Raw genomic sequence first — 115343 nt, 5'->3', positions numbered from 1 at the left:
GAGGTTTCGGGAAAGACGACCAGGAACGGGGTGCGACTGTATGTGCTCATGGGTGTTCCTTGCTGATTCGCCTAATGTCGGCGTTGACGGTGAGCGGACGATGTACGTCAATGGACATGACAGACCAGTTGACCCGGTCGTACTCGTCAGACTTTCGGCGTGCCCGCGCCCGGGCCGCCTCGGGTGGTCCGTGGTGGATACCTTGGGGCGCATGCGAAATGAGCCCGGGAGGCATGGGAATCCCGAACAGATCGCCGCTGTGGAAGAGTGCCACCTCGTCGTAGTCGGCGTTGCGGTGATACCACGGAAGTCGTTCGGTTCCGGGGCGTGACTCGGCAGGACGCGGCAGGAAGTTGAGGACCGCAACGCCTTCCGACTGCAGGAATATCTGGGCGGTGGCAGGCAGATGCACGCCCTCCGACATGATCGGGTTGTAGTCGCGAATGTTGAACTTGAAGGGAAAGTAGTCGCCCTTCCAGCCTTCGACGTCGCACGGGTTGTGGTCGTACTCGAGCTCGCCGGTGGCGTCTTGTCGCACCAAGCGGATGCGCCAGGTGGGTCCACCATCGGTCAAGACCTCGGGGTCGGGCACAAAGGCCATCGTCGGATCGAACGGATGGTGCCGCCCGAGGACGCCGGGGGCAGGAACCCGGAACTCCTCCACCGATTCCACGATGAGTATCGCGTGTTCGCCGGGCTCCGGGACTTGCCTGTAGGTCACTGCCTTGGGCAGCAGCACCCAGTCACCCGGTTCATAGGGAATCTGGCCGAACTCGGTCTGGAAGACGCCGGTACCGCGATGCACGAACATCAACTCGTCGCCGCCCACGTTGCGTGTGAAGTAGGGCATGGTGGCGCTGCGCCGACTCAACAGAAAGCGGACATCCGGATTGGAGAACAGAAGCAGCGGTGCACCTTCGGCGTCGACGAGGTCGGTGGGTTCGAGATCGTCGACCATCAGATCTGTTGGTGCGATGGTTCCCGTCGCCCGATATCGAGTGGGGTCATTGCGGCGATAGAGTTGAGCCTGCCTGCCTACGAAGCCGTATCGCCCGAGTTCGTCGTCTTTGAGACCGTCGAGGTCCCGGTGGACGTGATCGGGGGTTGTTCCCTTGCGGAACTGGACAAAAGACTCCATCTGCCGAACTTCCTTTGCAGTTGCGGGTGAATCGCCCCGTCGAACGAGGCCGCGATGAGATCGATCAGGCCGGCCCGTTCGCGTATTCCAAGATGACCTCGACCGCGCGCGCCGCACTCTGACAGGCGCCTTCCATGGTGGTCGTCCAGTCGGTACGGGTCCAGTCCCCTGCCAGTGCCAGACCACGAACCGTGGTCCGCTGGTCGGGTCGGATGCCGGAGGTGCCGGGGCGCTGCGCGAACGTGGATTTCGGCATGCGCACCACGTGGCTGTGGATCACTTCCGCATCGGCGGCGTCGGGGTAGTACCGACGCAGCATCTCCATCTGGATGGCGGTGATCTCGGCATTGGACTTCTGGGTGAGGTCGTATGCCGCCGAGACCGTCGTCGAATAGAAATGGTTGCGTGCCGGGTCGCGAGCGTGCATCTGCTGGCGATCCCAGACCTGCTCGAGAACTCCCTCTCCGCCGTACAGGATCTCGCCCCAGTCGGTCATCCCGATCGGACGATCGAGGTACAGGTTGACGCTCACGATCGGCACCGGTGTCAAGTGTTCGATCGCCGCGTAGATCTGCTCGTGACCCGGTACTTGATCGAGTAGGCCCTTCACATTCCACACCGGAACTGCGCAGATGACGGCGTCCGCGGTGATCCGCTCGCCGTCGTTGAGGATGACGCCGGTAACCCTGTCGTCGACCACATCAACCGACGCGACAATCGCCCGGTTCCGCACCTCGACACCGTTGTTGGCGAAGACCTTGTGAGCGCCATCGATGAACAGGGTGTCGAGGTCGACAGTCGGGTACCCGATCGAGATGGGTGTCTTGGTCTGGCGGGCCTGCCGGATCCCGGTGACCAGCAGATCGGCCGGTACCTTCGCCGAGGAGATGGCGGGTTTGTCTCCGGTCAGCCCGATCACGATCCCGTCCCACAGGGCGTCACGTGCCGACTGGGGCATACCGATCCGCCGGAACCACTCGTCGACGGTGATGTCGTCGAGCCACATGGGTTGGCGTAGCGCCTGGCGGATCAGGGTGACCTGCGCGCGTGCAGTTCGCAGCCGGTCCAAACCGGTGACTCCCGGAAGGTCGCCGATCGCGATCCGTAATCCGGCGATACCTCCGAATGCCGAACGCCGGGTTCCACCGCCGGGCATCCGGACGGTCATATGCCCGGGGAAGCAGACGTTCTCGCGCGTGCCGACGCTGTCGAGGTATCGCATGAGATGGACATACCCGCTTGCGAAGACATGCTGCCCGTTGTCGGGGACATCGTCGACGACATCCAAGGGCATGGCGATCGTCCGACCACCGAGCGACCCCCGCCGTTCCAGCAGTGTGACCCGATGTCCCGCCTCCGAAAGCCATACCGCCGATGCCAATCCGGCCAATCCCCCACCAATGACCACGCAATGCATGGACAGAGCGTAACCGTCAGCATTGACCTAAAGGCGCGATTCAAACAGTCGAGTGCTCGGGGATCGAAATCGAGAGTGCGCCAGGCGAGGACGCGTAGATTCCCTGAGTGCGTTCGTTTAAATAACGTCAAATTTCGGTGATGCCCCGTGACGGCTCCGATGCTGCGGCGTAATCGTTGAACATGACCAATTCTTGTCAGGTTCGCCGCCATGGTTGATTCAGCACCCCTGGCTCTCATCGAAATAGCCGCTGCGGTGATCATCAATTCCGACCGCAGCGCCGTCAGCGCGATGGGTTCCGGGCCGATCGCATATTTCGGTCGTGACGACAGCCTCAAGCGTGCTTCGGAACGCTTCACCCCGGCCTGTCGGAAATACACCGCCGGGCACCCAGACCACGGCATACCCGGTGTCGTTGTTGTCGATGTGGATCTCGTCGCAGCGTCGAGAGTTGTCTTCGGCATCGACTGGCCGCGCCGCGGATCGGGGTCGATCGAACGCGCGGTGGTCAACACTGTCATGCAATGGACTCTTGAGTTCGGTGTGGAACGTGTCCTCATCGCCAGCCTCAAGCGCGACACCGTCAGTACTGATCGCCCATTCCATCAATGGGTCAGTTCCCTGTCCAAAGGTATTTGGTACGACCATGCGCTCAATGATCTGCCGGCTCCCTCCATTGCCTCAATACTGCTGCCCGCCACCATCAAACCAAGCAGTGCTGCCGAAATGATCAATGATTGGAGGAGTGGCTCACGTGCGGACTGAACGAATCGAGATCGTGCTCTTGCCGGTCCGTCAATCGGTCGAATCTGCTTGGCCATAACCGAACTCGCCGCAGAAGGGCACGAACGGGTGACTGTGTGCGAATTCCGTCAAGATCGATTCGTTGAGCGTCAAAAGTACGTCAGGATCGCAGCTCAGCTGCCGGGAGCAGGAGTACAGATGTGGTTATGAGTGAAGGTTCACGGGGAACAGACAGGCGCGACCGCTCCGCCGTCGACCATCCATCGCCGCTGGACGTTCTGGGACGGGCGCAGAGTTCCGGTCCCGACTGGTGGTCCCGGTTGTGGGAGGGTTCGCAACTGTGGGGGTCGTGCGAGCACAGTTACCTGCGCTACGGGATGTGGCGGGTTCGGATCACCATGTATCCCCCAGGCGCATCATCTGCTGATCGCAGGCGTATCCGGGTCTGGCGGGGATGGTCGATGTGGAGCGTCACCTCGTGGTTGCTGGGAACCGTCGTGTTGCAGTCGTGCGGGGTTTCGGCTGTGATGGCGCTGGTCGTGTCCAGTGTGGTTGCGGTACTGATCGGGCTCGCGTGCAGGCAATGCGTGGGGTCGCTGCGTCATCAGGTAAAGACTGTTGCTGTGTTGACGATGTCAGGGTGCACTGATCAAGCTGTTCTCGATCGGCGCGACAGACTGGTTCGTATGGCGGAAACCATGATCGTCGCGGATCGCACGCTGAAGGACGGAATCATCGATCCTGTTGAGCATGAGCTTGTCTGGCAGCGCATATATGACGAGATCGGCTTGTTGCAAGGGCCCCTGGTGAAGTGACTGCCCGGTGATCCCGGCAGACGGACGAAATGAGTTTGGGTGTGGCGATCATCGACAACGCCGTCTACGTTGACGGCAAAAGAACTGCAAACCCCGAGAGCCTCGATATCACCTATGACGTGATGCGGGAACGTCACGGTATGTCCTGGATCGGCTTGTATCGACCGGACCGCAACGAAATAGACTCGGTGGCAGAAGAATTCGATCTGCATCACCTGGCCGTCGACGATGCGATCGCCGCGCACCAACGACCAAAACTCGAAGGCTATGGAGAGCAGCTGTTCGTGGTGCTTCGGCCGGCGCGCTACGTCGGTCGCGCGAAGAGAGTCGAGTTCGGTGAGGTCCACGTCTTCATCGGCCCGGACTTCGTGATCACTGTCCGCCATGCGGAGTCCCCGGATCTCGCCAGGGTGCGGATGCGACTGGAATCGACGCCGGAGCTGTTGTGCCTGGGCACCGAAGCTGTCCTTTACGCGATCATCGATCAGGTTGTCGATGAATACCAGCCGGTTATAGCCGGATTACAGGCCGACATCGACGAGATCGAAGACCAACTGTTCACCGGCCAACCGGAGGTCGCCCGCCGGATCTATGACCTGTCCCGGGAGGTGATGGAGTTCCAGCGGGCGACCGTTCCGCTGGTGACCATGATCGAAGCGCTCCGCGAAGGCTCTGAGGATTCCGACGTCGATATCGAACTGCGTCGCAGACTTCGTGATGTTCTGGACCACACCCTGCGCATCACTGACCGTGCCGAATCCTTCCGCACCACCCTGCAGAACGCACTGTCGGTCCACGCCAGCCTCGTGACACAACAGCAGAACGAAGAGATTCGCGCGATGACGCAGGTCAGCATCGAGCAGAACGAGCAGGTCAAGCGCATCTCGTCATGGGGTGCGATCCTGTTTGCGCCAACCCTCATCGCCGGGATCTACGGCATGAACTTCGAAGCGATGCCCGAGCTGGCCTGGGCCGGCGGCTATCCCATGGCCGTGGTGTTGATGGTGGCGGCGTCGGTGGCCTTGTACGTGGTCTTCCGGCGACAGAAGTGGCTCTGACGCCCAACGGTATTTTTGTTGCCGAACGATGAATCATGCGCTCTCAGAACAGAACTGTGCACGGTTCGGCCGGTTGACATCCGCGACCGACCAGTACCTTTCTGACAGATCGGGCACATCGGCCGACTCGACGCCACGTGCGGCGGCTGTTTCGAGAAAGGACCCACTCCATGACCAGTTCTGCAGCAACCCCGGACACGATCGTGTTGATTCACGGCCTCTGGATGACCCCACGCAGTTGGGAAGGATGGGTGACGCACTACGAGGCCCTGGGCTACAAGGTGTTGACACCGGCATACCCGGGTTTCGAGATCGAAGTCGAGGCGCTACGGGAAACCCCCGACGTCATCGCCAACCTCACCGTTCCCGAAACAGTGGATCACCTCGCGGCGGTGATCGAGTCGGTTTCCACACCGCCGATACTCATCGGTCATTCGTTTGGCGGAACGCTCACCCAGCTACTGGTGGCCCGTGGTCTGGGATCCGCAGCGGTGGTGGTGGATTCCGCACCCACCGAAGGTGTCCGGGTCAACCCGCCATCCCAGGTCAAGTCTCTGTTTCCTATCCTCAAGAACCCGGCGAACCGACACAAGGCGGCCGGCTTCACCCCGAAAGAATTTCACTACGCTTTCACCAACACACTGTCGGCCGAGGAGTCTGCGAAGGTGTACGACCGCTATCACATTGCCGCACCGGGTAATTGGGTATGGGCATACGGTCTGATCGCCAACTTCAAACCCGGACACCAGGAAACGTGGGTCGACTACAGCAACGACAACCGCGCGCCGCTGCTGTTCATCGCGGGCGGAGCCGACCACATCATGCCCGCATCGGTGAACAAATCCAACGCGAAGCACTATCACAAGTCGTCGGCACTGACAGACTTCTACGAGTTCGAGGGTCGATCACATTGGACGTGTGCCGAGCCCGGATGGGAAGCGGTTGCCGACTACGCGCTCGAATGGGCCCTCAAGAATGCCGCCGCTCCCCCCGCGGCCACCGCGTAGAGCCGCCGGCGGGCTATCGGCCGAGCGCACGCACCAACCGGACAAGGCGCTTGTTGTCGGCCAGATCCTCGACCAGGACCGGGTTCCCGTCACCATCGGCCAGCGGGATCGACCAGTTGGAATATTGGCTTTCGTCAGTACCCGGCTGGTTCTGGATCCGGCGTTCACCCACCGCGTCGACGAGTGCCACGCCGAGGAGTATGGACGGACTGCGCGCGATCAACGCATGCAGTCCGTCCACCACGGCCTCTGTATCGGCGTCGTCGGTGATCAGTCCCCTGTCGCGGGCCATCTCGATGATGGCGTCCCGATCGCGGGCATCAATCGCACGTTCGGTCGCCTCGTCCTGTTCGAGGAGTCCGAGTTCAGCGCGTAGCCGAATGTGCTCGCCCGCCAGGTATCCCGCCGTCGGCGGTAGGTCGTGGGTGTTGACCGAGGTCAGACACAACCGGCGGTATGACTCTGGCGGGATCGGCGCATGGTCGCCGTGTTCGAACCACAGGATCGATGTCCCCAAAATGCCACGCGCGCTGAGGTAGTCCTGCACAAACGGCTCGAACACCCCGAGGTCTTCACCGATGACCACCGCACCCGCGCGCTGCGCTTCGAGTACCAATATCCCGATCAGCGCCTCATGATCGAAACGCACATAGGTGCCTGCGGCCGGTGATGCACCTGCCGGGATCCACCAGAGCCGAAACAGCCCGAGGATGTGATCGATCCGTAAACCTCCGGCGCGACGCAGCACGGTCCGGAGCATGTCCCGATACGGAAGGTAACCTTGTTCGGCCAGACGCCAAGGATGCCAGGGTGGCTGATTCCATAGTTGCCCTTGCTGATTGAAGGCATCCGGTGGTGCGCCCACCGATACACCGGTGGCCAGCGCGTCGCCCAGGGTCCATGCGTCCGCACCGCCCTGCTGCACGCCAACCGCGAGATCGTGGATGATGCCGATCTCCATACCGGCATCGAGCGCAACCTGTTGTGCAGTGGCCAATTGCTCGTCACAGATCCATTGCAGCCAGCTGTAGAACGCAATTCGATCGGCGAACTTGAGCCGAAGATGCGCCACACCCTCGGGGTCGCGCAGCGATTTACGCCATTTCGGGCTGGCTGCGCCGTATTTCTCGATCAGCGCACACCACGTTGCGAACTCGAGCAGGCCCTGGCCTTCCTCGGCGAGATACTTCTCGAGTTGCCCACGGCGACGTGGACTGAGCGGCACTTTGAAGACGGATTCGAGGATCTGCAGTTTGGCCCGGTAGATGGAATTTCGTCGGATCCGGTGGGGATCTGTATTGAGCTTCGCGAGTTTTGCGGCATAGGTCCGCATCTCGTGATGTGCCTCATCTGACAACTGCGAGGCTTCCGGAATGTCTTCTACGCGAATGTAGATGGGATTGACAAAGCGCCTGGTGGTCGGAAGGTACGGAGACCTTTCCATCGGCGGCTTCGGCTCGGCAGCGTGCAATGGATTGATCAGGACGTAGTCGGCGCCGTGGACCGATCCGGCGATATGCGCGATATCGGCGAGATCGGACAGATCACCGATACCCCACGATCGACGGGATCGCACCGAATACAGTTGCGCCGCAAGACCCCACCGTCGGTCATGTAAAAGCCTGTCGGCGGTCGTCAGACGTTGCGGTGTGACCACGAGCGTGCACTGCGCGACCGGAAGCTCGTCCGGGTCATGTTCGACGCCGATAGCAGCATGCAGCGTGTGCCAACCGGTCGGTAACTCCGACGGGATGGCGAAGGTGGCCTGACCGACGAGCTGCCCGTCGATTTCCCTGGGGTCGACCCAGATGTTGATTTGCCGGACATCGATCCGGGCTCCGTCCTCGGTCTGTATCCAGACCCGCACAGCGTCACCGTGCGGCACATGGACCCCGATGGTGGCGTCGGAACCTGCGGTCACCACCATCACCGGAGGCAGTGTGCGTCGCCACGGACCGAGCTCGAGATCGGTCAGTGCCTGATCGATCTCGTCCACCGACCCCGCCGGGACGCCGAGCGCTTCGAGTATGTGTTGCAAGGTCTCGGTGGAGACGTTGCGGCGGGTTTTGTCCCAACCCTCATAGAATGTGGCGACGCCGCAGCGTTCGGCCAGATCTCTCAGCTGCTCGACGTAGCCCACGATCTTGATGCTGCCAGGTTCTGCCAGGTCGCGCTCATCAAGCAACCTGCGGTTGGTCCGGTGTTCGCAGATCCTTACGCAAGGGGTGGTCTGCCGGTACCTGCACCACGATGATCGTTGTGCCGTCGGGGTCCGCGATGTGCATCTCGATCAGGCCCCAGGGTTCGGTCCTGGCCTCGCGCACGATCTGAACGCCGCGCCCGGCCAACTCGGCCTGGGTGGCGGACAGATCGCGCACCTGTAGCCACAGCACGGTCGTGCTGGGCGTTGCGCCTTCCGAAAGATGCGCGGCGACCTCGATCAGGGTGCCGCCCGCAAAGAACACTGTGCCGCCCGGATACTCCCGAGAGATCGCAAGTCCCAGCTGATCTCGATAAAACGCCAATGTCGTGTCGGGGTCGGCCGGGCGCAAGATGATTCGGCCACTGAGAACGTCCATGTGTCTTGTCTACCGGACGAGACGTTGAACCCCGGACGGGGCCGGTGATGACGCGCCCGTCGGTGCGGTGGACCGGAGGGGCGATGCGGTACACCAGAGGGATGAGCGAACATGTCGAGTCCGAGCGGGTGCCGGACCTCTTGGTTGATCCGCTGTCGGTACTGAGGATGCGGCGCAGCACCAAGTGGTCGTTCTATCCCGACGACGTGGTGCCACTCCCGATCGCCGAGATGGACTTTGCGCTGGCCGATCCGATCGCGGACGTTCTGCGGGAAGCGATCGATCGTTCCGACACCGGGTACGCCTCACCGGTTCCCGAGCTGGGTGAATCACTCTCGGACTTCGCGGCGGCGCGATGGCACTGGGACATCGACCCCGCTCAGGTCACGCCGGTACTCGATGTCGGAGTCGGTGTGGTCGAGGTTCTGCGGATGCTGTCCTCGGGTGGTGGGACGGTCGTCATCAGCCCGCCCGTGTATCCGCCGTTCTACCACTGGGTCGATGAGATCGACGGACGACTCAGGGAAGTGCCGTTGGCCCGCACCGATCACGGCTGGCGATTGGATCTGCCGGCTCTCGAACGGGCGTTCGCCGACCGACCGGCGGCCTACGTGCTGTGTAATCCGCACAATCCGGTGGGCCGGGTCCACGACTCCGAAGAGCTTGCGACTCTTGTCCAGCTGGCCAAGAGATACGGCGTCACCCTGGTCAGTGACGAGATCCACGCGCCGCTGATCCTGCCCGGGCGCGAGTTCACGCCCATTCTGACGATTCCGGGTGCGGCGGAGGTCGCACTGAGTGTGGTCTCGGCAAGCAAGGCCTGGAACCTGGCCGGTCTCAAGTGCGCCACCGTGGTGACGGCCAGTGCGCCCATGGCAGATCTGGTGCAGCGGTTTCCCGCGGACACGCGATGGCGGATCGGGCACCTCGGAGTGATCGCGTCGGTCGCCGCCTACCAGAACGGGGCGCACTGGCTCGATCAATTGATCGCAACCCTCGATCGTCGTCGCGAACAGATAGATCGTTTCGTCCGCGGTACGCCCGGGGTCAACTGGTTTCTCCCGGAGGCCACCTACCTGGCCTGGCTCGACTGCTCGGGACTCGGGCTCGACGACCCGCAGGGGCACTTTCTCGAGCGGGGCAAGGTCGCGGTGGAACCCGGGCTGAGTTTCGGAAGTCCTGGGCAACAGCATGTCCGATTGAACTTCGGCACGAGTGCCGAAATTCTCGACGAGGCCTTCACTCGGATCCGGACCTGTCTCTGAATCCGCCTGACACTCGTCGGGACGGCCTCGTCGTCGGGTGTGCGGGTAAGTGGTACTGATGGAGGTGGAGCGCATGAGATGCAGAATCTCGTCCCTGCGCTCCGGTCGAAACCGGAAGGCACAAAAGTGCCGCTGATGCATAGGAGTTCGACTGTGGGACAGCCGATACCAGCCCCTGAACCGCCCAAGCCCGGTCCCGGCACCGAGCCTCCGATGCCGCCGATGCCCGATCCGGAGCCGCCGGTACCCACACCCGATCCGGTCCCCAGCCCGCCCGGACCCGACCCGGCGACCCCGATGCCGGGACCGAAGGTGATCTAGTGCCGGGTCAAGGCGTGAACTGACCTGTCGTCACCCCCGCAGTGACGGGTCGATGAGCAATTGGAGTTTGTCGGCCCGCACCGGGAGATCTCTGATGCGAACACCCGTCGCATGGAAGACAGCGTTGACGATCGCAGCTGATGAACCGACGTTTCCGATCTCGCCGATCCCCTTGCTGCCCATCGGATTGAGATCGTCGTCCTCCTCGTCGATCCACACCGCCTCGATGTCGCGGACATCGGCGTGCGAAGGCACGTGATAGTCGGCCATGTTCTCGTTGCCGAACCCGCCGTACACGGTGTCGGGTATGCCCTCTTCCATCAAGGCCATGCCCAGACCGAAGGTCATACCTCCGAGCAGCTGGGAGCGGGCCAGTTGTGGGTTCAGAACCCGCCCGACCGCGAACACCCCGAGCATCTTCTCCACAGCCACCTCGCCGGTGTCGACGTCCACCGAGACACGAGCGAAGTGAGCACCGAATGCCTCCCGCGGCATTGTCTGACGAGCTTGGACGTCGTCGCTGGTGTCGGCGACCACCTCCAGCGACTCCTGCGGTACGCCGACCTGGTGAATGCGATATCGCAGCTCGCGGCAGGCCTTGTGGACGGCAGAACCCCACGACGATGTTCCAGATGAACCCCCTGCGCCCGGTGCGGTTGGGAGTGCACTGTCGCCGAGGTGGAGACGAACTCCGTCAAAGGGCACTTCAAGCGCGTCGGCCGCAATCTGCGTGAGCACGGTACGGGCGCCGGTTCCGATATCCGACGCGGCCACAGAAACGTCGAAAGAGCCGTCCGGTCGGGCGCATGCGCGAGCACTACTGGGCGAGGTGAGTGCGGGATAGGAGGCGAGCGCGACTCCGGTGCCGATGAGCTTTCGGCCCATCAGGGTTGCGGCAGGCAGACGGTTTCGATCGGCCCACCCGAACCGCTCTGCACCGACCCTCAGTGCGCGTACGACATTGCGTGAGCTGAACGGCACCCCGGTTGCCGGGTCCACTTCCGGCTCGTTCTTGATTCTCAACTCGATCGGGTCGATGCCGAGTTCGTAGGCCAGCTCGTCCATGGCGCACTCCAGTGCGTGGACCCCGGGGCACTCCCCCGGTGCCCGCATCCATCGGGGGGTGGACACATCCAGCGCTGCCACCCGGTGGCTGGTTTGGCCGTGGTCAGACCTATAGATGTGTCTGGTTCCTTCGGCGGTCTGTTCGACGAACTCCATGATCCTGGATGTTTGCTGAACGGTGTCATGACAGACCGCTGTGAGGCGACCATCGGTATCAGAGGCCAACGCCACCCGGGAAAATGTCGGTGTCCGGTATCCGACAAATCGAAATGTGGCCGACCGGGGCAGCACAACCCGCACGGTTTGCTGCACGTGCAACGCGGCCATTGCGGCCAGGACCGCATTGGGCCTGGTGCTCCCCTTACCTCCGAAGCCGCCGCCGACGTGCTCAGCAATCACCCGAACGTTGTCGGGTTCGGTTCCGAAAAGTGTTGCCAGATCCTTTGCAACACCTGAAGGTGCCTGGGTTGAATCCCAGATCGTCAGCGTTGTCTTGTCGCCCATCTGCTGCCATCGAGCGATGCTGGCATGGGGCTCCATCGGGTTGTTGTGCATCGCCGGTGTCGAATACCAGTGGTCGACAACATGATCCGCGGTGGCGAGTTCGGAGTCCGGTTCTCCGCGAACCGAACCGGCGGGAAAGCCGCCGTTGACCTCATCCGGCTCATAGAGATCTGGGTGGTCGGCGCGCAGGATGTTGTCGAACTCGGCGGTCTCCTCGTAGTCGATAACGAGCGCGTCGGCAGCAGCTTTCGCGGACTCGGCCGATGTAGCGATCACCGCGGCAACGATCTGGCCGCGATAGTGGACGTCCGCGGACTGCAGGACGTGCAGTTCAGCGTCGTCGATGCTGTGCAGCCGCGGTGCGTTCTGGTGCCACAACACTCCGATGACTCCTGGGTGTCGCAGCGCCGTGTCGACGTCGACCGAGAGCACCCGTCCGACCCTGATCTGCGCGCCGACGTGAGCACAGTGTGCGACTGTGATGCCGTCCGGGCCCGGACGGTCAGCGGTGTACTGAGCGATACCGCGGACCTTGTCGGAACCGTCGACCCGATCGTGTCCGACTCCCAGTGCCGTCATTGCGATACTTCCTCGGTAGGTGTCAGGTCGACAAGTACTTGTGCCGCCAGCGACGTGAGCATCGGAACCTTGAACGCGTTGTCTGCCAATGGTTCTGCTGCCGCAAGCTCGATCCCCATCGCGGTGACGTATTCAGAGCGGACTGCAGGCCTGCCGATCAGGGCGTGCTCGGCAATCCGGGCACGCCACGGCTTGTGGGCGACGCCTCCGAAGGCGATACGTGCCGACACGACATGGCCGTCCGCCACCTCGAGGACGGCGGCCACGGAGACAAGCGCGAAGGCAAAGGAAGCACGGTCCCGAACCTTCCGGTACGTCGAGTTGCGCGCCGCCGTCAACGGCGGCAACCGCACCGACAGCACCAGGTCATCGCGTCCCAGAGTGTTGTCCATTTCAGGATGTTCACCGGGTAACCGATAGAAGTCGTCGAAGGCGATCTCCCGCCGACCTGCCGGACCGATCACATCGAGTTGAGGGTCGAGTACCGCCATCGCGACCGCCATGTCGGAAGGATGAGTTGCCACGCAATCCGGCGAGGCGCCGAGTATGGCCATCTCGCGGTTGATCCCCGCAAGGGCGGAACACCCTGATCCGGGTTCGCGCTTGTTGCACGCTTTGTTCGTATCCATGAAGTAGGTACATCGCGTGCGCTGAAAGAGGTTTCCGGCGGTGGTGGCCATATTTCGGAGCTGTCCCGAAGCGCCGTCGAGGAGAGCTCTGGACAGTACCGGATAGCGCTCGCGGACAAGTGGATTCGCGGCCAGCTCGCTGTTCCGCGCTGTGGCGCCGATATGTAGATGTCCCCGATCGTCGAGTTCGACGGTGTCGAGAGGTAGCGCTGTCACGTCGATGAGCGTCGCGGGTGAGCTCACGTCCAGCTTCATCAGATCGACGAGATTGGTACCACCGGCGATCAATTGCGCATCAGGATCGGCGCCGAGTTGTTTTACAGCCGAATCCACGCTTGTGGCCATCACGTACTCGAAGGTCTTCACGAGACCGTCCTGGGCTCATGAACCTCGCCGGCGACCCTGCGGACAGCGGCCAGAATATTCACATAGGCGCCACAGCGACAGATATTGCCGCTCAACCGTTCTCGGATCTCGTCGTCCTGTAGCTCGAGATCCTTCGCGGTGAGATCTCCGGTGGCCGCACTCGGCCAGCCGTTCTTGACCTCGTCCAACATCCCCACAGCCGAACAGATCTGACCCGGCGTACAGTAGCCGCACTGGAGGGCGTCGCAATCGACGAATGCCCGCTGCAGTTCCCCGCCGGTAGACGTTTCCGAAATGCCCTCGATAGTGGTGATCCGGTGGCCCTGCGCAGCGACGGCGAACACCAGGCAACTGACCACCCGCCGATCGTCGAGCAAGACGGTACACGCGCCGCACTGCCCGCGATCGCAACCCTTTTTGGTGCCGGGTGCTCCGGCACGATCCCGCAGGGCGTCGAGCAACGTGGTCCGTGGGTCGCAATTGATGGGTACTTCGGAGCCATTGATCGACAGGGTGATGCCAACGTCAGCCCCCTCGGATCGAACGAAGTCTGTTGGGGGCTGATCATCCATGCGTTCGACGTACCCGCGGTGGACACACCGCAAACCAACACCGCACCGCCCCGCCACTCAGATGTGGCCCGCCGGGGTGTCAGCGATAAACCGTGAGGGCGCGAGGTTCGACATTCAACACGATGTGGTCCACGGGATCCTCGACCTCACCGTCGTGTGCGACGAGGATGGGGCCTGACCGGGAACGGACGTCGATTCGATCCGACTGCACCGAACGAAGTACCCGGCTCCGCTCGACGGTGCCGAAGAGGGATGCGATCACGGCGATTGTCCGGCCGAAGCGCTTGTCGGCACGGAGATACTGCAGGTCCAGAACCCCGTCGGCGAGATCGGAACGGGTCCCCGGGTTCAGGCCACGTGGCCAGTAGACGCCGTTGCCGACAAAGACGGCCCAGACCGGATGTTCTTCGCCGTTGATGTCGAGCCGGATCGGCTTTGTGCCCTTCAGTGCCCGATACAGCGAGTAGGCCGCGGCCGGCCATTTGCCGATCTTGTGCTCCAAGCGTTCTCTGAGTCGAACCATGCCGGGGTAGCCGCCCAAACCGGCGGTATTGAGGAAGAGCGTCCCGTTGACCCGTCCGATGTCGACTGTCCCGACCGATCCGGCGGCAACGGCCGCAGCGGTATCGGCGTAGGTTTCCAGGCCCAGTGCGCGAGCGAAGTGGTTGAGTGTCCCGGCCGGGAAGACAGCCAAAGGAAGATCGCGGTCGATGGCCAGCTGGGCAACCGTGGCAACGGTGCCATCGCCCCCGGCAACGGCCAATGCCCGGGCATCGGACGGGACCTGTTCGGACAGTGGGTTGTCGGGATCCCACTCAACGATATGAGCTGCTGGGAGAACTCCGAGGATGCGTTCCTTCGCGCCTTCGGAACTGCCGGCTTTGGAGTTGATCACAACAGTAAGACCGTCTCCGTCGGGCAGCGCCGGCGCCACACCCGGAGCAGTCCGGGCCGGGCCCGCCGGTGCAGCGGGCCACAGGTGGTGTCCGGCCAGCGCCACTCCGGCCCCGACCGCTGCGCCCGCAAGGACATCGCTGCGGTAGTGGACACCGAGATAGACCCGCGAGTAGGCAACCGCCGTGGCCAGCGGCGCCAAGACGATCAGGGTCCTCGGGCGCTCCAGGGCTGCGCCAACGGCAAAGGCCGCCGCGGAAGCGCTGTGTCCACTCGGGAACGACGAGGTCCATGGCATCTTGCGAAGTGCAGGCGGGAGCAGCGGATCAACCGGTGGGCGGCCGCGACTGAACATTGGCTTGAGGACCGCATTGGACAGCAGACTCGCTCCGGCCAGCGAACCGATCCCGCGTAAACCCGCACGCCGATAACGTTTTCCGCTGCAGGCGAGAACGCCTGCAACGGCGAACCACAGTTTGCCGTGATTTGCCGACAACGTCAGATATCGGAAGGTTGGCTCGACCACACCTGGTCCTTGCCCGACGGTAGATCTGCTGCTTCGTCTCACCTGTGCAGTCTAGGTAGCGCGACCGGACCAGCGCGGCAACACTGCCCGATCAGCTGTGGATGATGCAGGTGGTAGTGCCATGGGCAATCAGCTTGCCTGCTTCGTCGTAGATCTGTCCTTCTGCGGTCGCCGTACGCCGCCCGGTGTGGATCACCTTGCCGTGACCGATGATTCGGCGTCCATCGGTCGGAACCGAACGAATGTAGTTGACCTTGAGTTCCAGGGTTCCGTAGCCGACACCCGGCGCCAGTGTGGTGTGCACGGCACAGGCCATCACGGAGTCGAGGAGAGTGGCACAGATACCACCGTGCAGTGATCCGATCGGATTGGTCATATCCGGCCGGGCCCGCAAACTGAACTGCACGACGCCTTCTTCCAGACTGTCGATCTCCATGCCCACCAATTGCGAGATGTTCGGTGGCTGGTCAGGGAGCGAGGTCAGGAAGCGAAGGACCTCGAGGCCGTTCATCTCCTCGAGGCGCGGTGCTGCCGTGTCGGGCGATGCAGAGCCGGACGATGCGGTGTCTGACGGTGCGGTTTGGGCGGTCACGGGCAACCCCTCCTGATATGTTGTAGACCGATCGGTCCATGAGGTCGAAGCGTAGCATCACCGATGGACCGACTGGTCCATTTGGCGATGGGGAGACGAAGCGAGGCAACCATGACCGGCTATCCGATGCAGCCAGTCGACGGCACAGCCGGGCCGCGAGAGCGCTTGGTCGACACGGCCATAGATCTCGTTCGACGCCGAGGTGTCTTCGCGACGAGTGTCGCCGACCTACTCAAACGCAGCGGTTCTGCCCGTAACTCCATCTACCAGCACTTTCCTGATGGAAAATCCGAGCTCATCGCCAATGCCACCGCCGCGGCCGGCGACCAGATGACGGCGTTCATCGCCCATCTGACAGCCACCCGAACCCCCATCGATGCCATCGACGGTTTGATCAAATGGTGGAAGCGCGAACTGGTCCGCTCGGAGTTCGCGCTGGGGTGTCCGGTGGTTGCCGCCGCCATGTCCGCGCCGGACGAACCTGTGGTCGCAGCGACCGCCAACGTCGCGTTCGACCGATGGCGAGATCTGGTGGCGCAGGCGGCGGTCGCCGACGGTGTCTCCGAGACGGCCGCCCGAGATTTCGGACTCTTTGTGGTGAATGCGATCGAGGGTTCGATCGTGCAGTGTCGTAGCCAGGGAGATGTCAGGTCACTGGATGTGGCGGCCGAGCAGTTGAAGGCGCTCTACCTTTCACTTCCCAAGGCAGATCATCCTTCATCGGCAACCTCGTCGTAGCGGGGCAGTACGGCAAATACCACGAGGTCTTTGGGCGTGCCCTTGGCGCGAAAGCGTCTGCGCCGCTTGATGTATTTGGTGTCGTCCGTGGCCGCCAATGTCGCCTCGGTCGCCAAGACCTCACCGGCTGACGCGGCATCGGCCACCCGGGCCGCGATGTTGACGTCGACACCGAGGAAATCATCGCCGACTGCACGCGGTTCGCCGGTGTGTAGACCCGCTCGGAGCGCGGGCCGATAGCCGTCCAGCGTGATGGCGCTGACCGCGAGTCCGGCTTCGTGCGCGGCCTCGATGGCATCGGTTCCGTCGCGGAACACCGCCATCAGGCCATCGCCGAGGTATTTGGTCACCGTGCCACCACGCCGGGTGATGATCTCCTCACTGGCGCGATTGACCTCACCGAGCAGTGTCAGGACGGCGTCGTCACCCGCGCCGAGAGCCCAAGTGGAAAATCCGACCAGATCGGTGAACAAGATCGTCACCGGGCCGCTTGCGGGCTTGGAGCTGCTGCCGCGCCGAGACAACAGTACCTGCCACGATTCGACGGCAGCCAAACCGAGTTCACGGACAGCGCTGGGTGTTTCGCCCCTCGCCTGGGCGATCAGGCCGGCGACTCGGTCAGAGCTGCGCAACCGGTCCGCGTTCACATCGGCTCCGGCACCCGGGGTTCTCATCCGGACAGCACGTCCGATCCGCACCACGGTCGCGTTGCTGTCAGTGCGGGCCAGGAACTCCCCCACCTGGCGGGCTCCGTCTCGCGTCTGAGCAAAGCGACCGGCGATGTCAGGCCACCTTCACTTTCGAATCGCGAAGTTCACGCAAGGCGGTGCGCAGCCCTCGACGGCGTCCGGTTTCCGGGTCGGGCCCGAAACTCGTGTGCATCCCCTCGCGGACGTTGAAACGAAGCTCCGAAGCGGTTTCGGGGGCATCGTCGGCGGTTGCCGAGAGCATCACATTGGGTAGTGCCAACTTTGCGATGGTCCGGAAAGTCTGCAAATACTGATGTGCCAGCGATCCCGTGGTGTACGGCAGATCGTATTTGTCGCATAGTTCGCGGACGCGGACACCGATTTCTTCGTAGCGGTTGCTCGGCAGGTCCGGAAACAGATGATGTTCGATCTGATGACTCAGGTTGCCGGTCATGAACCGCATCAGCCGGCCGGCCCGAATGTTGGCCGATCCCAACATCTGTCGCAGGTACCAGCGGGCCTGGTCTTCGCTTTCGTACTCGGCCTTGGTGAACTTCTCGGCGCCGTCGGGAAAGTGTCCGCAGAAGATGACCGCGTACGTCCAATAGTTCCGGATGAAGTTCGCGGTGACGTTCGCCGTCAGCGTGTGCTTCCAGTTGGGGCCGGACAGCGCCGGGAAGATCACGTAGTCCTTGGCGGCCTGCTTGCCGACCTTACGGCCGATGATCTTGAGGTCCTTGGCGACGTCACGCATGCTTTTCTCACCCTTGCGGACCTTTTCGGCCTCGACATGGTGCAGGGCCACTCCATACTCGAAGAAGGTGCCGAGAAGGAAGTTGTAGACCGGGTTGCCGAGATTCCACCATTCCCAGCGTTGGTCCCGGGTGACTCGCAGGACCCCGTAGCCCACGTCATCGTCGAGGCCGACGATGTTGGTGTACTTGTGATGGATGAAGTTGTGGGAGTGCTTCCACTGAATGCTCGGGCACGTGGTGTCCCATTCCCATGACGAGGAATGGATTTCGGGATCATTCATCCAGTCCCATTGCCCATGCATGACGTTATGCCCGAGTTCCATGTTCTCGATGATCTTTGCAACGCCGAGCATCGCCGCACCCGCGATCCATGCCGGCCTCTTGTTGCTCGCGAACAACACTGCACGACCGCCGGCCGCCAGGCCGCGTTGAAACGCAATCGTTCTGCGGATGTACCGGGCATCGGACTCTCCGCGGGACTCTTCGATGTCCCGGCGGATCGCGTCGAACTCCCTTCCGAGAGCCTCCACGTCTGCCTCGGACAGGTGTGCGTATCGATCGATATCGGTGATCGCCATGGCAACTACCCCCTGTGTGACTTGTCGGTTCGTACGTGTGCCGGCTCAGAGATCCAGCGTGCATTCACCAGACACGGTGCTGATACATGTCTGGATACGGTCGCCTTCTCTACGTTCGTCCCCGGAGCGCAGGTCGCGAACGTACCCGCCTTCCAGCGGGACCACGCACGATTGGCAGATCCCCATCCGGCAGCCGAACGGCATCTGGATACCGAGTTCTTCGCCGGCCTCCAAAAGCGTTGTCGCCCCGTCGATATGTGCTTCTTTGTTGGACTTCGCGAAGGTGACGGTGCCACCTTCACCACCCTTGTCGGTGCGTGCGATGGCAAACCGTTCGATGTGTAACCGGTCCCGTAACCCAACCCGTTCCCACACCTCCTCTGCGGCGTCGAGCATCTCCACCGGGCCGCAGGCCCAACATTCGCGTTCCTGCCAATCAGGGACGACGGACGACAGGTCGTTGAGATCGACCTTGCCGTGCTCGCGGGTGAGACGCATCTTCAGCTCGTACCCGTCGGAGGTGTTCTCTAATCCGACGAGTTCGTCGTGGAAAATGACACTGTCGCGGTCTGGTGCGGAGTGGATGTGCACCACGTCGGGTATCTGCCCACGTCCGTCGAGTGCCCGGAGCATTGCCATCACCGGTGTCACCCCGGATCCGGCGGTGATGAAGAGAATCTTCTCTGGCGGCGGATTGGGTAGTGAGAAGTCACCTTTGGGTGCGGCGAGCCGGATGACGGCACCCGGCGCCACGCCATCGACGAGGTGGCTGGAGAGGAAACCGTCAGGATTGGCCTTGACCGTCACCGAAATGACTTTCCCATCGCCTGCGATGGATGTCAGCGAGTACGAGCGCCAGTGCCATCGGCCATCGATCTGAAGACCGATCCCCACGTATTGTCCAGGACGGTAATTATGGCGAAATCCCCAACCGGTCTTGATGTCTACGGTGGCGGTGTCGTGGGTTTCCTTGCGGACGTCGACGATCTTTCCCCGCAGTTCGCGTGCCGACCACAACGGGTTGAGCAGATGTAGGTAGTCGTCCGGCAACAGTGGCGTCGTTGCTCTGGCCACCAGACCACGGGCGACATTGACCTGCGGACGCGTCGCTTGAACCTGCGCGGCCGGACGCTTGCTCCATTTCACAAAGCCCACTGCCCACACTCCCCTCGCTCCGGATGGAAACGATAGCGGTTTGTATCGCCATCGCCGTGTGCGAGTTCGAGTGTACACATGTACACCGGGTGGACAGGGTCGTTCAGCGTCCGGCCGAGTCAGGAATCAGCTTGTGGTGGCGACATCCTTCTCGGGTGAATCGGAGTCCGCATTGTTGGCTTCGTCGCGGCGGTTGGCGTAGACACTCGACAACGCTGCTGCGCCGATGAACGCCACTCCGACCAGGCCGGTGATGATCTCGTTGATGTGCCACTTGATCGAGAAGAACAGAATCGCCGCGAGTGCGCCGATTGCCCAATGGGCGCCGTGCTCGAGGTACCGGTACTCGGACAGGGTGCCGGCACGGACCAGGTACACGGTGATGGAGCGGACGAACATTGCTCCGATGAACCCCAGTCCCAGCGCGATGATGATCGGATCGGCGGTGATTGCGAACGCGCCGATGACGCCGTCGAAGGAGAACGACGCGTCGAGGACCTCGAGGTACAGGAAGAGGAAGAAACCCGCTTTACCTGTCGCCTTTGCCAGGTCGGAAGGCCCACCTGACTTCTCGGCCTGTTCGTGTTCGGCTGTCAGTTCATCAGTGTGGAACAACTGGCCGAGGCTGTTGACCGCGATGTAGGTGATGATGCCGAGGACGCCCGCAACCAGGACCGTCGAGCGTTGGTCGTCGGTGGCGAGGAACTCCGCGATCAGTACAAGGCTGCCGCCTGCGATGACAACGGCGAGCTGATCGAGTTTGCCGATTGTGGCCAGTGGCTTCTCGAGCCACGTCAGCCACTTGATCTCGTTGTCCTCGAGGATGAAGTTGAGGAAGAGCATGAACAGGAACATGCCGCCGAACGCAGCAATCTGCGGATGCGCTGCGGTGAGGATCTCTTCATACGAATCCTGACCGGAGCCTTCTTCGGGCACATTCATGGCCAGGTCGAAGGCTTCGACCGGATTCAGTCCGGCCGTCACCCAGACGATGAGCAGCGGGAACAGCAGGCGCATGCCAAAGACGGCGATGAGGATGCCGACGGTGAGGAAGATCTTCTGCCAGAACTCACTCATCTTCTCCAGCACGGTCGCATTGATGACCGCATTGTCGAATGACAGTGACACCTCGAGGATGCCGAGAATCAGGCAGAGCGCAAGCGCGGTCCAGCCCCCGTAGAGGAATGCAACGCCCAACGAGACGATCGTGATTAGGATCGAGATCCCGAATGTGCGAATGACCACCCGTGCTCCTTAAATATCGCTCTTACGTATCAACAGCACTATCGCGGAGCCCCGGGAGGTTCCGCGATAGTGCTGAATCATATGACTTCAGTTATTCGACTCTAGATGTCGAACTAGACGTTGACGCCGTAGTCGCGGGCGATGCCTGCAAGGCCGGAGGCGTAGCCCTGGCCGATGGCGCGGAACTTCCACTCCGCACCATTGCGGTACAGCTCACCGAACACCATGGCGGTTTCGGTCGACGCGTCCTCGGACAGGTCGTAACGGGCGAGTTCGGTGCCGTTGGAGCGGTCCGTCACACGGATGTATGCGTTACGGATCTGCCCGAACGACTGCGAGCGCGTATCAGCGTCGTAGATCGAGACGGGGAAGACCACCGATTCGATGTTCGGCGGCACCGCCGCCAGATCGACGTTGATGACCTCATCGTCGCCTTCACCCTCACCGGTGGTGTTGTCGCCGGTGTGCTCGATCGAACCGTCCGGCGACCGCAGGTTGTTGAAGAAGATGAAGTGCTGATCGGAGACGACCTTCTTGTCAGCTCCGGTGGCGATGGCGCTGGCATCAAGGTCGAAGTCTGTGCCGGTGGTGGAACGGATGTCCCAGCCGAGTCCGACCGCCACTGCGGTCAGGTTCGGAGCCTCTTTGGTCAAAGAGACGTTGCCGCCCTTGCTCAAGCTGACGCCCATGTCAGTACCTTCCTGAGGTTGATTCATAAGTTGATTGAGGCCGATCCCGTGCCAAACGCTGGCATGGAGCCGAGCCTTGTCGTCAACCGTACGTGAATGTGGACATCGTTGGCACCGTCCACTCCGATACCTCCACATTTTTGCGCGATCTATGCACGGATCGAATGACAAGTGAGGCATCACCCGTGATCGTCGACCGCCACGGGCGGCGATTGTCGCCGCTCCCAGTAGGATGCGCGTGTGGCCGGGCGCTGGTTTCGACGAGATAGCCGTGACGTCGGTGGCGGGTCCACCGACGTCCTCACACGTGCCCGCAATGACATGGTCACCGGCTTCCTGGAACTCGATCAGCGGCTGTCCATATTGGCCGACGGTGTCGACGCCGCAGCAGCGCTGGGTCTGTCACCTGACCTGATCCGATCATTCTCCCCGATCCGGGATCAGTGCTACGAGACCATCAATCAGTATCTGGCGCTCAGCGATCCCGATGCGTCCGCTTCACTGGCCGACTACCAGAAGACGTCCGACCAGATCACGAAGTCCATTCAGCGGCTGGACCGGTTCTATGAGCAGAACTCGACCCAGATCGAACATGCCCGGACGGCATACGGCGCGATTCCCGACGAGGCCGCCCGGATTCGCCAGGAATCCGACCGTATGGCGGAGAAACTCGGCGATCTGACTACCAGTCAGTTGGGTTACACCTCGGTCAAAAGTGCTGTGGCTCAGTACGATAAGGCGCGGCAGCGGCTCGAGTCCGCGCAGCTCCAGGTGTCCCAAGGCGGTGATCGTGCCGAATTGCAGGCCAGTACGGCCGCGATGAGGGCGGCGATCGAGAAGTTGCAGCAGGCGATCGTGGAGGCGCCGAGCAAAGACGGCCAGGCGCGCGCTGCGCTGGCGTCGGTGCGGACGCGTCTGGCTGCGGTCCGTAATCGCAGTTCCCGCATGCCCGAGGCGTACTCGGCTCTACTCCGCGAGTTCAGTGCGGCGTGTTCGGCAGACCTCATCGGGTACGACGAACGAAGCGCCGCGGACCTGCAGCGCGCAGAGGCCGAAATCGACACCGCGGCAAGCAAAATCGCGTCCGATCCGGAAGCGTCGTTGGCCGCGATCACGCGGGCCCGCGCGGTACTCGCCGAGGCGGAGGAACTGGTGGATGGGGTCACCGACCGATTGAATGAACTTCGGGTGGTCCGGGCAGACCCACCGGCGGCCGCAGGTAGGGTTCGTTTTCAGATACGTGACGCACAACTGCTTGCGGTGAACCTGGGATTGGTCAAACAATGGGGTTCAGTACTCGACGCACAAGTGCTGCGTGTGGATCGTGCTGTTGCCGCATTGACCGGGCGGCACCCCGACTACTGGGGATATCTGGTTGACCTGCGAGCCATCTCTGACTTCGTCACCGGAGTCGTGAACAAAATGAAGGATGAGGCACGGCGCTGATGATCGAACAGTCCATCCCCGACGGCGAGGTGGGCCGCACCGGGCAAGTGGATGAACAAAAACCGAACACAGGGACAACGGCGCATGGCGCCAACCGAATCCGGCATTTCGCCGCCTTGGACGACGTCGAACGCGAACGGCTGTTCCACCGGTTTCCGGAGACGATCGAGGCCGAGGCCGGACCGGCGTTGCTCAGTGTGGCGATCGGCGCAACCCTGTACATTCCGGCGATTCGCGATCGTCTGGCCGAATTGATTCTCCGACAAGGCCGCAATGGGTCCACGTCGATGGTCATCGATCTCGAGGATGCGGTCGCCGATCACCTGGTGCCGGCAGCAATGGCAAACCTGGTGGCTGCACTCGACGATCTCGCCGACCATGCGGCGAATGTGCCGTTGCTGTTTGTCCGGGTTCGCAATGCGCAGCAGGTCGATGAACTGCTCGGACGCCTCGGGCGGGGAATCGAGGCGCTCGCCGGATTTGTCCTGCCGAAGTTCACCGCCGTGACCGGTGAGGACTATCTGAACCGGATCGACGGCGCGATCGCCAGTGCGGGCCGGATGCTCTACGCGATGCCGATCATCGAGTCGACGACGGTGTTACATCTGGAAACCAGGATGTATGCGCTGAGCGGTATTCGGGACCTGCTCGCCAAGCACCGGGACAAGGTCCTCGCCGTCCGGATCGGCGGAACCGATATGTGTGGCGCCCTCGGGATCCGGCGCGATCCCGACCTCACCATCTATGACGTGCAACCGGTGGCCGAGGTCATCGGAGCGATCGTCAATGTTCTCGGACGGACGGACGGCACCGGGTACACCATCACCGGGCCGGTCTGGGAGTACTACAACACCCACGAGAGAATGTTCCGGCCTTTGTTGCGGCACACACCATTCGAACAGATCGACGCCGTGAGGTTCCGCACGCATCTCGTCAGCCGCGACCTCGACGGACTACTTCGGGAGTTGGTGCTCGACCACGCGAACGGACTTCAGGGCAAGACCGTCATCCATCCCTCTCATGTCAACGTGGTGCACGCGATGAGCGCGGTATCGCACGAGGAGTACGTCGACGCCGTGGCCATACTCGGTGTCGACGACTCCGGCGGCGTGGAACCCTCGATCTATCGGAACAAGATGAATGAACGTCGCCCACACCGCGCCTGGGCAGAAAAGACACTCGTCCGAGCACAGGCGTTCGGGGTTCTGCAGCCGGAGATCGGCGTTGTGGACCTGCTGGCGTCGGTGGTGGAGCCATGAGCGGAACCGACAGTCGCCAGGTCATCACACCGCCCGTGTCGTACGCGACATCGGAGTTCGGTCTGCAGGCCGAGCATGTCAGCGGACATCGTGGCAGGCGGGTTGACGATCTCGTGCAACCCGGACTGCGCCGCAATCCCAAACGTGCGCACCTGTGGGTGTCGACGGTGTTGGGCAAACACATTCCGGTAGCGCCGGCGGTGATCTTTGCCGCCGCCGGAGATCTCGGCGACCTGGCCACCTCGGCGTTGCGCGAACGCGGCGTCGGCGACGCGCTCGTATTCGGATTTGCCGAAACGGCAACCGGTCTGGGACATGCGGTCGCTCAGCGGATGGGTGCGGGGCACTATCTGCAGTCGACGCGGCGCAACGAATCGCATGTCCCGGTCATCGCGCGATTCGAAGAAGGTCATTCGCACGCGACCGACCATTTGGTGGTCCCGACCGATCCGCAGAGCCTGCACACCGACCTTCCGGTGGTACTCGTCGACGACGAGATATCCACTGGGGCCACAGCACTCGATGCGATCCGGTCGATGCAGGAGATCCATCATCGGTCGCTGTACATCGTGGCTTCGCTGGTCGACATGCGTACCGACCGCGATATGGCCCGGTGCCGGGAGAGGGCCGGTGAGATGGGCATCGATATCGACTTCATCAGCCTCGCGCAGGGTGTCACGAGCATTCCCGAGGACCTCCCCAAGCAGATTGTTGCCCTCCAGCCCGGACCGCTCCACCAGTCCGGGACTCCGGGCCGGCTCGAGCGGTTGGACGTATCCTGGCCGCCGCACGTCCCCGACGGCGGCCGGTACGGATTCGACCACAGCGATTGGGCCGAATTCGATCAGGCCGTGACGGTGATCGGCGCGCAGGTGGCGGCAGCAGTGGATCTGACGCGCCCGGTGATCGTGATCGGGCATGAGGAGTTCATGTATCTGCCTCAGCGGATTGCCGGTGAGCTGTCGTCGGTTGTCGCGGCACCCGTCCTGAGCCAGACGACAACCCGGTCCCCCGCCCACGTCATCGATCACCGCGGTTACCCATTGCGTCGCGGTTATCGCTTTGATTCACCCGAGCCTGATGCGGCGGCAGATCGCTTCCTGTACAACGCAACCCGAGAACATCCGGGCTCCCAGCTCGTCATGGTGCTCGATGCCCCCGCGGACACGGCAGCACTGACCGCACCGAACGGGTTGGTCGAAACGCTGCGGGCCGGCGGCGACGACGTCCTCGCCGTGATCGTTTCCGGCACCGACTACGGGGCTCTGCAGGAGAGGCGGGGGCAGCAGTGAGCGTGCAACCAGAGGCCGGATTCGGTGTCCCACTGGTCGGGCCCGACTTCGGTAGTTATGCCCCCGACGAGGTGCGGTGGCTCCTCAAGGATCTGTCTCAGGTGGCTCTCGAAGCGGACATCGCATCCCGCGAACAGCGGATACAGGCCGGACTGGCCCACTATGCCGAAACGCTTCCTGTCGAGTTCCAGCCCGACGCCGCCTACCAGGAACTCTTTCACCGGGTCCTCGACGAAAGTGCGCATCGCCTGGCGGTTGCGGTGGGAGCGGTGACCGATCTGGTGCTCGCCGAGCGCGGTACCGACGTGGTGTTGGCATCGCTCGCCCGCGCAGGCACCCCCGTCGGTGTCTTGATGCGCCGATGGGCCCGCCATCACCACGGTGTGGACCTGCCGCACTACGCGGTATCGATAGTCCGGGATCGTGGGATCGACACGAACGCGATGAGATACTTGGCAGCACACCATGATCCGCAGAAAGTGGTGTTCGTCGACGGCTGGACCGGCAAAGGTGCGATCACCAGCGAGCTCGCGGCTGCGCTGGACGAACTCGCGCAGGCCGGCGGTCCCCGATTCAACCCGGACCTGGCGGTACTCGCCGATCCCGGGGCGTGTGTGCGTACTTACGGGACTCGCGACGACTTCCTCATCGCATCGGCCTGCCTGAATTCGACTGTGTCTGGTCTTGTTTCGCGGACTGTCCTGAACAGCGAACTCATCGGTCCGGATGATTTCCATGGCGCGAAGTTCTACTCGGAACTGATCGATCAGGACGTCTCGGGCGTGTTGCTGGATGCCGTCAGTGCTCAATTCGATTCCGCCGCAACCGAGGCCGCCTCACGGTACTCGGACATCGTGTCGTCGGACCGGACCCCGACCTGGTCGGGTTGGCGCTCCGTCGAGGCCATTCGCGAGCAGTATGGAATCTCGTCGGTGAACTTCGTGAAGCCCGGTGTGGGTGAAACCACCCGGGTTCTCCTCCGTCGGGTGCCGTGGCGTGTCCTGGTCCAGAACGCCGATGATCCGGCGCACGAGCACATCCGAGCACTTGCCGACGCGAGATCGGTGCCCGTGGAGGTGGTCCCGGAGCTGGCGTACAGCGCTGTGGGCCTGGTGAAAGAGGTCTTGTGAGCGGTTGTACCCCGGCTTCACCCACCTCATCGGCGTTGGTGGCGTTGGATATGGACCGGACGCTGATCTATTCGGAAAATGCGATCACACAGGGCGCCCCGGATGCCTCGCGTGCGGCAGCGATGTTGGCTGCGGCACGTTGTGTCGAGCTCTACCAGGGAAAGCCGCAGTCGTACATGTCGGAGGCGTCGATCGGGTTACTCCTCGAACTCGACCGGATCGCACAGGTGGTACCGACCACAACCAGAACCATCGAGCAATTCCGGCGCATTGAATTGCCCATGGGCACAACGGAGTTCGCGATCACGAGCAACGGTGGAAACATCCTTGTCGATGGTCGGCCGGATGAAGCCTGGTCCGCGCACGTCGCCGGGTTGCTCGGCCGACTGGGTGCCGGGGTCGACGACGTCTACCAGCGATTGAACGACGATGCCCGCGACACCCCCTGGCTACGCACGCTGCGGGTCGCAGACGGGCTCTTCTGCTATGTGGTTGTCGAACTCGACCTGCTGCCACCGGATGTGGTGCCTGCGTGGGCGAGTTGGGCCGCGGAGGTCGGCTGGAATGTCTCGCGGCAGGGCCGGAAGGTGTACGTCATGCCCAATCCCGTCACCAAACACATCGCCGTCGAGGAGGTTCGCAGACGCATGTCGGTGTGGCCTCGTGTGAGCCTGGCGGCCGGTGACGGCGTGTTGGATCAACCGATACTGGTCGGGGCCGACGCCGCGATCCGTCCTCGGCACGGCGAACTGGAAGAACTCGGCTGGCAGCACCCGAATGTTGCGATCACCACCGGACGAGGTCTGGCCGCTTCGGAGGAGATGCTGGACTGGCTGTTGGGGCGGGCAGGCACAATGGTGGGAGCCGTTAAACCGGACATGCCGTCCAACGCGCCGACAGGTGGGGACGGGGCCATCAATTCAATACCCAACGAAGGGCACAGGTGATGACAACAACACTGGTCAAGGGGCAAAACGGTCCGCTCAACGCATCGACGGTGGAGATCACCGTCGATCTTGCGGCGGCAGGTGACCTCTCGGCGTTGCTCGTCACCGACAGCGGCAAGGTCCGGACGGACGCCGATTTCGTGTTCTTCAACCAGCCCTCGGGTCCAGGCGTCACGCTGCAGACCGGTTCCGGCATCGGCACCCTGTCGATTGCTTTGGGCGCGATTCCCGCCGATATCGCCCAGGTCCGCGCGGTGATCACGCTCGAGAACGGCACCTTCGGTGCGATCGCTCCCCCGGTCGCACGTGTCATGTCCGGCGGACAACCGCTGTACGAGTACCGCATCGAGGGTTTGGCCAGCGAGTCGATCGTGATCGCGCTCGAGGTCTACCGCCGCGGTGGTGACTGGAAGGTTCGCGCCGTCGGCCAGGGTTATGCCGGTGGTTTCGCCGCCTTGGTCACCGATCATGGAGTTTCGGTGGACGATGCACCCGCCCCAACACCTCCCGTCCCGACACCTCCGGCACAGGCACCTCCCGCCCCGGCACCAGCCGCACCAGCGCCCAGCTATTCGCGCCCGCAGCCTGCGGCGGCACCCAGCTACCCATCTCAGCCGGCCGCACCAGCCGCGGCGGCCTACACACCACCTCAGCAACCGCCTGCCCCCGCCGGTCGGCCCGAAGTGAGCCTACGGAAGGGCCATCCGGTCAGTTTGGCCAAGGGCCAACGGGTTTCGCTGAACAAAGACGGCGGAGTTGCGCTCACCAACATCCAGATGGGTCTCGGGTGGGATCCCGTTGTGGTGAAGAAGCGGTTCGGTAACCGCAGCGCAGACATCGACCTGGACGCGTCAGTCGTCATGTTCGCCGATTCACAGGCTGCCGACGTCGTCTACTACGGTCAGCTGACGTCGAAAGATGGTTCGATCCGCCACCTCGGTGACAACCTCACCGGAGCAGGCGAAGGTGACGACGAAGTGGTCACCGTTGATCTGACCCGCGTCCCGATGCATGTGAACGCGCTCATCTTCATCGTCACGTCCTACCAGGGTCAGACCTTCGAGCAGGTTGACAACGCTTTCTGCCGCCTGGTGGACCAGACGACCAACTCCGAGCTGGCCCGATACACCCTTGCCGGCGGTATGCCTTTCACCGGCGTGGTCATGGCGAAGGTGTTCCGCGAGGGCGGGGTCTGGAAGCTTCAGGCGATCGGCGAGGGAATCACCGCGCGGCACGCCGGCGAGGCCCTGCCGCAGCTGCAGCGATTCTTGTCGAACGACTTCATGAAATAGACCCGGTGTGTGCGGGTCCGAGAGGAACTTTCGTCAGATGAATGAGCTGGTCGCCGGTCAGAACGCTCCGGCCGGTGAACATGCGCTGAGGTTTTCGGTCGCGGCGACGGGGTTCGAAGTCGACGTTGTCGGCCTCGTCGTCGACGACCGTCTGCATGTGCTCGGCTCCGATGACGTTGTCTTCTACAACCAGCCGGCGACGAGCGGTGTCACGCTGGCCGACGGCCAGTTGTCCATCGATCTCGACGCAGTGCGTCCTGGTGCCCGAGTGCTGTGCGCGGTTGGCTTCGATGACGTGCCCACCGAATTAGCGATGACCGGGATACGTGCGGAACTGACCGGTCGCGCGCAGTCGCCGGGGTTTGCGCTCACATTGCGCCCGACACTCGGCGAAACCGCGCTGCTGTGCTTTGAGCTGTATCAGCGGGTCGGTCAGTGGAAAGTGCGCGCGCTCGGTCAGGGCTACGAAGGTGGTCTGGCTCAACTGATGTCGAGCCACGGCGTCGACGTCGACGATGACGGCTCCGCGACCGACATTGCTTCGATGCCTCAAACTCCTGCCGCCCAACCAGTTTCGCCGGTCACCTCGGAAGACCTTCCGTCGGAGATGGTGCGGCTCGGATCCGACCATGGCGCTGCAATCGCCCGCGCCCACGTCATCTTCGAGGACGCGGCCCGCTCGGCGGCGGGTTTTGTTCAGTCCGAGGGCTTTGCGATCGAACGTCTCGATCGGGAACTCGCCGATGCGATGGCCGATCCGTCGCAGCGTAATTCCCCCGCGACGGCCCTCCTACGGGACGGCGCGCAAAAACGATGCGATGAGCTGGTGGCAGCCGCGCAGGACCGGTTCGATTCCGATTCCCGGGTTCTGATGGCTGAACTCGCCGCCATCGATCCCCAGTTGCCGCCGGCGATGGCGTCGTGGCAGTCCTCTGCGTGGTCACAGACCGACGGGCATACCGGCAGTGGGTTGCGGTTGGGAGAACTCGCAGCGCCCGAACGGGGTGAACTGCGACTCCCGTTCTGTATTCCGACGCCGATCCCGCGGCCCCTCTGGGTGCTCGAGAACGGTCAATCGGTGGTCTCGGTGGTGACGTCCCTGACTTTGCGACTGGTGACCGCCGCAAGAATGCTCACCTCGGCGTCGCACGACGGCGTCACCATCGACGTACTCGACCTCACCGGGAAGTTCGCGGCGCTGACCGCACTGCTCGCACCGGTGATGTTGGCGCCACCGGTCACCACACCGGACGCGGTGGCCCCGCGTCTGGATGTGCTCGAGTCGGCCATCGATCTGAACTTGATGGCCATGCAAGCGGGAACCGATGTGGGGAGCGGTCATGACGAGTTCGGCGTTCGGGTCGTGATCGTCGCAGACCTGCCGTTCGGCTGGGAGCCGAGCGATCTCGCCCGACTCCTGCGCATCGTCGATCGGGGAACCCGTCTGGGTTGGGCGTTCGTTTTCGCCGGGTCACTCGACGAACACGAGAGCGATCCACTGGTGGCCGCGATCGCCGACAACACCCTGGTGCTCCCGGTGACCGACGACGCGCGTGCGCACGACCCCTGGGTCGGCCTGGAGTGGACGCTCGAGGCCGAACAGCTCGATCCGCAATCGGAGGTCGCCCAACAGATCGTCGAGAGTCTTCGCAGCGGACAGTCGCGGTCGAATACCGGGCCACCGAGCTGACCGGACCGACCCGGGCCGACTGCTATCGCCAGCGCTCGGCTTCCTTGGCCAGTGCCACCAGTTCAGCGCCCAGCTCCGTCAACTCGTCGCGGCCGGCATCCTCGGCGACAGCGGTCGCGATGTCTTCGGCCGCACACCGCAATCGGAAGAGACGCTCGATCAGATCTTCGGCCTCTCCGGCGCTCAGAACCACCGAATCCGCAGGGATGGAACTTCCTGCGACCAAGTTTCGTTGTTCGTATGCGCGTTGACGACAGGATTGCTTGCAGTACTTGCGTCGGCGGCCGACCTCGGACTCGACGATCTCGCGTCCGCACCATGCGCAATTGTTGCGTGCGGTGCCGCGTCGCGACGCTGTGGCCTGGGGTTCCATAAGCAGTGAGGTTACTCCGCGCCGACGTCGGCACCGGGGGCAGCCACCCACCAAAATTCCGTCCGCGGCGCGATCGCGGAGGATTTAGCAGGACATCCGCACACACGCGTAAGATGGATAAGTAATCCAACGAAGGGATAGTAGTTATGGCAGATCGAGTTCTACGCGGCAGCCGCCTCGGAGCGGTGAGCTACGAGACCGATCGCGATCATGACCTCGCGCCGCGGCGCATGGTGAAGTACCGCACCGACAACGGCGAGATCTTCGATATTCCGTTTTCCGACGAAGCCGAGGTCCCGTCGACTTGGCCGTGCAAGAACGGTATGGAAGGCACGATTCTCGAAGGTACGGTCACCGAAGAGAAGAAGGTCAAGCCGCCGCGCACCCACTGGGACATGCTTCTCGAGCGTCGCAGCGAAGAAGAGCTCGAGGTGCTCCTGACCGAGCGTCTCGACCTCCTCAAGGCGCGCCGTCGGGGCACCAGCAGCTAGAGGTCTGACAGATCGGCTCAACGCAAACGAGCCACTTATACAAAGACGAGCCACATATTTGTGGCTCGTCTTCGTATAGGTGGCTCGTTTGTCGTAGGTGCTACTTCTTACGCAGCTTGTCGAGGCGATGGGTCAGGCCCCAACGCGGCACCTTGAATGCGGCTTCGCGGACGATGCTGCCGCTCATCTTCGACTCCCCCAGCTCACGTTCGGTGAACGTGATGGGTACCTCGGCCACATCGAAACCGGCTCGCACCGTGCGCCAGCCGAGGTCGACCTGGAAGCAATAGCCGTGCGATTCGATGGCGCCCAGATCCAGTGTCTCGAGTACGTGACGTCGGTATGCGCGGTAGCCACCGGTGATGTCTTTGATCGTCACACCGAGCGCGATCCGCGAATAGATATTGCCGCCGCGGGACAGGATCTCCCGGCGTCGCGGCCAGTTCACGACGGTGCCACCGGGGACATAGCGTGAGCCGATGACCAGATCGGCGCCGGCGTTGACCCGGTCGAGCAGGCGATGCAGCTCCTCGGGAGCGTGACTGCCGTCGGCGTCCATCTCGACCAGGACCGCGTAGTCGCGGGCCAGACCCCATTTGAAGCCGTCGATATAGGCGGCACCCAGACCGTTCTTCACGGAGCGGTGCATCACATGGATTCGTCCGTCACCGTCGGCTGCGGCCAGTTCGTCGGCGAGATCGCCGGTACCGTCCGGGCTGCTGTCGTCCACGATGAGAATGTGCACCGACGGCTGGGTCGCCTGGACCCGCTTGACGATCAGCGGCAGATTCTCGATCTCGTTGAAGGTCGGAATGATCACCAGGGTTCCCGCCCCGTCCGTCCCCACGACCGGACCGGTTGTGCGTGAGTTGTCCTCAGGCCCCGTCACCATGCTCCTCCTTTGACCATCCCCGTAACCTAATGCCTTGTACCACCAGGACCAAAAAACCGCAGACCGTCAAGAGTACGGCCAGACGCTCGGGCCACGGTCCGATCTTGGTGGCCACCGTCTCGTCGGTGTGCAGCGGAATCGACTCCACCAACATCGCCGGCTCGAAGAATCCGCTGCGTGCGGTGGTGTGCCCGTCGGGCGCGATGATGGCGCTGACGCCGCTCGTGGCCGCGACGACCACTGCACGTCCGTGTTCGACCGCTCGCAGCTGTGACATTGCCAGCTGTTGATAGGTCATCTGCGTGCGCCCGAAGGTGGCGTTGTTGGTGGGTACCGACAGGAACTCCGCACCCGACTGGACAGCTTTGCGCGCTGACCGGTCGAAGGCGATTTCCCAACACGTCGATACACCCACCCTCACGGTTTCACCGCTGTTGGTTTCGACATCGACAACACCAGGGCCGGTGCCCGGTTTGAAGTTGCCCGCAGACTCGGCGTACGACGAGAAATGCGTGAAAAAGCTTCGCCAGGGCAGATATTCGCCGAAGGGCTGGATGATCTGCTTGTCGTAACGGCCTTGGATCTGACGACCGTCCGATGCCTGGCGACCATCCCACACCAGCACGGTGTTCGTGGGCCTGCCATCGGGATTTCGAACCAGTGTTCCGACCAGGATCGGGGCATCGACCGCGACGGATGCCATCGTGATCAGTTCGGCGGCGTCCTCGTTGGTCGTGGGATCGATGTCGGATGCGTTCTCCGGCCAGATCACGATGTCCGGCTGCGGTTGTTCACCAGCCCGCACCGCAGCGGCCAGAGCCATGGTTTCGCGCACGTGGTTGTCGAGCACGGCTCGGCGTTGCTCATTGAAATCAAGGCCAAGGCGCGGCACATTGCCCTGAATGGCGGCGACGGTGATCTGGTTGTCGGAACTGTTGCGTGAATCCACGGAGGGCCACAGGAACGCCGCCACGATCGGGGTGATCAGCGTCATGATCAGCGCCGGAACCAGCCGATTCCACTGCCGCGGCGCGGTGGCGGCCCACATCAACACCGCTGCCAAGCCGGCACCACTCAACGCCACGGAGAAGGACACCAGCGGCGCCCCGCCAAGCGAGGCCAGGGACACCATCGGACCACCGAGCTGTCCGAATGCGGCACGGCCCCATGGGAAACCGCCGAAGGGAAATGACGAGCGGGCCCATTCGACGGTGACCCATGCCAACGCGAACCACAGCGGCCAGGCAGGCAACCGGAGCAGGCGGACGGCGAGGACCCCGAACAACCCGGTGTACAGCGACATCACCACTGCCAACGCCACCCACGGCAACGGGCCGACGTAGACGCCGATCCACGGCAGCAACGGGAGGAAGAAGCCGAGCCCGTACGCGAAGCCGTGCAAGAAGCCGTCACGGAATCGGGTGACGTCCTTGAGGGACAGGGCCAGCACCATCAGTGAGGCAATGCCCAGAAACCAGAGATTGCGAGGCGGGAAGGCCGCCCACATCAACAGACCACCGACCGCGGCGGTAACCGTCCGTAGGACCAACGGCGCGCGGACAAAAGCGCCTAGCCGGGCCGAGAGCGCCGACCCGCGTGATTCAACCGTGCCAGGGGTCACCGGGCGGCCCTGTCGTAAATCGCTCGTCCGGCGCGGACGGTGCGCACACAGTCCGGGAGTTTGCGTCCGGGTCGCAGATCGGGCAGCGCCGGTACGCGTGATCGTGGGTCGGTGGACCACCGCGCCACCTGGGGGTCGGCCGACCCCGCCACGACCAGTTCTTCGACCTCCCACACCGCGTAGTCGGCAGGCGCGCCCGGAACCAGCGTCCCGGCAACACCGTCGCGGTGACCGCCGGCCCGCCAGGCGCCGCGGGTCGAGGCGGCAAAGGCGGCGCGCGCCGAGATCGCGCTGGTCGGGTTGTTGTGATTGGAGGCGGCGGCGATGGCAGCCCACGGGCGCATCGATGTCACTGGTGCATCCGAGCTGAAGGACAGGCCAACACCCGCTTTGGCGAGTTGCGCGAAGTTGTTGAGCGATCGGCCACGTTCGGCACCGAGACGCTGTTCGTAGAGCTGGCCGGGGCCACCCCACAGGGCATCGAACAGCGGTTGCATGCTGGCGATCATGCCGCCCGCAGCCAGGATGGTGGCGTGGTCCGAGGTGACCATCTCGGCGTGTTCGATGCGGTGGCCCAGGCGCGCGAGCGCCGGACCGCCGAACTCGGCGGCAACATCGGCAACCGCCTGAACCAGCACGTCCATCGCCGCGTCCCCGATCACATGGAATCCCGACTGGATGCCGGCCTCGGTGCAGGCACGCAGATGGGTGGTCACGGTCTGCGCGTCGAGATAGCCGACGCCACACGTGTCGGCGTCGACGTAGGGCTCGCGAAGGAGCGCCGTGTGAGAACCGATCGCGCCGTCTATGAACAGGTCGCCGCCAAGCGCATGGGCGCGGGTCGACTCGATCAACGCCAATGCTTCTGCGGTATCGGATACCGCAGCGCCCCAGTAACGGCGGATCTCGACATCGTGTGCGAGATCGGCCAGCGAGAGGAAGTCGTCGAGTCCGCTGATGTCGGGTCCACCGTTTTCGTGGACGGCGACAATCCCGTTCGCGGCGGCATCGTCGAGCGCTGCCTGCTGGGCGCGATTGCGTCCGGTGGTACTCAGCAGCGCGCGGGCCGCACCGCGCACCCGATGGTGGGCGTCAGCGGTCAGCGGACCCTGCGGGTCGTACCCGAAGGCGCCGGTCAACCCGTCGGCGCGGATGCGCAAAGCGGTTGATGCGACTGCGGAATGTTCGTCGATCCGGGCCAGATACACCGGACGATCTCCGACTACGGCATCGATGTCCGCTGTCGAGGGATGTCCGTCCGGCCATGTCGACTCGTCCCAGCCCAACCCCCAGATGAGGTCGGTGTCGGTGTGTTCGGCGTTGTACCGGCGCAACCTCGCGAGGCAGTCTTCACGGCTGACCGCATCGCTGAGGTCGAGTCCGCGCAGGGCGAGCCCCGTCGACGTGAGGTGAACATGAGAATCGACGAACGCGGGTGCAACAAGTGCCCCGTCGAGGTCGATGACTTCAGCATTGGGGTGCAGTACACGTCCGACCGGATCCGAACCGACCCAGACGACCACGCCGTTTTCGATCGCAATAGCAGTTGCATCGGGGGCCACCGGCGAATAAATGTGCCCGCCGATCAGCAGTTGACTCTCCACGACCGTCCAGTCTGCCTGCCGGACGGTGGCGGGCTGTTGTCAGGGTTACCGACAGGGGTACAAGGATCAGAGGTCGGGGTGCGACTTGGGCAGTTGACGACGGGTCGGGTCGTGGTCGGCCGGGCCGTAGGTGGTGTCGACAACCTGTCCGTCGACAACGGTGACACCGGCCATCCCGCGGCCATATCGCGCGTAGCCCTCCATCGCGCCGACGACCTTGCGGGTACCGACCGCGATGACCAGTGGGCGCAGGACCATTCGAACAGGCTTGAGCAGCAACAGGATACCGATGACGGTGGTGACCAGACCGGGTACGACCATCGCGATGGTCGCACCGGCCAGCAGTGCGGTGTCAGCGACCGGTGCTGCCGATCCGGCAGGACCGGCAGGCGCTCCCGCAGCAGCGTTCTGTCCGGCGGCGCGGAGATTGGCGAGGACCTTGGCACCTTGGCGGCGGAGCAACCAGAAGCCGAGGAGCATCGTGGCGATCACCAGCAGGACCGCCCACGCGAAACCGATCGCAAAACAAAGCCCCACGAAGGCGGCTATTTCTATCGCCACGTAGGTGAGAAAGAGTGCGAGCTTCATGAGATCAACCATCCTGGTCATCGGCAGTGCGTACACAGAGTCAACGATCAGGCCGCCCGATTTTCTCCCGATCCCCCGAATTCAATCGCACCAGGCGCGATGGCTTCGAACTCGGGTCGTCTCAGGCCCCCTCGATGTCGCCTTCGGTCTCGAGAAACACCCGCCGCAGTTCATCGAGCATCTGCGGTGGAGGTGCCGACCACATCTCGCGCTGCGCCGCCTCCAGGAGACGTTCGGCGATGCCGTGCAGCGCCCAGGGGTTGGACTTGTTCATGAACTCCTGGTTGGCCTCGTCGAGCACGTACGACTCGGTCAGCTGCTCGTACATCCAGTCGGCCATCACGTTGGTGGTGGCGTCGTAGCCGAATAGGTAGTCAACCGTGGCGGCCATCTCGAATGCGCCCTTGTAGCCATGGCGCTGCATCGCGGCGATCCAACGCGGGTTGACCACGCGGGCCCGGAAGACCCGCGTGGTCTCTTCCGACAGGGTGCGCGTGCGAACGTTGTCCGGGCTGGTGCTGTCGCCGATGTAGGCCTCGGGATCCTTGCCGGTCAATGCCCGGACCGTGGCGACCATGCCACCGTGGTACTGGAAGTAGTCGTCGGAATCGGCGATGTCGTGTTCGCGGGTGTCGGTGTTCTTGGCGGCGACGGCAATGCGCCGGTATGCCGATCGCATGTCGTCGACCGCGGCCACACCTTCACGTCCGCGGCCATACGCGTAACCACCCCAGGCGGTGTACACCTCGGCCAGATCGGCATCGCTGCGCCAGTCCTTGGAGTCGATCAGTTGGAGCAGGCCTGCGCCGTAGGTTCCGGGCTTCGACCCGAAAATACGACTGGTGGCGCGGTCGACGTCGCCGTGGTCGGCAACGTCGGAACGCGCATGGGCGGCAACGTAGTTCGACTCGTCGGGTTCGTCGAGTGCGGCGATCATCCGGACGGCATCGTCGAGGATCGTGATCACATGTGGGAAGGCGTCCCGGAAGAATCCGGAGATGCGCACCGTGACATCGATACGGGGACGGCCGAGTTCGGCGAGGCTGATCAGGTCCAGTTTTGTCACCCGGCGCGACGCCTCATCCCAGATCGGCATCACCCCGAGGAGTGCGAGAACCTCGGCGATGTCGTCGCCGGACGTGCGCATCGCGCTGGTCCCCCACACCGACAAGCCCACGGACTTCGGATACTCGCCGTGGTCCGAGAGATAGCGCGCCAGAAGCGAATCCGCCATCGCGCGGCCGGTCTCCCAGGCAAGTTTCGACGGTACAGCCTTCGGGTCGACCGAATAGAAGTTGCGGCCGGTCGGCAATACGTTGATCAGTCCACGTAGTGGTGATCCGCTCGGCCCGGCAGGGATGAATCCACCACCGAGCGCGTGGAGAATCCGTGGGACCTCCTGATCGGTTTGGCGGAGCCGAGGAACGATCTCGGAGCCTGCGAAGTCGAGGATCTTGCGAACATCGGCCGGGTGACCTTCGGCGACAGTGGCGATGGTCGCGGCGTCCCAGTTGCCCTTGGCGCAACCCGCCACCAATTCCCGGGCGATCGCTTCGATGCTGTCGGTGGCGTTGCGGCCTGCGGTTCCGTCTTCGGTGAGCCCCAATGCTTCTCGAAGTCCGGGAAGGCTCTGCGTTCCGCCCCACAATTGCCGGGCGCGCAACATTGCCAGCACCAGATCGACCTCGACATCACCTGCCGGTGGCTGTCCGAGGATGTGGAGTCCGTCGCGGATCTGAACGTCTTTGATCTCGCACAGCCAACCGTCGACGTGCAACAGCATGTCGTCGAAGACGTCTTCCTCGGGACGCTCCGACAACCCGAGATCATGATCCATCTTCGCGGCCTGCAAGAGGGTCCAGATCTGCTGGCGGATCGCCGGGAGTTTGTTCGGGTCGAGCGCGGAAATGTTGGCGTGCTCGTCGAGCAGTTGCTCCAAACGCGAGATGTCGCCGTAACTTTCGGCCCGTGCCATCGGCGGGATCAGGTGATCGACCAGCGTGGCGTGCGCCCGGCGCTTCGCCTGGGTGCCTTCGCCCGGATCGTTCACCAGGAACGGATAGATCATCGGCAGATCCCCGATGGCGGCATCGGTGCCACACGAGGCCGACATACCCAGTGTCTTGCCCGGCAGCCATTCGAGGTTGCCGTGCTTGCCGACATGGACGACGGCGTCGGCGGCAAAGTGATCGTGCGACGACAACCAGCGATAACACGCCAGATAGTGATGACTCGGCGGCAGATCCGGGTCGTGATAGATCGCAACCGGGTTCTCACCGAAGCCGCGTGGTGGTTGGACCATCAGCACGATGTTCCCGAATTGCATTGCCGCGATCACGATATCGCCGTCCGGATTGACCGAGCGGTCGACGAACAGTTCGCCGGGGGCCGGCCCCCAGTGTTCGATCATCGTCGTCCGGAGGTCTTCGGGCAGCGTGCCGAACCAGTCGCGGTAGTCCGCCGCTGACAGCCGGATCGGGTTGGCTGCCAACGCTTCTTCGGTGAGCCAGTCGGGATCTTGTCCACCGGCGGCGATCAGCGTGTGGATCAGTGTGTCCGAATCGTTCTCGGCCAGACCGGGAACCGAGCCGTCGCCGGATTCCGGTCCGATGTCGTAGCCCGCGTCCCGCATGGCCTCGAGCAATCGGAGCAGACTCTGTGGGGTGTCGAGCCCCACTGCGTTCCCGATCCGAGCATGTTTGGTCGGGTATGCAGACAACATCACGGCAACCCGGCGATCAGCCGGTGCGATGTGCCGAAGTAGCCCGTGGCGCACAGCGATTCCGGCGACTCGTGCACACCGTTCGGAATCCGGGCGGTACCAGGGCAGGCCGTCTTCACCGATCTCCTTGAACGAGAACGGAACCGTGATGATCCGTCCGTCGAACTCGGGTACCGCAACCTGCGTGGCGACGTCCAATGGGGACATGCCATCGTCGTTCGCCGCCCATCCGGCACGGGACGATGTCAGGCACAGTCCCTGCAGGATCGGGATGTCCAGACGGGCGAGTTGTTCGATGTTCCAGTTCTCGTCGTCGCCACCGGCCGACGCGGTGGCAGGCGTCGTACCCCCGGCGGCAAGCACCGTGACCACCAGCGCATCGGCCACCGCAAGCTGTTCGAGCAGATCATCGGGCGCGGTCCGCAGCGACGCGCAGAAGATCGGCAGTGCCCGGCCGCCCTTGTCCTCGATCGCGTCGCAGAGTGCGTTGATGTAAGCGGTGTTGCCTGCCAGATGCTGGGCTCGGTAGTACAGAACCGCGATCGTCGGCCCGCTGGTCTCGACCCGGGGTTTGCGTTCCAGAATCCCCCACTGCGCGGTGGTTGCCGGAGAACTGAACCCGTGGCCGGTGAGCAGCAGGGTGTCCGACAAAAACGCGTGGAGGTTCGCGAGATTGTCCGGTCCGCCCTGGGCCAGGTAGTTGTGTGCGTCGGCGGCGACCCCGGGAGCGACCGTCGACATCGACATCAGATCGGGATCGGGCAGCTGTTCACCGGAGAGCACCACGGTCGGCAACCCGGCGGCGATCACCGCGTCCAGGCCCTGTTCCCACATCCGGCGGCCACCGAGAATCCGCACAACCACCAGGTCGGCCCCGTTCAGGAGTCGAGGTAGGTCTTCATCGACGAGAAGACGTGACGGGTTCGCGAGGCGATAGTCGGCGCCGCTCGCCTTGGCCGTCAGCAGATCCGTGTCCGATGTGGACAGCAGCAAGATCACGAGGACCTCCTTGCCGGGAATGCGCGCCCGGCGGTTGGGGTGTAGCAGCGGAGCAACAAGGGTCTGACTTGGGGTTTCCCCATTACAGTGGCGCGACCGTGCCGGATTCTCACCGGCTTCCTCGTTGCGGAATTGCATCAGCATATAAGACCGGCAATTCCAAGTGATCCGACGGCGATGAGTCGGGCAACTGACCGCCACCGAGCGGTGGAAAGTTGATCGGCGCCAGTACCGTGGAACGCATGAGTCGACCGTCCGATCGTTGCCCCGGTGTGTTCTCGGCGCATCCGGCAGCAGATGGCCATCTGGCTCGGATCCGGCTGCCCGGCGGTCTGATCACCCCGATCCAGATGCAATCCCTGGTAGGGGTGGCGGATGACTTCGGCGACGGTCATCTCGAATTGACCTCGCGCGGCAACGTCCAACTGCGTGGGATCGCCGACGTGGACGGTGCCGGCGAACGCATACTCGAGGCCGGCCTGATCCCGTCTCCCAGTCACGAGCGGGTCCGCAACCTGCAGCTTTCAGCATTGACGGGGCGGCGCGGAGGGCTGATCGATGCGCGGCCGATCCTGGACGACTTCGACATCCGCCTGCAGTCCGACCCGGTGCTGGCGAGTCTCCCGGGCCGGATCCTGTTCGGCGTCGACGACGGGCGTGGCGACATCCTCGCCCAGGGTCCCGACATCGGTGTGCTGGCGATCGATGATCGAGCGTTTGACGTGCTCATCGGCGGAAAGCCGACCGGACGTCGGGTCTCGGCAGATGATGCCGCGGCCCTCATGATCGACCTGGCGCATGCGTTTCTGGCTGACCGGTCCGACGAATGGCGCGTGCAGGATGTTGCCGATCGGACCACCATCGACAACATCTTGGCGACACTGCAGACAACTGGTGAATACCCGAGGTCAGAGCCTATTTCGGAACCACGGGTGGGTTGGTTGACGCAGGATCACGACGACCTGGTGGCACTCGGTTCGGTGGTCGCGCATGGACGGGTCCCGGCGCGAGTCGGCGAGTTCCTGGCTGCCATCGAACGCGACATCTACCTGACGCCGCAAAAAGAGATCCTGATCGTTGACCTGTCAGAAGGCATGGCCGACACCGTACTTCGGGTGATGGCACCGATGGGCCTGATCTTCGACGAGAGTTCACCATGGACCAAGGTCACCGACTGCACCGGATCACCCGGCTGCGACAAATCGCATGCCGATGTCCGTCGGGATTTGGAACTGCACCTGACGTCAGATGACGTCGCGGTCGACGACCGTGAGCACTGGGTCGGCTGCGAACGCGGGTGCGGTTCGCCTCAAGAGAACCATCTTCGGGTCGAAGCCACAGCGACGGGGTACAAGCGTCGCCGACTCTGATCGGCATCTATGGTGGCGAGCACTATGTACACCTACATTCGAGACGGCGCCGAGATCTACCGGCAGTCATTCGCGACAATTCGTGCCGAATCCGACCTCACCATGTTCGACGATGACCTGTCGCAGGTGGTTGTCCGGATGATCCATGCCTGCGGTCAGGTCGATCTGACCGCCGACGTGCGAGCCAGTGCAGGTCTGGTGACCGCGGCCCGCACGGCGATGGAAGCCGGAGCGCCGATCCTCTGCGATGCGAACATGGTCGCGTCCGGCGTGACCCGCAAGCGGTTGCCCGCAGACAACGATGTGCTCTGTCTACTCGGCGACAGTCGGGTCCCGGACTTGGCTGCGGAACTGGAGACCACAAGAACCGCTGCTGCGGTGGACCTTTGGCGACCGATGCTCGAGGGATCCGTGGTTGCGATCGGCAACGCGCCAACCGCGCTCTTTGCGCTCCTGGAGCTGATCGATGCAGGCGGACCACGGCCGGCTGCGGTCATCGGCGCGCCGGTTGGATTCATCGGCGCTGCGGAATCCTGTGCAGCGCTTGCCGATCGAAACGATCTCGAGTACTTGACGGTACTCGGCCGTCGCGGCGGGTCGGCGATCACCGCCGCCGCTCTCAACGCACTTGCCTCGAAGGTGGAATGACGATGACCAGCAGTGGAAAATTGTGGGGCGTGGGCTTGGGGCCCGGTGACAGCGAACTGGTCACCGTGAAGGCCGCCCGCGTCATCGGCGAGGCTGATGTGATCGCGTATCACTGTGCCCGCCATGGTCGTTCGATCGCCCGGTCGGTGGCCCAGCCGTACCTTCGGGAAGGTCAGCTCGAGGAACGGCTGATGTACCCGGTCACCACCGAGACCACCGATCACCCCGGTGGCTATCGTGGCGCGCTCGACGACTTCTATGCAGATGCCGCGGAAGTCCTCGCCGCGCATCTGCGTGCGGGACGTTCGGTGGCGTTGCTGGCCGAAGGTGACCCACTTTTCTACAGCTCGTACATGCACATGCACAAGAGGCTGACCGAGCGTTTCGACACCGAGATCATCCCGGGTGTCACGTCTGTGAGCGCTTCGGCAGCCGCCACCGGTATGCCATTGGTCGAAGCCGAGGAGACCCTGACCGTGCTGCCGGGCACGCTTCCCAAGGCAGAACTCGTCCGTCGACTGCGTGACAGCGATGCGGTGGCGATCATGAAACTCGGCCGGACATTCCCGGAAGTAGTTGCAGCGCTGCGCGAATCCGGTGTCATCGACCGGGCGTGGTATGTCGAACGCGCCTCGACGGGTGCGCAGAAGGTCATGCCCGTGGTCGACGTCGACGCATCGACGGTGCCGTACTTTTCGATGGTCGTCATTCCCGGTGAGCTCAACAACGCGCAACCATCTGCACCTGTGGCCGGCGCAGCCGGTGAGGTTGTTGTCGTCGGCTTGGGACCTGGCGCCGACCGGTGGACCACCCCGGAAGTGCGTGCGGAGCTGGCGAAGGCGACCGATCTGGTGGGCTACAAGACCTATCTCGACAGGGTGACTCCCCGACCCGGACAACGTATGCATGCCAGTGACAACCGTGTGGAGTCCGAACGGGCCTGCATGGCACTGGATCTGGCAAAGAATGGCGCCCGGGTGGTAGTGGTGTCCTCGGGCGATCCTGGCGTGTTTGCGATGGCGGCAGCAGTCGTCGAAGAAGCAGCGGACCCGCAATGGCGCGACGTTCCCGTGCGGGTGGTGCCCGGAGTGACCGCGGCCAACGCCGTCGCAAGCCTTGCGGGCGCTCCGCTCGGACATGACTATGCGGTGATCTCCTTGTCCGACCGCCTCAAAAGCTGGGATGTGATCACGGCGCGGGTGCGGGCTGCACTGGCCGCGGATCTGGTGCTCGCGATTTACAACCCCGGATCGGTCAGCAGGAATTGGCAAGTCGCGGAACTCAAGGACATCGTTCTGGAGTCCAAGGACCCGTCAACGCCGATCATCCTGGGACGCGACGTGGGTGGCCCCGAGCAGTCGGTGGTGATCACTACCGTCGGGGAGTTCGATCCTGTCGTGGTCGACATGCGGACGCTGCTGATAATCGGTTCGTCGACCACAACGGTCGTCGACCGAGTCGGAGGCCCGGTGGCGTTCACCAATCGCCGCTACGAGAGCAGCTGACGAACCCAGACTGCGGCGGCGGAAGCCGTTTCGACGGTTTCGCCGCCGGGTGGGGTAGGTCGCCGAACCATGACGACCGGCAGTGAGAGTTGCCGCGCTGCTTCAAGTTTCGCCTGAACCAGCGGACCACCACTGTTCTTCGTGACGACCACGTCGATGCGGTGTTCACGCATCAGGGCAAGTTCGCCGTCGACGGTGTACGGCCCGCGGCTACGGATGATCTGATGCTGCGCTGGTATCGCTCGCTCGGGTGGGTCGACGAGGCGGATCAGAAACCAGGCGTCGTCGATGTCAGCGAAGGCGTCTACATCCTGGCGACCGGTGGTGAGGAAGACTCGGGGACTTCCCGGTTCGCCCGCCAACTCCGCCACGGTCCTGGCGGCTCCGGCGATGTCGGGTACGTCGATCCAGCGATCCCCCGGTTGCGAGAGCCATTCGGGGCGTCGCAAGGTCAGCATCGGTATATCGACTTCTGTTGTTGCGGTAACGGCGTTGGCTGAGATCTGACGGGCAAACGGGTGGGTCGCGTCGACCACTGCCGTGCAGTTGTTGTCCCTCAGCCACACTGTCATACCGTCGACGCCGCCGAACCCGCCGATGCGGACGTCGCCGACCGGTAGCGCAGGATTCTTGACCCGGCCCGCGAGCGAGGTGACAACCCGCACTCCTTCGCCGACGAGTTCCTTTGCGAGAGCGCGGGCTTCTGCGGTCCCGCCGAGGACGAGGACTGTGCCCTCGCTCATGACGAATGAGGGTCGGTGCGCAGCTTGGTCATCCGGGCTGACGAGTACAGATAGCTGTCCGGGAACTCATCCGCGGCCAGGACGCGTCCGACAAAGATAACCGCGGTGCGCTGAATATCGTTCAGTTTCAGCTGGTTCGGGAGCTCTGCCAACGTGCACCGAACGATCTGCTGGTTGTCGCGGCTGGCGAAGGCGACCACGGCAGTGGGACAGTCGCTTCCGTAGTGCGGTGTCAGGGCATCGACTACCTGTTGGGCTCGATGGGCGGCCAAGTGGATCGCCATCGTGACACCTGTGCGGGCGAGTTCTTCGAGTCGTTCGCCTTCGGGCATGTCGGTTGACAGCGTGGATACTCGGGTGATCAGCAGCGACTGACCGACGCCGGGCACCGTGAGTTCTTGTCCCAATGCTGCGGCGGCCGCGGTGAAGGCAGGAACGCCCGGGACGATTTCGTAAGAGATTCCTTGCGGCTGCAGCAATCTGACCTGTTCTGCCACCGCCGAATACAGTCCGGGGTCGCCTGAATGCAGTCGAGCCACATCATGCCCGGCATGGGTCGCGGTCACGATGTGGTCGATGATCTGCGGAAGAGGCATCTTCGCTGTGTTGATCAAAGTGGCCCCGGGTGGACAATGTTCGAGCATCTCCGCGGGAACCAGCGACCCGGCGTACAGGCAGGTGTTGCACTGCGAGAGCAACTTTGCGCCTCGGAGGGTGATCAGGTCGGCGGCGCCGGGTCCGGCTCCGATGAAGTACACCGTCATGAGTTGGTCCTCGGTTTGTCGGCGATCCACTGTGTCACTGGGAGCGTTGGTCGCCAGGTTGTCATTGATCCGAGCGGCTCGGCGTGGTCGATCTGGAATCGGCGGAGGCTACCGCCGACTGCGGCATGCCATTTCACCAAGACTGCCTCAGATTCAAGTGTGACCGCGTTGGCCACTATCCGTCCGCCGTCGAGCAAGGCATCCCAGCACTCCTCCACCATCCCCGGGACCGTCACGCCTCCCCCGATGAAGATCGCATCGGGATCAGGTGCGTGGGTCAACTGCTCGGGCGCAGCGCCGTGGACCGTCAGTCCTGCGCTCACGCCGAGCTCGGCTGCGTTGTGCACGATGCGTCCACGACGTACGTCGTTGGATTCGAAAGCGATTGCGGTGCAGGTCCGGTCGGTGCGCAGCCACTCGATGGCGATACTGCCTGCGCCCGCTCCGACATCCCAGAGCAGTTGGCGGGCGGCCGGCCGCAAGGCGGTGACGGTCAGCGCGCGGACTGCCTGCTTGGTGAGCTGTCCGTCGTTACTGAAGTCGGTGTCCGGCAGACCTGCCTGGCTACTGACGGCCGGACCGAGACAGTCGACAGCGATGATGTTGAGCTGGTCGCCGGCAGGCGCGGCCCACGTTCGTGCGATACCTGTGACCTGGCGTTCGCTGTCGGAGCCGAGCTGTTCGAGGACGGTGAGTTGCGACCATCCGAACCCGTGGGCCGTGAGCAATTCTGCGACGGCCGCCGGAGTGGTGTTGTCGCGGCTGAGGATCAGCAGCCGAACGCTGTCGGAGACTCCCGAGAGGATCGAATCGAGGGGGCGATCGACAACACTGCGGATGCGCGTCGTGGCAAGGTCCCAGCCGAGACGGGCGGAGGCCAGGCTGACGCTCGATACCGAAGGCAGGATGCGCACGTGTTGCGCGCCCACCTGTTTCACGATCGATGCCCCGACGCCGTGGAACATCGGGTCACCCGAGGCGAGGATGTGAATGGTGTGCGGGTGCGTGTCGGCCAGTAGTCGCTGGAGGTGCTTCGACATCGGGCTGTCCCACCGGTGGAGCGTCGCCTCGAGTGGCGCCAACAGATCCAGCTGGCGCACGGAACCGTAGATGTCGGTGGCAGAGCGCAATTCGCGCTGCGAGTTTCCGGACAGGCCGTCCCAGCCGTCGGCGCCGATGCCGACGACCACAAACTTCAGATCAGTCATCGAGGCATCCGTCGCCAGATCGCCTGGGGCAGGAGCTTCATCACAAAGAAGACAGGACGCAGCTTTCCGGGGACCCAGACCACATGCTTACCTCGGTGCAGCGCTTTGACCACTGCGTCGGCAACCTGTGGTGCGGTACTCGACATCGGAGCAGGTTTGATCCCGGAGGCCATCAGATCTTTTGTCATGCTGCCGATGACAAATCCGGAGCGGACGAGCAATAGGTGTACCCCACTGCCGTGCAATGCATCTGACAATCCGCTGGCAAAGCCGTCTAGCCCGGCCTTGGTGGAGCCGTAGACGTAGTTGGCGCGCCGGACCCGGACGCCTGCAACGGATGAGAAGACGACGATGTTGCCTCGTTTGGCGGCCCGCATCGCGACGGCCAACGGAGTCAGCACGCTGATTTGGGCGAGGTAGTCGGTGTGCGCGATCTGTAGTGCGTGGGCGCTGTCGACCTCTGCCCTCGCCTGATCGCCGAGGATTCCGAAGGCCACGATCGCATCGTCGATGGGCCCGTGTTCGGCAACGATCTGCTGAATCAGGCCCTCATGTGTTGAGGTGTCGTTCGCATCGAACTCGACCATATGGACAGCTGCCGCATTTTCGGACTCCAGCCGTTCGCGCTGATCATCGAGGTCGGACGACCTCCGAGCCGCCAAGATCACGGTCGCCCCTGCAGCGATCCGAGCTGCAACCTCCAGCCCGATCTCACTGCGACCACCGAACAGCACAACCACTCGCCCATTACTCACCAGGCCAGTATCCCAAACGACTTTGGGAGGAGGGACGGTCGCGTTGGCTAAGGTCGGCTTGTGCCCAAAACACCAAACGACTTAACCCCCGCAGCAATGGACTTCCTCACCGAACGCCACCTCGGGAGCCTGACCACCGTCCGTGCATCGGGGACCCCTCATGTTGTTGCTGTGGGATTCACCTACGACGCCGAGGCGAAGATCGCACGAGTGATCACCTTCGAAGGCAGCCAGAAGGTGAAGAACGTCGACCGGTCTGGATACGCCGCCGTGTTCCAGGTGAACGGACCGCAGTGGTTGACGCTGGAAGGCAAAGCATCGGTCCACCGTGACCCCGAGGCTGTCGCCGAAGGAGTCCGTCGCTATGCGGCTCGCTACAAGGAGCCCAAAGTGAACCCACGCCGGGTGGTCATACAGATCAACGTCGAACGCATACTGGGTTCGCAGTCGCTGATGGTCACCGCCTAGGCAAGACGCTACGCATCCTGGTCAGTGCTATCCGGTTCGGGATCGGGTTGGACCTCAGGTTCGCCGCCGGTCAGTTCCGCCAACTTGTCAGCCAACACCGCCCGGCGGTCGGCAAGAACCTTCTCCCAGGCCGCCGCGAAGGTCTCGTTGACATGCTGGGCACGATTGACCCGCGGTTTTCTTTCCGGATCCACCGACGATGGTGGTATCCACCCGACCCTGCCCTTGTCAGGACCCTCGGTGATCATCACCGTCTGCCACTGACCAGGGCCGTCGCCGACAAGTTTGTGATGCGGCGGGCACGGCTGATCCCATCAGATCGATGTCGGTCAGACCACCATTGATCCAGGCAATCAGATGATGGATCTCCACCCAGGTCGCCGGATTGGTGCACCCGGGGTGCGAGCAACCGCGGTCGCGGGCGAACAACGCCAACCGCTGACCCTTCTGCGCGGTGCGTTTGGCCCGGGCGAAATACAGCACCTCGGCGCTGTGGCTAGCGAACACCGCCAAGTATTTGTCCGAACGCGCAGCCAGGTGCAGGGCCTCTTTGACCGGAATATCCACCCCCGACGCCGTTTTGGCGATCCCCGCGCAATCCTCGAGCTGCTGTTTGGTCATCGTAATGATCAGCTGCGCCGGCAAACCCCGATGGGACTTACCGAGCAGGTTGCACTCCAAAATCGTTTTCAAAATCGCTTTGAGTGCATCGTGGCGCTGCTGGCCCATCGAGCGGGTATCACGCTCGGCGGCAGCCTTCATCAGCTCTGCATCTTGTTTCGGATCATCGCTGGCACCGGACGGTGAGTTCGGATCGGCCGGATTATTCATGCCAGGTGCAGCCCAGACATCCATCACCGTCGTGAACAACGCCAACGTTTCCGGATCCAGGGTGCCCGAGATCTTGGCCATCAAGTCCACACCCTGATTACCCAAACTCACCGAACGTTTACGGGCCCGATCCGAATCATCGGTCAGCCGGCCATCGGGATCGACCCGGGCCAGCACCTGACGGCCCGACGCCGCCAGTTGGGTGGGGTCCTGGCCGACGGCCTCTTCGGTCATCCAATGATCGACCACGTCATACACCGCCGAATCCGACGCTGACGGGATGTGTTTGCGCACATCCAACATCACATCCATATGCGCTGCCCCGATCAACCCTTGGGACCAGGCCTGTTCGGCGGCAGGGCATTTCGGTGCCAGCTCTTCACCCTGCATCGTGTGAAACCGGCCGACTGCTTCCAACCCGCGAATCCGGGACATGGTTTGGCCTTTGGTCAACCGCAACTCGCTGCGGGTGAACCCGAACAGTGACGAATATCCGGCTTCGATGAACGATGACCGGTTCGAGACCCACAGCAGGTGCCGCAGCCCGGTGAGCTCGAGCTTTCGGACGATCCGTTCATGCACCCGCACAAGCTCATTGACTTCCGCATCGGACATATCGGAATCAGTGCAGTCCGCGATATCAGTAACCAGTAGCTCTAACTCGAGGTATTTGCGCACCAACACCGGAACCGAAGAAAGATCAATCGAGGAATCGTCAGTCATCATGCCCCCCAAGACATCTGATCGAACGCTTTCAATCAGTCTACCTCGGGGGACACCGAAAGTCGAACGGTTGTTCGAACGAATATGGTCGGTTGAGAACCTGGTTCAGACTGACTTCAGTTCGTGCGGTTGGGAATTGAATGCTTCGCAGCCATCATCGGTGACGACAACGATATCTTCGATGCGCGCACCCCAACTGCCGGAGAAGTAGATGCCGGGTTCAATGCTGAATGCCATGCCCGGCCGCAGTGGAATATTGTTGCCTGCAACGATATACGGCTCCTCGTGAACGGATAGTCCGATGCCGTGGCCGGTGCGATGAACAAATTTGTCGGCCAGTCCGGCGGCAACGAGCACGTCCCGGGCCGCGCTATCGATCTGCTCGGCAGTGACGCCGGGGCGGACGGCGGCCACAGCGGCTCGCTGAGCTTGTTGTAGCCACTCGTACTGCCGTGCGATCGCATCAGAAGGTGTTCCAACACAGTAGGTTCGGGTGCAGTCGGAGTTGTATCCCGGCGCGACAGGTCCCCCGATGTCAACGACAACGATGTCGCCGTCCTGGATCACCCGGTCCGATACCTCGTGATGCGGGTCGGCGCCGTTGGGACCGGATCCGACGATGATGAACTCGGCCCTGGTGTGTCCTTCGGCGATGATGGCGGCGTCGATATCCGCTGCGACTTCACGTTCGGTGCGGCCGACCTTCAGCCATTCCCCCACTCGGGCGTGCACTCGGTCGATCGCGGCGCCTGCGCGGCGCAGCGCTTCAATCTCGGCGTCATCCTTGATCATTCGCAGTTCACGCAGAACGGCAGTGGCAAGTTCCGGTGCGCTACCCCAATGCCCTGCCAACGGGACGGTGTGCAGCGCAGGGGTTGCGTCAGAGACCGCGTAACGATCACCGGCTCCCCCGGCGGCTCCAACCGCCAGTGCGTACGCATCCTGGCCGTCGACCCAATCGTGAACGGTCAGGCCGAGCTCACCGACGGCCGATTCCCGTAGCGCCGCCAACTCCAGTCGCGGCACAACCACTTCGGGAGCGCGATCCGCACTGATCACCAGGGCGGTGAGCCGTTCGAATGTCGTCGCTCGTGAGCCCGTGAGATATCGCAGGTCGGGTCCGGGAGTGATGAAAAGCGCCGACAGACCGGCTTTCGCCGTCAACTCCTGCGCCCGATCCAGACGTGACTTGTACACCGCTGCCGAGAATCGCTGATCCGCCATGGGTTCAAGGCTATCGGTCGCAGAGTTCGTGGTCTCGCCTGCAGTCTGACCTTCGTCACAAACCATCGGAAGTGTGTCCCACTCCGATCGCAAGATTCGATGAGTGATCTTTAACCGGGCGAAAACCTCGCTTTGCGCGGAGAATAGGGGCAACGAAAGATGTTTAGGTCTGAGGAAAACAGGAGGTCACCGTGGACCGTGAAGGCGTACGACGTCGACTACGGGCTGTTCCGACCGATGACTCTCAGGTCCAGTTCGCAAATCTGCACGGATACAAGCGGGCCTACCGGATGGCCGGATCGGGTCCTGCACTGCTGTTGCTGCACGGAATCGGCGACAACTCCCTGGCCTGGGAACCGGTATTCACCCAGCTCAGCGAAAAGTACACGGTCATCGCACCGGACTTTCTCGGACACGGATTCTCCGACCGTCCGCGCGCCGACTACTCGGTACCTGCTTTTGCCAACGGAATGCGCGACCTTCTGACCTATCTCGACATCGAACGCGTGACGATCGTCGGCCATTCGCTGGGCGGTGGTGTGGCCGGGCAGTTCGCCTATCAGTTCCCCGAGATGGTCGAACGGTTGGTGTTGGTCGGTACGGGCGGAGTCACCAGGGACGTCAATCCGGTTCTGCGAGCGCTGTCACTACCGTTTTCCGAGTACGCGCTGGCCGCGGTCTCACTCCCAGGTGTGTTTCCGACGTTCGCAGCGGCTTCTCGCACGGTGCGTGATCGTCTGCCATTTGCGCTGTTCCGGGACAACAACGAGATCGTTCGAGTGCTCGAACGGATGCCAGAAAAGGGTTCGGCCGAGGTCTTCGCCCGAACTCTGCGATCAGCCGTCGACTGGCGTGGGCAAGTGGTGACCATGCTCGATCGATGTTATTTGAGCGCAGGTATTCCGACCCTGGTCGTGTGGGGTTCGGACGATCAGGTCATTCCGGTGCAGCACGCCCACATGCTCCACAGCGCAATGCCCGGCTCGCAGTTGGTCGTCTTCGACAAGGCCGGTCACTTCCCGTTCCGGGACGATCCAGACCGATTCGTCGACCTGCTGCTGTCCTTCGTGGCGTCGACCGTCCCTGCGAACATCAGTCGTGCAGATGTGAAAATCGCTTTGCGGCAGGGTCCCTCGAGTCAACCACTCACCGGCGACGCCGAGTCCCAACTGGCTGTTCTCGATGTCCTGGGTTCGGACGAACGCAGCGCCACCTGACCGCAGTGCTCTGATGGCCGGCGCCGATCTGGCATGGTTTAGGCATGACTGCCCCAGTGATGTTGCTCGACGGTGCCAGCCTCTGGTTTCGGGCCTTTCATGCCCTGCCCGAGAAGATGACCGCACCGGACGGGCGTCCGGTCAACGCGGTCCGCGGATTCATCGACATGATCGCGTCATTGGTCACCCGGGAGCACCCGCAACGCTTGATCGTGTGTCTTGACCTCGACTGGCGTCCGGCCTTCCGCACCGACCTCATCCCGTCGTATAAGGCGCATCGCGTGGCCGAAGGCGCCACCGACGGCTCGGAGGAGGTTCCCGACACGCTGACACCCCAGGTCGACATGATCATGAAGATCCTGGCCGCCGCCGGAATTGCGACCGCGGGCGCGGAGGGCTGCGAAGCCGACGACGTCATCGGGACCCTTGCGGACTCCGAGGCCGTGGATCCGGTGGTTGTGGTCAGCGGTGATCGCGACCTACTGCAGGTTGTTTCCGACGACCCGGTTTCGGTGCGCGTGCTGTACGTGGGCCGCGGTCTGGCGAAGGCCGAGATGTTCGGGCCACAGGAACTGGCCGAGAAGTACGACGTACCAACATCGAATCCGGGTTCCGCCTACGCCGAGATGGCAATCCTGCGCGGCGATCCGTCAGATGGGCTGCCCGGCGTTACCGGCATCGGTGAAAAGACCGCGTCAAAGCTGCTGCACGAGTTCGGAAACCTCGACGAACTCGAACGCGTGGCATCCACCACGACCGACAAGCGGATTTCACCGCGCCAACGCAAGTCACTTGCAGAAGGCGCGGACTACCTGCGCGCGGCACGGACCGTTGTATTCGTGAAGACCGACGCCGAGATCATCGGCGACAGCGACGGTCGTCTCCCATCCGAGCCCGCCGACCCGGCAGCGCTGGCCGACCTGATCGAAGAACTCGGTGTCGGCTCATCGGTTGGCCGTCTGGGCAAGGCGCTCGGCTGGCAGGTGGGCTGACCCGCCCACCTGACAACCGACCAACTGCCTACTGTGTGGTCGGTTGACCGACCTCGTATTTGCCCTCGTCGTCCAGGAAGGTGATCTTGACCTGCTGGTTCGCGCCGGCAACGGTCGCGGTGCAGGTGAAGCTGTTGCCCTTCTTGATTTCCTGATCTTCGGGGCACTGCACATTCGAGACGTCTTTGGCCTGGTAGTCGTTCTCCAGGACCGACGCCACACCCTTCTGAGCGGCGTCTTGGCTGAGCACCTTCGTCACCGCGAAGCCCGGAAGCCAGAACGCCGTGACAGCAAGGACGACAGCGATGACACCAACCGCTGCGGCACCGATGATCAGTGGCAGCTTCTTCGAGTTCTTCGGCGGTGTCATACCCGCGAACTGGTCACCACCGGGCTGACCGTACTGGCCCGGCTGCCCATACTGACCTGGTTGGCCGTACTGATCCGGCTGCCCGGATTGGCCATACTGGCCCGGTTGGCCCTGCGGCGCACCGTATTGCGGCTGCTGACCGTACTGGCCCGGCTGCTGACCGTACTGGCCCGGCTGCCCGTACTGACCTGGTTGACCGTACTGATCCGGCTGTCCCGGCTGGCCATACTGTCCCGGTTGGCCGTACTGCTCTGGCTGCCCGTACTGACCGGGCTGCTGCGGAGGCTGCTGGCCCCAACCCTGTTGTGGCGGTTGGCCCTGCGGCGGCTGTCCGCCGGTCGGGTGACCATAGGTCTGCTGGTTCCACGGGTCAGGATTCTGTCCCGGTTGCCCTTGTCCTGGTTGCCACTGCCCGGGTGCCGAACCGCCACCCTGGTTGTTCGGGTCGTTGGGCCCGCTCATGTATTTCCCCTCCGCATGTCCGCGTCGCGCGATCGCAAGTCCAGGACTTCCGAACCCCGAACATACCGCACAACCCATGGCCATTCAGGCAGGCGCTCGGCGAGAACTCGCGGGCGCTCAGCCGAGTTCGACAGCCACGACTCCGCGCCGGATCGCCGTGATCGCCGCTGCCGCCGAATGGGCCAGTTTCGATCGATCTGTTCCTCCGAGGCGTGCGGCAACCCGCATCTGTTCGAGGAGGTCGATGACCTGCCGGCTCCAGCGGACGAAGTCTCCGGCCGGCAGGGATGTGCCCTGCTCGCCTGCTGCAGCGAGTACCTCGGTCAGTCCGCGGCCCGTCGCCCACAGGTGAATGGCCGTGGCGAAACCGGCATCTGGTTCGCGTGTCGGTTCCACCATGTGGCTCATCTCGACACGTGCCAGGTCTTTCCATGCGGCGTGCGTGCGGCTCAATGCTTCCCGGACCGTCGAAACGCCAGTTACCAGATCCGCGCCGCCGTACGAATCGCGGCGCGACTGGTACACCACCGCCGAAGCAACAGCCGCGAGTTCGGCTGCACCCAGGTGGTCCCACAAACCGGTGCGGATGCACTCACAGATGAGCAGGTCGCTCTCGCTGTAAACCCGGCTCAAGATCTCACCGGCAGGTGTGACGGTCATGTCACCGTTCGACTTGTGCTCGACCTGCTCGAGGTAGCCGAGTTCGCTGAGCACCGCGACGATCCGATTGAAGTTGACGGCCAGCGTGGACGTGCGGGCCGATACCGATTCCTCGAGCGCCGCGATCTCCCGCGACACCCGGTTGCGACGTTCTGCGAGTCGGAACAACTCGTCGTGTGCGGGGATCTGATGCGCCGGGTGCTCGCGCAACTCGGTGCGCAGACGGTTGAGGTCCGGGTCGTCGGCGGCGCGGGTGCGTTTGCTCTGCTTGCCGCGGGGCATGTCGATGCCGGTGGAACGCAGAGCCGAGGCGAGGTCGCGACGACCGCGGCCGGTACGACGATCGACCTGTTTGGCCAGCCGCATATGGCCGAGCACCTGAGGCGGGTTGAGGAAATCACGGGGACCAACCCGGCCGGCCCAGGCATCCTCGCAGAGCACCAACGGTTTCGGGTCGCGCATGTCGGTTGCGGGCTCCAAAACCACAGCCAGACCGCGATGGCGACCACCGGAAAGACTGATGACCTGCCCGCGCTTGAGGGCTGCGAGATCTTCAACAGTGCTCTGCTGCACGGCCATTCGGTTTTCGAACTTCAGCGAACGTTCGCGAGCTCGGATCTCTTCACGGAGGCGGGTGTACCCGAGGAAGCCGTCGATCCCGGCGTCGAGACCGCGGCCCTCGGCCCGTGCCTCCAGTTCCACCTCGATCTTGCGGAGCTGGCGGCGTGCGGTGTCGATCTGCCTGGCCTGCCCGACGACCGACCGGTCGGCTTGGAACTGCGCAAACGAGCGGTCCAGCAGGTTGCGTGAACCGGCCAGTCCAAGACGGCCGATGAGATTGACGGCCATGTTGTATTCCGGCGCAAAGGAACTGCGCAGCGGGAACGTGCGGGCACCGGCGAGTCCGGCAACCCGGGTGGGGTCGAGATCTTCGGTCCAGACAACGACGGCATGGCCTTCGACGTCGATCCCGCGACGACCGGCCCGGCCGGTCAGCTGGGTGTACTCCCCGGGCGTCAGATCGTTGTGCGACTCACCGTTGTACTTGATCAACCGCTCCAGCACCACGGAACGGGCCGGCATGTTGATGCCCAAAGCCAGTGTCTCGGTGGCGAATACAACCTTGACCAGACCTTTGACGAACAGCTCTTCCACCGCGTGCCGGAAGGCAGGCAGCAGTCCGGCGTGGTGCGCCGCAAATCCCCGGGTCAAGCCCTCGCGCCAGCTGTGGACACCGAGCACGTCCTGGTCTGAAGCGGTCAACTCGGCGACGTACTTGTCGACGATCGAATTCACCTGCTCGACCTGATCCTGTTCGAGCAGCCGCAAGCCCGAGCGCAGACACTGGCTCAACGCGCCTTCACAGCCGGCCCGCGAGAAGATGAAGCTGATGGCGGGAAGCAGGCCATCGCGATCAAGACGTGCGATGAGTTCTGGTCGTGGCACCGGACGTACACCGCTACGACGGTGATCGCTGCGTTGGCCACGTCCCCGTGGACCGCGGGGCGGGAAGTCGTCATCGCGTCGCGCGGCGAGCTCACGTTGCCGGATATAGCGGGTCAGCTCCGGGTTGACCGCGGGCTTCTTGTTCGGCGTCTTGGGGTCACGATGGTCGAACAGATCGAACAACCGATTGCCGACGAGCATGTGCTGGTTGAGCGGGATCGGACGATGCTCGTCGACGATCACGGTGGTGTCGCCACGCACCGTCTGAATCCAGGATCCGAACTCCTCGGCGTTGCTGACCGTCGCCGACAGGCTCACCACCCGCACCGACGGTTCGAGATGCAGGATGACCTCTTCCCAGACGGCTCCGCGGAACCGGTCGGCAAGAAAGTGGACCTCGTCCATCACCACATGCGACAAGTTCTGCAGCGCCGGCGAATTCGCGTAGATCATGTTGCGCAGCACTTCGGTGGTCATGACCACGACCGGTGCGTGGGAGTTGATCGACGAATCGCCGGTCAGCAGACCGATGGCCTCGGCCCCGTGCGCGCGAACCAGATCGGCGAACTTCTGGTTGCTCAGCGCCTTGATGGGTGTGGTGTAGAAACACTTCGACCCACCGGCGAGCGCCAGATGTACGGCGAACTCACCGACGATGGTCTTGCCCGCGCCGGTCGGCGCGCAGACGAGAACACCGTGACCGCCTTCCAGGGCGACGCAAGCGTCACGTTGGAACGGATCGAGCGCAAATGCCTGTCGCCCGGCGAACTTCTCGAGTTCTGTCCGCGTATCAGAGAGTGTCATCGTAGAGATCGGCTCCACTGCCTCGGGACGTCGCCGACACCGGTTCTGGTGGTTGCACCGGATCAGGAACATGCCCGACCGGGCCTGCCGAACCGATCGGAGCGGCTTCGTCGTCGCTCACGTTGCCCCATTCCTGGGCGTCACGCTTCGCTTTGCGGTAATCGTGCAGATGAGCGACCTGGATGGCGATCTCGAGCAAGACCGTCAGCGCCCCGGCCAGTGCCAGCATGGTGAACGGATCCGAGCCAGGGGTGAATAGAGCAGCGAAGACGAACATGCCGAAGATCAGACCCCGGCGCCACGACTTCAACCGCGCGTAGGTCAACACACCGACCATGTTCAGCGCGACGATCAGCAGCGGAAGCTCGAAGCTCACACCGAAGATGATCAAGAGGTGGATGAGGAAGCTGAAGTACTGGTCACCGGCGAGTGCCGTGATCTGAACGTTGTCACCGATGGTCAACAAGACCTCGAACGCCTTGGCCATCACCAGGTAAGCGAGCACGGTCCCGGCCAGGAACAACCCGGCGGCGAAGCCGACGAAGGTGACCGCGTACTTGCGCTCCTTCTCGACCATGCCGGGCGTGATGAACTGCCACAGTTGGTAGAACCAGACAGGACAAGCCATGACGATGCCTGCGGTCAAACCCACTTTGAGGCGGAGCATGAACTGGTCGAACGGGCCCGTTGCAAGGAGACGACAGGTGTCGTCGCCGGTCAGATTGGCCCGTGACGATGCAGGCAGATCACAGTAGGGCTGGCGCAGCAGGTCGCCGAGTGAGGAGATGCCCAGGAAGCCATGCGAGTACCAGACAAATCCGAGGATCGTGGTGAAGGCGATAGCAAGAACGGAGATCAGCAGTCGGTTTCGCAGCTCACGGAGGTGGTCGACCAACGACATGGTGCCGTCGGGATTCACCTTGCGCTTACGGCGCCGAGGGTCTAAAGGTATGCGCACGTGGTCGACTACTCAGGGGTCAGTTGCAGGCGGGTCACCCAGAGAGAAGCGACCCACCCACCAGAACGGCGAGGACGAAGATCAGGCAGAACGACGTTCGGATTCGGATGAATTCGTCGGTGTTCCGTCAAGACCCGAAGTGATCTGCGGCCGCGACTCGGGAGTCTGCGCCGATGCGGGCTTGTCGGAGTTGTTCTCGTTCTGCATCTCCTTGACCTCACTCTTGAAGATGCGCATCGAACGACCCAGACCGCGCGCGGCGTCCGGCAGCTTCTTCGATCCGAAAAGGATCAAGAACACGACCACCACAAGAATGATGTGCCATGGCTGTAATGCATTCATTGTGCAGTTACCTCTCCCATTGAGTTCCTCCGCAATGCTACCGGACTTGGACCAACCCTAACGGGTCGAACAGCGGCCTCACAGCTACCTCCCAGCTCACCTGCAGTGAGGGTCAGCCGTACATGGCGAGCGTGGCGGCAGCCCTCGAGCGGACCTCGTTGGCCACCTCGGGGTTGCGGACCCTGATCTTGCCGCCGAAGCCGAGGACGAACCGGGTGAGCCAGTCGGCCGACCCGTACCTCATGGTGGCAACCACCGGCCCCTGCGAGCCGGTCAGACCTTCGGGATCGAGGGGCTCTATCAGGTAGTAGTCGAGAACCCAGACCACATCCTGATCGATCTCGATCACTGCTTCGGGCAGATCGGAGTCGCTGTCGAACAGGGCCAAAGCGCTGCCATCGAGCGATGGCGGCGGCGAACTCGGCTCATCGAGCACCGTTGCCGCTTCGATCCGGTCGAACCGGAACAAGCGAATGCCCTCGCTGCTGCGGCACCAGCCTTCGAGATACCCGCGGCCTTGGATCGCCTGGATGCGGATCGGGTCGACCACCCGATCCCCGACGACGTCCCGCGTCGCCGAGTAATACCGCAGCCGTACCGCGCGGTGGCCGCGGACAGCTTCACGCACCGCGGTTACTGCTTCGGAGTCACCTGGGCTGGACAGGTCCGTCGGGGTCTCGGTGACCGCTTCACCGAGACGCGATCCCATCGCGTTCTCGATCTTCGCGATGGCCCGTCGAGCTGCGGCGGGGTCGACGACCCCGGACGCATCGATCAACGAACGCAGCGCCACCAGCAGTGGTGCGGCTTCCGAGCCGGTCAGTTTCAATGGCCGGTCGATGCCGGCAGAGAACGTCACCGCAACACCGTCCTCGACGCTGCCGGGTGTGAACGACAAATCGATCAGGTCGCCCGGCGTGTATCCCGGAAGGCCACACATCCACAGCTGCTGGAGATCCTCGAGGACCTGCTTGGGGGTGGTTCCCAGGTCGACCGCGGCCTTTGCCGCATTGACGCCGGGATGGGCCAGGAAGTACGGGACCATGGCCAGCATGCGGTTCAGTCGATCGGTACCCGCACTCATTCGGCCACCTCGCTGAGGAACTTGAGTTCGTCGATCACGTTGTCACGCAATTCCGGCGGATCGAGCACAAACGCATCGGTACCGGCGCCGAGCACCTGGCGGGTGAGGCCATCGGTCGACCTCATCGCGATGCTCAGGATGCTGCCTGCGCGACCGTCGTGTTCCCCGGGTTGCGCCGACGTCGATATGCGACGCAGGCCGGCGGCCCGGTTCTCGGCGACCCACACCCGGGCGGTGACGGCAGGACCGGATCGATCGACGGCATCGGCGACGATCTGGCGAAGATCGATGTTGCTCGGTCGGGTCAGTTCACCGGCCTTGCCGAACGGGGTCACCGACAGGATGCGCGTGAGCCGGTAGGTACGGGTCTGCCCGCGGTCGCGATCATGTCCGACGAGATACCAGCGACCGAGATGGGTGACCACACCCCACGGTTCGACGGTCCGCGTCACGTGCGGCGACGTAGGGCCGGGCCGGTGCTCGAATCGGACCGGCCGGTTCTCGTCGAGCGCGGACAGCAACGCACCCAGGACCGCGGGCGATCCGATGCCCTGCGGGGCACTCGAGTGAAGTGCTGTGGCGTTCTCGTCGAACGCGGACCCCGGATCCATCTCGACACCCGCAGCGCGCAACTTCATCAGGGCGCTGTGACTCGAAGCCGCAAGCTCCGGCGATTCCCACAGCGCAGCGGCCAGGGCCACCGCGGCGGCCTCGTCGGGATCGAGCGAGATGTCGGGAAGTTCGTACTCGGACCGGTTGATCCGGTAGCCGTCGACGGACGAGAACCCCGAGGACCGACCCGTTTCCACCGGAATGCCGAGGTCGCGGAGCTCGTTCTTGTCGCGCTCGAACATCCGGTTGAAGGCCTCATCGGACTTCGAATCCTGATATCCGATCACACTGCTGCGGATTTGGTCGGCGGAAAGATACTGACTGGTGGACAGCAAGCAGATCACCAGGTTCATCAGCCGTTCAACCTTGTTGGTCGCCACCGGACCAGACTAGGACACTGGCTTTCACATGGACGCGATCAGGCGTTCGACGCGCTCATCGACGTTGCGGAACGGATCTTTGCAGAGCACCGTGCGTTGAGCCTGGTCGTTCAGCTTGAGGTGCACCCAGTCGACGGTGAAGTCGCGGCCTGCCTTCTGCGCAGCGGCGATGAAGTCTCCGCGCAGCTTGGCCCGAGTCGTCTGGGGCGGCGTGTCCACCGCTGCCTGGATTGCCTCGTCCGTGGTGACCCGGGCGGCCAGACCCTTGCGTTGCAGTAGATCGAACACACCACGACCCCGCTTGATGTCGTGGTAGGCGAGATCGAGCTGCGAGATCTTGGGATCGGACAGGTCCATCGAGTACCGGTCCTGGTAGCGCTGGAACAACTTGCGCTTGATCACCCAGTCGACTTCCGTGTCGACCTTCGCAAAATCCTGCTGTTCGACGGCGTCGAGCATCCGGCCCCAGAGATCGACCACCTGTGTCATCTGCTGATTCGGCTCACGGGTCTTGAGATGCTCGACCGCGCGTGAGTGGTACTCGCGCTGGATGTCGAGCGCGCTGGCCGTGCGTCCACCGGCAAGCCGGACCGGACGACTGCCGGTGAGATCGTGCGAGACCTCGCGGATGGCCCGGATCGGATTGTCGAGTGCCAGATCGCGGAAGGCGACTCCGGCCTCGATCATCTCCAGTACCAGGGCCGCCGATCCGACCTTGAGCATCGTGCTGGTCTCGGCCATGTTCGAATCGCCAACGATCACATGCAGGCGCCGGTACTTCTCGGCGTCGGCGTGGGGTTCGTCGCGGGTGTTGATGATCGGGCGGCTACGGGTGGTCGCCGACGACACACCTTCCCAGATGTGCTCGGCCCGCTGGGACAGACAGAACGTGGCGGCCTTCGGCGTCTGCAGCACCTTGCCGGCACCACAGATCAACTGCCGGGTGACGAGGAACGGGAGCAGGACGTCGGAGATGCGTGAGAACTCCCCCGCCCGGACCACCAGAAAGTTCTCGTGGCAGCCGTACGAATTGCCTGCCGAGTCGGTGTTGTTCTTGAACAGGTAGATGTCGCCGCCGATACCCTCATCGGCCAGACGCCGCTCGGCGTCGATCAACAGATCTTCCAAGACCAGCTCACCGGCCCGGTCGTGCTCGATCAGCTGTTGCAGGTTGTCACATTCGGCTGTGGCGTATTCGGGATGCGAACCCACGTCGAGGTACAGACGCGCCCCGTTCTGCAAGAACACATTGGACGACCTTCCCCACGACACCACCCGGCGGAACAAATACCGCGCGACCTCGTCGGGACTGAGCCGCCGATGTCCGTGAAAAGTACACGTGACACCGAACTCGGTTTCGATACCCATGATTCGTCGCTGCACGTTTACAACCCTACTGCCGTGGGACCAGAGGAGAACTGTTTCAGTTGTCGGTTTCGCGGGCCGGGAGGAGGTCGACCAGGGCCGACCCCGTCAGACGCCGGAACGCGCGGCGCGGGCGACTGTGGTCGAGGACGGCCACTTCGAGGTCGCTCGGCTGCAGTGTGCGGGGTTCGGGCGCCGGGGAACTGCTCGACGACGACCCATTGGTTGCCGGTGGTGTTTCCAGGGCCGTGATCGCCGACGCCAAGGCCGCCTTCAGATCTGCCTCGGGATCGTACGAATCCTTCATCGATGCCGTGATCGACTCCGTGGAACCGCCCATGACGAGAAACCGCGTCTCATCGACGATCGACCCGTCGTAGGTGATCCGGTACAGCTGCGACGGCCCGGGCTTGCCGGGACGACTGACCTCGGCCACACACAACTCGACCTCGTAGGGCTTCGGTTGTTCGGTGAACACCGCACCGAGCGTGCTGGCGTACGCGTTGGCCAGCGACAGTCCGCTGACGTCGGCGCGGTCGTAGTTGTACCCACGCATGTCGGCGTGCTGGATACCGGCCTTGCGCAGGCTCTCGAATTCGTTGTACTTGCCAACCGCGGCGAACCCGATGCGGTCATAGATCTCGCTGACCTTGCGCAACGTGTTCGACGGGTTCTCCGCCACGAACAGAACGCCGTCGGCGTAGGTCAATGTGACGACGCTGCGACCGCGGGCAATGCCCTTGCGGGCCAACTCCGAACGATCGCGCATGATCTGTTCGGCACTGGCGTAATACGGGAAGGTCATGCGTCACCGCCCTTCTTGATGTCGCGGTTGGTGGCGTCATCGTCGGTTCCGCGGTAATCCGCCGAACGCCGGCTGATCACGCCGCGGGCTGATTGCTCGATCGCGGGCGCGGAAACCTCTGCGGCACCGTCGGCTGTAACGGTCACGGCAGTGGGATAGAGACCACGCACCATGTCGGGGCCACCGGTGGCCGAGTCGTCGTCGGCTGCGTCGTACAGCGACTCGATGGCCACCGACAATGCCTCGTCGGCGGTCAGGTCGGTGCGATAGAGCTTCTTGATGGCCGACTTGGCGAATACCGAGCCCGATCCGATGGCCTGGTAGCCACCGTGCTCCTCGTGGCGATCGCCTGCGACGTCGAATGAGAAGATCCGGCCCGGACGCGCAGGATCGATGCCGTCGGGGTCGTAACCGACCAGCAGCGGGATCGCCGCCAGACCGGCCATTGCGGCCTGGAGGTTCGACCGGACCATCGACGCGAGCCGATTCACCTTGCCGTCGAGGGTGAGGGAAACGCCCTCGATCTTCTCGTAGTGCTCGAGTTCGACGGCGAACAGGCGGATCATCTCGATGGCAACGCCTGCGGTACCGGCGATACCGGCAGCAGAGTACTCATCGGTGATGAACACCTTGCGCATGTCACGGCTGGCGATCAGGTTGCCGGATGTGGCCCGCCGATCACCGGCCAGCACGACGCCGCCGGGGTAGGCCACAGCAACGATGGTGGTGCCGTGCGGAATGTTTGCAGCCATATCCGGCGAAACCCTGTTCCTGGGCAACAGATCTGGTGCGTTGTTACGCAGATAGTCGGAAAAGGATGAGATGTCCTGGCCGAGGGACCGGATCCGATCGGTCACTGGCCGCCCTTCTGTACATAGGCGCGGACGAAGTCCTCTGCGTTCTCTTCCAGCACGTCATCGATCTCGTCGAGCAGATCATCGGTGTCGTCGGCCAGCTTCTCGCGGCGTTCCTGACCTGCACCCGAATCTTCACCGGCGCCGTCGTCGTCATTACCGCCCGTGCGCTTGGTTTGTTCCTGCGCCATCGCTGCCTCCTTCAGACCACGGCCCCGCGGGGACCGTACGTTCTATCACCCTACCGGGCGAAAGTGATCTGGCCACGGATATGCACGTGTGGAGGCGGCGATTTCGCTACCGGCCGAGTCGGTTCTAGGTGGTGAGCTGGTTGACCAATTCGGCTGCGGAGTTGACCGAATCGAGCAGTTCACCAACGTGCGCGCGGCTGCCACGTAGTGGTTCGAGCGTCGGAATCCGCACCAGCGACTCCCCACCGAGATCAAAGATGACCGAATCCCAACTCGCGGCCGCGATGTCGGCACCGAACCGACGCAGGCACTCACCTCGGAAATACGCACGCGTGTTCTCGGGCGGACTACCGATCGCGTCCATCACCTGCTGCTCGGTGGTCAGGCGCTTCATCGACCCGCGGGCGACCAGTCGGTTGTAGAGCCCCTTGTCCAGGCGCACATCCGAATACTGGAGGTCGACGAGGTGCAGTCGCGGCGCGGACCAGGCCAGGTTCTCGCGCTGACGGAAGCCCTCGAGCAGTCGGAGTTTGGCGGGCCAATCGAGTATGTCTGCGCACTCCATCGGATCGCGTTCGAGTTTGTCCAGGACGTCGGCCCAGGTGTCGATGACGTCTTTGGCGCGTGCGTCATCGCTGTGGTGCGCGTCGTGGAATGCGCTGACGCGCTCGTGGTAAATCCGTTGGAGCGCAAGGGCGGTCATCTCGCGTCCGTCGGAAAGTGCAACCGTCGCCTGCAGGGTCGGGTCGTGGCTGATGACATGCACGGCATGAACGGGCCGAGCCAGTTCGAGATCGCGCAGTTCGATGCCGGCCTCGATGAGATCGAGCACGAGCGAGGTCGTACCGACCTTCAGGTAGGTCGCGGTCTCGGCAAGGTTGGCGTCACCGATGATCACGTGCAACCGGCGGTACCGCTCAGGGTCGGCATGCGGCTCGTCGCGGGTGTTGATGATGCCGCGCTTGAGGGTGGTCTCCAGGCCGACCTCGACCTCGATGTAGTCGGCGCGCTGGCTCAGCTGGAAGCCCGACTCGTCGCCGGACTGCCCGATGCCGACGCGCCCTGAGCCGGTGAAGACCTGGCGGGAGGCGAAAAATGGGGTGAGTCCGGTGATCACCGCGTTGAACGGTGTCGACCGGGCCATCAGGTAATTCTCATGCGTCCCGTACGACGCGCCCTTGCCGTCGATGTTGTTCTTGTACAACTGCAGCTTCGGGGCGCCGGGAACGCTGGCCACATGCCGGGCCGCGGCCTCCATGACCCGTTCGCCTGCCTTGTCCCAGATGACCGCGTCGAGCGGGTCGGTCACCTCGGGCGCCGAATACTCGGGATGGGCGTGATCAACGTAGAGCCGGGCGCCGTTGGTCAGGATCATGTTGGCGGCGCCGACCTCGTCGGCATCGATGATCGGGGCCGGTCCCGACCCACGTCCGAGGTCGAATCCGCGGGCGTCGCGCAGTGGCGATTCGGGCTCGTAATCCCATCGGGTGCGCTTGGCGCGTGGGACTCCGGCCGCGGCCGCGTACGCGAGCACGGCCTGCGTCGAGGTCATGATCGGGTTGGCACCTGGATCGTTCGGAGCCGAGATTCCATATTCGACTTCGGTTCCGATTATGCGCTGCATGGGGTTGAGCGTAGCGGTGCGTTATCTTCCGGTCGCGGACGAGCGTATGGATGGGTAGGGTTTGCGCAGTGAAAGCACTGCGCCGCTTCACCGTCCGCGCTCACCTGCCACCGTCCCTCCAGCCCCTGGCGAAACTGTCGACCAATCTCCGTTGGTCGTGGCATCCGGCCACCCAGGAACTCTTTTCGTCCATGGATCCGGCCCTGTGGTCCGCACTTCGAGATCCGCTGCGACTTCTCGGCGACATCGGGCCGGACCGGTTGGCCGAACTGGCCGACGACAGCGACTTCCTCACCCGACTCGGTGTGCTCTCGGCCGACCTCGACGAGTACCTCAGTGAGCCGCGATGGTTCCAGGAACAGGTCGCCTCGGGGAACCGTTTCCCGACCGGTATCGCCTACTTCTCGATGGAGTTCGGTGTTTCGGAGGTCCTGCCGATCTACTCCGGGGGGCTGGGGATCCTGGCCGGCGACCACCTCAAGTCGGCGTCGGATCTCGGGCTGCCGTTGATCGGTGTCGGGTTGCTCTATCGATCCGGCTATTTCCGGCAGTCGCTGACCGCCGACGGCTGGCAGACCGAGCGGTACCCGAACCTCGATCCACAGGGTTTGCCGGTCCGCACGGTCAATGATTCCGGCGGCAACCCGGTGACGATCCGTGTCCCGATGCCCGACAACCGTGTCTTGCGGGCCCGTCTGTGGATTGCCGACGTCGGCCGAATCCCGTTGCTGCTGCTCGACTCCGACATACCCGACAACGACACGGACCTGCGTGGTGTGACCGACCGACTCTATGGCGGTGACCAGGAACACCGGATCAAACAGGAGATCCTGGCCGGTGTCGGAGGCGTGCGCGCAGTGCGTGAGTACACACGGATCCAGGGACTGGCCGACCCCGACGTCTTCCACATGAACGAGGGTCACGCCGGATTCATGGGCGCTGAACGTATTCGGGAACTGGTGTCGCCCAGCGGAGCGGGCCTCGACTTCGATTCGGCGCTCTCCGCGGTGCGCGCATCGACCGTCTTCACCACCCACACCCCGGTGCCTGCCGGGATCGACCGTTTCCCCGTCGACATGATCCGCCGGTATTTCGGCGACGATCACGGGCAGTCCACTCTCCTACCCGGTCTGGAGCTGTCGCGGATCCTGGAACTGGGCAGTGAAAGCGACCCGGGTGTCTTCAACATGGCCCACATGGGACTGCGCCTGGGGCAGCGAACCAACGGCGTCTCGAAACTCCATGGTGCGGTCAGCCGGGAGATGTTCGGGGCCTTGTGGCCGGGCTTCGATGCCTCGCAGGTGCCGATCGGTTCGGTCACCAACGGTGTGCACGCCCCGACCTGGTGCTCACCGCGGTGGACCGAACTCGCCTCCGATGGTGGCGAAGGTGTGCCCGACGAGTCCGCAACGCTCGCCGCGATGAAGAACGTGCCGTCGACCGAACTCTGGGCGACGCGCAACACCCTGCGCACGGAACTGGTCGTCGAGGTGAGACGTCGTCTGCGTCGCTCCGGACTCGAACGGGGCTATTCTGCCGCCGAATTGGGCTGGACCGCAGGTGTTTTCTCGTCGCGGGTGTTGACCATCGGGTTCGCCCGGCGGGCCGCGACCTACAAGCGACTGACCCTGATGCTGCGCGACACCGACCGGCTCAAGGCACTCCTGCTCGACAAGGATCGTCCGGTGCAGCTGGTCGTGGCAGGCAAGGCTCACCCCGCCGACGATGGCGGCAAGGCGCTGATCCAGCAGATCGTGCGCTTCGCCGACGCCAACGACGTCCGGCACCGGATCGTGTTCCTGCCCGACTACGACATGGCGATGGCGCGGTACCTGTACGGCGGATGCGATGTGTGGCTGAACAATCCGCTGCGCCCGATGGAAGCATGCGGGACCTCAGGCATGAAATCCGCACTCAACGGTGGCCTCAACCTGTCGATCATGGACGGCTGGTGGGACGAGATGTCCGACCACGCCAACGGCTGGGCGATCCCCACTGCGGACGGCGTGACCGACGACGAGCGCCGGGACGACCTCGAAGCCGCAGCACTGTACGAGCTGCTGGAGAACGTGGTGGTCCCGAAGTTCTACGACACCGGCTCCGACGGTGTTCCGGCTCGCTGGGTCGAGATGGTGCGTCACACGCTGCACACACTCGGGCCGCAGGTGCTGGCGTCGCGCATGGTCCGTGACTACACCGAGGAGTTGTACGCGCCTGCTGCCCTCTCGGGACACGCCACCACGGCGAACAGTTTCGAGGGCGCCAAGGATCTGGCCGCGTTCCGGGCTCAGGTCGATCGGTCATGGCCGTCGGTGAAGATCCTCGACGTGGACAGCGCAGGTCTTGACGACACACCTCTGCTCGGTTCGACGATGACGTTGACCGCCCACGTGGACCTGGCAGGCTTGCGCGCCGATCAGGTGGTGGTTCAGGCCGTCATCGGGCGCGTCGACGAGGCAGAGAACTTGACACAGGTGGCCACGCCCACGATGTCCCTCGTCACCGAGCATGCCGAACCCGGTGGCGAAGCGATCTTCGAGGTGTCGGTTCCGCTACCGATGACCGGTCCCGTCGGCTATACGGTTCGGGTGATGCCCTATCACCGATTGCTCACCGGCACCAATGAACTCGGGGTCGTCAAGGTCGCCTGACATACAGCAGCCGAACAAAGAAACGCTCCGCGTCACCAGACGCGGAGCGTTTCCTTTGTTCGAACTTCAGGTGCCGATTTACAGGTACTGGCCGGTGTTGGTCTCGGTGTCGATGGCCCGGCTGGCGCCGGAGCTCTTCCCGGTGACCAACGTGCGGATGTAGACGATCCGCTCACCCTTCTTGCCGGAGATACGAGCCCAGTCGTCCGGGTTCGTGGTGTTCGGCAGATCTTCGTTCTCGGCGAACTCGTCGAGGATCGAATCGAAGAGATGCTGGATCCGCAGACCCGACTGACCGGTCTCCAACTGTGACTTGATCGCGTACTTCTTGGAGCGGTCCACCACGTTCTGGATCATCGCGCCGGAGTTGAAGTCCTTGAAGTACATGATCTCTTTGTCGCCATTGGCGTAGGTGACCTCGAGGAAACGGTTGTCGTCGCTCTCGTCGTACATCCGCTCGACCACCCGCTCGATCATCGCCTTGACGCAGGCATTGCGATCGCCGCCGAACTCGTTGATGTCGTCCGGGTGCACCGGCAGCGTCGGAACGAGGTACTTGGAGAAGATGTCCATCGCAGACTCGGCGTCGGGACGCTCGATCTTGATCTTCACGTCGAGACGGCCCGGTCGCAGGATCGCCGGATCGATCATGTCCTCGCGGTTGGAGGCACCGATCACGATCACGTTCTCGAGGCCCTCGACGCCGTCGATCTCACTGAGCAGCTGGGGCACGACGGTGGTCTCCACATCCGAGGACACACCTGAACCACGGGTCCGGAAGATCGAGTCCATCTCGTCGAAGAACACGATCACGGGGGTGCCTTCCGACGCCTTCTCACGGGCGCGTTGGAAGATCAGCCGGATATGACGTTCGGTCTCGCCGACGAACTTGTTGAGCAGCTCGGGACCCTTGATGTTGAGGAAGTACGACTTCGCCTCGCGGGAATCCTCGCCGCGGACCTCCGCGATCTTCTTGGCCAGCGAGTTGGCGACCGCCTTCGCGATCAGCGTCTTACCGCAACCGGGAGGGCCGTACAGCAGTACACCCTTCGGCGGCCGCAGGTCGTACTCACGGAACAGATCTTTGTGCAGGAACGGCAACTCGACGGCGTCGCGGATCTGTTCGATCTGCCTGCCGAGTCCACCGATGTCCTCGTAACCGACGTCGGGTACTTCCTCGAGGACCAAATCCTCGACCTCGGCTTTGGGAACCCGCTCGAAGGCGAAACCGGCCTTCGCGTCGATCAGGAGCGAATCACCGGGACGCAGTTTGCGGTTGCCCTCTTCTTCGGCCAGCACACTCGCGCTGAGCGGATCGGCCAGCCACACGACCCGTTCTTCGTCCGCATGACCGACAACCAGCGCGCGATGACCGTCGTCGAGAACCTCACGCAGGGTGCTGATCTCGCCGATGGAATCGAATGCACCTGCTTCGACGATGGTCAGTGCCTCGTTGAGGCGTACCGACTGGCCGCGTTTGAGTGTTTCCACATCGATGTTCGGCGAGCAGGTGAGGCGCATCTTGCGTCCGGAGGTGAAAACGTCGACCGTCGAGTCCTCGAAAACACCCAGCAAAACCCCATAACCGCTCGGTGGCTGACCGAGACGGTCGACCTCTTCACGCAGCGCGATCAGCTGTTGACGCGCTTCTTTGAGGGTGTCGAGCAGCTTGGCGTTGCGGGTGGTCAGCGTTTCGAGACGGGCTTGCATGTCGCTGTCGCTCGCTGCTCGCCCGAAGGGGCTGGGATCCGAACGCGGCGCGCTCGGTGGCCGGGGTGAGGCCGAACCCCACTCTCCTTCGGGCGTGACGTCCGCGTTCAGACCGCCGCCCCCCAGGGGCTCGTTGCTGCCTGATTCCGTCATTTCTGACTCCTCTCCGGCGAGTCGACTCGGCGTCACCATCACTCGGCGAACGTACGGTCGATCCTGTTACCCGAGGTTACCGGCGAAACGTCCGGCGTGCCCCATCCCTCGCGGACCGTGATGTTGTCGATGTGTTAATTGTGTGTCGCCGCAAGGTTTTCCGAGTTTACTCGGATTGCTCCGGGATCGGTTGGTTCTTACTCGGACGCCGATGCGGGCGGGGCGCGACAGTCCCTTCGGCAAGGCGGCGGGCAGTCACCAGAAACGCAGTGTGACCTTGCATTTTGTGACTCGGCCGAACGGCAAGTCCGACGACGTGCCAGTCGCGGACCAGCGACTCCCAGGCCCGGGGTTCGGTCCAGCAGGTCTGCGCACGGAGGGCTTCGACAACACGCGAGAGCTGGGTGGTGGTTGCGACATAAACAGCCAAGACCCCGCCTGGTTTCAATGCCCGTTTGACGGTGTCGAGCGTTTCCCACGGCGCGAGCATGTCCAGGACCACCCGGTCGACGTCCGCGGTGCCCGGGTAATCCGAGAGGTCGGCGATGGTCAGATCCCAGTTGGGTGGCGGTCCGCCGAAGAACTCTTCGACGTTGCGCACCGCGTGCTCGGCATGGTCGTCGCGGACCTCATAGGAGCGCACGGTGCCGTGTTCGCCGACCGCGCGCAGCAGCGAGCAGGTCAGGGCGCCGGATCCGGCACCTGCCTCGAGCACGGTGCACCCGGGATGGATATCTGCCTCCATGACGATCTGGGCGGCGTCCTTCGGGTAGATGACCTGAGCCCCGCGCGGCATCGACAGGACGTAGTCGACGAGCAGCGGACGCAAGGCCAGGTAAGGGGTATTGGAGATCGAGGTGACCACGATGCCCTCGTCGGCGCCGATGAGGTCGTCGTGGGCGATGCCGCCCTTGTGTGTGTGGAAACTCTTGCCGGCCTCGAGGCGCACGGTGAACTTGCGGCCTTTGGCATCGGTCAACTGAACACGATCCCCGATGGCAAACGGACCTGTGGTGGACATTGCGGGAGCGTGCCTTCCTGGCGAACAGCGGAAACATCCCTCACACGCAGCGCCGAACAGCGGTGATGTCGAAGCGCGATGACATCGCCTGCGGCAGGCTCGGCGCAAATGATGAGGGTTGTCGTTGGTCAGGCATACCCTGCCAGGTGTGAGCGTGAGTACCGAATCCCACCCCGAGAGTCAGTCAGAGTCCGGCCCGGGCGGACACCCGATCCGGGTCCCGGCGTTGTCTCCCAGCCGGGCCGGAGACTTCAAACAGTGCCCGCTCCTCTACCGATATCGCGCCATCGACAGGCTTCCCGAAATCCCGACTAAGGCCCAGGTGCGCGGCACGGTCGTACATGCGGCGCTGGAGAACCTGTTCGACATGCCCGCCGGACTGCGGGTTCCGGAGTCTGCCGAACTGCTCGTCGACGGTGCGTGGGGTGCTCTCTGTGAGCAGACACCCGAATTGCGTGAACTGGTCCCCGACGATCAGGTCGACAAGTTCCTGTCCGATGCACACAAGCTCATCACCACCTACTACACGCTCGAGAACCCCACGGCGTTCACGCCCGAGTCCTGCGAATTGCGGGTCGAAGTCGATCTGGCCGGTGACGGCGACGACGACGGTGTCCTCCTGCGCGGTTTCGTCGACCGGATCGACGTGGCGCCGGACGGTCGGGTCCGGGTGGTCGACTACAAGACGGGCCGCTCGCCGGGTGAGAGCTTCGAATCACGTGCGTTGTTCCAGATGAAGTTCTATGCCCTGGCGATCTTCCGGCTTCGCGGCATCGTGCCTGCCCGGCTCCAGTTGCTCTATCTGGCCGACGGACAGTCGCTGGTCTACACCCCCGACGAAGCCGAACTAGAACGCTTCGCCAAGACCTTGAAGGCGATCTGGAAAGCGATTCTGACAGCCGGCGAGACCGGGGATTTCCAGCCGAAGAAAAGCCGGATGTGCCAGTGGTGCGATCACAAGGCGCATTGCCCCGAGTTCGGTGGCACCGTACTCCCCTATCCCGGATGGCCCACGGTTCCGGTCGCGACGAATACCACCGACACCTTTGGCGCATAGCCGCCAAGGCCCGGCGATCCAGCCGGATGGCAAGATCGACGATTGTGTCTGAACAAGCTGCTTACTATCTACCACTGGGTCGCAACGACGATCACGAACACTTCATGCCCACCGAACACACGGTCAGTGTGTGGGGCGATAAGTTGCAGCATGGTGGTCCCCCCATCGGACTGCTCGCCCGATCACTGTTGCGACACCAGCCCGATCCCGCGCAGGAATTCACCCGCATCACGGTCGACATCCTCGGCGCGATCGGCATGGCGGAGAACCGAATTCACACGACGGTGCTGCGGCCCGGCAAGCAGATCAGCCTGCTGCAGGCCGAACTGTCGGTTCTCCAGGCAGACGGCACGTACCGGACCGCCGCCCGGGCTCAGGGCTGGCGGATGGCAACTGCCGAGACCTCGGAAGTCGCACGCATTCCGGAGCCACCGATGACTCCCGCGCCCGAGGCGATCGAAGCTGCTCCCGGGATGACCGGTATCGGTCCCTTGATCGGCGAATGGGCGACACGAGGGTTTGTCGGAACGCTCGATTGCCGCATCGCCTCCTCCGATCCGGAGGTCGGACGCGAGGTGTGGGTGCGACCGAAGTTCCCGCTGGTGGCCGGCGAACAGACCACGAACATCGAGAAGTTCTTCACCGTCCTCGACATCGCCAACGGCGTCGGCTCGCGGCTCGCGTTCGGCGAGTGGACGTTCATGAACACCGACACCACCGTGCACCTCTACCGCCAACCGGTCGGCGAATGGACCGGAATCAAAGCCCGGATGACCGTAGGGCCGCAGGGTTACGGACTGACCGGTGCGGAGTTGTACGACACCACGGGTGCGGTCGGGCGCTCAGCCCAGACCCTGCTCATCCGACCGGCTGGATGAGCAGGACCGGCTGACCAACGCTCAGAAGCGGCAGGACCGGATGTCGGAGGCCAGAATGGCCTTCGCACCGAGGTCGGACAGATCGTCCATCAGGTTCTGGTGCTGCTTGCGCGGAACCAACGAACGCACAGCCACCCAGTTCTCGTCGGCCATCGGCGCGATGGTCGGCGACTCGAGGCCGGGCGTGATCTTCATGGCCTGATCGAGCAGGTTCTTGGGGCAGTCGTAGTCGAGCATCACGTATCGCTGCCCGAACACCACGCCCTGGACACGGGCGATGAATCGTTCGGCCGCCCTGCTGCGTTCGACGCCCTTGCGCTGCAACAGGACACCTTCGGAATCACACAGTGACTCACCGAACGCGGTCAACTGGTGTTGGCGCAGGGTCCGACCGGAACCGACCACGTCCGCGATCGCGTCGGCCACACCGAGCTGGATCGAGATCTCGACGGCACCATCGAGACGGATGATCGTCGCCTCGATGCCGCGGGCAGCCAGATCGGAACGCACCAGATTCGGGTACGACGTGGCGATCCGCTTGCCCGCCAGATCGGCAACCGTCCAGTTCGAGTCGCTCGGTGCGGCGTAACGGAAGGTGGAAGCGCCGAAACCGAGTCCAAGGCACTCTTCGACGTCGGCGCCTGAGTCGACCGCGAGGTCGCGGCCGGTCAGTCCGAGGTCGAGTTCACCCGAACCCACATAGATCGCGATGTCCGTCGGGCGAAGGAAGTAGAACTCCACCTCGTTCGCCGGGTCGAGGACCGTGAGGTCTTTGGAGTCGGAGCGACGACGGTAGCCCGCCTCGCTGAGGATTTCGGCGGCGGACTCTGACAGCGCCCCCTTGTTGGGAACGGCAACGCGCAGCATGTGAGTGGGGTCCTATCGGAAATGTGGTCGGGCAGGAGTTCGGCTGGTGTTCACGGGATGGATCGAGTTCACAGATGCTTGTAGACGTCGTCGAGAGTCAGTCCACGGTTGATCATCATCACCTGCAGCCAGTAGAGCAACTGAGATATTTCCTCGGACAGCGCCTCAGGAGACTCGTGCTCGGCCGCCAGCCACACTTCGCCGGCTTCTTCGATGATCTTTTTCCCGAGGGTATGGACACCCTTGTCGAGCGCTGCGACGGTGCCGCTGCCCTCCGGCCGGGTGGTGGCCTTGTCGGTCAGTTCGGCAAACAGCTCATCGAAGGTCTTCACGGTGCTTGATTGTCCCATTGAATGCCTCAGCCAGATCGTCGAGGGTCAGTCCGACCAGGTTCTGCCGCTGCGTCCGCCCCTCGCCGGCGGGGACAGGAGCGGTCGAGGGCACCACGAGTACCGGGCAACCGGCAGCACGCGCCGCTTGTGTTCCGGTGGGCGAATCCTCGACGGCCAGGCAATCGGCGGGGTCGATTCCGAGCAGCTGAGCTGCCCGCAGATAGGGGTCGGGCGCGGGCTTGCCGAGCTCCACCTCATCACCGCAGACGGTGACGGTGAACCGGTCCCGGCCAAGGGTGCCGAGGGCTTCATCGGCCAGTTCACGTTCGGTGTTGGTCACCAAGGCGATCGCAATACCTTGCGCCGCAACCAGATCCAGGGTCTCCCGAGCGCCAGGCATCCACGGGATACCGTCCTTGAAAAGCGTGCTGACGCGGGCTCGCAGCCAGGCGGAGCGGCCGGGATAGTCGCGATCAGCCTCCGGGAGTCCGGCGGCATCGAACACCTTGGTCAGTGCGTCGGTCATCGAGTTGCCCAGAGTCGACACGCGAACCTCGTGGGTCAACTCGAATCCCAGGTCGGTGGCCAGATCGGCGATGGCGATATCCCACAACTTTTCCGAGTCGAGAAGGGTGCCGTCCATGTCCCACAGAATTGCTTTCGGAAGATCACTCACCGCCCCATCATGGCCGACCGCAACAGATGAATCGAAATCGCCAGACGCCCTCATGACGCGCATCACTCCTCGCCCTCTCCGAGAAACAACGCACCCCGGGGCTCGCCGAAAGGCCCCCGGTGATGCCCTCTCTAGTAACGGCAAGAGGAGCCATCACTATTTCCGCGGGAGCAGGTCGATGATCTGGATTGCGGCCATCCCCTACCGCAGCCGTTCGTCCGCGCCTACATCGTGCCGAACGGTTGTGGTGGCGACGATGGGCGCGGTGATGACGGATCAGAATCAGGTGAATCGAGATCGCCAGAGGTATACATGGCGCGAATCACTCCTTGCCCTCTTCAAGATATAGCGCACCGGGGGGCTTGCGGCAAGGCCCGGGTGATGCCGCAAACTCGCTGGATCCACTGCCACATCTGCGAAGGGAGCCGACACGTATACCGCGGCCAACAGTGTGTTCAACCTTCCCGAACACCTCTCCCACAAAGCCGATCCGGTGCTGACCGCACGCGACGAGCAGCACTTCGCCGCCATCGCCGACAACCTCTCTCAGACGATCGCCGACCTGTCTGCGCGCCGCGACGCGGAACAACTGGCCTACAGCAGCACCGGCCGGGATGCGATGGACCGGGACATGGAGATTCACCGCCTCGGTGCGCGTCTGCGGGCGCTGCGCAGGTTCGGGTTGGACCTGTGCCTGGGATACATGGTTCCCGCCGCCAGTGCCGAACCGGTCTACATCGGCCGGCTCGGTCTCACCGACAGCTCCGGTCAGACGCTGCTCATCGACTGGCGCTCCCCCGCTGCCGAACCGTTTTTCGGTGCCACGCATGCCAATCCGATGGGTCTGGTGAGCCGACGCAGATACCGTTGGTCCCGCGGGAGGATCACCGACTACTGGGATGAGGTGTTCGACCCAGATGAAGTGTTCGGTCCGCAGGGACTGGCATCAGCGGCCGCGCTTGACGATCAGTCGGCGTTCATCGCGAGCCTGGGAAGCAACCGATCAGCGAAGATGCGAGATGTGCTCGGCACCATCGCATCCGACCAGGACGCGATCATCCGCGCCGGATCGCGCGGCGCATTGGTTGTCGATGGCGGTCCCGGTACCGGGAAAACTGTTGTGGCGCTGCACCGAGCGGCATACCTCCTCTATTCCGATCCGCGGCTCGGTCATCATCGCGGCGGGGTGTTGTTCGTCGGTCCGCATGAGCCCTATCTGGCGTATGTCGCCGACGTCCTCCCCAGCCTGGGCGAAGAAGGGGTCGCGACGTGCACCCTGCGTGACCTGGTCACCGAAGGTGCCTTCGCGGTTATCGAGTCGGATCCGGAAGTGGCCCAACTGAAATCGTCGGCCGACCTGGTGAAGGCGATCGAGGCAGCTGTGAAGTTCTACGAAATGCCGCCGACGAAGGGTATGACTGTCGAGACACCGTGGTCCGATCTGTGGTTGAGTGCGAGCGATTGGGCGGCCGCCTTCGACGCACCCGAGGCCGGAACGCCCCACAATGAGGCACGTGAGGCGATCTGGGAGGAGTTGCTCGCCATCCTGACCGATGGTCACAACGGCGACATCTCGCCAGCCCAGCTCCGGATGGCGTTGTCGGACAACGATCAGCTGCGCACAACCCTGAACAGGGAATGGCCGATGATCACCGCCACCGATCTGGTGGCCGACCTGTGGTCGGTACCCGCGTACCTCCGCAAGTGCGCGCCCTGGCTCAGCGCCGACGAGGTCGTTGCGCTGCAGCGCGAGGACGCGCAGGCCTGGACCGTGGCTGATCTCCCCCTACTGGACGCCGCCCGGGCGCGCCTCGGCGATCCGGGTTCGTCGCAGCGCCGGCGCCGCCATGTGGCCGCAGTGGCCGCCGAGCAGGAACAGCGATCTGCGGTGGTCGACCATCTCATCGCCGCCGACGACTCCGACTTGATGGTGATGTCGATGCTGCGGGGCCAGGATCTGAGCAACGCGCTGATCGGTGACGAACCACGGGACGAGCGGGAGCAACGCGCCCCCGATCTGCTGGCCGGCCCGTTTGCGCACATCGTCGTCGATGAAGCCCAGGAACTCACTGATGCGCAATGGCAGATGATGCTCTCCCGTTGTCCCTCCCGCAGTTTCACCATCGTGGGTGACCGCGCCCAGGCCAGAGCTGGATTCGCCGACACATGGGAGCAGCGTCTGAGGCGGGTCGGGATGGGCCGGGTCACGATGGCGTCGTTGAGCATCAATTACCGGACCCCCGAGGAAGTCATGACCGAAGCCGAGCCGGTGATCCGCGCGGTGCTGCCGGACGCGAACGTGCCGACGTCAGTGCGCAGAAACAACATTCCCGTCGAGTATCGCTCGACGTCTGAGTTGGATTCGATCCTCGATGACTGGCTCGCCGACAACCACGACGGAATCGCCTGTGTGATCGGAGATCCCACCTATATCGCAACGCCACGTGTTCGCTCACTTACCCCGGAGTTGTCCAAAGGACTCGAGTTCGACCTGGTGGTACTGGTCGATCCCGAAACCTTTGGTGATGGTGACCCCATCAGCGGAGCCGTTGACCGCTACGTCGCGATGACACGAGCAACTCAGCGGCTGGTGATCCTCACGAATCCAGGCGACTAGCTGTCAGTAGGTCGGTGGTGGGCTGTTTCGTCCGTGTTCTTCGCGGATCTTCCGGGTGAGTTGCTCCTGTAGTTCGCGTTGGCGGCGGTTGGCCAGTCGTTCTTGTTGGCGGCGTGCATGTTTGGCAGCGGTGCGTGGTTGTGTTCTCGGCGGTGCTGCCGATTGTGGTCGGCTGGGTGAGCCGCGTTGGTTGTCGAAGACGATCAGCCTCAGCGTCGGGAACAAGTCGTCGCCGGTCCAGGCCGGTCCGTGGTAGTGACGCCCTTCCGGTGTGGTGAAGATCAGCCGCGACCGACCGGTCTTCGGATCCGGGTACTGGTCGTCGAGCCAGTCAGAGTAGGTCTTCATCAGGTGATGAAAACGGCACAGCGTCTTCATCTCTGAAGGATGAGTGCAGCCACCAGCCTCGGGATGGTCGTGGTTGTATTCGTGGGTGTGGTCGAGGTCGGCGCCCCAGGCTTTGTGATTGCAGCCCGGCCACATGCAGTAGACGTCGCGGATGCGGATGTAACTGTCGAGGACCACCGACGGCCGATACTTGTCACCGGGTTGGGTCGCCGGCAGTGGAACCACTTGTGCGAACGGTGCTTCGGTCGCGTCTGCAGCGTCGGGGAACTCACCCAGCGACGGGTTTTCGGGTGCCCGCATGTAGACAGTGCCCCGTTCGGGCTTGGGTTCCGGCGGCGGCTCTGATTGCGGCTCTGGTCCTGATTGTTCCGGTTCAGGTGTGGAAGGTTTCTGTCCTGGTGCGGTTTTGTTGCCCAAAGGGCGCCTGATGGCTCTCGGGCGGCCGGCGAGCTCACGGACGTGATCGCCGGAGATCACCCCATGTCCGTCAAGGAACCCGGGGTTGGTGGCGGTGCCGTCGACGGTGGCCTGATCGGTGATCACATGCAGCACGATTTTCACGTCGATCCCGGAGATCACCTGATCAGCTGGGACCGTGACGATCTCAGCCGTGCAGGGATGTTTCGGATCATCAGGGCACTGGCAGTAGAACTCTTTTCCCATCACCGTTGCGAACAAGGCATCGGCCATCCGGTCAGATTTGCGGCGGGGATCGGCTTTACACGTGGACATGGCCAGCTTCTCCAGCCGTGCCATGATCATCGTCATCTCTTCAGCGGTGCCGTGCGCATCGAGGGTCGCCATCCCGTGCTCGGCGGGTGTACCCCACACACCACGGTTCTTCTTCGCATCTTCACGGTTGTTACGGACCAGATCCGGATCGCGGCGGAAGATGGTGGCATCGACCATGTCCCGGATCCGGCTTCTCGACCAGGAACCACGCCTACCCAGATGTTCGGCGATCTCCTTGTCGATCTCGGCCATGTACTCCGAGCCCTCGATCAGATCGGTCCGGGAGATGATATCCGGGATGTACTGGGCGTGAACGTCTCCGACTTTGAGCAACGCGTTGACTTCGGGTAGTCGGTCGCGCAGCGCCAGTCCGCGGTTGATCTGCAGTTCGGCGGCTTGTTGGGTGATGCCCTGTGCCGCAGAAAACCTCGCTGCACATTGCGCAAAGGGATCCACCGCACACAACTCGGCGTCGGTGCCAGCCGACGGCTGCACCGTCAGTTTGTGCAGCGCTGCCGCGGCCGCGTATTTGTGCCACGCCGTCCGACTTTCCTGCGCCGCTACGAGTTCGGCGTTGCGCACCAACTCGTTCTCGCGCAGCAGCATGGGAGGACCGATTTGCAGTGTCCCATCAGCGGATTCATCACCTTCGAACATGCATTTGAGTCTAAAGGAGAGGTGTGACACAAAAGTTTCGCTGCAACGACCGGCGCTATCAATAGAAACATCACGCGATTTTGGAGACAACTAGCGGTTGCCTGCACTCCAGGCATAGGGCAGTTCGGTGCCGTTGAGGACGTGGTCACCGATGGCGCGGGTCTTGAAGATGGTCGGATTGTGGACCGCGATGGTGCGGGCGTTTCGCCAATGTCGGTCTAGGCGTAGCTGTTCCGAGGTGATCGACGCGCCGCCGACCTCGAAGAGTTCGTTGGTCGCCCGGAGCACGATGTCGACCGAAGTGACCTGCGCCTGCGACGCGGCGAGTTCGGCGCGATCGAGTTGCTCCGGGGTGACACCGCTACCGGCGGCCAGGACCTCGTCGAGGATGTCCGCGACAGCCAGAGCAGAGGTGCGTGCGGTGAACGCAGCGGCGGACAACTTGCCGATCACCTGCTGAACCAGTGGATCCTCGCGGGGAAGATCCGCTGCCGCATGGGTATACGAGCGGGTGCGGTTGCGAACCCACTCGGCAGTGTCCGAGGTGGCACGCTGCGCGATGCCGGCAAGTCCGGCCAGATGCACCAACTGCAAGTAGGAGGTTCCGTAGGTCTTGCCGGCGCCACCGTAGCCCGGACCCAGGATTCGTTGCGGGGCGACAACGACGTTGTTGAATTCAGTGGTGCCGCTGGCGGTCAGGCGTTGTCCGAAACCGTCCCAGTCGTCGTGCTGGGTTACGCCCTCGGCGTCGGCGTCCACCAGGACCGATACCCGCTCGCCGTCGTCGTCGGCCGCCACCAGGATGTAGTTCGAGTAGAGCGAGCCGGTGCTGTAGTACTTGGTGCCGTTCAGAATCCACTTGCCGTCCCGCTGGGTCAATCGGGTCTGATACCGGTCCACCGCGCCGACACCGGGTTCGGTGATGGCGTTGCCGACCAGGATGCCACCGGCCACCGCACGCAGCCAGGTATCGCGCTCGACGCTGGGCGGGGCCAGCAGCTGATCCTCGACAAAACTGAAGTGCACCCGAAGTGCCTGCGGCAGATTCGATTCGGCGGCAGCCAGATCGATCAGCAGCCGGAACTGCTGGCGCACAGTGGCTCCGAGGCCACCGAATTGGACCGGTACGCGCAGCGCACCGAGTCCGGCCTCACGCAGCAGATGTACTTCTTCGTGCGCGAGGCGCCGATCGACCTCACGTGCCGTGGCCCCCGCGGCGATCGTCTCGAAGACCGGCCCGAAGCGCTCGTCGAGTTCGGCATCGGTGATGGCACTGGCGGCGGAAACTGTTGAAGTCATGCCACCGAGTGTTGAACACTTCGGACCCGAAAACACCGGTTGCACTCAGCCTGAGTGCAACCGGTACTCAGGTGTTGAAGTACTTCGCTTCCGGGTGATGCAGGACGAACGCGTCGGTTGACTGTTCCGGATGCAGCTGCAGCTCCTCGGAGAGCACCACGCCGATGCGCTCGGGTTCGAGCAGATCCATCATCTTGGCGCGATCTTCCAAGGACGGGCAGGCCCCGTACCCGAACGAGAACCGGGCACCCCGGTATTTGAGGTCGAAGAAGTCCAGGGTGTCTTCCGGATCCTCCGACGCCACACTGGTGTCACCGAAGCGCAGTTCCTCGCGGATCCGCCGGTGCCAGAACTCGGCCAATGCCTCGGTGAGCTGGACACCGATGCCGTGGACTTCGAGGTAATCGCGATAAGCGTCCGCCGCGAACAGTTTGTTCGCGAAATCGGCGATCGGCTGACCCATCGTCACCAACTGGAACGGCAACACATCGACCTGGCCGGTTTCGATGGCCTCTTCACGCGAACGAATGAAGTCGGCGATGCACAGGAACCGGCTGCGTTGCTGACGCGGGAACTCGAAACTGTGCCGGATGGGCGCATCGGGACGCGGCTCGGTGAGCACGTGCACCACGTCGCCCTCGCTGACCGCCGGGAAGTACCCGTAGACCACCGCGGCATGTTGCAGGATGTTCTCCGTCGCCAGCCGATCGATCCAGTAACGCAGGCGCGGTTTGCCATCGGATTCGACAAGGTCCTCGTAGCTCGGTCCTTCGCCTGCGCGGGCTCCGCGAAGACCCCACTGCCCCAAGAACAATGCGCGTTCGTCGAGCAATGAGAGGTACTCGGCGACCGGAATGCCCTTGACGATGCGAGAACCCCAGAACGGCGGTGTCGGGACCGGTAGACCGGCCGCAACATCGGATCGTTCCGGGACCACCACCGGTTCGGCTTCGGCCTTGCGCTTTTCGGCGATGCGCTTCGAACGTGCGTGACGTTCCTTGCGCTCGGCCGTCTTCTCCGCCGCCGCGATGGCCTCGGGACTGTTCGGATCGAGACCGCCACCACGCTTGACCAGCATGATGTCGTCCATCAACCGCAGGCCCTCGAAAGCGTCGCGCGCATAGTGCACGTCGCCCTCGTAGGTCTCGCTCAGGTCGTTCTCGACGTAGGAACGGGTCAACGCGGCACCACCGAGGAGCACCGGATACTTCTCCGCGAGACCGCGGCTGTTGAGTTCCTTGAGGTTGTCCTTCATGACCACGGTCGATTTCACCAGCAGCCCGGACATCCCGATGACGTCGGCGTTCTTGTCCTGGGCAACTTCGACAATGGTCGAGATCGGTTGCTTGATACCGATATTGACCACTTCGTAGCCGTTGTTGGACAGGATGATGTCGACGAGGTTCTTGCCGATGTCGTGGACATCGCCCTTGACGGTCGCGAGGACGATCCGGCCCTTGCCGTCTTCCCCGGTCGCCTCCATGTGCGGTTCCAGGTGTGCCACAGCAGTTTTCATGACCTCCGCGGACTGAAGGACGAACGGGAGCTGCATCTGGCCGGAACCGAACAGCTCACCGACGGTCTTCATGCCGGACAGCAGGGTCACGTTGATGATCTCGAGCGGTGGCTTCTGGGTCATCGCCTCGTCGAGATCGTTTTCGAGTCCGGCACGCTCACCGTCGACGATGCGACGCTCGAGGCGTTCGAAGAGCGGCAGCCTGCCGAGTTCTTGCGCACGACTCTCGCGGGCCGACGCCGCCGACACTCCCTCGAAGAGGGCCATCAGCTTCTGCAGCGGGTCGTAGCCCTCACTGCGGCGGTCGTAGATCAGATCGAGCGCGACGTCGCGCTGCTCGTCGGGGATCTTCGACATCGGCAGGATCTTCGACGCGTGCACGATCGCGGTGTCCAGGCCGGCCTGCACACACTCGTGCAGGAACACCGAGTTGAGGACCTGGCGTGCAGCCGGGTTCAGACCGAACGAGATGTTGGAGATACCGAGGGTGAAATGCACCTCCGGGTGGGTCTCCTTGAGGATGCGGATGGCCTCGATCGTCTCGATGCCGTCCTTGCGGACCTCTTCCTGACCCGTTGAGATCGGGAAGGTGAGGGCATCGATGATGATGTCCTCTTCCTTCAGGCCCCAGTTCTCGGTGATGTCGGTGATCAGCCGCTCGGCGATGCGGACTTTCCACTCGGCGGTGCGGGCCTGACCCTCTTCGTCGATGGTGAGGGCGACCACGGCAGCGCCGTGGGTCTTGACCAGCTTCATGATCTTGGTGAAGCGGGAGTCGGGGCCGTCGCCGTCCTCGTAGTTGACCGAGTTGACCGCACACCGGCCACCGAGGTGCTCGAGTCCGGCTTCGATGACCTCGGGCTCGGTCGAGTCGAGCATGATCGGCAGCGTCGACGACGTGGCGAGTCTGCTCGCGAGCGCCGACATGTCGGCGGCACCATCGCGGCCCACGTAGTCGATGTTGAGGTCGAGCATGTGCGCACCGTCGCGGGTCTGGTCCTTGGCGATGTCGAGGCACTTCTGATAGTCCCCTGACAACATGGCGTCTCGGAACGCCTTGGATCCGTTCGAGTTCGTGCGCTCACCGATCATCATGATCGAGGCGTCCTGGGTGAACGGCACCGCGCTGTAAAGCGACGAGACCTCGGCCTCGTGTTCGGGTCTGCGCTCGGCCTTCTGCACACCGGCGACGGCCTCGGCCACCTGCCGGATGTGTTCGGGTGTGGTGCCACAGCAGCCGCCGACGAAGGACAGTCCGAACTCGCTGACGAAACCACTGAGGGCGGCGGCGAGCTCTTCGGGCGTGAGCGGGTACTCGGCGCCATTCGGGCCGAGCTGTGGCAGTCCGGCGTTGGGCATCACTGAGACGGGCACCTGTGCGTGCTTACTCAGGTACCGCAGATGTTCACTCATCTCCGCGGGGCCGGTGGCGCAGTTGAGCCCGATCATGTCGATGCCAAGGGGCTCGAGGGCTGCGAGGGCCGCACCGATCTCCGAACCGAGGAGCATCGTTCCGGTCGTCTCCACGGTGACGTGGGCGATGATCGGAATCCGTCGCTCGAGGTCGGCCATGGCCCGCTGTGATCCGAGGATGGCGGCCTTGACCTGAAGCAGGTCCTGCGACGTCTCGATCAGGATGGCGTCGGCTCCGCCGTCGAGCATGCCGGCGGCACATTCGTAATAGGCGTCGCGAATCGAGGCGAACGTGGTGTGACCCAGGGTGGGCAGCTTGGTGCCGGGACCGACGGAGCCCAGGACGAACCGCGGGGTGCCGTCGGCGCTGGGGCCGACCTCGTCGGCGACCTCACGGGCCAACTTCGTTCCCTTGAACGCGAGTTCGCGGATCCGGTCGCCGATGTCGTAGTCGCCCAGATTCGACATGTTGCAGCCAAAGGTGTTGGTTTCGACCGCATCCGCCCCCGCCTCGAAATAGGCGCGGTGGATCTCGCGGAGCACGTCTGGCCGGGTGGCGTTGAGGATCTCGTTGCAGCCTTCGAGACCGAGGAAATCGTCCAACGTCAGATCCGCGGCCTGCAGCATGGTTCCCATGGCACCGTCACCGATCAAGACGCGTTTACTCATCGCGGTGAGTAATTCCGTATCGAAGGACTGCGGTGTGGCACTGGACATGGTTATCAGGGTAGTTCGCTCTCAATTGGGGTTCGGTCGTAGGCTGGTTCAGTGAACGCCGAGCAGAGCGCAAGCCTCCCACAGTTGCGCCGCCCCACGCTGGTTGCTGCCTTCGAGGGTTGGAACGACGCCGGCGATGCGGCCAGTGGAGCCGTGGAGCACCTGGAACTGGTCTGGGACGCAGTACCGCTCGCCGAGATCGATTCAGACGACTACTACGACTTTCAGGTGAACCGGCCCTCGATCAAGCAGATCGATGGGGTCACCCGAAGGATCGATTGGCCGACCACCTCGATCTCGTACTGTACGCCGCCCGGCTCCGACAGAGATATCGTCCTGTTGCGCGGAATCGAGCCGAACATGCGGTGGCGCGGATTCTGTGCGGAGATCTTGGATATCGCCCGAGAACTCGAGGTCGAGACGGTGGTGATCCTGGCCGCATTGTTGGCCGACACCCCGCACACCCGACCGGTCCCGGTGACCGGTGCCGCGTACAGCGCCGAATCGGCCAAGCAGTTCAAGCTCGAGGAGAGCCGCTACGAGGGTCCGACCGGGATCACCGGCATCCTGCAGGACGCCTGCGTGGCGGCCGGTATCCCGGCCATCTCGTTCTGGGCAGCGGTCCCCCACTACGTGTCGACGCCACCGAATCCGAAGGCCTCGGCGGCACTGCTGAGCCAACTCGAAGAGGTTCTCGACGTCGAGGTTCCGCTCGGCGAGCTGCCGCAGCAGGCCGAGGAGTGGGAGCGCGCGGTCACCGAGATGACCGAGGACGACGACGAAATCTCGGATTACGTCCGCGGACTCGAGGAACGCGGCGATGCCGAGGTCAGTGTCGACGAAACACTCTCGAAGATCGACGGGGACGCACTGGCCGCAGAATTCGAGCGTTACCTGCGCAGACGTGGTCCCGGTGGGAGCTTTGGGGCCTGATCACCGACGTGCTGTGAACGCGGTGAGATCCTGACAATGGACTCGTAACCCCGCTGAAAGTGCTGGTTCATCGGGCTCACGTTTAGTGGCGGCATGTCCAGTACACCGAAGTTCCTGCAGGGTGTCTTCTCTTTCACCGGTAGCGGCCTGACCAAGGCAGCCCCCTTGGATCCGTCACTGACCTACCAGGTCCCGGCCGGTATGACCGTCCAGCCGCTCTATTTCCGTGGCGGCAACAGCTCCGACGAACTCGTCTATGTGACCCTGCTGCGTGATCAGCAGCCCATGCGATGGTTCCCGATGGGCGCCAAATCATCGGTGAACGTGCCGCTGCGTGTGGTCGAGGACGTCGACCCCGACAGTCTTCTCGAGTTGGTGTTCGCCGCACCGGAGGGTTGCACCGGAGAAATCGTCGTCGACTTCGGATTCGTGCAGTTCTGATGTCGGCAGCACAGCAGCGCCAACGTCTGGTGGTGATCGGCAACGGTATGGCCGGCGCCCGCACCGTCGAGGAGATCCTGCAGCGCGGCGGCGGGTCGCAGTTCGAGATCACGATGATCGGCGACGAACCGTACGGCAACTACAACCGGATCATGCTCTCGCACGTCCTGTCCGGTGAGAGTTCGATCGACGACGACGACCTGATGCTCAACCCGATGGCCTGGTACCGGGAAAACGATGTCCGGCTCTACGCCGGCGATCGCGCCGTCGCCGTCGACCGATTCGCCAAGATCGTCACGTGCGAGAGCGGCCGCAGCATCGGTTACGACGTGCTCGTGATCGCCACCGGCAGCAACACTTTCTTCCCCAACATGGACGGCCTGCGCGAGGCCGACGGCAGGCTGGCGCGTGGGGTGTTCGGTTTCCGCACCATCGAAGACACCAACGGCATGTTGCAGATGGCACTGTCCCGCGACGGGATCCGCGCCGTGGTCATCGGAGGCGGCCTGCTCGGACTCGAGGCGGCGTACGGCTTGCGGACCCAGGGCATCGACGTCGACGTGGTGCACTCCCCCGGCCACCTGATGAACCAGCAGCTCGACGAGCGCGGCGGACGGGTGCTGCGGAACAAGATCGAAGAGCTCGGAGTGGGCGTCTACACCTCCAAGCGGACCACCGCGGTGCTCCGCGCCGAAGACGGTGCCGTCGCCGGCGTCGGGTTCAACGACAACACCAGCCTGCCCGCCGACATGATCGTCGTCACCGCCGGTATCCGGCCCAATGTCGAACTGGCCCGCGCCGCAGGGCTGGTCATCGAACGCGGAATCGTTGTCGACGATCAGATGCGGTGCGAAGACGAGGGCGCAATCTATGCGGTTGGCGAATGCTGTCAGCACCGCGGTGAGGTCTACGGCCTGGTGGCCCCGCTCTGGGAGCAGGCCGGTGTCCTGGCCGATGTCCTGACGGGGTCGAACCCCGATGCGGCGTACCACGGGTCGCGGCTGACGACGAAGCTGAAGGTGGCCGGTGTCGATGTCGCGGCGATGGGTGTCAAGGGACCCGAGCGCGACACCGACGAGTTCGTCCAGTTCTACGAACCGCGCAGTGGCACATACAAGTCGGTGGTCGTCCGGGACAACAAGCTGATCGGCGCGATGCTGCTCGGCGACATCAGCAAGGTCAACTTCCTGACCCAGGCCTTCGACGACAAGGTTGCGCTGCCCGATGAGCGCATCAGCATGCTCTTCGACATGGGTACGCCGAGTGCGCAAACCGGCGCTGCCGAGCTCTCCGACGATGTACAGGTCTGCAACTGCAACGGAGTCACCAAGGGCGACATCGTCGCCTGTGTTCACGCCGGAGCCAAGACGGTCGGCGAAGTGGTGGCGAAGACCAGGGCAGGCAAGGGCTGCGGTTCCTGCAAGGGTCTGGTCGGCGACATCGTGGCCTGCGCGGCGGGAGGCGAATTGGCCGTCGATCCGTCGGCGGATTGGTATGTACCGTCGATCCCGTTGGCCAAACCTGAACTGATGAACCGCATTCGAGAGCTGAACCTGCGGTCGGTGTCGGCGGTGCTCGGCGCACTGTCCCCGGATGGTGACGACGTGACCGCCAAGATGCCGGTGGCATCGCTGCTCCGGATCATCTGGGACGCCGACTGGGAGGACGAACGCGGCGCGCTGTTCATCAACGACCGTGTCCACGCCAATATCCAGCGCGATGGCACCTTCTCGGTGGTCCCGCAAATGAAGGGCGGAGTCACCAACCCCGCGCAGTTGCGCCGAATCGCCGATGTCGCAGACAAATACAACATTCCGATGGTGAAGGTCACCGGCGGCCAGCGCATCGATCTGCTCGGCATCCGCAAAGAAGATCTTCCCAAGGTCTGGGCCGATCTGGACATGCCGTCGGGATACGCCTACGGCAAGAGTTTCCGTACCGTCAAAACCTGTGTCGGCCTGGACTTCTGTCGCTTCGGGCTCGACGACTCGACCGCATTGGGTATCGCAATCGAGGAGAAGTATCAGGGACTGGAAGCCCCAGCGAAACTGAAACTGGCCGTCACCGGATGTCCCCGGAATTGTGCCGAGGCCCTGTGCAAGGACTTCGGCGTGGTCGCGGTCGGTGACGGCCGCTGGGAGATCTACGTCGGCGGCGCGGCCGGTGCGCACATCCGCAAGGGAGACCTGCTCACCACTGCGGTGGGGGTCGACGAGGTTCTGCGGATCTGCGGTGTGTTCATCCAGTACTACCGCGAACAGGCCAAGTGGCTCGAACGCACCTACGCGTGGGTGCCGCGGGTGGGCATCGAGGAGCTGCGGGCAATTCTCATCGACGACCGGGATGGATTGGTGGACGGCTTGTTCGAACGGATCTCCGCATCGGCGGCCGCCTACACCGACCCGTGGAAGGAACGACTCGAACCGAAGTCGCCCGCACAATTCGAACCGTCGCTGCCACTGATCAAGCTCCCCCTGGTGCCGGTTCGATGACGGAGACGAAGCCGGAGACGGAGCTCGACCATACGATGACGACCGAAGCCGAGGTGTCGAATGTGGTTGGTTCGATCACCGATCTGACCGTGGGGGAAGGACGTACCTATGTGGTTGACGGACAACAGGTTGCGGTGTTCCTGATGTCCGACGGATCCGTCCGCGCCCTGGGAGCCCGCTGCCCGCATAAGGGCGGTCCGATTGCCGACGGTCAGACCGACGCGACCAAGGTGATGTGCCCACTGCACCAGTACACGTTTTCCTTCGACGACGGCAGCTGCACCAACGGCACCGACATCGAGGCGCTACCGGTCTTTCAAGCGAAGGTTCACGACGGTCAGATCCACATCTGGACCTGACCGCACGCTCGACGGGTCAGGAGATCCGTTCGATCGACACGACAGGTGTTGTGATACGCCAGGTTCGAACGTCCGGGTCTTCGGCGGCCCGGACCCAGAACTGCGCCGACTCCCCTACCCGGCACGACTTCACCCCGAGCAACGGAATGTCCTCGGAATCCCGGCGGAGCTGGCTCACAGCCCAGGCCTCGTCACCGTTGTTGCCAACGCCCGGTGCACGAAGCAAGGTCATCTCACCGAAATCCAGCAGATAGGTCGACGTTCGCGTCGTCACCGCCCACACACCGACAGCTGTATCGGGATCGATCTCTTGAGCTTTGGCCACGATGTGGAACCTTACCCAAGCGGAGCGATGCGCACACCGAGGAGCGCGTCAACCGCGTCCGCCACGTCGGCGGGCGCAGACGACACCGAACCGAGCCCGCCCAACGTGTCGTGGGCCCAGGCGTCAATCGAGACAAGTGCTTTGGGGGTGTCGAGATCGTCGGTCAGATGCTGGCGCAGTCGCTCGATGGTCGGTGCGGCGTCGGGTCCGGACTCGCAGGCGGCAGCTTTGCGCCACAGTTCCAGGCGCGCCACGGCCTCGGCAAGCACCTCATCGGTCCACGGCCGGTCGGTGCGGTAGTGACCGGAGAACAGGCCGAGCCGGATGGCACCGGGATCGACATCGGTGGCGCGCAGCTTGGAGACGAAGACGAGGTTGCCCTTCGACTTCGACATCTTCTCACCGTCGAGCCCGATCATGCCGGTGTGTACGTAGTGCTTTGCGAACCGACGGGCCCCGGTCAGCGCCTCACCGTGGGCTGCGGAGAACTCGTGGTGCGGGAAGATCAGGTCGCTACCGCCGCCCTGGACGTCGAAGCCGGCTCCGATCCGGTTCAAAGCGATTGCCGTGCATTCGATGTGCCAGCCGGGCCTGCCGGGTCCGTGGGGTGACTCCCAGGACGGCTCGCCCTCGCGTGCGGCGCGCCACAGAAGTGCGTCGAGCGGGTTGCGCTTGCCGGGCCGGTCGGGATCGCCGCCGCGTTCGGCGAAGAAGCGCTGCATGGTCGGCAGATCGTAGCCCGACTCATATCCGAATTGTTCGGTCGCGTCGACGCGGAAATAGACGTCGGGGTATTGCTCATCGTCGACGATATAGGCGGCGCCCGAGGCCAGGAGCTTGCCGACGACCTCGACGACCTCGTCGATCGATTCAACTGCACCGATGTAATCGCGCGGCGGCAGCACCCGCAGCGCCGCCATGTCCTCGCGGAACAGGTCGGTCTCACGCGATCCCAGAGCAACCCAGTCGATGCCGTCCCGCTCGGCCCGTTCGAACAACGGGTCGTCGACGTCGGTGATGTTCTGGACGTAGTGCACATCGTGTCCGAGATCGCGCCACACCCGATTGACGAGATCAAACGTGAGGTAGGTGGCGGCGTGCCCGAGATGCGTTGCGTCGTAAGGAGTGATCCCGCACACATACATCGTTGCGGTCTTGCCTGGCACCACCGGACGGATCTGCCGATCCGAAGTGTCAAAGAGCCTCAATGCCGGACCCTGACCGGGTACGACGGGAACGACGGTTTCAGACCACGACTGCATGATGTCCACCTTATGGGCGGACCGCGGACCCGCGCTCTCGGGGCCGACCAGAACAGGTCAGAAAGCGGGCCACGGGATGGGCCGCGACCGATCGGCCTGCGGCATCACCGGTGTTTCGACCAACGTGGCGGTGCGGTTGATGAGTGCTGCCACCTCGGCTGGTGTGATCAATTCGGCGAGTTGATCACGCAGCGGCGAGTCCTCGCTGCGCAACATCTCGAGCAGGCCGGTGACGTCCTCGAGCAGATGCGCCGGGATGGATTCAGCCGCCCAGCCCCACAGGACGGTCCGAAGTTTGTCCTGGGTGTGCATGCAGATGCCGTGGTCGACGCCGTACACCTGGCCGTCGAGGCCTTCCAGGACGTGTCCGCCCTTGCGATCGGCGTTGTTGATGAGGATGTCGAGCACCGCCATTCGCTGCAGCCGTGGATCGTCGGCGTGGACCAGCACCACGTCTTCCCCACGAGAGTCCACCGCGGACAGGATCAGTTTCCATCCCTCGGGCACCAGGTCCGGTGAGCACAGGTCGACCAGGTCGAGGCGGGTCGGCAATCCGTCGGCAGGTTCGGGTGTGTCGATCCACCGCTGCACCATGCCGGGACCGAATGGTCCGTCGCGGAGCAAAGTCATCGGGACCACCGACCAGCCGAGGGCGTCGGAAACCAGATACGACGCCACTTCGCGACCGGCGAGGGTGCCGTCCGGGAAGTCCCAGAGTGGTTGCTCCCCGCGGACCGGCTTGTAAACGCAACGGACCTGCTGATCTCCGACAACGGCGTCGCAGACGAGGGTGGCGTTGCTGGCGTTGCGGATCTGTCCGATCAGTTCGAGTTCGCCGGTGGTCAGGATGAGCGGCACATCGAGAGGCCGGTCGCCGGTCGGCGTTGTCGCTGTCACCGGCCGGACTCGTCACCGGTATCCGGACCGGAGGGGTCGTCGGGATCGTCCTCGTCGAGCATGGTCGGATCGTTGAACAGATCGGGGTCGATGAACTCGAGTGAAGGGCCGAATGTGGCCTCGCGGCGGTACCCGTTGGTCCGGACGCAGATGTGTCCGTCGGAGTCGAGTGGATCGCCGCACAGCGGGCACGGCTCGCGACCGGCGGAGATGACCCGACTCGATCGGGCCGCGAATTCGCGGGCAGCACCGGTGCTGAGGAACACCCGGACCGCGTCGGGGCCCTCTTCGGTGTCGTCGAGGACAACACTCTCGTCGAATTCGCCCTCGGTGATGGCGAGCAACTCGACCACGACCGCCTCGGATTCGGAGTCCCATCCCAGGCCCATGGTGCCCACGCGGAATTCGGCGTCGACGGGCATCAGAAGCGGACTCAGGTCTTCGACGCGTGCCAGTTCTGCAGGCAGCGGTGTCCCGAATCTGCGGTGTACCTCTTCGAGCAGGGCGCCGATGCGGTCGGCGAGTATCTGGACCTGCTGCTTTTCGAGCATGACGCTGATGACACGCGTCTCGTGGATGGCTTGTAGATAGAAGGTCCGGTCACCGGGCTGGCCCACCGTTCCGGCTATGAAACGGTCCGGGCTGCGGAAGACGTGTATCGCTCTGGCCATGGCACCTCCGTTCTCCTGAAGTTGATTATCCCCAATCGGGGCTGGTTCGCCCAAGGCGTTGTCGGTTGGTGTCGCGGCGACCGCGCGATCGGGCCCTCAGGTCCCGGTGGAACCGCCGACAACGGCATCGTCGGGGTGGCTGTGCCCGGACTTCTCGGACTTTTCGGACTGTTTCGGCTGTGCCGGGATCGATGGGAGGGTCGAGGTGCAGTTGACCGCGTGCACATACGGCCGCGCCAGGCTGTACCGGACCACGCTGGCGGACGCGGGTTCGACCACAATCCGCTGGAATGCGTCCAGATGCATGCCCATCGCATCGGCGAGGACGGCCTTGATGACGTCGCCGTGCGTACAGGCGATCCAGATTCCCGAACCGTCCTCCCCGGAGAATCGGGCGTCGAGTTCCCGGATCGCGGCCACCGCCCTGGCCTGGACCTGTGCCAGGCCCTCGCCGTCAGGGAAGATCGCTGCGGACGGCTGCTGTTGCACCACCCGCCAGAGCGGTTCCGAGAGGAGTTCTTTGATCGGGCGTCCCGTCCACTGACCGTAATCGACCTCGATCAACCGCTCGTCCACGATTTCGGGGCACTCGAAGTGGCCAACGAGCGGCGCCACCGTCTGCTCGCAGCGCAGCAGCGGCGAGCGGACAACCGCAACCGGACTCTGCAGGCCGACGAAGCGTTCGATCAGGCCGGCGGATTGGGACTGTCCGTGGTCGTCGAGGCCAACCGATGTCGAGCGGCCGGCCAGCACGCCCGAGGTGTTCGCCGTTGATCGTCCGTGTCGAAGCAATATGACCGTCACGTGTCATACCTTATGCGTCAGGCTGGTTGTCCGACTCGGCGCGAAGGCGTCGTCGCACGTCGAAGCGCTGCAGCAGCAGATCATGTCGCGCTGATCACGCCGCCGGCGAGCAGCCCGAAGACGAGCAGACCCAGCAGCACGCGATAACCGACAAACCAGTACAGCGAATGGTTCGCGACGAACTTCAGCAACCATGCGATGGCGGCGTAGCCGACCACAAACGCGACGAGGGTTGCGACCAGCAACTGCATGCCGGACGACTCCATGCCGTCGCCGGTGGGGTTGAATGCGTCGGGCAGGCTGAACAATCCCGACGCGGTCACCGCGGGAATCGCCAACAGGAACGAGAAGCGCACCGCAGCTTCACGTTTGAGGCCGAGGAACAGACCCGCGCTGGCGGTGGCGCCGGAACGCGAAACACCGGGGATCAGTGCCAGGCACTGGGCCAGGCCCATGATGATCCCGTCGCGGGTGGTGAGCTTTTCGATCGGACGTTCTTTGCGGCCCATCTTCTCGGCGGCGGCGATCACCACGGAGAAGACGATCAGCATGCTCGCCACCAACCAGAGATTGCGGGCGCCGGTGCGGATCTCGTCTTTGAAGAGCAGACCGAGGACACCGATCGGAATGGTGGCGATGATCACATACCAGCCCATTCGGTAGTCGAGGTCGCGGGCGTCCTTGTTGAACATCCCCCGGAACCACGCCGCGATGATGCGCACGATGTCCTTGGCGAAGAACACCAGCACGGCGGCTTCTGTGCCCAGCTGCGTGACCGCGGTGAACGATGCACCGGCATCTTCACCGAACCAGATCTCGGAGACAATGCGCAGGTGACCGGAGGAAGAAATCGGCAGGAATTCGGTCAATCCCTGTACGGCCCCAAGGACTATCGATTGGGCCCACGTCATGGTGTCGCTCACGGGGGCCGATGCTACGGGAAACCTTGGTCAACTCCTCGAGTTGCGACACCGCCGCCCCCGTGGCATGGCGCGGTGAGCGAACAAGGAAGATGGGTGGCATGAATGTGCGCGGTAAATCTCTGTTCGTAGCGATGGCGGCCGCCGCGCTGGTGTTGTCGGGATGCTCAGATTCGGGTGATACGCCCGATGTTCCGACCATCGCCCCGCAGACCCCCATCGCCGCACCCGCGGCTGATCCGGCGACCCCTCCGGCGGGCGTGGTGGTGCCGGTACCGAACGCCGGTACCGCGATGGCCCTGTGCCCCGGGACCGACCAGTTGGCACTGCTCTCGGACGACGGCCGATCGGTCCTGTTCTACCCCACCGGGGGCCTGGCCCCAGGAGATGCACCCTCGCGCACAGTCTCGTTGAGCGACAAGGCAATTGCCTTCGGAACCTTCAAGGATGGCAAGCTTCAGGTACTGATTCCCGGCGCCCTGGTGACGATCGATTCGGCCACCGGTGACACGGTCCGCACAGATGTCCCGGGCACACCGTTGTCGGCGATCGTCACCTCTGACGGCGACACCCTCGTCGGCACCGACAACGGCAGTCTGTTGGTGGTCGATCCCGACGGCAAAATACTCGACACCATCACCGGATTCGTCCGGGTCGACGAGATCGCCGAACACGACGGACAGGTGGTTGTGCTCGACCGCGCACAGTCGTCGGTGACCGAGGTCGACGTGGACGACCGCGATCTCGGCGTGTCGCTGCGCTCGGGCGACGGTGCGACGAACCTCACTGTCGATCACTATGGCCGGTTCCTGACAACCGACACCAAGGGCGGGGAGTTCCTCGCGTTCTTCGGCGAGCCGCTCGTCAACAAGTTCCGGCATCCCGTGGCATTCGGGCCCTACGCCGTAGACTACGACGACACCCGCGACCTGGCGTGGGTGGCGACCACCGGAAACAACAAGGTCACGGCGTACGAACTCGCCAGCGGAACCCCGGTCGAGGTGAAGCAGTTCGAGACCGTTCCGCAGGCCAACTCGATGGTGGTCGACCCCGATACCGGGACGGTGTATCTGTTGTCCGCCGATGGTGGCGGATTGCAGATCATCAACCCCGATCAGCAGTGAGGTGAGCTGAGACTTTGGCAGGCACGCGCAGCCGTGGCTTTCCACGGGAATGGGACATGTCGACCGACGACTACGAATACGTCCCGTTGCGCCTACCGCCAGATGTGACCCGGGTGACCGCCTCCATGCGCTTGTCGATCCAAGCCGAATTCGGTGGTTGGGAACTGTCCCGGGTCCGTCTGTACCCCGATGGCAGTCGCAAGGTCCTGCTGCGCCGTCGCCGTCCGCGACCGGCGTCCACCGATGAACCCGATACTGGAATGAGCGCGTGATCGCTACTGTCTACCGCCGGTTGTACCGGTGGCTTCTCACCCTGATGTTCCTGGTGCCACCAGAGCGGATCCACACGATCACGGCGAAGGCCATCTCGTGGACCGGGCGGTTCAAGCCGCTGCGCATCCTGGCCCGGCGGATGCTCGTGACCGATGATCCGGTTCTACGAACCGAGGTGTTCGGGCTCGACTTCCCCGCACCCCTCGGGCTTGCGGCGGGCTTCGACAAGAACGCCGAGGCCATCGACGCATGGGGCGCGCTCGGTTTCGGTTTTGCCGAGATCGGCACCGTCACCGGCCAGGCCCAGCCGGGCAATCCGGCTCCGCGGTTGTTCCGCCTGCCTGCCGACCGGGCTCTGATCAACCGGATGGGTTTCAACAACCATGGTGCGGGCGCCGCCGCCAACCAGTTGCGTCACCGCAAGACGACAACATCGCTGGTTCCGATCGGCGCCAACATCGGCAAGACGAAGGTGGTCGAGCCGGAGAACGCCGTCGAGGACTATCTGATCAGTGCCCGACTGCTCGGTCCCCTCGCCGACTTCCTCGTGGTGAACGTGAGTTCTCCCAACACTCCCGGACTCCGGGATCTGCAGGCGGTGTCGGCGCTGCGTCCGTTGCTGTCCGCGGTGACCGAAGCCGTCGACATTCCGGTCCTGGTGAAGATCGCCCCCGATCTGGCCGACGACGACATCGATCAGATCGCCGATCTCGCGGTCGAATTGGGGCTCGCGGGCATCGTCTGCACCAACACCACGATCAGTCGCGAAGGTCTGACCACGCCCGCATCCGAGGTCCAGAGCATCGGTGCAGGCGGACTCTCCGGAGCGCCGCTCGCCGATCGTTCACTCGAGGTGCTGCGGCGTCTCTACGGCCGGGTCGGCGGACAGATCACCCTGATCAGTGTCGGTGGTATCGAAACCGTCGACCAAGCCTGGGAACGGATCTGCGCCGGCGCCTCACTGATCCAGGCCTACACCGGCTTCATCTACGGTGGCCCCTTGTGGGTCAAGCTGATTCATCAGGGACTGGCGCAGCGGGTGCGTGCGGCCGGATACCGCTCCATCGCCGACGCGGTCGGCAGCGCCGCACCCAAGCACTGAACCGAAAACCCGGCAGGTCCAACTACTTCCACCTATTGCACGGGTGGAAATTGCTGGAACTGCCGGGTTTACGACGCTGTCGGTTCGCCGGTTACTGCTCGTAGGTGTTGGTGATGATCGCACGTGCGATCGCGTGGCTGAACAGGTTGAACCCCAGATACGCCGGGGTTGCGCCGTCCGGAAGTCCCAGGCTCTCGACATCCACCGCGTGGACCACGGTGTAGTAGTAGTGCGTGCCATGTCCGGGAGGCGGTGCGGCGCCGATGAATCGCGGCACGGACGCATCGTTGTTCAGGGCAACGGCCCCGGACGGCAACGAACCCTCGGCACCGTCGCCAACGCCGGCGGCGAGAGAGGTGACCGAGACCGGGATGTCTGCGATCGCCCAGTGCCAGAAGCCTGACGCGGTGGGCGCCTCGGGGTCGTACACGGTGACGGCAAAGCTCTTGGTCTCCGGTGGGAAACCGGACCAGGTCAGCTGCGGTGAAATGTCTTCACCACCGGCTCCCATGATTCCCGACACCTGAGGATTCTCCAGTGCGGCTCCGTCGGTGATGCTCTCGGAGGTCAGGGTGAAGCCGGGAAGCTTCGGCAGTGCGTCGTACGGGTTGTACCTCGACATCGTTGTTCGCGTCCTTTCCGTAGGTGGCCCCACCATCATGCTTGAGGTGGTCGGGGATGTGGCCGACATGTTCATTGTCGGCGAGCCGAACTGCGCGCAGCGGCGGGCTCAGCTGTGCATCAAGAAGTGCTCGAGCACCTCGGTCCCGAACAGCAACGACTCCACCGGTACCCGTTCGTCGACACCGTGAAACAGTGCGGCGAAATCGAGTTCGGTGGGCAGCTTCAGTGGCGCGAAGCCAAAGCAGCGAATCCCCAAGCGGGCAAAAGCTTTTGCATCGGTACCGCCGGAAAGCATGTAGGGAACCGTCCGGCCCTGCGGGTCGTGCGCAAGGATCGCGTCGTTCATCGCATCGACGAGATGACCGTCGAACGTCGTCTCGTACGAGTCGAGTTTGGTGATCCATTCACGGGTCACGTTGGGACCGATCAATTCGTCGACCTCGGCCTCGAACGCGGCCTGACGTCCGGGCAGCACACGGCAATCGACCACAGCGGTGGCGGTCTGCGGGATGACGTTCGCCTTGTATCCCGCCTGGAGCATCGTCGGGTTGGCGGTGTCACGCAGTGTCGCGCCGATGATCCGGGCGATGCTGCCGATCTTGAACAGTGCCGTCTCCAGGTCCGGGGTGTCCGGGCTCAGCGACAAGCCGGTCTCCTCGGAGACCGCGGCCAGGAACTGCGAGACCGACTCGGTCATCACCAAAGGGAACTGATGCCTGCCGAGCTTGGCGACGGCTTCGGCGAGAATCGTGACCGCGTTGTCGTCATGGAGGAACGAGCCGTGTCCGGCTGTGGCCGTTACGGTCAGGCGCATCCAGGCCAGGCCCTTTTCCGCGGTTTCAACCAGGTAGAGACGCTTCTGGGTACCGTCCGGCCGGTCGACGGTCAGCGAGAATCCGCCCACTTCGCCCACGGCTTCGGTGACACCTTCGAACAGGTCGGGCCGGTGATCGACCAGCCAGTGCGAACCCCACTTGCCCCCGGCCTCCTCATCGGCGAGAAAGGCGAACACGATGTCGCGGGGCGGTGTGGTGCCTGCCCGTTTGAACTGCCGCGCCAGCGCCAGCGCCATGCCGACCATGTCCTTCATGTCGATCGCGCCGCGACCCCAGACGTAGCCGTCTTCGATCGCCCCCGAGAACGGATGCACGCTCCAGTCCTCCGGCTGCGCCGGAACCACATCAAGATGCGAATGCAGGAGCAGCTTTCCGCGGGCACGATCGGCGCCCGCCAACGTCGCGAACACGTTGCCCCGGCCCGGCTGTCCCGACTCGACGTACTCGGTCTCGTATCCGGCCTCTTCGAGCTTGGATTGCACCCACCGGGCGCACTCGGCCTCACCCTTGGTCGTGGCCAGCTCGCCGGTGTTACTGGTGTCGAACTGGATGAGTTTGCTGACGAGGTCCACCACTTCTTCGGTGGCGGCAGGCGTGTTGGGGTTCACCTGCTCATTCCTATCACCACGAATGCCTCCACCGATGCCCGGGCGACCGGGTCCGGCTAGCTCAGTTCGAGCCGTCTTTCCGGACCTGATTCAGGTCAGATGGTCGAAATCGCCTCGCACCCAGCCGATGTGGCGATCAGCCGAAGATCTGACGATCGCTCGGGCGTCGGCGGCGATGTGGTCGGCCAAGTTTCCGTACGGCTGATCGAAATCGAATCGGCACAACGAGGTGGCGATGCGCTCGACCACCGCGGCGGACAGTGGAATGCGATTGGGATAGCTGCGCATGAAGCTGACGCTGCTGCGATCGGGATTCGGCAGCACCGTATCCCCGCTGAGCCTCACCCCATGTCCGCCGGCGCCTGCGTCCCAGTGGGCGATGGCGCTGCCGGGAAAGTGTCCGCCGGGCTGACTCAGGGTGACCCCGGGAAGGACCGCCAGGTCGCCGCTCCACGGTTCGATGGCCCGGTCGCGGCGTGCGACCCATTCCAGATCGGATTCGGCCACCAGGACCGGTACGTCGCCCAGTGCCCGCGACCATTCCACCTGTGCCCCGAACATGTGTGGATGACTGGCTGCGATCGCCGTCAGCGGACCCGCGGCCCGCACCGCTTCAACAGCGTCGTCATCGATGAACCCGATCGGATCCCAGCGGAGATTGCCATAGCTGTCCGTAGGGCGAGACGTACTGTCGTTCGTCCGCGCAGATGCGGCATACGATGGTGGTGGCGTCCATGGATCCGTTCGTAGCAAATCTACGAACAAAACGGCTCTGTACAGGCGATTTGGGTTGCGGGCTCAGAGTCGGTTAATGTTGTCCAGCGCTGACAGAGAGGTTTCTGGCAGAGCGAAACGAGTCCGAGTGGCGGAATGGCAGACGCGCTAGCTTGAGGTGCTAGTGTCCTATTAACGGACGTGGGGGTTCAAGTCCCCCCTCGGACACTCTTAGAGAAATCCCCGACCTTCTGGTCGGGGATTTTTTGTTGGCTCCGGTCGTGGCCCCGAACGCCGTCAGGTGGTGCTGCCTGGCGTCAACGGTCCGAGACACTACTGAGCAGCCATTACACTGGCTAACCGTGCACGACGTACCCACCGAATTCATTGATGCCGCCGACATGGCGGTCTTCCGCCGCGTCCTCGACCAGGTCACCGAGCTCGATGCTCTGCATCCGGACTCGGTGGCGGTGCAGCGCGCGGTGGCGCAGATGTTCAAGCATGCCAAGCGCAACCGCCGGAAGGAACGGAATCAGATCCGTTCGGATGCCGACCGAAAGGTGTTGTCCGCCACGGCAACCGGATCGCCGGACCGGATCGACGACGAAACCGCGGGTCTGCCGCTGACGGGTGCGCCCGGGACGAGCGCCGGAACCTTGATCCGGCCGCAGAACTGCTACATCTGCAAGGCTGAATACACGCAGGTCGACGCCTTCCACCATCAGCTCTGCCCGGAATGTGCGACGGCCAATCGGCACAAGCGCGAGCAGCACGCTGATCTGACCGGTCGTCGGGCGCTGCTCACCGGTGGCCGCGCCAAGATCGGCATGTACATCGCGCTGATGTTGCTCCGTGATGGCGCAGAACTGACCATCACCACGCGTTTCCCACGCGATGCCGCACGGCGGTTCGCCCGCCAACCGGATTCCGATCAGTGGCTGCATCGCCTCAACGTCGTCGGGATCGATCTCCGCGACCCGGCGCAGGTGGTTGCCCTGGCAGATTCGGTTGCCGCGCAGGGTCCGCTCGACATCCTCGTCAACAACGCCGCGCAGACCGTCCGCCGCTCCCCCGGCGCCTACAGCTCACTGGCCGACGCCGAACTCGCCCCACTGACCGGCTCGGCCGCGACGGTTCCGCTGCTGACGATGGGTGACAGCAGCGAACTGCACCCGCATGCGTTGGCCTCCGGCGGCAACAGTGACGCCGCGGCCCAAGCGCTCGCCGCACTGGCCATGACAGCCGGTTCCTCGGCTCCCGCCCGGATCGCGGACGGCACGGCGATCGACGCAGGCGGACTGCTCCCCGACCTTGTCGACAGCAACAGCTGGGTGGAGACCGTCGATCAGGTGGATCCGCTGGAATTGCTCGAAGTGCAACTCTGCAACAGCGTGGCGCCGTTCATCCTGCTGTCCCGGCTGACCCCGGCGATGAAGGCGTCGTCGTCTCGGCGCAAGTACGTGGTGAACGTTTCGGCGATGGAGGGGATCTTCTCCCGCGGATACAAGGGTCCTGGGCATCCGCACACCAACATGGCCAAGGCGGCGCTGAACATGCTGACCCGCACCAGTGCCGGTGAGCTCTATCAGGACGGGATCCTGGTGACCGCGGTGGACACCGGCTGGATCACCGACGAGCGGCCACACACCAGCAAGATGCGCCTGGCCGACGAAGGTTTCCGCGCACCACTCGACCTCGTGGACGGCGCCGCCCGCGTCTACGACCCCATCGTGCAGGGTGAAGCCGGCATCGACCTGTACGGCTGCTTCCTGAAGGACTTCGAGCCGTATCCGTGGTAGTTGGTTGACGGTGAAGACATCGGAAACCAACCCGCTTACCGAGGCGATGCTGTCGGTCTGCGGCGAGACGTTGGACGCGATGGTGGCGATCATCGACGGGCTCGGCGACGATCGCGCCAACACCAGACCATCTCTGCCGGGCGCAAACAGCCCATACGCCATCGTCTTTCACTGTGTTGGCGTCATCGAATACTGGGCCGGTTCGGTCGTCGCCGGCCTGAAGATCCCGCGAGACCGCGACGCCGAGTTCACTGCCACCGGACCGGTGGCGGAGTTGATCGAACGGGTCGACGCAGTTCGTGCACGGCTACCGGAATGGGTCGCCATCGCGATCGACGAAGGCCTCCGCGATCGGGCCGCAACCGGGTCCACGCGCAATGAAGCCGCGACGGCATCTCCCGAGTGGGTCCTCATGCACCTACAGCGCGAGTTGGCCCAGCACCTGGGCCAACTCGAATTGACCAGAGATGTTCTGAATCAGATCTGACGTTCGCGCACGCTTGCACGGCTGGAGCGATTTCAACCGAGTTCGGCTGTGCGATCTCTTGCGTTCGCGCGTCAAGCGGTGAACTGTCGATGGCATGGTCTTGGTCCATGATCTCGGGCGCGGTCGTGCCGCCTACCGGAAACGGGTCTGGGACGAGGCATACACGCTGCTCAACAGCGCGGACGAATCGACGACCTTGGGTCCGGACGATCTGGAGGCACTCGCCGAGTCTGCCCACTTCACCGGTCGGACCGAGAAAAGTGTGCAGGCGCGCAGCCGGATCTACAGCCAACTGGTGAGCACCGGCGACAATCGCGGCGCCGCGATGTGCGCGTTCCGGATTCACCTCGTGTTGTTGATGCGCGGTGACGTCCCTTCTGCCCTGGGGTGGCTCGGCCGCGCGCACCGCTTGCTACACGAAGAGCCGGAGTGTGCGGTGCATGGCTACCTGTGCATCGCCGAGGCCGAGGCAAACTTCCAACGACACAATCTGGACACCTCCCTCGACAAGGCCCGTCGGGCAACCACGATCGGCACGCGTTTTGCAGATCCCGATCTGGTGAACATCAGCCTGCACCAGGCGGGCCGCGCCCTCGTCGCGCTCGGCGACGTAATCGGTGGAACCACCTTGCTCGACGAGGCAATGGTCGCCGCTGTTGCCCACGAGCTCAATGCGACCAGCTCCTGGTGGATCTACTGCAGCTCCATCACCGTGTGCGACCACCTCTCGGACTTCGGCCGCGCCAGCGCGTGGACCTCCGCATTCGAGAACTGGTTGCGCACGCAGCACGGCGCCACCGCGATCACCGGCTCGTGCCGGATGCACCGATCCCGGCTCATGCGCCTGCACGGAGAATGGACGAACGCGGAACGCGAAGCGCGGCGGGCCTGTGTGGAGCAGAACGGAAGCGTTGCCATCGACACCGGCCAGGCCTGGTACCAGGTCGGCGAGATCCGGCGACTGGTCGGTGATCTCCCTGCCGCGGAAGAGGCATTCGGGCACGCCGGCGGCTGCGGCTTGGATGTGCAGCCCGGCTTGGCGCTGCTGCGCGCCGCGGAAGGCCAGATCGACGCAGCCGCGGCCGGTATCTCACGTGCGCTGGTCGAACATCCCTCGGACCGCCTCACGCGGGCGAAACTGCTTGCGGCCCAAGCCGAGATCGCGATGCTCTCAAACGACCTCGAACTTGCACGGTCGGCCGCCGAAGAACTTGCCATCACATCCGACGGTGACCCACCGTCGGTCTGGGCCGCGGCCGCACATGCGGCGGGTGCAGTGCGACTCGGCGACGGTGACCCCGGACGCGCACTCACCGACCTGCGATCCGCCATGCGAATCTGGTCGGACCTCGACATGCCGTACGAGGCCGCGCGCAGCCACCAGCTGATCGGATTGGCATGTCGTGCGGTCGGCGACGAGGACACCGCTCGCCTCGAATGGACAACCTGTCGTGCGGTGTTCGCCCGATTGGGCGCGGTACCGGATGTGAAGCACATCGACGAATTGCTCGGGTGTACGCAACCAGCGCCACCACTCCCGGACGGTCTGTCCGCCCGGGAGACCGAGGTGCTCCGACTCGTCGCGGGCGGACTGACAAATCAAGAGGTGGCAGCAAACCTGTCGTTGAGCCGGAAAACTGTCGCCCGCCACCTGAGCAATATTTTCGCCAAAATCGGTGTCACCTCGCGCGCCGCCGCGACCGCCTATACCTATCAAAACGGACTGAACTGACACGGGCGGTCCCTTGTGGTGCGCGTCCGAACGGCTTTTCACAGCATTCGGTCAGTGGGTCAAAACACCCATTGCTGCTGGTGCGTGCATCTGGCGAATACAACTGTTGCCCGATGCGACGGCGACCGGCGCCGCCCTAGCCTCGAACCATGGCTCCACAAACACCCCTCGCGCCACACCTCGTGGCCACTACAGACGAAGGAAATCATCATGGGATGGGACGACTTTCACCGACGGACCAGCGCAATCGACGCAGTGCTGAACCATGCTCACCGCACCGGGCAAAACTCACTGCCATTCGAGGAAGTTCCGGCAGTCACCACCATCTTTGAGCACAGAAACGATCTGCTACTCGCTCTGCAGGCCAAATGGTCGCGAACTCTGGCAGGTCATCTGGAATACGAATTGTTCGACGACGAAGAAAACTCGGGAATGAGTTCCAAGGACTTGGCCGAATTGGCGTGGCAACACGCCGCTGACAAGCAGCCCACGCTACGGAGGCTTCTCGACAACAACGAGTTTCTTCCCATCAAAGGAAAGTGGGCTGTATCAGCTCGAGAGTTCGCAAACTCGTACTGACGTCCGTCGGCTCTCGATCTGTGACGTCGGGATCGGCCTCGAGATTGTGGTGACGGCTTCAGTTTCCGATCAGGCCTGACGTTCGCGCACCTTGTAGGCCGCACCAGCGTTCTCACGCTTTTTCATGGCCTGGATCGCGGCATGGTGGCGGCGGGCGTGATAGGCCAGCGGGAAGTACGTCAGCCGTTCCGGTAGCACCTTGTACGACCCACGGATCACCTTGTGCATCCGTTCCAGATCGCGCTGCTCCTTGTTGCTCCACGTCAGGCCGAGGATCTCACGGACCCGGGGATCCATCACACCGACGGTGGTGAGGTAGTTCAGGTCTTGTACCGGCTTGCTGGCGAACTTCGCCACCGCACGTGTGGCCGGCCGCAGACTTTCCGGCACAGATGGCGGAAGTGGCGGTGCTTCGCGCATCTGTTTGATGAGCGTCAGCGCGACCTCGTGGGCAACGAGCTTGTTGCTGACGAAGTCGTCGAAGTACTCGTTGAACTCCCCGATCGTTTCGGGGTAGCCCTTCATCGGCACCTGCACGATCTTGGCGATCCGGCGGTTGTCACGCAGGATCTCCAACTTCTCTTCCTCATTGAAATCACGGCCGATCAGCAGCGGTCCGGCCGCCAGCGTCGTCGGGAACGCGGTGGCGATGACCCACTGGTACGCCGCGGGATTCAGTGCGCTGATGTGCTTGCCCTCGGCGTTCTTCATCTGCAGCGGCTGATGCATCTTGCGAAGGCGATGGCCCTCGGCGATTGCCTCTTCACCGCCGTAGACCCAGCGCAGCACCGAATCGATCGAGCGGATCGCGCGCCCTGCGGGATCGGTCCGGAACACCGAGTACTTCCCGACGACATCGCCGATCACCGGGTGCATCACCTGCATGACAAAGGCCGCACCGTTGATCGGGAGAAAGGTGAAATGGCCGGTCTGCTCAGCGGTGATGGAGTCCGGTGGGACCAGTTCGATGTCGTTGTCGGCGTTGTTGATCAACGAGTCTTCGCCCTCACCGGGCGGGACGGCGCGCACCTGGGGGCCGGATTCTGCGATGGTCATCGATGTCCTCTCGACAGGCAACGAAGCCGCTAAAGTGGAAACGTATGTGATCAGATTATCAGCATCGATGGGTCTTGAACAGTCCCCGCGCAGGTGTGCGATCCCCCGCAGGCGTCAATCGGCTTCGCACTCCATCCACGTCGGTAACATCAACGCATGTCGAAGATAGGAAACAAGGTCAAGTCCCTTTTCAGCAGGCGCCGGCCCGTCACCAGCGACGATGCCGCTGAGATCGCCGACTGGCTCAACGAGGGCGGCGCGCCGCACCCCGGCGGTCCGCCGACGGTTATCGACGACAAGGACAAGCCCACGACGCCCTGACGGCATCCGCACGAAAATGCCCACCTATGAATAGTTCTCGGGCAGTGAGGTGACCGCCTTTTCGGTCTCAGAAGCTGGCATGCCTGCGTAGGTGGTCACGCAGCCGGGTCGCGGCAGGTGTCATCCGCCCTGGGCGTGCAGCCAGCGAAATTGCCCGGGTGTAGCTGCCGCTCATCGGGATTTCGACCACGTCACCGCGAGATATCTCGGCGCCCGGCAAGATTGCGATACCGAGGTCTCGGGCGACCAATTCGCGCACCGTGTCGAACTCGGCGATCTCCAGCGCCACTTTCGGGATGAATCCGGCATCGTCGCAGCAACTTTCGAGAAGTGTGCGGAGGTTGAAGGTGGGCGGGTTAGCAATGAACGTCTCCGCGGCCAGATCGCCGAGGTCGACCGTGCCATGGCCGGCGAGGTGATGGTACCGAGATACGTTCAGCCGCAACTCTTGTCGACTCAGCGGCAACGACGGCAATTCCGAGCGCTGCGGAATCACGATCGCGAGGTCGAGCTCTCCGGTCATGAGGCCGTGGACGAGTTCGGCGGCGTGGGCCTGGCGCAATGAGAGTCGCACTTGTGGTGCCTCGGCGTAGAAACCCGCCAACAGCGAAGGCACTGCAGCCGGCCCCAGGCTGGCGGCATCTGCAGCAGGTCCGCGCCCTGCGTGGCGTGTGGGTCGAGACCAATCCATCCATACAGCCACGCGAGTCCCCAGAATCCCGGCCGCGCGCCTCATTGCTGTCGAACGCGCCCCGGTGCGCTGGCCAGGCTTGAGGATCAACTCGCGGTCGAACTCTTTTCAAGCCAGGCACCGAACTCCGCTATCGTCCACGGAGGCACCAACGGGACTCGTGTCGTGTCGAATCCTTCAATCTGCCAACCCGAAAAGGAACTCCTCTTGGACACCTTCACCTCGGACTCCCTGACCTTCCCCGTGACTGTGTCGGGTCCCCCCGACGGCGACCCGGTCGTCTTGCTCCACGGTTTTCCGCAAGATTCGTCGAGCTGGATCGAAGTCGCAGCCCTGCTTGCGGACCGTGGTTACCGTTCGTATGCACCCGATCTCCGTGGATACTCCTCCACCGCGCGGCCGCAGGATCGGCGCAGCTACTCGGTCGCTTGTCTTACCAGCGACGTTGTGGCTCTGGTCCAGACCATAGGTGGACCAGTCCACGTGGTCGGCCACGACTGGGGCGGCTCGCTTCTCTGGACGCTCCGGCAAACCTACCCCGATCTCTTTTTGTCGGTCACGATCATCTCCACGCCGCACCCCACCGCCTTGGCTTGGGCAATGTCACGAAGCGACCAAGCGCTTCGTAGCTGGTACATCACTGCGATCGCTGTCCCCCGTGTGCCCGAGGCCTTCCTCGCTAAGTTCCTTGACAAGTTCCTCGTCCGAAGTGGTCTCCCTGCCGAACGTGCAACCTACTACCGAGATCTCATGCGAGAAGACGCTGGCCGAGCGAGTGCGTCGCTGAATTGGTACCGCCAGATGCTCATCGAACGCTTGTGGCCGCGTTCAGCCCTAAAGGTCGGCAAGTCGCCGGACCGGCACCAGCACGATGTTCCGCCGACCACCTACCTGTGGGGCGAAGACGACTCATTTCTCGGCCCTGCCGCAGCGCGCAGGACCGTCGACACCGTTCCTGATATCAAGTTCATCGCCTTGGCCGGCGGCGGGCACTGGCTACCTGAAACTCACCCGGTTGAAGTTTGCACTGCCATCGTCAACGCAGCCTCGTAGCGCTGACCCGGCTCTCGATGGGCCATTCCTGGGTCGGCGGGTCCGAATCGCTGCTGTTCGATCCTTACGCCGGCTTCACCACCCGGATCCGGAATCGGCGAACTGCGAATGGGTACGGAACTGACTGTCAGCGCCGGTGGGACGGCCGCCGGACTCCTCGGCGCCTCACCTGGCGCATCCACTGCCTTCCCGATCATGCTCGATCTATTGGGGCGGTGCTTCCCCGATCGCTGGGCGGCCTGGCATCAGACGCTCGTCGCTGCAGTTCCTGCGCTCGACTCAGGCAGTGACACCGAGGTCGACTAGGGTCGAATGGTGATTTCAGTGCCCCTCATCTTCGACTGTGACACCGGAATCGATGATTCCCTGGCCTTGCTCTACCTCCTCGCGCACCCGTCGGCAGATGTCCGGGCCGTCCTGTCCACCGGTGGGAATGTCCCGACCGACGTCGTCTGCGCCAACAACCTGGCCTGGCTGCAGCTCTGCGGCCGCGACGACATCGAGGTGTGCGTCGGCGCCGACGGACCACTCGAGGCGCCGTTGATGACCACCGAGGAAACCCATGGCCCGATGGGCATCGGATACGCCGAACTACCGGTTGCGACATCCATGCAGTCCCATCGGGATGCGGCCGACGCCTGGATCGAGCTGACTGCCGAGAGTCCCGGCGAGTACGTGGGTCTGGTGACCGGCCCGTTGACCAATCTGGCCCTGGCCATCCGACGGGATCCGTTGCTGCCGAGCAGACTTCGCCGCCTGGTCATCATGGGTGGGGTGTTCCATCAGAGTGGCAACACCACCCCGACCACGGAGTGGAACATCGCCGTGGATCCGGAGGCCGCGAAGGAGGTGTTCGCAGCCTTTGGTCAGGACGGTGCACCTCGTCCGATCATCTGCCCCCTCGACCTCACCGAGACCATCCGGATGACCCCCGACCATCTCGGGCGGTTGGCCGCGCTGGCCGAATCGAGTCCGGTCGAGCAGCCGGGACCGGATGACGAACCCGGAACCCGTTCCGTGGCCGACAACGTGATCGTCCGCCATCTCGTCGATGCGGTCCGGTTCTACTTCGAGTTCCACGAAGCGCAATCCGAGGGCTACATCGCGCACATGCACGATCCGTTCGCCGCGGCAGTCGCGCTCGATCCTTCGGTGACAGGCACCCGGCTCGCCTGTGTCGATGTCGAGATCGACGGAACGCTGACCCGCGGCACGACGGTCGCCGACGAACGTGGTTTCTGGAATCGTCCGGTCAACGCCGAGATCGCGACAACCACCGATGCGGACCTTTTCTTCGACGATCTGATCGAACGGATTGCGGCGTTTGCGGTCGCCGTGCACGATGGGACGGTTCCCCGACGATAGGTGCGACGATGCCATCTGCGACAGCTGTTTCGAAAGAACTGTTGGCCATCGGAGCAGGTGCCGCTCTGGCCGCCGGGGTGAACCTGGCCATCGGCGATCGCCTCTCACCCCGAGCACGCATCGTGGTCATCGGCGCAGGTCTGCCGGTGGCCGCTGCCGTTTATCCGCTCACGCGTTCATGGCGTGGCGCGGATCCGGGCGCCGTACGGCGTGAGGTCGTCGCTCTGGCCGCCGCCGGTGCGGTCGCCGCCTGCGCCGCATTGCTTCCGACAGGCCCGGCCCGCACCATCGCCGCAGCCGGGTGGATGGCCCATGCCGGGTTCGACTATCTGCACACCCAGGACCATTCGTCGAAGCTGCCCGGCTGGTATCCACCGGTCTGCGCAGGCTATGACGTCGTGGTCGCCGGCCTGGTGGCCTACGACGCAAGCCGTTAGCTGTCGAAGGCCTTGACGATCGCCGCGGCGGCCAGTGCCGGGGTGAGCGTGCCGGACCGTACGTCGCTTTCGACGCTGTTGCGGATCGCCCGGACCTCGGGATCTGCGTCGAGCCGGCGCAAGAGCTGGTCGGTCACCATCGCCCACATCCACTCGACCTGCTGACGGCTGCGCCGGGCCTCGAATTCGCCTGCCGCACTGAGGACTTCCTTGTGCTTGAGGACGGTCTCCCAGAACTCGGCAACTCCGGTCCCCTCGATGGCGCTCATCGTCAGCACCGGAGGACGCCAGATCGCCTCATGCGGCGTCAACAGACGCAATGCGCCCTGCAACTCTCGGGCCGCATTCTTGGCGTCGGTCAGATATTTGCCGTCAGCCTTGTTCACGACCACGATGTCGGCGAGTTCCAGGACACCCTTTTTGATGCCCTGTAACGAATCCCCGGTGCGCGCGAGGGTCAGGAAGCAGAACACGTCGACCATGCCCGCCACCGTGACCTCGGACTGCCCGACACCCACGGTCTCGACCAACACCACGTCGAAACCCGCGGCCTCGAGCAGCACGATCGTCTCGCGGGTTGCCTTCGCGACACCGCCGAGGGTGCCCGACGTCGGCGACGGCCGGATGTAGGCGTTCGGGTGTACCGAAAGCTGACCCATCCGGGTCTTGTCACCGAGGATCGATCCGCCGGTACGGGTCGACGACGGATCCACTGCCAGCACGGCGACCTTGTGCCCCTGCTCGATCAGGTACATCCCGAGCGTTTCGATGGTCGTCGATTTGCCGACGCCGGGCACGCCGGTGATACCGACCCGGTAGGACTTACCCGAGTCGGTCCCCAGTGACAGCAGCAATTCCTGTGCCTGGGCGCGGTGATCCGCCCGCGTCGATTCGACCAGTGTGATGGCTCGAGCCAGATCAGGTCGTTTGTCGGCGCGGACGGCATCGGCCAGCGCAGCCAGATCCAAAGGGGGTCTAGGCATGTACTCCACTCACCCTCACGAAGTCAGCTCAAGCCCCGGTTCCCAATTCATGCCCTAATTCAGCAGCGAGCTTTTTGATCAGCTCCACGGCGGAATCGGCGATGACCGTTCCCGGAGGGAAGATCGCGGCAGCGCCTGCCTCGTACAACTCGTCGAAGTCGCCGGGCGGGATGACACCGCCGACCACGATCATGATGTCGCTGCGCCCGACCTTCGCGAGTGCATCGCGCAGTGCGGGCACCAAGGTGAGGTGACCTGCCGCCAACGACGAGACACCGACGACATGCACGTCGTTGTCCGAGGCCTGCAGCGCCACCTCGTCCGGGGTCTGGAACAGCGGGCCGACGTCGACGTCGAAGCCGAGGTCGGCAAAGGCGGTCGCGATCACTTTCTGTCCGCGGTCATGGCCGTCCTGGCCCATCTTCGCGACCAGCACGCGCGGGCGCCGACCTTCTGCTTCGGCGAACTTGTTGACCAGATCGATGGCGTCGTCGATGTTCTGCACGGTTCCGGCCTCGTGTCGGTACACACCACTGATGGTGCGGATCTCTGCCTGATGGCGGCCGTAGACCTTCTCCAGTGCCTCGGAGATCTCGCCGACGGTGGCCTGATGGCGGGCCGCCTCGATCGCCAGCGCCATCAAGTTGTTCTCCAGGCCGCCCTCGGACGAGGCCGCCGCCTTCGTCAGGTTGGCCAGTGCGGTCTCCACGGCTGCCGAATCACGGCTGGCGCGAAGCCTTTCCAGCTTCTCGATCTGCTCGCCGCGGACCTTCGAGTTCTCGACCTTGAGGACCTCGATCTCCTGGTCCTCGTCGACCTGATACTTGTTGATGCCGATCACCGGCTGCTGGCCGGAGTCGATCCGGGCCTGCGTACGTGCCGCAGCCTCTTCGATCCGCAGCTTCGGGATGCCCTCGTTGATGGCCTGCGCCATGCCGCCGGCCTCTTCGACCTCGGCGATGTGCGCACGCGCCTTGTTGGCGAGTTCGTGTGTCAGCCACTCGACGTAGTTCGATCCGGCCCACGGATCGATCGGACGCGTGGTGCCCGACTCCTGCTGCAGGAGCAGCTGGGTGTTGCGGGCGATACGTGCCGAGAAGTCGGTGGGCAGTGCCAGCGCCTCGTCGAGGGCATTGGTGTGCAGCGACTGGGTGTGACCCTGGGTCGCGGCCATCGCCTCGATGCAGGTCCGCGCAACGTTGTTGAACGGATCCTGTGCGGTCAGCGACCAGCCCGAGGTCTGCGAATGTGTCCGCAGCGACAACGATTTCGGGTTCTGTGCGTCGAACTTCGCCACGAGCTCACTCCAGATGAGCCGCGCCGCGCGAAGTTTCGCGACCTCCATGAAGAAGTTCATGCCGATGGCCCAGAAGAACGAGAGCCGGGGTGCGAACTTGTCGATGTCGAGACCGACGTCGACGCCTGCCCTCAGGTACTCGATGCCGTCGGCGAGGGTGTACGCCAACTCCAGATCGGCTGTGGCACCGGCCTCTTGGATGTGGTAGCCCGAGATCGAGATCGAGTTGAACTTCGGCATCTTGAGGCTGGTGTACTCGAAGATGTTCGAGATGATCCGCATCGACGGCTTCGGCGGATAGATGTAGGTGTTTCGGACCATGAACTCTTTGAGGATGTCGTTCTGGATGGTCCCGGCGAGCTTCTCCGGAGGCACACCCTGCTCCTCGGCGGCCACAACATACAGCGCGAGAATCGGCAGCACGGCGCCGTTCATCGTCATCGAGACCGACACCGACCCGAGGTCGATGCCGTCGAACAGCTGACGCATGTCGAGGATGGAATCGATTGCCACACCGGCCATACCGACGTCACCGGCCACCCGAGGATGGTCGGAGTCGTAGCCGCGGTGGGTGGCCAGGTCGAATGCCACCGACAGACCCTTCTGGCCGGCCGCGAGGTTGCGACGGTAGAAGGCGTTGGACTCGGCCGCGGTCGAGAAACCGGCGTACTGCCGAATCGTCCACGGCTGGTTCACGTACATCGTCGGATACGGACCGCGCAGGAACGGCACCGAACCCGGCACGGTGTCGAGTGGGTACGGATGCTCGCCGTCGGCGGTCACCGCGTCACGGTCGGCACGGGTGAAGATCGGCTTCACGTCGATCTGCTCCGGCGTGCTCCAGGTGACCTGCTCGGTCGAATATCCGTGCGCCTGAGCCAGATCGGAGATCAGCTTGTCACTGTCACCGGCTACAGGTGCTGCTGCCGCATCCGACAGCGGGACATCGGCGAAACTCGCGATTTTCTTTTGGGTACTGGTCATCAGCTCTTCGCCTCGATCTTGTCGAACAGGTCGGTCAACGTGGTGATGGCGTCGATACCGACCTGCAGGAATCCATCCGGGGTATCTGCGGCGTCGGTCCAGGCCTTGGGCGGACCGGCCAACAGCACGGTTTCGACCCCGGCGGCGCGGGCTGCCTGAAGGGCGCCGCCGCCGTCGGACCCATAACGAGGATTTGCCGCACACAGGACTGCGACCGCAGGATTGCCGGCCGCCGAGATCGCAGCGGCCACCGAATCACCGTCCAGCGGACCGGGATTGACCGCTTCGATACCACCGGCAGCCAACAGGTTGGCGACGAACGTGGTGCGGCCGTTGTGTTCGGCCACCGAGCCCAGCGGCAGCATGATCGCCGTGGGACGACGGCCGTGAGCGGCGAGGTACGCATCGGATCGATCGCGCAGACGCTCGAAAGGCCGCGCGATCCGCGCCAGGTTGGGTGCCGATGCGGGCTGGTCGGCAACATCTGCCGCGCCTGCGGTACCGAGGGGCTTCTCTCCCAGGTTCGGGAACTCGTTGATACCGGTGAGCGCGGTGGTGCGGTGCGCCACCGCATTGTCGCGGGCCTCGACCGACTTGGCGATCTGCTCGGCGATCCAGCCGTCGGCCAGCGCCTGACGGTATCCGCCCTTGCCCTCGATCTCCTGGAACAACGCCCAGGCAGCGACGGCGAGGTCGTCGGTCAGGGACTCGACGAACCAGGAGCCGCCCGCCGGGTCGATGACCTTGGCGACGTTGGACTCCTCGAGGAGCAGCAACTGCGTGTTGCGGGCCATGCGGCGCGAAAAGCTCGGGTTGGTTGTGCGATCGGCCGGTGCCAGCGCAGCATCGAACGGCAGCACCGTGATCTGGTCGGCGCCACCGACTCCGGCACCGAACGTCGCGGTCGTGACACGCAGCATGTTCACCCAGGGATCACGCTGACTCATCATGCTCAGCGCAGTGACACCGTGGGTCACCGCTGCGCCCGCCGACGGTGCACCGCTGACCTGTGCCACGCGGCCCCACAGCCGCCGGATCGCCCGGAACTTGGCGATCGTGCCGAACTGATCGTCGGTGGCCGACAACGCAAAGGTCAACTGCGCCAGCGCTTTGTCGATGTCGAGGCCGGAGACGGTGAGCTCACGCAGGTATTCGACACCCGCGGCCACCACAAAGGCCAGCTCCTGGACGTCGGTGGCCCCGCCGAGTGCGAAGTCGGTGCCGTCGACGCGGATGGCCCGGACGCCGGCTCCCGATTCTCGGGCAATCGCGATCGCATCCGAGAGCTCGACGGTCGGCCGACCGGACAGGGCCGCGGTCAACGGCGCCAGGCCGTATGAGGCGACGGTGCTCAGCGACGCGGTCTCGGGCAGCAGCGCCTGCAGGGCGCGGGCCGCATCGATTCCGTGGGCACCGGCGTCGACGGTGACCGGAACGAGGTCGAGGAACACCCCGGCCAGGACTGCGGCCAGCTGCTCGGGGGCGATCGAGTTCTCGCCGACCGCCAACCACAGACCGCTCACACCGTTGTCGAGTGCCTCCAGGATCGCGGCGTTGAGCGCCTTCGGATCCTGGGGTTCTCCGGTGGGATCACCGAAGCGCTCGGTGACGCGCCAACCCATGTTCACATCGCGGGTGGCGTCGCTGCCGCGGACAAACGGGTACGAACCCGGAAGGCCTGGCTCGTCGAGCTCGTCGCGTCGTGTGTACAGCGGCTTGATGACCAGTTCATCCGGCGTGATGGTCGACAGCAGCGCTTCGGGGCTGTCGCTCAGGTCCGCGGCGTCGATCCGCTTGGACTTGGCCAGCACCTGCGCGGCAGAGTCGGACCATCGCTGGTAACTGGCCTCCAGGTCTTGGAGGTCGGAATGGGTATCCGGCATTCGGGGTGAGCCCTTCGATCGGCTGGTGACGTCGTGATCTCGGTCGCATCAGAACGTGGAATCGACACTATCCGATCGATCACTCGGGCCATAAGTCGAGGTGGGTGCTATCGCAGTGGTGTCGCGCACACCCGCAGGCCCCGCGGTCGGCCGTATGGTTGGGGCCGTGAAAACCAAAGGTCGAGTCACCCGTCAGGCCGCGGTGACCCGAGCTGTGATCGGGCTCATAGCTGTGATCGCGGTCCTGCTCGCCGCCTACCTGGCGCCCATCCCATCGGTCTCCCGATTCCGGGAGTGGGCCGATTCGTTCGGCCCGGCGTTTGTCTGGTTCTTTTTCGTCGCGTACGCGATCATCGTGATCTTCCCGATTCCGCGGTCCGCATTCACCGTTGCGTCGGGGCTGCTCTTCGGCCCGGCGGTCGGTTTCTCCGGTGCCATGTTGGCGACGACCTTCGCGGCGGTGGCGGCCTTCTTCCTGGTTCGCAGATTCGGCCGGGCCCGCATTCAGCCCTATCTCCACTACCCGGTCACCCGCGCGGTCGAGGTGCGCATGGAGCGGCGCGGATGGCTCGCGGTCGGGTCGCTGCGCCTGATCGCCGCGTGCCCGTTCTCGGTGACCAACTACATGGCGGCACTCTCGTCGATCAAGTTCGTGCCATATCTGCTCGCGACCGTTGTCGGGGTGTTGCCCGGGACCGCAGCGGTGGTCCTGCTCGGTGATGCACTCACCGGCGAGGGCGACATCTGGTCACTGGTGCTGTCGGCCGGCCTGTTCAGCGTCGGAGTGATCGGACTGATCGTCGATGCCCGCCTGGGAGTCAATGCCCGCCTTGAAGTCAATGAACCGACGCACGACGAACCGGAAGCTCAAGGCGGCGCCGGACGTTCGAATCCCTCGGACTCCAACCCGGTCGCATCAAGTTAAAAAGCTTGACTGTCTACTATCAAGTCCATTTACTTGATAGTCTCCACTCAAGGTTCAATCCTTGATAGCTCCTGTGTCTGAATCGGTGCGGAGGATGCAATGTATGTACTGACGATCGATCAGCGACGTAGCCGAAGCGAACCGGATCGGGTTCCGGCAGCCCTCGCCGCTCTTGCCGTCGTGCCGACCATCCGGCCCTTCGATCGGACCGCAGGTGACGAACTACAGGCGGTCCTCGACGATCCCGCCGCTGTCACCGACGCGGTGACGATCCTGGCCGCCGACGGTCATTGGAGCATCGGCGTCGGGATCGGTGACGTCGAACTCCCCCTGCCGGAGCAGACCCGGGCCGGTCGCGGGCAGGCGTTCGAGCGGGCCCGGGAGGCCGTCACATCTGCGAAGAACACCCGATACCGCGTGAGCGTGGTCGGATTCGGCACTGCTGCGGACGGTCATGCACAAACCGCGCTGCGACTGCTCGTCCGCACCGCCGCCGGACGTAGCGCCGCCGGACAGGAAGCGGTCCGGCAGATGCGCCTGGGCCACAGTCAGTCAGAGGCGGCTGCCACACTCGGGATCACACCGCAGGCGATGTCGCAACGACTTCAGGCCGCGGACTGGCATATCGAGGAGGACACCCGCGTGCTCGCCACCCATCTACTCGAGGTCGCGCACCCGTGATCATCGCGGCCGTCGTGTTGCTGGCAGTGACCGCATGCCTGCCCCTGCTGATCAGTCGACTGCCTCTCGGGCACGGGCGCCCGATGAACATCGCTGCGGCGATGATCGCGCCGGCAGTGCTCGGGCTGGTGGCGATCCTGGGACTGGTCGCCGATCCGGCCGCAGGCGCCGGAGCGGTGGTGATCCATTGCCTGACCGTTGCCGCTGCGGTCACCGGCGGCACCCTGATGGTGCGGGCGGCGCTCCTGCTGGGTGGTATCGAACCCTGGCAACTCGACACCCCCACGCCGCCACCGAACCCGGGGACCGATCCGGCGCCGATACCGACCCCGCTACGTGGTGGCCGCGTCATCGGGTATCTCGAACGCATTGTGGTGGTCGCAGCACTCGGTCTGCAATGGCCCGAGGCCATCGCCATCGTGCTCGCAATCAAAGGGCTCGGCCGCTATCCCGAACTCCGCGAACCGGGTGCGGCCGAGCAGTTCATCATCGGGACGCTCGCCTCGGTCGTCTGGGCCGCGGCGACCGCCGGTGCGGCCTACCTGCTGGTGCACTGACAGCGCCCGCGGGTACTGCGCAACGGCCGATGTCTCAGCCTTGTGCAGGTTTGTCCTGCGCGGCGTCACTACCGGCCGGGGCCTGGTACTGACCGGGAGCCGGGAGTGTGGGCTCGAGCGGACGGGCCGACAGCGGAGGCTGATCGGCTATCGGTGTCCGGGCAACTGCTTCGGCCGCGGCCACAGCCTGCGCGACCACGGGATCGGTGGCCTTCTCGAACCAGTGGGCGATGTCGGACTCATCGACCGGCGCCGGACTGTCGTCGGCAGGGGCCTCATAGCGGAAGACACCGTCATCAGACCGGATCCCGAACGATTTGGCGAAACCCTGTAGTGCCGAACCGAAGTCGCTCGGGACCACCCACACCTTGCTGGCCTCGCCTTTCGCCATCTCCGGAAGCTGCTGCAGATACTGGTAGGCCAGCAGTTCGGGCGTGGGCTTGGCGGCCTTGATCGCGGCGAAGACCTTCTCGATCGACTTGGCCTCACCCTGGGCGCGCAGGTATTGCGCAGCCCGGTCACCCTGCGCCTGCAGGATGAGCGATTGCCGATTGCCCTCGGCAGTGAGGATCGCCGCCTGCTTGGCGCCCTCGGCGTAGAGAATCTGACTCTGCTTGTTGCCCTCCGCAGTCTTGATCGCCGATTCGCGCTGGCCCTCGGCGGCCAGGATCGTGGCGCGCTTCTCGCGGTCGGCCTTCATCTGCTTTTCCATCGATTCCTGGATGGAGGGCGGCGGCAGGATCGATTTCAGCTCCACTCGGGCCACCCGCAGACCCCAGCGACCGGTGGCCTCGTCCAGCACACCGCGCAGCT

At 63.7% G+C, this 115343-nt stretch carries 105 protein-coding genes, 1 tRNA gene, 1 pseudogene and 1 riboswitch (2 of these 108 cut by a window edge); of the genes and pseudogenes, 45 read left to right on the top strand and 62 right to left on the bottom strand.

The genetic code is table 11. The features are described 5' to 3' along the window. From AC1TPF_RS18835 to AC1TPF_RS18825, 3 genes are all read right to left on the bottom strand, one after another. A protein-coding gene (locus AC1TPF_RS18835) for an alpha/beta hydrolase family protein (protein WP_482144957.1) crosses the window boundary here: on the bottom strand, positions 1-50 show its beginning. 1162 nt of this gene lie to the left of the window's left edge; 50 of the gene's 1212 nt are visible here — the first part of the coding sequence; it begins with the start codon at positions 48-50; its stop codon lies beyond the left edge, outside the window. Then, the gene (locus tag AC1TPF_RS18830) at positions 47-1138 is read right to left on the bottom strand and encodes a homogentisate 1,2-dioxygenase (RefSeq protein ID WP_482144956.1); all 1092 of its coding nucleotides are present in this window, start codon (positions 1136-1138) and stop codon (positions 47-49) included. The genes AC1TPF_RS18835 and AC1TPF_RS18830 overlap by 4 nt, the downstream gene beginning before the upstream one ends. Before the next feature lie 64 nt (positions 1139-1202). Beyond that, positions 1203-2555: a hydroxysqualene dehydroxylase gene (locus AC1TPF_RS18825; protein ID WP_482144955.1), complete on the bottom strand. Its 1353-nt coding sequence runs from the start codon at positions 2553-2555 to the stop codon at positions 1203-1205. A gap of 210 nt (positions 2556-2765) precedes the next feature. On the opposite strand from AC1TPF_RS18825, the gene AC1TPF_RS18820 reads away from it, so the two are divergent. The 4 genes from AC1TPF_RS18820 to AC1TPF_RS18805 all read left to right on the top strand — a co-directional run bounded on the left by AC1TPF_RS18820 (position 2766) and on the right by AC1TPF_RS18805 (position 6179). Beyond that, complete coding sequence (locus tag AC1TPF_RS18820; RefSeq protein WP_482144954.1) at positions 2766-3320, top strand: hypothetical protein; 555 nt, start codon at positions 2766-2768, stop codon at positions 3318-3320. Between the two features lie 185 nt (positions 3321-3505). Further along, positions 3506-4114 carry a DUF6611 family protein gene (locus AC1TPF_RS18815; RefSeq protein WP_482144953.1) on the top strand — a complete coding sequence of 203 codons (609 nt, stop codon included), beginning with the start codon at positions 3506-3508 and terminating at the stop codon, positions 4112-4114. A gap of 29 nt (positions 4115-4143) precedes the next feature. Continuing rightward, positions 4144-5172 (top strand): magnesium/cobalt transporter CorA, encoded by a 1029-nt coding sequence (gene corA / locus AC1TPF_RS18810; RefSeq protein ID WP_482144952.1) that lies wholly within the window; start codon positions 4144-4146, stop codon positions 5170-5172. Positions 5173-5342: 170 nt separating this feature from the next. Further along, on the top strand, positions 5343-6179 hold the full coding sequence (locus AC1TPF_RS18805) for an alpha/beta hydrolase (protein ID WP_482144951.1): 837 nt from the start codon (positions 5343-5345) through the stop codon (positions 6177-6179). 13 nt (positions 6180-6192) lie between these two features. Here the strand turns inward: AC1TPF_RS18805 and malQ are convergent, their stop codons facing one another. Together malQ and AC1TPF_RS18795 are read right to left on the bottom strand one after the other, a co-directional pair. After that, positions 6193-8319, bottom strand: coding sequence for a 4-alpha-glucanotransferase (malQ, locus tag AC1TPF_RS18800; RefSeq protein WP_482145146.1), 2127 nt, complete (start codon positions 8317-8319; stop codon positions 6193-6195). A gap of 37 nt (positions 8320-8356) precedes the next feature. Then, positions 8357-8758 (bottom strand): VOC family protein, encoded by a 402-nt coding sequence (locus AC1TPF_RS18795; protein WP_482139486.1) that lies wholly within the window; start codon positions 8756-8758, stop codon positions 8357-8359. Positions 8759-8859: 101 nt separating this feature from the next. Here AC1TPF_RS18795 and AC1TPF_RS18790 point away from each other — a divergent pair, with 101 nt between their 5' ends. Both AC1TPF_RS18790 and AC1TPF_RS18785 read left to right on the top strand, forming a co-directional pair. Then, positions 8860-10023 (top strand): MalY/PatB family protein, encoded by a 1164-nt coding sequence (locus AC1TPF_RS18790; protein WP_482144950.1) that lies wholly within the window; start codon positions 8860-8862, stop codon positions 10021-10023. Positions 10024-10176: 153 nt separating this feature from the next. After that, a complete protein-coding gene (locus AC1TPF_RS18785; RefSeq protein ID WP_482139484.1) occupies positions 10177-10344 on the top strand; it encodes a hypothetical protein in 168 nt (55 codons plus the stop codon). Between the two features lie 30 nt (positions 10345-10374). On the opposite strand, the gene AC1TPF_RS18780 is transcribed toward AC1TPF_RS18785, so the two are convergent. The 5 genes from AC1TPF_RS18780 to AC1TPF_RS18760 form a co-directional block, all read right to left on the bottom strand. Beyond that, the gene (locus AC1TPF_RS18780; RefSeq protein ID WP_482144949.1) at positions 10375-12492 is read right to left on the bottom strand and encodes a xanthine dehydrogenase family protein molybdopterin-binding subunit; all 2118 of its coding nucleotides are present in this window, start codon (positions 12490-12492) and stop codon (positions 10375-10377) included. Beyond that, positions 12489-13487, bottom strand: coding sequence for an FAD binding domain-containing protein (locus AC1TPF_RS18775; RefSeq protein WP_482144948.1), 999 nt, complete (start codon positions 13485-13487; stop codon positions 12489-12491). The genes AC1TPF_RS18780 and AC1TPF_RS18775 overlap by 4 nt, the downstream gene beginning before the upstream one ends. Further along, on the bottom strand, positions 13484-14059 hold the full coding sequence (locus tag AC1TPF_RS18770) for a (2Fe-2S)-binding protein (RefSeq protein WP_482144947.1): 576 nt from the start codon (positions 14057-14059) through the stop codon (positions 13484-13486). The genes AC1TPF_RS18775 and AC1TPF_RS18770 overlap by 4 nt, the downstream gene beginning before the upstream one ends. Positions 14060-14138: 79 nt before the next feature. Next, complete coding sequence (locus AC1TPF_RS18765; RefSeq protein ID WP_482144946.1) at positions 14139-15479, bottom strand: phosphatase PAP2 family protein; 1341 nt, start codon at positions 15477-15479, stop codon at positions 14139-14141. Positions 15480-15570: 91 nt separating this feature from the next. After that, complete coding sequence (locus AC1TPF_RS18760) at positions 15571-15990, bottom strand: PaaI family thioesterase (RefSeq protein WP_482139927.1); 420 nt, start codon at positions 15988-15990, stop codon at positions 15571-15573. A gap of 192 nt (positions 15991-16182) precedes the next feature. On the opposite strand from AC1TPF_RS18760, the gene AC1TPF_RS18755 reads away from it, so the two are divergent. Continuing rightward, positions 16183-16809: a TetR/AcrR family transcriptional regulator gene (locus AC1TPF_RS18755; RefSeq protein WP_482139479.1), complete on the top strand. Its 627-nt coding sequence runs from the start codon at positions 16183-16185 to the stop codon at positions 16807-16809. Here the strand turns inward: AC1TPF_RS18755 and AC1TPF_RS18750 are convergent. The 5 genes from AC1TPF_RS18750 to AC1TPF_RS18730 all read right to left on the bottom strand — a co-directional run bounded on the left by AC1TPF_RS18750 (position 16782) and on the right by AC1TPF_RS18730 (position 21920). Next, positions 16782-17549: an adenylate/guanylate cyclase domain-containing protein gene (locus tag AC1TPF_RS18750; protein WP_482144945.1), complete on the bottom strand. Its 768-nt coding sequence runs from the start codon at positions 17547-17549 to the stop codon at positions 16782-16784. The genes AC1TPF_RS18755 and AC1TPF_RS18750 overlap by 28 nt on opposite strands. Positions 17550-17592: 43 nt before the next feature. After that, a complete protein-coding gene (locus tag AC1TPF_RS18745) occupies positions 17593-18831 on the bottom strand; it encodes a fatty acid desaturase family protein (protein WP_482139477.1) in 1239 nt (412 codons plus the stop codon). A gap of 45 nt (positions 18832-18876) precedes the next feature. Beyond that, on the bottom strand, positions 18877-19986 hold the full coding sequence (locus tag AC1TPF_RS18740) for a ferredoxin reductase (RefSeq protein ID WP_482139476.1): 1110 nt from the start codon (positions 19984-19986) through the stop codon (positions 18877-18879). Between the two features lie 126 nt (positions 19987-20112). Then, positions 20113-21231 carry a DUF475 domain-containing protein gene (locus AC1TPF_RS18735; RefSeq protein ID WP_482139475.1) on the bottom strand — a complete coding sequence of 373 codons (1119 nt, stop codon included), beginning with the start codon at positions 21229-21231 and terminating at the stop codon, positions 20113-20115. Positions 21232-21344: 113 nt separating this feature from the next. Then, on the bottom strand, positions 21345-21920 hold the full coding sequence (locus AC1TPF_RS18730) for a TerD family protein (protein ID WP_482139474.1): 576 nt from the start codon (positions 21918-21920) through the stop codon (positions 21345-21347). A 240-nt stretch (positions 21921-22160) separates the two neighbouring features. On the opposite strand from AC1TPF_RS18730, the gene AC1TPF_RS18725 reads away from it, so the two are divergent. Genes AC1TPF_RS18725 through AC1TPF_RS18695 form a run of 7 tightly spaced genes read left to right on the top strand, consistent with a single transcriptional unit; the run spans position 22161 to position 30976 of the window. Then, positions 22161-23366, top strand: coding sequence for a hypothetical protein (locus AC1TPF_RS18725; RefSeq protein ID WP_482139473.1), 1206 nt, complete (start codon positions 22161-22163; stop codon positions 23364-23366). Continuing rightward, on the top strand, positions 23366-24625 hold the full coding sequence (locus AC1TPF_RS18720) for an HpcH/HpaI aldolase/citrate lyase family protein (RefSeq protein WP_482139472.1): 1260 nt from the start codon (positions 23366-23368) through the stop codon (positions 24623-24625). Before AC1TPF_RS18725 ends, AC1TPF_RS18720 begins: the two co-directional genes overlap by 1 nt. Beyond that, positions 24622-25917: a phosphoribosyltransferase family protein gene (locus AC1TPF_RS18715; protein WP_482144944.1), complete on the top strand. Its 1296-nt coding sequence runs from the start codon at positions 24622-24624 to the stop codon at positions 25915-25917. Before AC1TPF_RS18720 ends, AC1TPF_RS18715 begins: the two co-directional genes overlap by 4 nt. After that, positions 25914-27047: a cysteine protease StiP family protein gene (locus AC1TPF_RS18710; protein ID WP_482144943.1), complete on the top strand. Its 1134-nt coding sequence runs from the start codon at positions 25914-25916 to the stop codon at positions 27045-27047. Before AC1TPF_RS18715 ends, AC1TPF_RS18710 begins: the two co-directional genes overlap by 4 nt. Beyond that, positions 27044-27994, top strand: coding sequence for an HAD family hydrolase (locus tag AC1TPF_RS18705; RefSeq protein WP_482144942.1), 951 nt, complete (start codon positions 27044-27046; stop codon positions 27992-27994). Before AC1TPF_RS18710 ends, AC1TPF_RS18705 begins: the two co-directional genes overlap by 4 nt. Continuing rightward, positions 27994-29286, top strand: coding sequence for a TerD family protein (locus tag AC1TPF_RS18700; RefSeq protein WP_482139468.1), 1293 nt, complete (start codon positions 27994-27996; stop codon positions 29284-29286). Before AC1TPF_RS18705 ends, AC1TPF_RS18700 begins: the two co-directional genes overlap by 1 nt. 37 nt (positions 29287-29323) lie before the next feature. Next, positions 29324-30976, top strand: coding sequence for a TerD family protein (locus tag AC1TPF_RS18695; RefSeq protein WP_482144941.1), 1653 nt, complete (start codon positions 29324-29326; stop codon positions 30974-30976). Positions 30977-30998: 22 nt separating this feature from the next. On the opposite strand, the gene AC1TPF_RS18690 is transcribed toward AC1TPF_RS18695, so the two are convergent. After that, a complete protein-coding gene (locus AC1TPF_RS18690) occupies positions 30999-31349 on the bottom strand; it encodes a hypothetical protein (protein WP_482139466.1) in 351 nt (116 codons plus the stop codon). 146 nt (positions 31350-31495) lie between these two features. Between AC1TPF_RS18690 and AC1TPF_RS18685 the strand changes: the two genes are divergently transcribed. Continuing rightward, entirely contained in the window at positions 31496-31840 is a 345-nt protein-coding gene (locus AC1TPF_RS18685; RefSeq protein WP_482139465.1) for an RNA polymerase-binding protein RbpA, read from the top strand. 100 nt (positions 31841-31940) lie between these two features. On the opposite strand, the gene AC1TPF_RS18680 is transcribed toward AC1TPF_RS18685, so the two are convergent. The 5 genes from AC1TPF_RS18680 to cobN form a co-directional block, all read right to left on the bottom strand. Next, entirely contained in the window at positions 31941-32732 is a 792-nt protein-coding gene (locus tag AC1TPF_RS18680; RefSeq protein WP_482139464.1) for a polyprenol monophosphomannose synthase, read from the bottom strand. After that, positions 32716-34353 (bottom strand): apolipoprotein N-acyltransferase, encoded by a 1638-nt coding sequence (gene lnt / locus AC1TPF_RS18675; protein WP_482144940.1) that lies wholly within the window; start codon positions 34351-34353, stop codon positions 32716-32718. The genes AC1TPF_RS18680 and lnt overlap by 17 nt, the downstream gene beginning before the upstream one ends. Continuing rightward, complete coding sequence (locus AC1TPF_RS18670) at positions 34350-35957, bottom strand: amidohydrolase (protein WP_482139463.1); 1608 nt, start codon at positions 35955-35957, stop codon at positions 34350-34352. Before AC1TPF_RS18670 ends, lnt begins: the two co-directional genes overlap by 4 nt. A 66-nt stretch (positions 35958-36023) precedes the next feature. Next, positions 36024-36566, bottom strand: a complete 543-nt coding sequence (locus AC1TPF_RS18665; protein WP_482144939.1) for an FxsA family protein — start codon at positions 36564-36566, stop codon at positions 36024-36026. A gap of 100 nt (positions 36567-36666) precedes the next feature. Further along, complete coding sequence (gene cobN, locus AC1TPF_RS18660; RefSeq protein ID WP_482144938.1) at positions 36667-40266, bottom strand: cobaltochelatase subunit CobN; 3600 nt, start codon at positions 40264-40266, stop codon at positions 36667-36669. A gap of 52 nt (positions 40267-40318) precedes the next feature. Next, positions 40319-40394: riboswitch (adenosylcobalamin (AdoCbl) riboswitch) on the bottom strand. A 114-nt stretch (positions 40395-40508) separates the two neighbouring features. Between cobN and cobG the strand changes: the two genes are divergently transcribed. From cobG to AC1TPF_RS18645, 3 genes are read left to right on the top strand one after another with little or no spacing between them, the layout of a single operon-like run. Continuing rightward, positions 40509-41636 (top strand): precorrin-3B synthase, encoded by a 1128-nt coding sequence (cobG, locus tag AC1TPF_RS18655; RefSeq protein ID WP_482144937.1) that lies wholly within the window; start codon positions 40509-40511, stop codon positions 41634-41636. 24 nt (positions 41637-41660) lie between these two features. Next, the gene (locus AC1TPF_RS18650; protein WP_482139459.1) at positions 41661-42284 is read left to right on the top strand and encodes a precorrin-8X methylmutase; all 624 of its coding nucleotides are present in this window, start codon (positions 41661-41663) and stop codon (positions 42282-42284) included. Then, complete coding sequence (locus tag AC1TPF_RS18645; protein WP_482144936.1) at positions 42281-43789, top strand: precorrin-2 C(20)-methyltransferase; 1509 nt, start codon at positions 42281-42283, stop codon at positions 43787-43789. The genes AC1TPF_RS18650 and AC1TPF_RS18645 overlap by 4 nt, the downstream gene beginning before the upstream one ends. Here the strand turns inward: AC1TPF_RS18645 and AC1TPF_RS18640 are convergent. Genes AC1TPF_RS18640 through dprE2 form a run of 4 tightly spaced genes read right to left on the bottom strand, consistent with a single transcriptional unit; the run spans position 43774 to position 47259 of the window. After that, positions 43774-44532: a cobalt-precorrin-6A reductase gene (locus AC1TPF_RS18640; RefSeq protein ID WP_482144935.1), complete on the bottom strand. Its 759-nt coding sequence runs from the start codon at positions 44530-44532 to the stop codon at positions 43774-43776. The genes AC1TPF_RS18645 and AC1TPF_RS18640 overlap by 16 nt on opposite strands. Continuing rightward, positions 44529-45296 carry a precorrin-4 C(11)-methyltransferase gene (gene cobM / locus AC1TPF_RS18635; RefSeq protein WP_482144934.1) on the bottom strand — a complete coding sequence of 256 codons (768 nt, stop codon included), beginning with the start codon at positions 45294-45296 and terminating at the stop codon, positions 44529-44531. Before cobM ends, AC1TPF_RS18640 begins: the two co-directional genes overlap by 4 nt. Beyond that, positions 45293-46504 (bottom strand): precorrin-6y C5,15-methyltransferase (decarboxylating) subunit CbiE, encoded by a 1212-nt coding sequence (gene cbiE / locus AC1TPF_RS18630; protein WP_482144933.1) that lies wholly within the window; start codon positions 46502-46504, stop codon positions 45293-45295. The genes cobM and cbiE overlap by 4 nt, the downstream gene beginning before the upstream one ends. Next, positions 46501-47259, bottom strand: a complete 759-nt coding sequence (dprE2, locus tag AC1TPF_RS18625) for a decaprenylphospho-beta-D-erythro-pentofuranosid-2-ulose 2-reductase (protein WP_482139454.1) — start codon at positions 47257-47259, stop codon at positions 46501-46503. The genes cbiE and dprE2 overlap by 4 nt, the downstream gene beginning before the upstream one ends. Positions 47260-47319: 60 nt before the next feature. Between dprE2 and AC1TPF_RS18620 the strand changes: the two genes are divergently transcribed. Further along, positions 47320-47727 (top strand): PPOX class F420-dependent oxidoreductase, encoded by a 408-nt coding sequence (locus tag AC1TPF_RS18620; RefSeq protein ID WP_482139452.1) that lies wholly within the window; start codon positions 47320-47322, stop codon positions 47725-47727. Positions 47728-47735: 8 nt separating this feature from the next. On the opposite strand, the gene AC1TPF_RS18615 is transcribed toward AC1TPF_RS18620, so the two are convergent. The 3 genes from AC1TPF_RS18615 to AC1TPF_RS18605 all read right to left on the bottom strand — a co-directional run bounded on the left by AC1TPF_RS18615 (position 47736) and on the right by AC1TPF_RS18605 (position 50505). Then, entirely contained in the window at positions 47736-47921 is a 186-nt protein-coding gene (locus AC1TPF_RS18615) for a hypothetical protein (RefSeq protein WP_482144932.1), read from the bottom strand. 34 nt (positions 47922-47955) lie between these two features. Then, entirely contained in the window at positions 47956-49173 is a 1218-nt protein-coding gene (locus AC1TPF_RS18610; RefSeq protein ID WP_482144931.1) for an HNH endonuclease signature motif containing protein, read from the bottom strand. A 213-nt stretch (positions 49174-49386) separates the two neighbouring features. Continuing rightward, complete coding sequence (locus tag AC1TPF_RS18605) at positions 49387-50505, bottom strand: M24 family metallopeptidase (protein ID WP_482139450.1); 1119 nt, start codon at positions 50503-50505, stop codon at positions 49387-49389. A gap of 191 nt (positions 50506-50696) precedes the next feature. Here AC1TPF_RS18605 and AC1TPF_RS18600 point away from each other — a divergent pair, with 191 nt between their 5' ends. Together AC1TPF_RS18600 and AC1TPF_RS18595 are read left to right on the top strand one after the other, a co-directional pair. Next, a complete protein-coding gene (locus tag AC1TPF_RS18600; protein ID WP_482139449.1) occupies positions 50697-51722 on the top strand; it encodes an alpha/beta fold hydrolase in 1026 nt (341 codons plus the stop codon). A gap of 59 nt (positions 51723-51781) precedes the next feature. Continuing rightward, positions 51782-52714 carry a 5'-3' exonuclease gene (locus tag AC1TPF_RS18595; RefSeq protein WP_482139924.1) on the top strand — a complete coding sequence of 311 codons (933 nt, stop codon included), beginning with the start codon at positions 51782-51784 and terminating at the stop codon, positions 52712-52714. 28 nt (positions 52715-52742) lie between these two features. Here the strand turns inward: AC1TPF_RS18595 and AC1TPF_RS18590 are convergent, their stop codons facing one another. The 11 genes from AC1TPF_RS18590 to dop form a co-directional block, all read right to left on the bottom strand. After that, a complete protein-coding gene (locus AC1TPF_RS18590; protein ID WP_482144930.1) occupies positions 52743-53546 on the bottom strand; it encodes a DUF4333 domain-containing protein in 804 nt (267 codons plus the stop codon). A gap of 117 nt (positions 53547-53663) precedes the next feature. Next, positions 53664-56456, bottom strand: coding sequence for a DEAD/DEAH box helicase (locus AC1TPF_RS18585; protein WP_482144929.1), 2793 nt, complete (start codon positions 56454-56456; stop codon positions 53664-53666). Further along, a complete protein-coding gene (tatC, locus tag AC1TPF_RS18580) occupies positions 56443-57414 on the bottom strand; it encodes a twin-arginine translocase subunit TatC (RefSeq protein ID WP_482139446.1) in 972 nt (323 codons plus the stop codon). Before tatC ends, AC1TPF_RS18585 begins: the two co-directional genes overlap by 14 nt. A gap of 81 nt (positions 57415-57495) precedes the next feature. After that, positions 57496-57756 carry a Sec-independent protein translocase subunit TatA gene (gene tatA, locus AC1TPF_RS18575; RefSeq protein WP_482139445.1) on the bottom strand — a complete coding sequence of 87 codons (261 nt, stop codon included), beginning with the start codon at positions 57754-57756 and terminating at the stop codon, positions 57496-57498. A gap of 112 nt (positions 57757-57868) precedes the next feature. Then, complete coding sequence (locus AC1TPF_RS18570; RefSeq protein WP_482144928.1) at positions 57869-58840, bottom strand: helix-turn-helix transcriptional regulator; 972 nt, start codon at positions 58838-58840, stop codon at positions 57869-57871. After that, positions 58837-59832: a helix-turn-helix transcriptional regulator gene (locus AC1TPF_RS18565; protein ID WP_482139443.1), complete on the bottom strand. Its 996-nt coding sequence runs from the start codon at positions 59830-59832 to the stop codon at positions 58837-58839. The genes AC1TPF_RS18570 and AC1TPF_RS18565 overlap by 4 nt, the downstream gene beginning before the upstream one ends. Positions 59833-59856: 24 nt before the next feature. Next, a complete protein-coding gene (pafA, locus tag AC1TPF_RS18560) occupies positions 59857-61215 on the bottom strand; it encodes a Pup--protein ligase (RefSeq protein ID WP_482139442.1) in 1359 nt (452 codons plus the stop codon). Positions 61216-61255: 40 nt separating this feature from the next. Further along, a complete protein-coding gene (gene prcA / locus AC1TPF_RS18555) occupies positions 61256-62002 on the bottom strand; it encodes a proteasome subunit alpha (RefSeq protein WP_482139441.1) in 747 nt (248 codons plus the stop codon). After that, positions 61999-62859 (bottom strand): proteasome subunit beta, encoded by an 861-nt coding sequence (gene prcB / locus AC1TPF_RS18550; RefSeq protein WP_482139440.1) that lies wholly within the window; start codon positions 62857-62859, stop codon positions 61999-62001. The genes prcA and prcB overlap by 4 nt, the downstream gene beginning before the upstream one ends. Continuing rightward, positions 62856-63047, bottom strand: coding sequence for a ubiquitin-like protein Pup (locus AC1TPF_RS18545; protein WP_482139439.1), 192 nt, complete (start codon positions 63045-63047; stop codon positions 62856-62858). Before AC1TPF_RS18545 ends, prcB begins: the two co-directional genes overlap by 4 nt. Before the next feature lie 124 nt (positions 63048-63171). Continuing rightward, on the bottom strand, positions 63172-64671 hold the full coding sequence (dop, locus tag AC1TPF_RS18540; RefSeq protein ID WP_482139438.1) for a depupylase/deamidase Dop: 1500 nt from the start codon (positions 64669-64671) through the stop codon (positions 63172-63174). A gap of 68 nt (positions 64672-64739) precedes the next feature. On the opposite strand from dop, the gene glgP reads away from it, so the two are divergent. Then, on the top strand, positions 64740-67322 hold the full coding sequence (gene glgP, locus AC1TPF_RS18535; protein WP_482144927.1) for an alpha-glucan family phosphorylase: 2583 nt from the start codon (positions 64740-64742) through the stop codon (positions 67320-67322). Positions 67323-67400: 78 nt separating this feature from the next. Here the strand turns inward: glgP and arc are convergent, their stop codons facing one another. Next, the gene (gene arc / locus AC1TPF_RS18530) at positions 67401-69185 is read right to left on the bottom strand and encodes a proteasome ATPase (protein WP_482139436.1); all 1785 of its coding nucleotides are present in this window, start codon (positions 69183-69185) and stop codon (positions 67401-67403) included. Positions 69186-69351: 166 nt separating this feature from the next. Beyond that, entirely contained in the window at positions 69352-70206 is an 855-nt protein-coding gene (locus AC1TPF_RS18525; RefSeq protein WP_482144926.1) for a tRNA (adenine-N1)-methyltransferase, read from the bottom strand. A gap of 148 nt (positions 70207-70354) precedes the next feature. On the opposite strand from AC1TPF_RS18525, the gene AC1TPF_RS18520 reads away from it, so the two are divergent. Together AC1TPF_RS18520 and AC1TPF_RS18515 are read left to right on the top strand one after the other, a co-directional pair. Next, positions 70355-71263 (top strand): RecB family exonuclease, encoded by a 909-nt coding sequence (locus AC1TPF_RS18520; protein WP_482144925.1) that lies wholly within the window; start codon positions 70355-70357, stop codon positions 71261-71263. A 44-nt stretch (positions 71264-71307) separates the two neighbouring features. Continuing rightward, on the top strand, positions 71308-72141 hold the full coding sequence (locus AC1TPF_RS18515; RefSeq protein ID WP_482144924.1) for a thioesterase family protein: 834 nt from the start codon (positions 71308-71310) through the stop codon (positions 72139-72141). Between the two features lie 21 nt (positions 72142-72162). On the opposite strand, the gene hisG is transcribed toward AC1TPF_RS18515, so the two are convergent. From hisG to AC1TPF_RS18500, 3 genes are all read right to left on the bottom strand, one after another. Next, the gene (gene hisG / locus AC1TPF_RS18510; protein ID WP_482139432.1) at positions 72163-73008 is read right to left on the bottom strand and encodes an ATP phosphoribosyltransferase; all 846 of its coding nucleotides are present in this window, start codon (positions 73006-73008) and stop codon (positions 72163-72165) included. A 68-nt stretch (positions 73009-73076) separates the two neighbouring features. Beyond that, a complete protein-coding gene (locus AC1TPF_RS18505) occupies positions 73077-73358 on the bottom strand; it encodes a phosphoribosyl-ATP diphosphatase (protein ID WP_482139431.1) in 282 nt (93 codons plus the stop codon). Next, positions 73324-74070, bottom strand: coding sequence for an HAD family hydrolase (locus AC1TPF_RS18500; protein WP_482144923.1), 747 nt, complete (start codon positions 74068-74070; stop codon positions 73324-73326). The genes AC1TPF_RS18505 and AC1TPF_RS18500 overlap by 35 nt, the downstream gene beginning before the upstream one ends. Positions 74071-74467: 397 nt before the next feature. Here AC1TPF_RS18500 and helR point away from each other — a divergent pair, with 397 nt between their 5' ends. Beyond that, positions 74468-76633 carry an RNA polymerase recycling motor ATPase HelR gene (helR, locus tag AC1TPF_RS18495; RefSeq protein WP_482144922.1) on the top strand — a complete coding sequence of 722 codons (2166 nt, stop codon included), beginning with the start codon at positions 74468-74470 and terminating at the stop codon, positions 76631-76633. 3 nt (positions 76634-76636) lie between these two features. Here the strand turns inward: helR and AC1TPF_RS18490 are convergent, their stop codons facing one another. The 3 genes from AC1TPF_RS18490 to metH all read right to left on the bottom strand — a co-directional run bounded on the left by AC1TPF_RS18490 (position 76637) and on the right by metH (position 83315). Beyond that, the gene (locus tag AC1TPF_RS18490; protein WP_482139428.1) at positions 76637-78370 is read right to left on the bottom strand and encodes an HNH endonuclease signature motif containing protein; all 1734 of its coding nucleotides are present in this window, start codon (positions 78368-78370) and stop codon (positions 76637-76639) included. Between the two features lie 90 nt (positions 78371-78460). Beyond that, a complete protein-coding gene (locus AC1TPF_RS18485) occupies positions 78461-79669 on the bottom strand; it encodes an acyl-CoA dehydrogenase family protein (RefSeq protein ID WP_482139427.1) in 1209 nt (402 codons plus the stop codon). A gap of 67 nt (positions 79670-79736) precedes the next feature. Further along, positions 79737-83315, bottom strand: a complete 3579-nt coding sequence (gene metH / locus AC1TPF_RS18480) for a methionine synthase (protein ID WP_482144921.1) — start codon at positions 83313-83315, stop codon at positions 79737-79739. Positions 83316-83366: 51 nt separating this feature from the next. On the opposite strand from metH, the gene AC1TPF_RS18475 reads away from it, so the two are divergent. The 4 genes from AC1TPF_RS18475 (at position 83367) to AC1TPF_RS18460 (ending at position 87540) form a co-directional block, all read left to right on the top strand. Beyond that, entirely contained in the window at positions 83367-84248 is an 882-nt protein-coding gene (locus AC1TPF_RS18475; protein WP_482139425.1) for a PAC2 family protein, read from the top strand. A gap of 93 nt (positions 84249-84341) precedes the next feature. Then, positions 84342-84689, top strand: a complete 348-nt coding sequence (locus tag AC1TPF_RS18470; protein WP_482139424.1) for a molybdopterin oxidoreductase — start codon at positions 84342-84344, stop codon at positions 84687-84689. Beyond that, complete coding sequence (nirB, locus tag AC1TPF_RS18465; protein WP_482139423.1) at positions 84689-87181, top strand: nitrite reductase large subunit NirB; 2493 nt, start codon at positions 84689-84691, stop codon at positions 87179-87181. Before AC1TPF_RS18470 ends, nirB begins: the two co-directional genes overlap by 1 nt. A gap of 35 nt (positions 87182-87216) precedes the next feature. Then, positions 87217-87540, top strand: a complete 324-nt coding sequence (locus tag AC1TPF_RS18460) for a Rieske (2Fe-2S) protein (protein ID WP_482139922.1) — start codon at positions 87217-87219, stop codon at positions 87538-87540. A 16-nt stretch (positions 87541-87556) separates the two neighbouring features. Here the strand turns inward: AC1TPF_RS18460 and AC1TPF_RS18455 are convergent, their stop codons facing one another. From AC1TPF_RS18455 to AC1TPF_RS18430, 6 genes are all read right to left on the bottom strand, one after another. Further along, positions 87557-87865: a hypothetical protein gene (locus AC1TPF_RS18455; protein ID WP_482139422.1), complete on the bottom strand. Its 309-nt coding sequence runs from the start codon at positions 87863-87865 to the stop codon at positions 87557-87559. 11 nt (positions 87866-87876) lie between these two features. Continuing rightward, positions 87877-89127: a cysteine--1-D-myo-inosityl 2-amino-2-deoxy-alpha-D-glucopyranoside ligase gene (gene mshC / locus AC1TPF_RS18450; RefSeq protein WP_482139421.1), complete on the bottom strand. Its 1251-nt coding sequence runs from the start codon at positions 89125-89127 to the stop codon at positions 87877-87879. 57 nt (positions 89128-89184) lie between these two features. Beyond that, positions 89185-90024: an SCO1664 family protein gene (locus AC1TPF_RS18445; protein WP_482139420.1), complete on the bottom strand. Its 840-nt coding sequence runs from the start codon at positions 90022-90024 to the stop codon at positions 89185-89187. Next, positions 90021-90695, bottom strand: a complete 675-nt coding sequence (locus AC1TPF_RS18440; protein ID WP_482139419.1) for a DUF3090 domain-containing protein — start codon at positions 90693-90695, stop codon at positions 90021-90023. Before AC1TPF_RS18440 ends, AC1TPF_RS18445 begins: the two co-directional genes overlap by 4 nt. 96 nt (positions 90696-90791) lie before the next feature. Beyond that, positions 90792-91499, bottom strand: coding sequence for an MSMEG_4193 family putative phosphomutase (locus AC1TPF_RS18435; protein WP_482139418.1), 708 nt, complete (start codon positions 91497-91499; stop codon positions 90792-90794). 80 nt (positions 91500-91579) lie between these two features. Further along, positions 91580-92422 (bottom strand): undecaprenyl-diphosphate phosphatase, encoded by an 843-nt coding sequence (locus AC1TPF_RS18430; RefSeq protein ID WP_482139417.1) that lies wholly within the window; start codon positions 92420-92422, stop codon positions 91580-91582. Between the two features lie 98 nt (positions 92423-92520). On the opposite strand from AC1TPF_RS18430, the gene AC1TPF_RS18425 reads away from it, so the two are divergent. From AC1TPF_RS18425 to AC1TPF_RS18415, 3 genes are read left to right on the top strand one after another with little or no spacing between them, the layout of a single operon-like run. After that, on the top strand, positions 92521-93543 hold the full coding sequence (locus AC1TPF_RS18425; protein WP_482139416.1) for a YncE family protein: 1023 nt from the start codon (positions 92521-92523) through the stop codon (positions 93541-93543). A 56-nt stretch (positions 93544-93599) separates the two neighbouring features. After that, a complete protein-coding gene (locus AC1TPF_RS18420) occupies positions 93600-93815 on the top strand; it encodes a DUF5703 family protein (RefSeq protein ID WP_482139415.1) in 216 nt (71 codons plus the stop codon). Positions 93816-93835: 20 nt separating this feature from the next. Then, a complete protein-coding gene (locus AC1TPF_RS18415; protein ID WP_482145145.1) occupies positions 93836-94918 on the top strand; it encodes a quinone-dependent dihydroorotate dehydrogenase in 1083 nt (360 codons plus the stop codon). Between the two features lie 91 nt (positions 94919-95009). Here AC1TPF_RS18415 and AC1TPF_RS18410 read toward each other — a convergent pair whose 3' ends face one another. The 3 genes from AC1TPF_RS18410 to AC1TPF_RS18400 all read right to left on the bottom strand — a co-directional run bounded on the left by AC1TPF_RS18410 (position 95010) and on the right by AC1TPF_RS18400 (position 97547). Next, entirely contained in the window at positions 95010-95540 is a 531-nt protein-coding gene (locus AC1TPF_RS18410) for a YbhB/YbcL family Raf kinase inhibitor-like protein (protein ID WP_482144920.1), read from the bottom strand. Between the two features lie 108 nt (positions 95541-95648). Continuing rightward, the gene (locus AC1TPF_RS18405) at positions 95649-96986 is read right to left on the bottom strand and encodes a M20/M25/M40 family metallo-hydrolase (protein ID WP_482144919.1); all 1338 of its coding nucleotides are present in this window, start codon (positions 96984-96986) and stop codon (positions 95649-95651) included. A 90-nt stretch (positions 96987-97076) separates the two neighbouring features. Then, the gene (locus AC1TPF_RS18400; protein ID WP_482144918.1) at positions 97077-97547 is read right to left on the bottom strand and encodes an MBL fold metallo-hydrolase; all 471 of its coding nucleotides are present in this window, start codon (positions 97545-97547) and stop codon (positions 97077-97079) included. Between the two features lie 295 nt (positions 97548-97842). Here AC1TPF_RS18400 and AC1TPF_RS18395 point away from each other — a divergent pair. From AC1TPF_RS18395 to AC1TPF_RS18375, 5 genes are all read left to right on the top strand, one after another. After that, positions 97843-97928: transfer RNA gene (locus tag AC1TPF_RS18395), tRNA-Leu, on the top strand. Positions 97929-98101: 173 nt separating this feature from the next. After that, positions 98102-99499: an SDR family NAD(P)-dependent oxidoreductase gene (locus AC1TPF_RS18390; RefSeq protein WP_482145144.1), complete on the top strand. Its 1398-nt coding sequence runs from the start codon at positions 98102-98104 to the stop codon at positions 99497-99499. A 10-nt stretch (positions 99500-99509) separates the two neighbouring features. Then, on the top strand, positions 99510-99986 hold the full coding sequence (locus tag AC1TPF_RS18385) for a DinB family protein (RefSeq protein WP_482144917.1): 477 nt from the start codon (positions 99510-99512) through the stop codon (positions 99984-99986). A gap of 94 nt (positions 99987-100080) precedes the next feature. After that, the gene (locus AC1TPF_RS18380) at positions 100081-101718 is read left to right on the top strand and encodes a helix-turn-helix transcriptional regulator (RefSeq protein WP_482144916.1); all 1638 of its coding nucleotides are present in this window, start codon (positions 100081-100083) and stop codon (positions 101716-101718) included. Positions 101719-101928: 210 nt separating this feature from the next. Continuing rightward, positions 101929-102297, top strand: coding sequence for a hypothetical protein (locus AC1TPF_RS18375; protein ID WP_482139409.1), 369 nt, complete (start codon positions 101929-101931; stop codon positions 102295-102297). 69 nt (positions 102298-102366) lie between these two features. Here AC1TPF_RS18375 and AC1TPF_RS18370 read toward each other — a convergent pair whose 3' ends face one another. Beyond that, positions 102367-103353: an oxygenase MpaB family protein gene (locus AC1TPF_RS18370; RefSeq protein ID WP_482144915.1), complete on the bottom strand. Its 987-nt coding sequence runs from the start codon at positions 103351-103353 to the stop codon at positions 102367-102369. A 156-nt stretch (positions 103354-103509) separates the two neighbouring features. Between AC1TPF_RS18370 and AC1TPF_RS18365 the strand changes: the two genes are divergently transcribed. Then, complete coding sequence (locus AC1TPF_RS18365; protein ID WP_482139407.1) at positions 103510-103674, top strand: hypothetical protein; 165 nt, start codon at positions 103510-103512, stop codon at positions 103672-103674. Positions 103675-103741: 67 nt separating this feature from the next. Here AC1TPF_RS18365 and AC1TPF_RS18360 read toward each other — a convergent pair whose 3' ends face one another. Further along, on the bottom strand, positions 103742-104365 hold the full coding sequence (locus tag AC1TPF_RS18360; protein ID WP_482139406.1) for a LysR substrate-binding domain-containing protein: 624 nt from the start codon (positions 104363-104365) through the stop codon (positions 103742-103744). On the opposite strand from AC1TPF_RS18360, the gene AC1TPF_RS18355 reads away from it, so the two are divergent. The 4 genes and pseudogenes from AC1TPF_RS18355 (at position 104339) to AC1TPF_RS18340 (ending at position 107220) form a co-directional block, all read left to right on the top strand. Then, the gene (locus tag AC1TPF_RS18355; RefSeq protein WP_482139405.1) at positions 104339-105418 is read left to right on the top strand and encodes an alpha/beta fold hydrolase; all 1080 of its coding nucleotides are present in this window, start codon (positions 104339-104341) and stop codon (positions 105416-105418) included. The two genes, AC1TPF_RS18360 and AC1TPF_RS18355, sit on opposite strands and share 27 nt — an antisense overlap. 84 nt (positions 105419-105502) lie before the next feature. Next, positions 105503-105724, top strand: a pseudogene (locus AC1TPF_RS18350) (malate:quinone oxidoreductase); the annotation flags it as partial. 18 nt (positions 105725-105742) lie between these two features. Continuing rightward, entirely contained in the window at positions 105743-106783 is a 1041-nt protein-coding gene (locus AC1TPF_RS18345; protein WP_482139917.1) for a nucleoside hydrolase, read from the top strand. An 8-nt stretch (positions 106784-106791) separates the two neighbouring features. After that, positions 106792-107220 (top strand): hypothetical protein, encoded by a 429-nt coding sequence (locus tag AC1TPF_RS18340; RefSeq protein ID WP_482139404.1) that lies wholly within the window; start codon positions 106792-106794, stop codon positions 107218-107220. Here the strand turns inward: AC1TPF_RS18340 and meaB are convergent. Genes meaB through AC1TPF_RS18325 form a run of 3 tightly spaced genes read right to left on the bottom strand, consistent with a single transcriptional unit; the run spans position 107217 to position 112367 of the window. Next, positions 107217-108203 carry a methylmalonyl Co-A mutase-associated GTPase MeaB gene (meaB, locus tag AC1TPF_RS18335; protein ID WP_482144914.1) on the bottom strand — a complete coding sequence of 329 codons (987 nt, stop codon included), beginning with the start codon at positions 108201-108203 and terminating at the stop codon, positions 107217-107219. The genes AC1TPF_RS18340 and meaB overlap by 4 nt on opposite strands. Before the next feature lie 28 nt (positions 108204-108231). Further along, positions 108232-110484 carry a methylmalonyl-CoA mutase gene (scpA, locus tag AC1TPF_RS18330; protein ID WP_482144913.1) on the bottom strand — a complete coding sequence of 751 codons (2253 nt, stop codon included), beginning with the start codon at positions 110482-110484 and terminating at the stop codon, positions 108232-108234. Further along, positions 110484-112367 carry a methylmalonyl-CoA mutase family protein gene (locus AC1TPF_RS18325; RefSeq protein ID WP_482139401.1) on the bottom strand — a complete coding sequence of 628 codons (1884 nt, stop codon included), beginning with the start codon at positions 112365-112367 and terminating at the stop codon, positions 110484-110486. The genes scpA and AC1TPF_RS18325 overlap by 1 nt, the downstream gene beginning before the upstream one ends. Before the next feature lie 166 nt (positions 112368-112533). Here AC1TPF_RS18325 and AC1TPF_RS18320 point away from each other — a divergent pair, with 166 nt between their 5' ends. From AC1TPF_RS18320 to AC1TPF_RS18310, 3 genes are all read left to right on the top strand, one after another. Further along, positions 112534-113292 carry a TVP38/TMEM64 family protein gene (locus AC1TPF_RS18320; RefSeq protein ID WP_482139400.1) on the top strand — a complete coding sequence of 253 codons (759 nt, stop codon included), beginning with the start codon at positions 112534-112536 and terminating at the stop codon, positions 113290-113292. A gap of 99 nt (positions 113293-113391) precedes the next feature. Then, positions 113392-113973 carry a hypothetical protein gene (locus tag AC1TPF_RS18315; protein WP_482139399.1) on the top strand — a complete coding sequence of 194 codons (582 nt, stop codon included), beginning with the start codon at positions 113392-113394 and terminating at the stop codon, positions 113971-113973. Then, positions 113970-114530 carry a hypothetical protein gene (locus AC1TPF_RS18310; RefSeq protein WP_482139398.1) on the top strand — a complete coding sequence of 187 codons (561 nt, stop codon included), beginning with the start codon at positions 113970-113972 and terminating at the stop codon, positions 114528-114530. Before AC1TPF_RS18315 ends, AC1TPF_RS18310 begins: the two co-directional genes overlap by 4 nt. A 34-nt stretch (positions 114531-114564) precedes the next feature. Here AC1TPF_RS18310 and AC1TPF_RS18305 read toward each other — a convergent pair whose 3' ends face one another. Further along, positions 114565-115343, bottom strand: partial view of an SPFH domain-containing protein gene (locus AC1TPF_RS18305; protein ID WP_482139397.1) — the 3' portion only. The gene runs 430 nt beyond the window's last position; 779 of the gene's 1209 nt are visible here — the last part of the coding sequence; its start codon lies beyond the right edge, outside the window; it ends in the stop codon at positions 114565-114567.

It is taken from the genome of Williamsia sp. Y853, assembly GCF_056786495.1.
Note: the sequence above shows the minus strand (reverse complement) of the source record. Positions and strands in the feature narration are given on the sequence as shown.

What these genes read in the sequence shown, in the direction of transcription:
- AC1TPF_RS18760 (WP_482139927.1), bottom strand. Translation starts at nt 15,990, where the DNA reads ATGAACGGCCTCGAGGTCCTTCGCTTCCTGACCTCGCTCCCTGACCAG.
- AC1TPF_RS18650 (WP_482139459.1), top strand. Translation starts at nt 41,661, where the DNA reads ATGTACACCTACATTCGAGACGGCGCCGAGATCTACCGGCAGTCATTC.
- cobG (WP_482144937.1), top strand. Translation starts at nt 40,509, where the DNA reads ATGAGTCGACCGTCCGATCGTTGCCCCGGTGTGTTCTCGGCGCATCCG.
- AC1TPF_RS18830 (WP_482144956.1), bottom strand. Translation starts at nt 1,138, where the DNA reads ATGGAGTCTTTTGTCCAGTTCCGCAAGGGAACAACCCCCGATCACGTC.
- AC1TPF_RS18370 (WP_482144915.1), bottom strand. Translation starts at nt 103,353, where the DNA reads ATGACCATCGCAGAATCCGGCCCCCAGGTGCGCGCCGTCCCGCCCGGT.
- AC1TPF_RS18490 (WP_482139428.1), bottom strand. Translation starts at nt 78,370, where the DNA reads ATGTTCGAAGGTGATGAATCCGCTGATGGGACACTGCAAATCGGTCCT.
- arc (WP_482139436.1), bottom strand. Translation starts at nt 69,185, where the DNA reads ATGACGGAATCAGGCAGCAACGAGCCCCTGGGGGGCGGCGGTCTGAAC.
- AC1TPF_RS18570 (WP_482144928.1), bottom strand. Translation starts at nt 58,840, where the DNA reads ATGAGTGCGGGTACCGATCGACTGAACCGCATGCTGGCCATGGTCCCG.
- AC1TPF_RS18690 (WP_482139466.1), bottom strand. Translation starts at nt 31,349, where the DNA reads ATGGAACCCCAGGCCACAGCGTCGCGACGCGGCACCGCACGCAACAAT.
- AC1TPF_RS18440 (WP_482139419.1), bottom strand. Translation starts at nt 90,695, where the DNA reads ATGGCCAGAGCGATACACGTCTTCCGCAGCCCGGACCGTTTCATAGCC.
- scpA (WP_482144913.1), bottom strand. Translation starts at nt 110,484, where the DNA reads ATGACCAGTACCCAAAAGAAAATCGCGAGTTTCGCCGATGTCCCGCTG.
- AC1TPF_RS18685 (WP_482139465.1), top strand. Translation starts at nt 31,496, where the DNA reads ATGGCAGATCGAGTTCTACGCGGCAGCCGCCTCGGAGCGGTGAGCTAC.
- metH (WP_482144921.1), bottom strand. Translation starts at nt 83,315, where the DNA reads ATGTCCAGTGCCACACCGCAGTCCTTCGATACGGAATTACTCACCGCG.
- cbiE (WP_482144933.1), bottom strand. Translation starts at nt 46,504, where the DNA reads ATGACTGATCTGAAGTTTGTGGTCGTCGGCATCGGCGCCGACGGCTGG.
- AC1TPF_RS18595 (WP_482139924.1), top strand. Translation starts at nt 51,782, where the DNA reads ATGTTGCTCGACGGTGCCAGCCTCTGGTTTCGGGCCTTTCATGCCCTG.
- AC1TPF_RS18365 (WP_482139407.1), top strand. Translation starts at nt 103,510, where the DNA reads ATGTCGAAGATAGGAAACAAGGTCAAGTCCCTTTTCAGCAGGCGCCGG.
- AC1TPF_RS18605 (WP_482139450.1), bottom strand. Translation starts at nt 50,505, where the DNA reads ATGGCGGATCAGCGATTCTCGGCAGCGGTGTACAAGTCACGTCTGGAT.
- AC1TPF_RS18780 (WP_482144949.1), bottom strand. Translation starts at nt 12,492, where the DNA reads ATGACGGCACTGGGAGTCGGACACGATCGGGTCGACGGTTCCGACAAG.
- AC1TPF_RS18745 (WP_482139477.1), bottom strand. Translation starts at nt 18,831, where the DNA reads ATGGCGATCACCGATATCGATCGATACGCACACCTGTCCGAGGCAGAC.
- AC1TPF_RS18590 (WP_482144930.1), bottom strand. Translation starts at nt 53,546, where the DNA reads ATGAGCGGGCCCAACGACCCGAACAACCAGGGTGGCGGTTCGGCACCC.
- corA (WP_482144952.1), top strand. Translation starts at nt 4,144, where the DNA reads ATGAGTTTGGGTGTGGCGATCATCGACAACGCCGTCTACGTTGACGGC.
- AC1TPF_RS18825 (WP_482144955.1), bottom strand. Translation starts at nt 2,555, where the DNA reads ATGCATTGCGTGGTCATTGGTGGGGGATTGGCCGGATTGGCATCGGCG.
- AC1TPF_RS18585 (WP_482144929.1), bottom strand. Translation starts at nt 56,456, where the DNA reads ATGACACTCTCTGATACGCGGACAGAACTCGAGAAGTTCGCCGGGCGA.
- AC1TPF_RS18425 (WP_482139416.1), top strand. Translation starts at nt 92,521, where the DNA reads ATGAATGTGCGCGGTAAATCTCTGTTCGTAGCGATGGCGGCCGCCGCG.
- AC1TPF_RS18695 (WP_482144941.1), top strand. Translation starts at nt 29,324, where the DNA reads ATGAATGAGCTGGTCGCCGGTCAGAACGCTCCGGCCGGTGAACATGCG.
- AC1TPF_RS18340 (WP_482139404.1), top strand. Translation starts at nt 106,792, where the DNA reads ATGCCATCTGCGACAGCTGTTTCGAAAGAACTGTTGGCCATCGGAGCA.
- AC1TPF_RS18460 (WP_482139922.1), top strand. Translation starts at nt 87,217, where the DNA reads ATGACGACCGAAGCCGAGGTGTCGAATGTGGTTGGTTCGATCACCGAT.
- AC1TPF_RS18730 (WP_482139474.1), bottom strand. Translation starts at nt 21,920, where the DNA reads ATGGGCGTCAGCTTGAGCAAGGGCGGCAACGTCTCTTTGACCAAAGAG.
- AC1TPF_RS18795 (WP_482139486.1), bottom strand. Translation starts at nt 8,758, where the DNA reads ATGGACGTTCTCAGTGGCCGAATCATCTTGCGCCCGGCCGACCCCGAC.
- AC1TPF_RS18375 (WP_482139409.1), top strand. Translation starts at nt 101,929, where the DNA reads ATGGGATGGGACGACTTTCACCGACGGACCAGCGCAATCGACGCAGTG.
- mshC (WP_482139421.1), bottom strand. Translation starts at nt 89,127, where the DNA reads ATGCAGTCGTGGTCTGAAACCGTCGTTCCCGTCGTACCCGGTCAGGGT.
- AC1TPF_RS18380 (WP_482144916.1), top strand. Translation starts at nt 100,081, where the DNA reads ATGGTCTTGGTCCATGATCTCGGGCGCGGTCGTGCCGCCTACCGGAAA.
- hisG (WP_482139432.1), bottom strand. Translation starts at nt 73,008, where the DNA reads ATGCTGCGCGTTGCCGTTCCCAACAAGGGGGCGCTGTCAGAGTCCGCC.
- meaB (WP_482144914.1), bottom strand. Translation starts at nt 108,203, where the DNA reads ATGCCTAGACCCCCTTTGGATCTGGCTGCGCTGGCCGATGCCGTCCGC.
- cobM (WP_482144934.1), bottom strand. Translation starts at nt 45,296, where the DNA reads ATGACGGTGTACTTCATCGGAGCCGGACCCGGCGCCGCCGACCTGATC.
- AC1TPF_RS18470 (WP_482139424.1), top strand. Translation starts at nt 84,342, where the DNA reads ATGTCCAGTACACCGAAGTTCCTGCAGGGTGTCTTCTCTTTCACCGGT.
- AC1TPF_RS18640 (WP_482144935.1), bottom strand. Translation starts at nt 44,532, where the DNA reads ATGAGCGAGGGCACAGTCCTCGTCCTCGGCGGGACCGCAGAAGCCCGC.
- AC1TPF_RS18755 (WP_482139479.1), top strand. Translation starts at nt 16,183, where the DNA reads ATGACCGGCTATCCGATGCAGCCAGTCGACGGCACAGCCGGGCCGCGA.
- AC1TPF_RS18505 (WP_482139431.1), bottom strand. Translation starts at nt 73,358, where the DNA reads ATGGGACAATCAAGCACCGTGAAGACCTTCGATGAGCTGTTTGCCGAA.
- tatA (WP_482139445.1), bottom strand. Translation starts at nt 57,756, where the DNA reads ATGAATGCATTACAGCCATGGCACATCATTCTTGTGGTGGTCGTGTTC.
- nirB (WP_482139423.1), top strand. Translation starts at nt 84,689, where the DNA reads ATGTCGGCAGCACAGCAGCGCCAACGTCTGGTGGTGATCGGCAACGGT.
- AC1TPF_RS18665 (WP_482144939.1), bottom strand. Translation starts at nt 36,566, where the DNA reads ATGACCAGGATGGTTGATCTCATGAAGCTCGCACTCTTTCTCACCTAC.
- AC1TPF_RS18720 (WP_482139472.1), top strand. Translation starts at nt 23,366, where the DNA reads ATGATCGAACAGTCCATCCCCGACGGCGAGGTGGGCCGCACCGGGCAA.
- AC1TPF_RS18805 (WP_482144951.1), top strand. Translation starts at nt 5,343, where the DNA reads ATGACCAGTTCTGCAGCAACCCCGGACACGATCGTGTTGATTCACGGC.
- AC1TPF_RS18610 (WP_482144931.1), bottom strand. Translation starts at nt 49,173, where the DNA reads ATGTCCGATGCGGAAGTCAATGAGCTTGTGCGGGTGCATGAACGGATC.
- AC1TPF_RS18315 (WP_482139399.1), top strand. Translation starts at nt 113,392, where the DNA reads ATGTATGTACTGACGATCGATCAGCGACGTAGCCGAAGCGAACCGGAT.
- AC1TPF_RS18485 (WP_482139427.1), bottom strand. Translation starts at nt 79,669, where the DNA reads ATGACTTCAACAGTTTCCGCCGCCAGTGCCATCACCGATGCCGAACTC.
- AC1TPF_RS18715 (WP_482144944.1), top strand. Translation starts at nt 24,622, where the DNA reads ATGAGCGGAACCGACAGTCGCCAGGTCATCACACCGCCCGTGTCGTAC.
- AC1TPF_RS18680 (WP_482139464.1), bottom strand. Translation starts at nt 32,732, where the DNA reads ATGGTGACGGGGCCTGAGGACAACTCACGCACAACCGGTCCGGTCGTG.
- AC1TPF_RS18545 (WP_482139439.1), bottom strand. Translation starts at nt 63,047, where the DNA reads ATGGCGCAGGAACAAACCAAGCGCACGGGCGGTAATGACGACGACGGC.
- AC1TPF_RS18410 (WP_482144920.1), bottom strand. Translation starts at nt 95,540, where the DNA reads ATGTCGAGGTACAACCCGTACGACGCACTGCCGAAGCTTCCCGGCTTC.
- AC1TPF_RS18700 (WP_482139468.1), top strand. Translation starts at nt 27,994, where the DNA reads ATGACAACAACACTGGTCAAGGGGCAAAACGGTCCGCTCAACGCATCG.
- AC1TPF_RS18360 (WP_482139406.1), bottom strand. Translation starts at nt 104,365, where the DNA reads ATGGATTGGTCTCGACCCACACGCCACGCAGGGCGCGGACCTGCTGCA.
- AC1TPF_RS18820 (WP_482144954.1), top strand. Translation starts at nt 2,766, where the DNA reads ATGGTTGATTCAGCACCCCTGGCTCTCATCGAAATAGCCGCTGCGGTG.
- AC1TPF_RS18390 (WP_482145144.1), top strand. Translation starts at nt 98,102, where the DNA reads ATGGCGGTCTTCCGCCGCGTCCTCGACCAGGTCACCGAGCTCGATGCT.
- AC1TPF_RS18400 (WP_482144918.1), bottom strand. Translation starts at nt 97,547, where the DNA reads ATGTTCGGGGCACAGGTGGAATGGTCGCGGGCACTGGGCGACGTACCG.
- AC1TPF_RS18500 (WP_482144923.1), bottom strand. Translation starts at nt 74,070, where the DNA reads ATGAGGGCGTCTGGCGATTTCGATTCATCTGTTGCGGTCGGCCATGAT.
- AC1TPF_RS18525 (WP_482144926.1), bottom strand. Translation starts at nt 70,206, where the DNA reads ATGTCCACCACAGGTCCGTTTGCCATCGGGGATCGTGTTCAGTTGACC.
- AC1TPF_RS18325 (WP_482139401.1), bottom strand. Translation starts at nt 112,367, where the DNA reads ATGCCGGATACCCATTCCGACCTCCAAGACCTGGAGGCCAGTTACCAG.
- AC1TPF_RS18770 (WP_482144947.1), bottom strand. Translation starts at nt 14,059, where the DNA reads ATGGATGATCAGCCCCCAACAGACTTCGTTCGATCCGAGGGGGCTGAC.
- AC1TPF_RS18815 (WP_482144953.1), top strand. Translation starts at nt 3,506, where the DNA reads ATGAGTGAAGGTTCACGGGGAACAGACAGGCGCGACCGCTCCGCCGTC.
- AC1TPF_RS18645 (WP_482144936.1), top strand. Translation starts at nt 42,281, where the DNA reads ATGACGATGACCAGCAGTGGAAAATTGTGGGGCGTGGGCTTGGGGCCC.
- AC1TPF_RS18790 (WP_482144950.1), top strand. Translation starts at nt 8,860, where the DNA reads ATGAGCGAACATGTCGAGTCCGAGCGGGTGCCGGACCTCTTGGTTGAT.
- dop (WP_482139438.1), bottom strand. Translation starts at nt 64,671, where the DNA reads ATGCAGCGCATAATCGGAACCGAAGTCGAATATGGAATCTCGGCTCCG.
- AC1TPF_RS18420 (WP_482139415.1), top strand. Translation starts at nt 93,600, where the DNA reads ATGTCGACCGACGACTACGAATACGTCCCGTTGCGCCTACCGCCAGAT.
- prcA (WP_482139441.1), bottom strand. Translation starts at nt 62,002, where the DNA reads ATGACCTTCCCGTATTACGCCAGTGCCGAACAGATCATGCGCGATCGT.